The organism is Acinetobacter sp. TY2 (assembly GCF_046269225.1).
Classification (GTDB): domain Bacteria; phylum Pseudomonadota; class Gammaproteobacteria; order Pseudomonadales; family Moraxellaceae; genus Acinetobacter.
The window spans coordinates 1-115,343 of record NZ_JBJZOR010000003.1; the positions used below are offsets into that span (position 1 = coordinate 1).

Here is a 115,343-nt window from a genome sequence, read left to right on the forward strand (position 1 = left end):
CCCATGTGAGAGTAAGTCATCGCCAGCTTTTAAATCTAAAACACCCTCTGTCATAAGACAGAGGGTGTTTTTTATTGATGATTAATAAAAGAAAAAAATAATAGTGATTAATAAAAATTAATAGGAAAATAAAAAGAAGAGCAAAGGATCTGCTTTTGTTATTATTGAAAGAAATTAAATGGCATTTAATTGGCGTCTAGCATGTTTAAGGGCTGTCCGAAGACCTTCTTCAAGTGTCGGATGATAAAAAGGTTTTTGTAAAATTTCATCAATGGTAAGGTCTTCTGAAATGATCCATGATAATAAATGAGCTAAATGTTCAGCAGCATCTACAAATAATTCGGCACCAAGAAGTTTGCATGAAAATTTATCTACGTAAATTTCAACAGCACCTTGATTTGTAGCACTGACTATAGCTCTACCTTGTTTTTCATAAGAAACAAAACCTGTAATAAAATCAATATTGTCATTTAAGAGTTGCTTATTACTTTGTCCAACAGTTGCCATTTGTGGCTGACTGAATAATATGCCAAGCGGTGTTAAAGTTTTAAGTGATTGAATATTTGGATAATTAAGACAATTATAAACAGCTAAACGGCCTTCATTTGCTGCTTCATGTTGAATAGGTGTAGCCGTATAGGCATCACCGACCACAAATATAGGGTAGTTAGCAAGCTGTTTATTTTGAGCATTGATAGGGAGTTGCTTTAAGTCTATAAATTTTTCATCAATATTCTTAAGATTCAATGTATTTAAATTACTTTGTCGTCCTGTCGCAGCTAATACATACTCAACAGTAATATTTTCATTTATATCATTTTGGAGATATTGAATATTAATGGTATCACCTGATTTTTTAATTGAATCGGGTAGAATTTCAAATTTGATATTTAACTCTTTTGATAGTTCTTCTTGAGCTAGTTTTTGTAATTGAGGGCTTGTTAATGAGCCAACTTTTCGGCTACGTGCAAATATTGTTGTTTCAACATTGAGGCGTGTAAGTGCTTGAGCTAATTCTAGGGCAATCACGCCACTGCCAATAACTGCAATCGATTTAGGGAGTTGTGGTAACTCAAAGATTTGATCTGATGTAATGAGTTTATTTCCAATTTCATCTTTTACTTGTTGATCAAAAATAGGTGTTGTTCCTACAGCGAGTATAAAACTTTTTGTTTGATATTTTTTATTATTTACTTGAATAGTATTTGGATCAATAAATGTTGCTTTACCTGAAATGCGATGTTTAGGATTCCATGAGTTGACATCTTTTAATGTTGCTTTTGTAAAACGATCACGCAGTTTTTGGACATGTTGCATTACTGCTGATGTGTCGATTTGACTTTCTGTGATTAAAGATAAATTATCGGCATGCTGAATATCATGCATTCGATTTGCTACAGAAATAAGGATTTTACTTGGCATACATCCGACTCGTGCACAGGTCGTATCCCAATCCCCATCATTAATAATTAAAATATTATCTGTTTTTTTGATGGCCTCTTTATAGGCCGCTATTCCTGCTGTGCCTGCACCAACAATAATGATGTCATACATAATTTAATCCATAATTTAGAAACATTTTTTAAACAGTTTTATGTTGAATATTTACACAGCATACGAACTGTGGTTACATAGCAGATATTTTACAAACTTCATTAAAACAAATTTATTGGGAACGAGCATAGCTGTTTGGGAATTTTTATGAAAAAAAAATTAGCGTTAAAATTATCTGCTATAGCAGTATCCACCGTTTTAGCTAGTTGCGGTGGTGGGGGAAGTGATGGTTATTTTGGTCAAGATAATAATACAGGTGGAAATCAAAATCCAGGTTCAACAGATGCTGTGGTTGCTGAACTCTTATCAATTGGTCAAAGTAAAAGTAGTTTAAATGCGGGTACTGAGGATAGCTTAGTTCTTACAATTCGTACACTTGATAAAAGTGGCGGTATTATACCGAAGTCGAATATAAAAGTAGAAATTGTTGATGCTCAAAATGCAGGTGCGAGTTTGAGTACCCCTACAGCTTTAGTCAGTGATGAAAATGGTATCGTTACAACTAATCTTGGGTTGGTGAGTGCAAATCTTAATTATAAAATGAACCGAACCATAACTGTAATTGTTACATCTGGTACGGTTAAGCAAGAAATAGTTATTCCTGTGAATGGTACGGTAGTTGATATTTCTTCTGATGTAAATCTTCTTGAAGAAGGACAAAATGCAGCAGTAACTGTTAAGGCTGTAGATGCAGCAGGTAAAGCTCTTGTTGGAGCAAAAGCATCATTAGTTGATGCGACAGGCGCAGAAGTATATTCTGCTGTTACAACTGGTCAAGATGGTAGTGCAACTTTTAAAGTTCCTTATGATAAAGTACGAAACTCTCCGAATCAGAAACTTGAGTTACTAGGTAAGATTACTGTTGATGGTAAAAATTTGTCAGTTTCTAATTTGTTGAGTGCAGGAGGTGTTACTTTAGCTGCGAACATTGCGAATAATGTTATTCAAACTGTATCTGACTCTAGTCCAGTTGGTGTGGGGATTAGTAAAAATATTATAGTTAAAGTTACAGCAGCAACTCAGGCAGAGCTTATAGGTAAAACGGTAAGTTTTGAAACAACCAATGGTACTATTACTCCATCTTCTACGATTACTAATATTCGTCAAGAAAGTGGTAAATGGGTTGGTGATGCTACAACGACTTTAAAAGGTTCAATTGCTGCTGTAGCAACAGTTTCAGCTCAATTTGGTAATGATATTGTTTATATTTCACAACAAATTAGTGCTGGTGCACCAAAAACAGTATCTATTCAGTCTGAGGCAAGTGTTTTAGCACCAGGTGCAAGTACTAAGGTAATTGCGCTTGTAAAAGATGCAAATGGCACTCCTATTCCAAACACCAAAGTAAATTTTACTGTTTTAAAAGATACTTCTTCTAATGGTAGAATTTCTCAACCATCTGCAATGACAGATTCAGCGGGCCGTGCAACCGTAATTTATACTGCTGGTTCTGCACAAACTCTTGGTGATGGCGTTGAAATTCAAGCAATCGCAAGCAATTCTTCAGCACCAGCCCCTGTATATTCTGAAAACTTATTATTAACAGTTTCAACACAGTCGGCATTTATTACAGTCGCTCAAAACCATGAAATTATAAAAGTTACAGGTGATAATACTTATTATTATAAAGAGTTTTCAGCCTCTGTTGTAGATACAGCTGGTAATCCAATTGCAAATCAAAAAATTAGTATTTCACTTGGCCTAAATAGTTTCTTAAAAGGGCAGTTCAAGTGGGTACGTGATTATAATTACGGTCAGGATGGCAGTGGTTCTTGGGCTTGGTTAAGTTCGCTTCAATGGTCTCGCGATTATATGACTTATGTTAATGGTATTTCAAAGCCAGTAGTAACTTATGTTGAATGTCCGAGTAATGAATTCCCAAATCCTGTTTCTATTTTAGCGGCAGATAATTCAATATTGGGTACAACAGGAAGCTTTGTAACCGATTCTCAAGGGAAGTTTGATTTTAAAGTTAGGTATAATCGAAATTACTCGAGTTGGTTACGTGTTAATTTGACTGCTTCCACAATTGTTTCAACGAAAGATAACAAGACAGCATTATCCTTTATGCCACCAGTTGCAGCAGATGATGTAGATGATATAGATGGTAAATGGCGTCCTGATATGGAAAGTCCATATGGCACAGATATTACAACGTGTTTAAATTATAAATAAGTTGAGTTGTATTAAAAAACAGCGCTTCGGCGCTGTTTTTTTTGGTAATACTCAAGGCTTAAAGTGCCGTACCCATACTAACACCTACGGTTGGACGTACATTCATACTGCTACACGCACTCAAAAGAACAATACTAAACATCACTAAAATTAACTTATTCATGGAGTAGACCTGCATTTTTTGCTTGATTGAATAATGTTGTTGATCTTGAACCACTTTTACAAATCATTAAAATAGGTTTCGGTAAGCTATTGTAATATTTTGCAAATTCAACCACATCTTGTTGCTGAACTCGTCCTGAAATCACAGGTTGATAAATTAAACTAATATGTGATTGTTCAGCAATATTACGCAATTGATGGGCTGTAACCAAATTACCCGCCTCATCATCAGGGCGGTTGACAATCACAGACTTAAACCCTTGTGACAGTAAACGATTAAATTTTTCATCCGTCATTTGTCCCGATACACTCACTTTTGTTGTGAGTGCGGTACTTTCAACGACATTTGCAAATATAGGTACAGTGTTAAATAGACTAAGACAAAGTAAGCATTGAATCAGATGCTTAGTCATCTAATAGATCCATTTGTTTCGCTAGTTGGTATAAGTTATTTGAGCGATTTCCTGAACGGCAAAACATTAAAATAGGTTTTGGAAGCTCATTGAAATGATTGGCAAATGTGCGTACATCAACTTCACTGATCTGACCAGCAATAACAGGTTGATACACATAATCTAAACCTGCTGCACGAGCGGTTGTTTCAAGTTCTGCACTCGTTGGTTGTTCAGGTCCACCTTCCATGTCAGGACGGTTATTAATAACCGATTTAAAGCCTTTTTCAACCACTTGAGAAATATGTTCAGGACCAATTTGACCTGCAAAACCGACTTGTTCGCTCATTTCATCACTCCAAAGTATGCATAAAACAATTATGTCTATATCATAACACTATGCCTTGAATTACATAGAACAGGCTAGGCAATCACAACTGAAAATAGACAAAAAATAATGCATGGAGTGCGTATGTATGATTATACGGTAGAGCCACTTTATATCGACAGCGGAAATGATGTGATTGCTGCAGATGTTTACCAACCGAAACAGATGAAAAGTCATGCTGTTATTCTCATGGCGCATGGATTTGCCGCACTCAGGCAGTTTAAATTAATTCATTTTGCAAAGCGTTTTGCACAAGCTGGTTATGCTGTTGTCCTTTTTGATTATCGTTATTGGGGAGGCAGTACTGGACAACCAAGGGAGTTGATTTCTCTTGGCCGACAGCTTGATGACTGGCGTGCGGTGATCACAGCAGTAACAACTAAAAAACAACTTCATCATAAACAAGTGATTTTATGGGGAACGTCACTCAGTGGTGGCTACGTACTGAATCTTGCCGAGGAAACAAAAAGCGTCTGTGCTGTAATTGCTCAAGTCCCATATGTCGATGGTGCTGCAAGTGCCAAGGTTTATCCACTTCAACATCTTGCTAAAGCCTTAAAGCTTTCGAGTCAAGACTATATGGGGAGTAAAATCGGACTGAAGCCTGTGAGTTTACCTGTCGTACATCCCTATGATTTATGTTGTATTCCAACTAAGCAAAGTTTCAATGGCTTTATGTCGATTGTACATCCTGATTATTTTTGGAGTGGTGAAGTCCCTGCTCGAGTTTTGTTTAAATTACTACGCTATCGACCGATTCAGTCAGTTAGGCAGATCAATATTCCGATACTAATGATTGCTGCGCAGCAAGATAGTTTTATCCCCATCGAAGCAAGTCGTGAAGCTGCAACAAATATGGCACCTTTTGTGGAGTATCATGAATGGAAGATGAATCACTTTGATATTTATCATGGGCAATGGTTGGAAAAATCAATTTTGACCCAATTAGAATTTTTAGATCAGCAAACTGGAGTAAGCAGATGATTATTGTATGTCCTTCTTGTGGTGCCAAAAATCGTATCCCTGAAGATAAAATTGCATCAAGTCCAACCTGTGGACAATGTCATCAAGCCCTGATCCCATTAGCACCGATTGAGCTAAATGAGCAAAATTTTAGTCATTTCATTAGTAACAGTGATTTACCTGTCATTATTGATTTATGGGCAGAGTGGTGTGGTCCATGTAAAATGATGGGACCGCATTTTGCTGAAGTTGCTAAGCATAATCCGAATGTGGTTTTTGCTAAAATTGATACAGAGGCTAATCCACGTTTGAGTGGTGCTTTTAATATTCGTAGTATTCCAACATTGGTTTTAATGAATAAAACGACTGAAGTTGCTAGAATAAGTGGTGCGTTACGTGCTAACCAATTACAAGAATGGTTAGATCAACAATTGAATGCCTCTCATTAAGACCGGCTTGGAGTTATTGTGTCAGATTCTTATGAAAAACCCGAAGGTACATTGTCTTTACAGACAATTGCTATGCCAGCAGATACCAACTGGAGTGGTGATGTATTTGGGGGATGGATTGTTTCACAAATGGATTTGGCAAGTGCAATTCACGCAGAGCGTTTTAGTAAAGGACGTTGTGCAACAATTTCAATCAATGAAATGACTTTTCTTGTTCCTGTAAAAGTCGGTGATGTGATTAGTTGTTATACAAAAATTTTAAAAGTGGGCAATACTTCAATTCAAATGCAAATTGAAGTTTGGGATAGCCATGATGATTCTCGCCCTGCAAAACGTGTTACAGCAGGAGTATTTACCTTTGTTGCTGTAGATGTTGCAGGTAATAAGCGTCAAATTCCTGAAGCATCTAAACAAAGTTTTTTAGCATCACAAAATGTTTAAAAGCTGATGATTAAACATAATAAATCCCAACATTTCTTGGGATTTATTATGTTTAACTCGCTTAATTAAAACATTGTATTTTTATTTGCAGCTTCTACTGGAACCTCTTGTTGAACATCCCAATGTTCGACAATTTTGCCATTTTCAATTCTAAAAATATCAACAACAGCAACACCAGGATCTTGTGCATTTTGTGTCGAATGTACATGTAAAAAGACCAAATCACCTTCGGCTACTGCACGTTTAATGACACTTTTCGCGTTAGGATTTTCCTTAAAATAGCCTGTAAAATATTCTACAAAAGGTGCTTTACCATCGGGTACATGCGGATTGTGTTGAATATATTGCATACCAATATATCGATCAGCATAGTCTTTCACTTGATGTTTGAGAAAGACGCCTTCATAAAAATCTGTGACTATTTTCTTGTTCTGCTCAGCCAATTGTGTTGCGGAGATTGCATTTAATGTTGTCGTTGTGACCGCTGTTGCTGATTGATTAGGGGTTTGGCTACAAGCCGTCAGCATTAAAAAAGGACTTAAAATAAGACCAAGTGTAAGCCATTTTTTAGAATATTGGATTGACATGAATATGCTCAAAATGATGTAAATTTAGCATCATTTTGAGTGAATCAAGTATATTTCTATAGTGAAGAAACGTCACTGATTTTAAGTAATTTGGTAATTTTTAAACTTACTTAAAAGTAAGTTTTATTTACATTTATTCATTTTTAAGATGGTTGTTTATTTTTTAAACGGTCTTTTGACACCCAAGCCCAAACCATTTCACCTTTAACTGGTTCTTGACCTGATTCATCAGTAATGGTTACAGCAACAATCGTTTCACCTTTTTCTGAGGTTTGCATATCTTTGATCTGTTCTGCTGTAAGTGTCGCAACGGCTTGCATATCACCTTTAGATGGGCGTTTATAGTCCATGTGTAGGCTTTTGATCAGGACAATTGAGGTATCAGGGACATTCATTGCAGCAACAAAACCTGTAGCGGTTTCTGCAATTAAAGCCATTGCAACGGCATGCAATTGACCAATATGGTTTTGCATAGCACGATGATTCTTAATTTCTACAACAACTTTAGAAGAAGTGACTTCTATATATTTAATATTGGCTGAACCGACCATAGGTACGACTCGACCAAACGCTTTACTCCACAGTGTACTACGTACACCTTTTGGAAATTTTGAAGTTGCCTTAACAAGTTTGGCTAAACGATTGGTCTGAGTCATATTTGTACCTATGCGATCATTAAGATCTTAGTCCTTAAAGTTATTGAACTGTAATGGCACACCAAATTGTTGTTCTCTTAAGAAAGCCATTACTTGTTGTAAGGTATCGCGTTTTTTATCAGTTACACGAAGTTTATCCCCTTGAATAGAAGATTGCACTTTGATGCCGCTTTCTTTAATGGCTTTATTAATTTTTTTTGCGGTATCAGAGTCAAGACCATCTTTAAGTTTGATGACTTGAATCACATTTTTACCTGAAGCGGTCATTTTTTGTGGATCAAGCGCTTGAATATCAATTTTACGTTTAAAGAAATTATTTTCTAGCATGGTATACACCTGCTCACACTGAAATTCACTTTCAGTGGTAATTTTAATTTCTTTGTTTTTCTCATTGATATCAATAGAAACATCCTGACCACGGAAGTCAAAACGGGTTGCAATCTCCTTTTGAGTGTTTTGAACCGCGTGATTAACTTCAAAAATTTCCAATTCTGAAACAATATCCATAGAAGGCATGATTTTGACCTTTGCAAAGTGAAAGAATATCTGAGATGCTAGGGATGTTTTCTTCATTTGCCAAGTGTTGTTTACATCAAAGGAGTGCACAATGATCCGCAAGCAAGAAATTACAACATTTGAGTTCCCAGAAAATGCGATTATTTGGGATGTTCGTGACGCAAAAGCCTATGCTGAAGGTCATATCAAAGGTGCTGTTCATCAGCCTATTGATAGCTTGAGTTCAGATAGCTTGACTCAGGTGGAGGCGGATCAGTCCATTTACATTCTGTGTGGCGGCGGCAGTAAAGCGCCCCGTGCAGCTGAAAAATTAGAAACGATAGACGCTTCACGTGATTACGTGATTTTGATGGGTGGCACACGTGCAGCACGTGATGCAGGATTACCCCTCGAATCATAAGTATGAAAAAAAGCGCCGAAAGGCGCTTTTTTATGGTCAAAATAAAAAATATTTATCGTCTAATTGCCTGACGCATTTTTTTAAAACGAAACGGTGTTAAATATTTCCATAATTTTTCAGGTATAGGGCAAGCTTCATTTAAAATCATTGTTGCCAAAACCTCACTGCATAAGGGTGAGTAGAGAAAACCTTTTGATCCTAAGCCAGCCAAAGTATAGATTTCATTATCGCTGTTGAGTTTTCCTAATAAGGGGAAATAATCAGGTGTTTGTGCTCGTATGCTTGCACGCCCTTGCCATTCAGAGATTGGTGTCAGTGTTTGTGCATAGTCAGGAAAGACAGTATGCAGAAGCTCATAGTTGTGTAGGTGGTCATTTTCAAGTACATCCGTATCATCACGACCAGGTAAAAAGGATGCACCTAAAATCATTTGTTGATCATTCATTTGCATGCAATAACCACCATAGCTATATGTGGTATGCATCTTTAATGATTGCTTTGTATTATTGAACCAACTGACCTGACCACGAATTGGTTTTAACGCAGGATAATGTTCAAAGAAGATTCCACTTTGATGGGCTGTACAGACAATTACGTGATCGGCAAGCGGATAATCTACAGTGCTGATGTTATCAATATTTTTTGCTTTTAATTTGAGTTGAGTATTATCTTGTTTCTGTATGCCAATAATTTCAGCTTGAATTAGTGTGATATTTGGATGGCTCAGAATCTCATCTCGTAGCAGATACGGAGAAATTGCACCTGCTTGATGGAATGTGACATTTGCATAGTCAGTTTTTAAATCAGACGGTTCAACGTGTAATACATCATCGGGATAGTCATTTGCGATTGCCACAGCATCTTCATGATTTTTGAGTGAAATTTGATGAATAGACAATGGGCGAAATGCTTTGAAGGGTGAATAGTGGCATAAGGCATATTGCCAACTCACGGTCATGAGATGCTCATCAATATTTTTAATATTGCCAAGTTTTGGATTCAGTATCGCCATTGGATTACCAGATGCACCTGCTAATGCTGCAGTTTGCTCGTAAATGCGTACCTGATGTCCACGTTGTGCAAACACCCATGCACAACTTAAACCTGCAATGCCTGCGCCTATAATCGCAATATGGCGTTGTTTCGGTTGAACTGATATTTGGTGATCTTGAATGAAATCAGTATTTAAGTTTTCTGGTTTTTGCCAAATGGCTTTGAGCATTTCACGTTTGTGTTTAAAACCACGAGGACGACTAACGGTAATACCATGATCACGCAAACCACGTTTGACGACACCTGCAACGCTAAAGGATGAAAATGTCGTACCATAGCCCGACAAACGAACAATCTGCTTGAGTATATTTTCTTCCCAAAGATCAGGGTTGCAGGAGGGGGCAAAACCATCGAGAAACCAAGCATTGACCGTTGTCGTCTTAATCATTTGTGGAAAAACATCATGTGCATCGCCCAACCATAGATCAATTGAAAAGCGATGTTCAGGGAAATTTAGGCGATGGCAGCCTGCAAGTGGTAAGGGGTATTGTGCAATAAGTTGATCTGCGAATGGTTTGAGTTCAGACCATACATTTAATGCACGAATCAAATCATCTTTATTCAGTGGAAATTTTTCTACAGAAATTACATGTAGATGACTATTATTGTTAGGTTTGAGCTGTTGCCACATTTGCCATAAAGCCAAAATATTTAAGCCTGTGCCGAACCCTATTTCTCCAACACAGAAATAATCGAAAGACTGAAGTTGTGTTAAACGTTCAGCAAGATCATTGCCATTGAGAAATACATGGCGACTTTCAAGTAAACCATTGTCTTTAGAAAAATAAATATCGGCAAACTGACGAGAATAAGGAATATCAATTCCATCGATGGTTTGCCAATCGAGTTCGGCAGTTTGAATGGAATGTGACAACGCAGATTAACCTTTTAGAAGATGTGTCGCCGTGGATTTACCACTGACGACGACGTTTGGTATAAACATAACTTGCAATGAGGAAACCGAGTACAACACCAACAACAATGGTTGCTGCGCCGTACAAAAACATTTGCGCACTTTGTTCACTTTGCAGTACTTGAACTTGTACGCCTAAATTATCATTTTTCAGTTGTAATTCTTGATTCTGAGATAAAGCTTCGAGGTTGGCTTTTTCGAGTTGTTGTAAGCGTGTTGCTTGATCTTTAACTAAAGCTTTGGCTTTGGCCTCGATGGATGCTTTTTCCCGAATAATCTGTTCAGCAGTTAGGGGTTTATTTTCTTGTGTTTGAGCCTGTTGTTGCGTTGAACTTTTTGCTCCTGCAACCGCCGGTAAAATTTCAGGTTTATAAACTTGCTGTGTGACTGTGGCAGGTGGAGCAGTTGCAGTCGTCGCTTGTGGAGCGGGTGCTGTATTTTGCGCAACGGGTTCTGCCCAAGCAAATGAACTGATCAGCGCAAAGCCGATAATACTTTTGACTACGAACTGCATTACTTTTTATCCTTTAGGAAGCGCTTTGTTGAATGGCTTAACATCAACATGGCTATAAATGCCTTCTTTAACAAAAGGTTCATCCTGTAACCAAACATCGAGTGCTTCACGACTGTCAAAATCAAGAATCATCGTACTGCCATAAAAACCTGCTTGTGGGTTTTCACGGTCTTTTGGCATTGCACCTGCAACAATCACACGACCTTCAGCATCAAGTTTTTCTAGACGAGCAAGATGTTGTGGACGAACTGCAAGGCGTTTTTCAACAGTACCTTCTTGATCGGTACAGGTAATTACAAATAAAGGCATCTTTTTTCCCTGAATCTTATTGTCAACGGATTATTCTTCAGAAACTTTGAAGTGTTTTCTGAGTAAAACAAACTGGATAATGATAAAGGAAAACATCACCCCCATGTCACCAAATGTTGTGAAATTTACCCATATAGCATGGTCTTTTGATGGGTCAGGATAAATAAATCCGAAAAAGCAATGTAGGAATGCCATGAAGCTGAATAATCCAACCCATGCCCAATTGAGTTTCTTCCATCCTGTTGCGGAAAGATTAAGCACAGTTCCCATCATGCGTTGCACAAGTGGTTTCTTTTCCTTACCAATCATCGGGCTGATCATAAAGGCAAGTGAAAAGGCTAAATTGAGAAAAATTGCTTTATAAATCATGAAATCACCATCACGTAAAGCGAGGGTCAATCCACCAAAAATAAAGGTACTGACTAAAATCAGTAATTGAGGTTTTTCAAGTTTAAATTTTTGTGACACAAATAAATAAAGGTAAACAATTAATGTAGTGACCATTAATGCGAGGGTTGCTACCAAAATATTCTGATTGTCGACAACACCTGTAATGCCGACTTGCGCCAAGATGGCATGGCTTTGTTCGGGCTCTATTAACTTATAGACGGTAAAGAATATGATTATTGGTAAATAATCTAAAAATGCTTTCATGTTAAAATATCAAACTGTCCAGGTGAATAATGTAGTATAGAAGATGCAAGGCGTAGATTTACATACACATAGTAATATTTCTGATGGAACTTTGACTCCTGAGTTACTCGTTCAGACTGCAATCGAAAAAGGTATTCATACCCTTGCTTTGACTGATCACGATACCATGGATGGCTTAAAAATCGCTGAACAGGTTGCAAAAAATCAACCAATTCAGATCATTTCAGGGGTTGAGATTTCAAGCCAGTGGTCACGACCTGCGACCCAAAAAAGTTATGGTGTGCATATTGTTGCCTTAAACATTAAAAATCCTGAGCCATTACAAGCACTTTTAGAAGAACAGAAAAAAATTCGTGCTGAACGTGCAAAGCAGATTTGTGATTTATTGACTCCTTTAATTGGTTTCGATATTTATGCAGATGTGATTGCTAAAGTAGATGGTGAAGCAGATCGGATTACTCGAACACACATTGCAAAAACCTTGGTAGATAAGGGGGTTGTGGCACGCCCACAACAGGCTTTTGATAAATATATTAAAGAAGGCAAAAAAGCCTATGTAAAGTTTGATGGTTTAGGGTTAGAAGAAACCATCAAAATCATACATGAAAGTCAGGGTTTTGCTGTTTTGGCACATCCAACGCGTTATGATTTATCTGCAACCAATATTCGTTATTTGATTGAAATTTTTGCTCAATTTGGCGGAGATGCAGTTGAACTTCCACCTTATATAGAAGCTGCTTCAACTCGTCAAATGGTCGATCGAATGATTGAACAGTTTAATTTAAAAGTTTCAGTTGGTAGTGATTTTCATGGTGACAATATGCCATGGATTAAATTGGGAAATATTCCCAAAGTCAAAGAAGGTCAAGTGGGGATTTGGGAGAGTTTTAGTTAAGTAACCAATATTACGCATATCGCAAAATATATTTCTATAAATATTTATTCTTGTAAATTTACTTGGCAGAGTCTTACATCAACAATTTAAATTTAGGAATTAGCCTTTCGCAGAAGGTCATTTTACGAAACGGTCTTTCTGATTCGGCAAAATGAGCCGTGAAACTAAGCAAGGAAACCATCTGGCGAAGTTTCACGGCTCAACTCATGTCTTAAACAAATTCGGATGCCCTTATCTCTTATCTAAATTCATCAAGTAGCAAAACATAAGCTCTCTATTACTGCATAACATTATTTATAAAAGATTATGGTCTTGCGCTTGAATAGGTGGCGGTGTTGGTTTACCTAAAGTACCGAGCAACTCAATTTCAATAGTACGAACCATTGCATCAAGTGGTAAGTCATTACTTTGAGTACCAAAAGGCTCTTCAATTTCTGAACTGAGTGCATCTAGACCTAAAAATGTATATGCCAAAATTCCAACCAATAAGGGCGTTGCCAGCCCAAGTAATGATCCTAAGCTAAATGGCAACATAAAGCAGAAAAAATACACTGTTCTGTTGAGCAAAACAGAATAAGCAAAAGGTAAAGGTGTGGTTGCAATACGGTCACAACCTGTTTGTACTAAACTTAATTCAGAAACATGATTATTCATTTGAGTATAAATAATATCGGAAATTTCACCTTCTTTGAGTGCTTGCATTAACTCCCAATGAATCAGACTGAGTGTGTATTGTGGTGCATTATTTTGTTGATATAACTGCACTAAAGCTTGACGACTCATGCCACTGGTTTCAAGCAAGACATCTGAGCTCACCGTTTGATGGCGTAAGCGATCGCGTAAAACATTGGCAAAAACAATAACATGTTGGATTACCCGCTCACGACGACCTTGCGGTAAAATACGACAATCACGGTCAAAATGGCGTGCATTGGCAATGAGTAAACCCCAAAGTTTACGAGCCTCCCACCAACGGTCATAGCATGCTGTATTTTTAAAACCGAGAAAAATTGACAGTACAACACCAATCAGAGTAAATCCTGCTAGTGGGATCTCTGGAAAACGGTATAAATTAATGTACTCAATTCCGCCGACAATTGCAGAAATCAGCATGACGACACCAAGTGGCGGTAGAACTTTTGGAAGAATCGTTCCACGCCATGAGAATAATAGTTTTAAGGTGTCGTTTTGATCACGAACAATCATGGGTCTTGAATCTTTGAATTTTAGCTGATCTTCACCGCTTCATTACGACTTGTCAATATCATTTACTTAGAAATACTTATGTCGCGATTAAGTTATGTTCGGCAAAAGAAAAACTATGTTCACGGCTGATAATCAGATGATCAAGTAAATTAATTTCAGTCAGATGACAAGCCTTAAGAATATGTTGTGTCAGATCTAAATCTTCCTTTGAGGGGACAGCTAAACCTTGCGGATGATTATGTGCGATCACGATATGCGTAGCATGTTGCGAAATGGCATAACGCAAAATTTGATTGATAGAAATATTGCAATAATTTACTGAACCAAAAAATAGCTTCTTAAAGTGTAGTTTACGCAATTGGCTGTCTAAGCATAAAACAGCAAAAACCTCTTGTTGTTCACCTAAAAGCTCATACCGTAAATAATCGGTAATCAGGTCTGAACGGCTTAAATCAGTTGGTTGATTTAAATGATGTTGTAAATAACGTCGACCTAATTCTTTGACTGCCATCAATTGCGAATATTTTGTGGCAGCAATACCATGAAATTGGCTGATATCTTCAAGTGAAGCATCAAAGACGGCATTGAGCGAACCAAAGTGTTGAATCAAAATACGTGATAATTCCACTGCAGAATGTTGTTTTGAACCCGAACGTAGAAATATAGCAAGAAGTTCGGCATCTGAAAGGCTATTTGCACCTTGTGCCAATAAACGCTCACGTGGGCGTTCCTGTTCAGGCCACTGTTTAATAGATTGGTGTTCTATATTGCTCATTGAATTATTCATTATTATTCACTGTTTTAATTTATTTTACTTTTTAATTTTCCCAAGTGAATGTCTTGGGCTAAGCTATATTTAATGATATTGTGAGCGCCACTGCAACAGAAAGGTAGCCTGATCGTGAGTTTCGATCTCAGTGTATTTGCAAATAAAAATATTATTTTAGCTGTTACAGGCGGTATTGCAGCGTATAAAAGCGCAATTCTTGTACGACGATTAAAAGATTACGGCTTTAATGTACGTGTGGTCATGACACAAGGTGCACAAGCCTTCATCACGCCCTTAACTTTCCAAGCTTTGTCAGGTAATCCTGTACATACGACGCTACTCGATCCTGAGGCTGAAGCAGGCATGGGGCATATTGAGCTTGCTCGTTGGGCAGATTTGGTTTTGGTTGCACCTGCGAGTTGCGACACGATTGCAAAATTTGCAGCAGGCTTGGCGGATGATTTACTCAGTACGTTATATTTAGCCACCAAAGCACCGGTTTGGGTTGCTCCTGCAATGAATCAACAAATGTGGGCGGCAAAACCAACACAGCGCAATTTGAATACGCTGATTGAAGATGGTGTACATGTCATTATGCCAGAAGCAGGTTCACAAGCCTGCGGTGATGTTGGATTGGGGCGTATGCCTGAACCTGAACAATTGGCAGATCAAGTGAAAGATTATTTTCACCAAGCACAGCGTGCCATTGCTGAAAAATTTGGTTTACTTGCAGGTAAAAAAGTGACCATCACGGCAGGACCGACCCGAGAAGCGATTGATCCCGTACGTTATATTTCCAATCATAGTACAGGGAAAATGGGCTTTGCGATTGCTGCAGCATGTTATGCTGCAGGTGCAAAAGTTACGTTGCTAGCAGGGCCTGTCAGTTTAGATACACCGAATGGCGTACGCCGTGTCAATGTATCTTCAGCGATTAAAATGCTTGATGAAAGTCTGCATCAGCTAGAAGATGGTTGTGATATCTTTATTGCAACGGCAGCAGTTGCTGATTATCGTGTGGCTGAAGTTGCAGAGCATAAAATTAAGAAAGCGGGTGATGAGTTAGCGGTTTCTCTCATTAAAAATCCTGATATTGTCGCAACGATTGCACAACAAGAAAAACGTCCATTTATGGTCGGTTTTGCCGCAGAAACACGCAATGTTGAAGAATATGCTGCAGGGAAATTGGTGGCAAAAAAACTTGATATGATTGCGTGTAATGATGTTTCACGTAAAGACATTGGTTTTGCTTCAGATGAAAATGCAATGACGGTCTTTTTTGCTGAACAATATCAGATGGAAAAACGTGATCTAGAAAAAGCCTCTAAACAAGAGATTGCACAGCAATTGGTTGAAGCCATTCATGATGCCTTACATCATGAAATTGACCCTGTTTAAGGCAAAGTTTATGATCGGATAATGTTTGATTAAAAATGCAACGATTTCGTTGCGTTTTTAATGTGCTATACATTATGTTTATAGCCTAAAATTGAATGTGAAAAAGAATATAAACCCACTTAGGATATAGTCCGCCGAATTCTTTATAAGAGAAAATTGGTACTGATCAGGAAGAATCTAAAATGATTAAAAAGACATTCATCACAGCAATATTATCAAGTTCATTATTTTTAAGTAGCTTTAGCTTTGCAGCAAGTCTTGAACATAATATGGAAACCTTGGCGAAAAACTATAAAGCATTTAACAAGGCTGAAAATTCAGTAGATGCCTCAAAAGCATTAGATAATATGCGAGTAGCAGCAGTCGACTCAAAGAAAGTGAAACTAAAAACACAAGATAAAAAAGCAGTGACTTCAGATGCGCTATATGACCAAATTGTCACACAGATTGATAAAACGAAAGGCTTTGTGACAGCAGGGCAGTTGGAACAAGCTAAGGTTGAAGGAAAAAAGATTGCTGCAATTCGTGATCAAGGACATCATATTTATCACAATCATTAATATATAAATCACTATTGATCGGAAGTATATAATTCATAGTTTAGGCATTTAAACTGTGAATTTTTCTTTTCAGCATTATTTTTTATAATTAGTAAAAGCTATTAACTGTAAACAAGCAATCGCACAATCAATTATGAGCATAAAAATAGAGCTCCAAAATAATTGTGGGTATTCGATGGAGTGAGAAAGCGTATTGAGTGGGCTCAATTGGAAAAATGGATACATATCTATATGCACAAATGCATCGAATAAAATGTGACTGAAACTTCCAATGAGTGCACTAAAATATGCAATTCGCATGAAATTTTGCAGTTGGTATTTAAAAAGCCTTAGAAACCATTTGGAAATTGGCTTAATGATAAGGGGAGAAATACTTCCAATAAGCAAGGCGCCGACTAAATGATGTGTATATAGATGTAAATATTGCCAACCATAGACTATCCCCAATAAAGGCGCTATATCCATGAGCACTTGTGTACTAGCAAAAATCATTAAGCTGAAATGATGTTTTACAACAGTTTTATGCAAGTTCTAGTTCCCAAGTGCAGTGGTGTAAAAGGCATGATCATTCATATTTTGTGTAGTTAAATAGAATATAGGATGAATGTACGATGTGGGTTGTGAACTCTAAATGAAGTTTACATATTCATGTTTCATTAACAGATTTAGTTATTTTTTATTTGATGATTTACATTCAAAAAGACCGCAACAAGTGCGGTCTTTTCATTTTCGGCTAGGTCACTGTGAACTGAATCTAGAGCTTAAAATTAAGCTTGACCTTCAGCAGCAGCGCCTTGAGCACGTTCCATATTTGCTTCGAACTCAGCATCAAAATTGATTGGTGTCAAAAGCAATTGAGGGAAGCTACCTTTAGTCACAAGATCATTTACCGCTTCACGAAGGAATGGGAATAAAATGTTCGGGCAGTAAGCACCAAGGATGTAAGGAAGACGCTCTTCTTCTACACCATCAACCAAGAAAATGCCGGCTTGAGTTGCATCAACAATAAATGCAGTCTCACCGCCATTGTTTGCTTGAACCACAACTTTCAAAGAAACTTCAAAGTGTGTTGGATCAACTTTTTCAGCAGCTGAAGATAAGTTGATGCTTAACTCTGGTTGCCATTCTTTGGTAAAAACATTTGCGCCTGGAACTTCAAAAGATAAGTCTTTTGCATAAATACGTTCTAAAGCTAATTGTGGTTGTTGCTCTTCACTCATTATTTAATCCTTAATATTTTACAAAGTGATTTTTGTGGCTTAAGCCAATAGATCGTTGAGTTTGCCTTCTTTTTCTAAAGCATAAAGTTGGTCAAACCCACCAATGAACTGATCATTAATAAAAATTTGTGGCACAGTACGATGATTGGTTTTTTTCGTCAATTCAAGACGTACTTCAGGCTCTTCCTTATCCAAATTGATTTCGGTATAAGCAACACCTTTACGCTCAAGGAGCTGTTTTGCACGAACACAGTATGGGCAGAAAGTTGTAGAATACACTTTTACTTCAGCGGTCATGTTTTGACTCCTTAATTATGCTTTTTTGGCTTTTACTAAAGGTAAACCTTGAGCTTTCCAATTACTAATACCACCATCAAGACGGTAACTGTCAGCATGACCAACTTGTTGCAAAGCTGTGCCTGCAACTTGTCCCATATTGCAAATAAATACAAGTGGGCGTTCAGCTGACTTTAACTCTTCAATATGACTTGCAATTTGGCTGTAGGGAATATTACGGCTGCCACTAATATGACCTTCACGGAAATCTTTAGCATCACGTAAATCAATCAGCATGGCATTTTTAGCTTTAACTAAAATACCCAGAGATTGTGCGGAAATTTTACGACCATTACGTTGTCCTTCAAAAACGAAAAACAAAACAATCAATACAGCTAAAATACCAAACAGAAAGGGGTGATTCCCCATAAATTCGAACCAACGTTCCACAATTCACCTAAATTACAATTCAAAACTGCGTTGAGTATAGCGTATATATATGGTGATCAAAAACTTTGCTTCAAGGTCACCACATAAGAAAATTATTTTTTTTGTTGCGCTTCTGCAATTTCATCAATCAGTTTCAGATAACTGTCTAAACGTCTTGGTAAAATTTCATGATTTGCAACGGCTTGTTTGATCGCACATTGTTTTTCATGTGTATGCGTACAATTACGATATTGGCAATGCCCAAGCAAGTTGGTGATTTCACGAAAACCATTGTTAATTTTATCGGTATCTAAATGCCACAAACCAAACTCACGGATTCCTGGTGAGTCAATAAGCGCACCATTTTCACCAAAACGAATGAGTCGTGTCGATGTTGTGGTGTGTTGTCCAAGTGCTGAGTTTTCAGAAATAATATTGGTTTTCTGATCGGCATTAGGGATGATGGTATTAATCAGTGAGCTTTTACCTACACCTGACTGTCCAACAAAAGCAACAGTTTCACCATCAATACGCTGTTGAAGTTGACTTAAATCACCATCAGACTGTGTCAGCATGACTTCATAACCCAAATCTCGATATTCCTGTACCAATTGGAGGAGAGGATCTTGATCTTTGAGTAAGTCGGTTTTATTGAGGACTAACAATACAGGAATATCTGCATCGGCACATGCCACTAAATAGCGGTCAATCAGCGTGGGTGCAGGGTCAGGTAGTACAGCAAATACAACCACAATTAGACTGATATTTGCTGCCACTGGTTTGACTTTATGGTAACGGTCGGGACGAGTCAGCAAAGATGTCCGTGGGTGAATGGCCGTAATAATACCGAGTCCCGTGTTTGGGTCTGCTTGCCATGTGACACGGTCACCTGTTACTAATAACTCAAGATTGGTACGGGTGTGACAACGCCAAACGCTACCTAGCTCAATCGGTTTCCAAAATGGTTCAGGTTCACCCTCAGCAACAACAGGTTTAAGTGGGTGTTCATCGGGCACAGACAAGGCTTGAACCTCAAGTTGTCGTCCATAATGTTGTACCACCAGACCTTCCAAATCGTTGGATGTATCGACATCTTCTTGGCGGTTTTTCTGCTGTTTTTGAATGCGTCGTTGCTGCTGTTCTGTCAAACGACGCTTACGAATTAAAGCCATTCATACCCTGATTAAAGCGTGAAAATCAAAGGGCAAAATAGCATGATGGGCGAATGAATTACAGCGAAGATACAATAAATTTGCTACTATTACGCTTTATCGTTGAATAAGATTGCACAATATGAGCAGCACTCCAGATACCCGCTTGATTTGGATTGACCTTGAGATGACAGGTCTAGATACTGACAATGATCGAATTATTGAAATTGCGACTATTGTAACGGATGATAATCTAAACATCCTTGCGGAAGGTCCTGTGCTTGCAGTGCATCAATCTGACATTATTTTAAATGCCATGGATGAGTGGAACACACGTCAACATGGTCAGTCAGGTCTGATTGAACGTGTACGTCGTAGTAAATTGAAAGCTGAAGATGCTGAACAACAAACGATAGAATTTTTGAAAAAATGGGTCAGCCCAAAATCATCACCAATGTGTGGTAATTCAATTTGCCAAGACCGCCGTTTCATGCATCGTTTAATGCCTGAACTTGAACAATTTTTCCATTATCGTAACTTAGATGTTTCTTCTGTGAAAGAGCTTGCAAAACGCTGGCGCCCAGAAATTATGAGTGGTTTGAAGAAAAATGCATCACACTTAGCGATGGATGATATTCGTGATTCAATTGCTGAATTAAAATATTATCGTCAATATTTTTTTATTACCAATGATGACTAAAACTTGATTTGGTAAAGAAAAAGAGGCGCACAGCGCCTCTTTTTCTTTACATTTTTCAATTCAAATTTTTAAGTTATACTCATGTATATCTTTAAACAGCTATTTAAAAAGTGGCGGTGAAAATGACCGTTACAAAAAGAAGCAAGCTCTTCATGAGTTTGCCGAATATTCGATTTATAATCCTTCTATATTTTAATTATTACAAAGAGTTGAGATATGCAAAGTAATAACCCTATTTTAACCCGATCGGAAACTTATGCTGATTATAGTCAGCCAATGACCGTGCAGGGTGCTATACAAAAATCTATTTTACTCACTGTGATTGCAGCAATTGTGGGTATCGCATTTTATGTGTACTGTTTTGCAACAGCCAATGTCGGTATGGCAATGACAGGTGCAATTGTTGGTGCTGTCGGAAGTTTGATTTTAGGTTTAATCACAACTTTTAAGCCCAATACTGCACGTATGCTTGCGATTCCTTATGCATTATTTGAAGGTGCATTTTTAGGTGGTATTTCAATTTATTTTCAAATGAAATTCCCAGGTGTACCTTTACAAGCATTACTTGCAACATTTGTAACGAGCTTGGTGATGTTTGGTCTGTATAAATTTAAGATCATTCGCGCGACTGCTAAATTTAAAGCAGTCATTATGTCTGCATCAATCGCCATCTTTATTGTGTTCCTTGTACAAATGGTCATGCGTCTTGCATTTGGTTCAAGCATTCCTTATTTGTTTGAAAGTAATTTGCTAGGTATTGGTTTTGCTGCATTTGTTGCCGTGATTGCATCATTTAGTTTGATTTTAGATTTTGATTTGATTGAATCTGCGGCTGCACAAAGAGCGCCAAAATCATATGAATGGTTATGTGGTATTGCACTGCTCGCAACACTCGTTTGGATGTACTATTCATTCTTACGTTTAATTGGTTTATTGAGTAGTAATGACTAATCCATTGTACTAGTGTAGATATTTAAAAAAGCTTTCCTTGGAAGGCTTTTTTTATGGGTGTAATACAGGAACTTTGATGTTTTTAGTAAACTTTTGAAAAAAGATGCATTATGCAATTTTGTTCTGTGTCTAGACTTGGCATTATGCATGCAAACTTTTTCGAGTGAAAATTTCATGGCACAAGGACTTTTAGCTGGTAAGCGCTTTTTAATCGCAGGCGTTGCAAGTAAATTATCTATTGCATTCGGTATTGCACAAGCATTACACCGTGAAGGTGCAGAGTTGGCATTTACCTATCCAAATGAAAAATTAAAAAAACGTGTCGATGATTTTGCTGAACAATTTGGTTCAACATTGGTTTTCCCGTGTGATGTTGCCAATGATGCAGACATCGATAATGCATTTTTAGAACTTGCCAAGCATTGGGATGGCCTAGATGGTGTCGTGCATTCAATTGGTTTTGCACCTGCGCATACACTTGATGGTGATTTTACCGATGTTACAGATCGTGAAGGCTTCCGAATAGCACACGACATTAGTGCATATAGTTTTGTTGCTATGGCACGTGCGGCAAAACCATTATTATTGGTTCGTCAGGGCTGTTTATTGACATTGACTTATCAAGGTTCAGAAAGCGTGATGCCAAATTATAACGTGATGGGCATGGCGAAAGCATCGCTTGAAGCAGGCGTACGATACCTTGCATCAAGCTTGGGTGAAGAGGGTATTCGTGTCAATGCAATCTCTGCGGGGCCAATTCGTACTTTGGCAGCATCAGGCATTAAATCGTTCCGTAAAATGTTAGATGCTAATGAAAAAATTGCACCCCTTAAACGCAATGTCACCATTGAAGATGTGGGTAATGCTGCGCTTTTTCTTTGTTCACCATGGGCAAATGGCATTACAGGCGAAATTTTATATGTTGATGCAGGCTTCAATACCGTGGGCATGAGCGCATCAATGATGGATGCAGATTAAAGTTTATAAAGCTTTAGCTGTATAAAACCCGATTTAGACTTTATAGTTTAATTCGGGTTTTCTTTTACGTGAATGGAAGCCAAATTTTATAAAAAGATGTATACAGCACTTTAAAAATAAATCATTCACCCAATAAAAACTATATTCAAACCGCCGTGACACAGTTACTCTATTTCTCATCAGTTTTTACTTTGCTCAACCTACTTCACTTAACTTGCTTAGTTCAATTTACTCAGCTCAATGCGATTGAACGTTGTATTTTTTAGTTTTTGAATTTGCAAGTGTGAGCTGTTGAAATCTGTCTTAGCTGTACCGTTCTTTTTAAGTTGTATTGCGCTTTATTTAAGGAAAAATCATGACCCGTGTAGCACGCTATCATGCAGATCGTACCAATCAAAAATTGTATTTTGCACGACTCGCATGCCAACAAGCAGAGCAGAGTGAGCATGTACAACAGGTGCAGGCTTTTCGTGAATCGGCTGTATTTCACTTGCATGGTGCAGTTTTAGCATTTTTACAAGAATTGGTACGCTACTATCGTTTAAATGATACGTCACCGACTTTAAAATCGATTGAAGAACTCATGGCTGCTAAAGGTCAAATCTCACCTGAAGTCGCTGTTATGCAACAATTGGCAAAATCAGGTTTTATTGCAGAATTAAAACGTGCATATCGCATGTGCCAATATGCACCTGAACCGAGTGCACCTGAACCTGAAGATGACACATCATCAAACTTAATTATTAAAGTGACACAAACACCGCAAGCATGGTTGCCCGATACTAAAATTTTACGTGAGTGGCATCGTGACTTGACGCAACTAATTGACGGTTTTCGTAACGAAATGGTCGAATTCTAAACTTTCTGTATGCTAGACTTGAAAAAGACCAAGCAGCACCGATATAAAGTATTCACACAGTGCAAAGTGCATTTGGTACTTTGTCCCATGTTGAGCATGGAGGGACTATGTCTATAGAGCAGTTAAAAGAGTTATTTGGCAGTCAGGAAGCAATTCTTGAGCTTGTTCAGCTAGAAAGTGGCGAATTGGCTCTACGTAATTCTGGCTCTGAAAGCACACCTTTAGTGACCATACAATTTAATGATGACATCAAGGCATTATTGGGTGATCAGACGCCTGTGATTGCTCAGCAGATGATTCAAGCTGCATTGTATGCACTCATGGAAAAACAGACAGGGCAGTGGGAAGCAGAAGTTGTTGATGAGCAACCCATTCACTTTAGTTAATCGATAGAATAAAAAAACGCATCAGATGGTGCGTTTTTTATTGAACAATATATTTATTTGAGCTTAATGCGTTGGCTCATGATGGTGGGCAATTTGAATTTGATTCAAAATATAATTGCTCATATTTTTTGCCATTTCCTCTTTTGCATAATACACATCCCCAATATTTTCCCGACGAATGACTTCGGCCTCTTCCTTACTTTCAGCGCAGACTAAAACTTGAATTTTGGGATTGAGTAATTTAGACGTATCGACAATTTTATGAATATCTAAAATATCCATTGGCGAGATAACCAAAAGGCGAGCGTGTTGAATATGGGCTTGAATGAGTACACCTGGTTCAGTTGCACGGCCCGAAACCGCAGCAATTCCTTTTTCACGTAGAACTTCAACTTTTTCACGGTTTTCTTCGGCAATGACCACTTTAATACCATCATCCATGAGCGTCTTGGTTACACGACGACCGACTTCACCATAGCCAATCATGACCACCTGATCACGTAGATAATCTTGAGAAACTTCATCAGGTAACATGGCTAAAGGATCACCACTACGTTCAAGTAAACGTGCTAAGTGTGAACGCTCACGAATCCAGTTTTGTACAGGCTCAATTGCTGAAAATAAGAATGAATTGAGGGTGATAGAAAATAATGCACCTGCAAGAATCAAATTTTGTCCATCAAGACTGAGTAAGCCTAAAGAAACCCCCAATGTTGCCAAAATAAAGGAAAATTCACCAATTTGCGCTAAACTCGCACCAACGGTTAAGGCTGTATTGAGCGGATAGCGAAAAAATAAGACCAATGCCATTGCAGCAAGTGTTTTACCAATCATAATGATGGCAATTACAGCGATAATATGAAGCGGTTGCTCAATTAAAATTCTTGGGTCAAACAACATGCCGACTGAAACGAAGAATAAAATCGAAAAAATTTCACGAAGTGGTAGCGTTTCTTCTTCTGCACGATGGCTGAAATCTGACTCTTTGACGACCATACCTGCAAAGAATGCCCCCAAAGCCATCGACACGCCAAAAACGGCATAAGAGCCATAAGCAATCGATACAGCAGCGGCAACAACGGTGAGAGTGAAAAGTTCTCTTGAGCCTAAGCGTGCGACATATTGCATGATTAGAGGAACAAGTCGTTTACCGATAATCAACATAAAGGCAATAAAGCCTGCCACTTTAAGCAATGTTATACCAAGTGTCAGCCAAATATTTTCATTACTGCCATGACCTTCAAGCGCATGACCACCTAAAAGTACCGCAGTCGCAGGAAGGAGTACTAAGACTAAAACCATCACAAGGTCTTCGACAAGCAACCAACCGACAGCAATTTTACCATTGACCGAATTGAGTAACCCTTTGTCGCCTAGTGCTTTAAGAAGAACAACAGTACTCGCACACGATAAGCTAAGTCCAAAGACCAATGCTGAGCCGAAACTCCAACCCCAAAAATGCGAAACTGCCATACCTAATAGGGTTGCAACTGTAATTTGTAAAATAGCACCAGGTAAGGCAATACGCCGAACTTGCATTAGATCGTTCAGTGAAAAGTGCATACCAACACCGAACATTAAAAACATCACGCCCAATTCGGCAAGCTGATTGGCGAGGGCAATGTCTGCAACAATACCAGGAGTATTGGGGCTGATGATGATCCCTGCAACAAGGTAACCAATCAGTGGGGGGAGGCGTAAACGAGCAGCGATATAGCCAAAAATGAGGGCAATACCAAAACCAACTGCAAGCAAAATAATCAGATCTACATCATGTGGCACTAAACGCTCCTTAAAAATAGGTAGGAAAAGTGAAAGATAAGAACTTTAAGCATAGAAAATGCCAAAGGAATGCTAGAATTTTAACAAGCTGAGTAAAAAAAGTGCAAAAAAAACGACCCAAAAGGGTCGTATTTTTTAAGAAAACTAAAATTATTTAATTTTAGCTTCTTTGAAGATCACGTGTTGACGGATTTTGGGATCAAATTTTTTGATTTCCATTTTTTCCGGCATAGTACGTTTGTTCTTAGTGGTAGTGTAGAAATAACCAGTACCAGCAGAAGAAACTAAGCGAATTTTATCACGCATGGTTCAGACTCCTTAGATCTTTTGACCTTGAGCACGAAGGTCAGCAAGAACCTTTTCAATGCCCAATTTGTCGATAATACGCATACCTTTTGGAGTTAAACGAAGACGTACAAAACGTTTTTCGCTTTCTACCCAAAAACGGTGGTGGTGCAGGTTCGGCTCGAACCGGCGCTTAGTTTTGTTGTTGGCGTGTGAGACGTTGTTACCAACGACTGGACGCTTGCCGGTAACTTGGCAAACCTTAGACATGGTGTAACTCCATTGATTGAGCCAACAGCAATTCTGTGTGGCCAGTCAAAAATAAACGGATGATTTCATTCAGGGGCGTTTTATACCAAAATTCCGCTTAAAAGACAAGCGGAATCGGCTAAAAATTAGCATGACCTTATTCAATAGATCATACCTTGATCAAGTTAGCGCAGGAAGGTTTTCTCTAAAATACGATTTAGAGGTTTGTCATACGGCGGCAAAATGAACTTTAAGCTAAAAAGCTTAGGAATGGACATTACAGAACGTTCGTGCGATAAACTAAAGAAACCTTCAGGACCATGATATTTACCCATACCTGAAGCACCAACGCCACCAAATGGTAGATCGTCTTGTGCAACATGAGTGAGTACGGCATTTTGACCAAAGTGCCCCGAATGCGTGCGTTGCGATACATAATCGGCGCGCGCATTATCAAAGTCGAAGTAGTATAATGCAAGTGGACGCGGACGGCTATTAATAAAGTCAATTACATTGTCAATTTGATCATATTCCATGATTGGTAGAATTGGACCAAAAATTTCATTCTGCAAAATTTGCATATCAGGAGTCACACCTGTGAGCAACGTTGGCGCAATTTTCCGCACAGTTTCAAGATTTTCATTTTTAGGATTGATTGATGTAATTTCAGCACCTTGCGTTTGTGCATCTTCTAAATAACCTTGAATACGCTTGTACTGTTTATCATTAATAATAGACGTATAGTCATTGTTATCACGTAGGCTTGGATACATGCTACTTGCAATATTTTTAAACTGTCTCATAAATTCGGCAGTTTTACCTTTTGGTAAGAAGATATAGTCAGGTGCAACACAGGTTTGACCTGCATTCCAAAGCTTGCCAAAAGCAATACGCTGAGCAACTTCTTTCATATCGCTTGATGGGTGCACGATAACAGGTGACTTGCCACCGAGTTCCAAAATGACAGGTACAAGGTTTTCAGCCGCCGCAGCCATGACAGTTTTACCGACATTGGTTGATCCTGTAAAAATAATTTTGTCAAAAGCCAAATGACTAAAAGCATCGGAAATTACGCCACCACCTGTCACCACAGAAACGAGTTCTTGTGGGAATGCTTCAGATAAAATATTTTCAAGCACATAACCAAAGTTCATTGATGAGCTTGAAATTTTGATCATGGCATGATTACCTGCAGCCAAGGCACAAATGAGAGGGCCTACTGAAAGTAAAAGCGGATAGTTCCAAGGTGCAATAATACCAATAACACCCAGAGGTTGATATTGTACCCATGCTTTTGCAGGCTGATGTAAAATACCAACATGACGCTTAGATGGTTTCATCCAATCGGTTAAATGCTTGCTATAATATTTAACCTGTTCTAAACATGTTAGTAGTTCACCAATTTTGGTTTCATTGACTGAGCGGTTTCCATAGTCCTTATTGATTGCATCTGCAATCTGGTCTTGATATTTTACCAAAACTTTTTTTAGTCTTGCTAAACGTTCAATACGTTCTTTGGCTGTCGGAACAGGATATCGTTGATATGCTGATTTCTGTTGAGCCAATAAATCATGCATACGCTGGATTTCTGGCGCAAAGGGAGTCATTGAGTTTGTTTTTGTTTGACTGTTCATGACAAACACCATTTACTAATAGATAATTTAATATATTTTTTAGAGTAAATACTCTAATTAGTCAAGTCACTTTAATGTTAGCAAATGCTGACGATTGAAAATGGTATCAAGATGTCAAGCTCCAAAACATTGAAAACGAAAGATCGAATTTTGCAGATTAGTCTGCAACTTTTTAATGAGCGTGGCGAGCGCTCGGTCACCACAAACCATATTGCTGCTGAGTTAGGCATTAGTCCGGGCAATCTGTATTATCACTTTCGTAATAAACAGGAAATTATTAAAGAGTTGATGTCGCAGTACCAAATGGAAACGATGGAGATGCTTTCATTGCCTGATGACCGGGCAGTCAACGCAAATGATAAGATTCGTTATTTTCAGGTATTGAGTAGTCAGTTGTGGGCATATCGTTTTTTACATCGTGATGTTTATCACCTTGTTGAAAATAACGAAGACTTTCGCAAAATTTATCCAAAATTTGCAGGTCAGGTCATGCAACAAGGGCAAAAGATTTATTTAGCTTTTGTTGAGGCGGGATTAATGCAAATGACCCATTCTGAAATTGAAGCTTTAATTATCAATATTTGGATTGTGCTGACCAATTGGACCAATTTCCTTTATATGTCTGGGCATTTAAATGATTCAAATCATTTGGATGAAAAATGGGCATGGCAAGCATTGCGTCAAATGGTTTTCCTCGAAGGCCCGTATTTACGAGGTGAAAGCCGTGCAACTTATGAAAGATTGCTCGATAGTTTTGGTACTTCTGATCTTTTTGCTAGTCTATCAACCTCGAAAGAAGACTGAAATGTATTGTAATATTGAAAGCTGGTAAAAAAGCGTTAGAATAACCGGCTGTTTTTAAATTTATATATAAGTGATATTTAACCAAATGAACATGACCACTGCCAATACTGCACGTTTACTCATTACTTGTGAAGACAAGCCGGGCATCGTACAGGCTGTATCGAGCTTTTTGTATCATCAGGGAGCAAATATTACTGCGCTTGATCAATATGCAACAGAAGCTCAGGGCGGACGTTATTTCATGCGCGTTGAGTTTGAACTTGATGGTTTACAAACTCGTAGAGAAAGTTTGACGCAAACGTTTGCTGCTAATGTAGCAGAGCGTTATGCCATGCAATGGCGTTTAGCTTTGGTCAGTGATGTGAAAAAAGTCGGCATTTTGGTGTCGAAAGTTGATCATGCTTTACTTGAGTTATTGTGGCGTCATTCTCGTGGCGGTTTACCGTGTGAAATTACCAAAGTAGTTTCGAACCATGAAGCTTTACGTGAATCTGTAGAGAACTTCGGAATTCCATTTGAAGTTGTTGCAGTGACCAAAGAAAATAAACGTGAAGCTTATGCGCAAATTGACGAATTAATGCAAGGTAATGATTTACTTGTACTTGCGCGCTATATGCAGATTCTTGATGAAGAGTTTGTACAAAAATGGGAAATGAAAGTCATCAATATTCATCATTCATTTTTACCTGCATTCGTGGGTGCTAATCCATATAAGCAAGCGTATGAAAAAGGTGTAAAGCTTATTGGTGCAACAGCGCATTATGTTACGGCTGATTTAGATCAAGGTCCAATCATTGAACAAGACGTAGAACGTGTAAACCATGATTTTACTGTTGAACAATTACGTGAATTAGGTCAAGACGTAGAGCGTAATGTGTTGGCACGCGCTGTGAAATGGCATCTTGAAGATCGTATTATTGTAGATGGTAATAAAACAGTTGTTTTTCAGTAGTTTGTAGTTTTTTGATGTGAAAAAGGGATGCATAAAGCATCTCTTTTTTTGTTTTTAATTTGGAAAAACAATACAAAGTATTGTAAAAAGTAGTTGCAAATGAAAACACTTCTCATTTATCATTAGCGTAGTTTAATTGTTCAAACCGATGATTACGATTAGCAAAAACATTTGCTGATATTCTCAGATTTAGGTATTCAGATTCATATGAGTCAATCTTCCACAGCAAATCTTCATTCCTCACAATTGTTGAAGAAAAAAGTGTTGCCTGCGCTTATTGCCGTTGTAATCGGTCATATGGGCGTATTATGGGCAGTCGGTCAGTTAAAAACAGTTGACTTAAAACCTGTGGACAAGAAACCCATTAGTGTTAAATTATTAAAAATTCAAGAAGAAGCACCGCCGCCTCCGCCCCCACCACCGCCAGTACAGCAAAAGGTGAAGCCTGAGCCGAAACCAGAGCCTATTAAGCCGCAACCTGTGATCAAGCCAAAAGTGATTGCACAAAAACCACAAGAAAAAGTGGAAAAGGCGATTCATCAGGAAGATCCTCTAAAGAAACAGCGTGAGTTAGAGAATCAGCGGTTGCGCGATCAACAGATTCAAGATAAACAATTACGTGACCAGCAAATGCGTGATCAGGCTGAACGAGATCGTTTAAAGCGTGAGCAAGACGATAAAGCTCGTCAGCAACGTGAACAAGATGAAAAAGCCCGTCAACAACGTGAACAAGATGAGAGAAATCGCCAGAGCCAAAACCAAAGCCGTTCAGTCGGAAAAGGTGATATTTCTTGGCGTTTTAAACCAAAAATTGACCCTGCGGCATTAAGTAAATACTTAGCTAAAGGGCAAGTGGTAAGCGTAGAACTACATTTCTATGCCAATGCCGATGGTTCTGTGAAGAATGTGAAAATGGTGAAAGGTTCGGGAGATGCAGGTTTAGATGCATACATTCTTGGACAAGCACGTAAAGCACAATTTTCACCGTATAAAGTTGATGGTGTAAAAGTACCGTTTGATGTCGGCCAAGACTATACGTTGAAAGGTCAGTAACAGATTAAAGATTTTTAAAAATCAGGAAATGAATATGAATTTTTCAGTTTATTGGCAACATGCGGATGCAATCAGTAAGACACTGTATTTTGTACTGTTGGCGATGTCGATTGCGACTTGGACGATCTTTGTTCTACGTCTAATGGGAACACGCCAGTTAAAACAGGTTGCTCAAACACAATTGACCCAAGCGGTAAGTAAGTTAAAAGCAAAACTTGCACCATTAAGTTTTGATCAACGTAAAGCCGTTGCAGAACAAGCTTTGTTACGTCAAATTTCGACTGAAAAAGCATCGGCTGAAAAAGGTGTTTCTGTACTAGGTACAATCGCATCACTTGCACCCTTTGTAGGACTATTTGGTACAGTTTGGGGGATTTTCCACGCCCTTGTTGCTGTCGGTAAAAGTGGTCAAGCAGGCTTAGCACAAGTGGCAACGCCTGTCGGTGAAGCTCTAATTATGACTGGTCTAGGTCTTGCAGTTGCGATTCCGGCTGTATTGGCTTATAACATTTGTATGCGCTTCAATCGTTCATTGGCGATTGAATTACAAGATCATGCACATGGCTTGCTTATTGATACTATGTTGCAACAAGATTCTTCAGCACAGAAAGCTGAAACAGTAAGTACTGAAAAAGGTTTAGTTGGGGGTCAAGTTTAATGGCTTTTCAATTGGGTGATGACAACGATGCAGGTATGAATGAGATGAACCTTATTCCCCTGATCGATATTATGCTGGTTTTGATGATTATCTTTCTGGTGACTGCAACCGTTGCTAACCCATCAATTCCATTAACTTTGCCGAAAACAACAGCAGATATTGTTGATCAGCCTCAAGAGGCGGTGACCATTAGTATTAATGCTAAAGGTGATGTGGCTTGGGGTGAAGAAATCATTACGCTTGATGAATTACAAAAGCGTTTTGATGAAGCAGGAAAACAAGCAAGTAAACCACCTATTCAATTACGTGCAGATAAAGAATCTCGTTATGATATGGTTGCACAAGTAATGTCACGTGCAAGTGAAGCTGGTTTAACGGATATTGCATTTGTAAGTGAATAATTTGTTAATGAATAATTGAGTGCCATAAACCGTAACTTAATTCATATAAATAAAAAAGCAATCCATTTGGATTGCTTTTTTATGGCTTAAATAAAGCGAATTATTCTTTGAATACTTATTAAAAAGAAAACTTATTCATCATTCTTTAATAAGTCATTAAATTTACTTCGTAACTTCATCAGTTTAGGTGGAATTGCAAAATTACAGTAACCTTGTGAAGGATTACGTGCATAAAAATTTTGATGATAATCTTCCGCAGGATAGAAGGTCGGTACAGGGCTGAGTTCGGTCACAATGTTTAAGCCATCAGCTTTGAGTGAATCAATATAATCGCTTGCTTGTTGCTGTTGTTCGGCATTTTCAAAATAAATCACAGAACGATACTGTGTTCCGACATCATTACCTTGACGGTTAAGTGTAGTTGGGTCATGGGTGGCAAAGAACACATCGAGTAGTTGTTTAAAATCAATTTGCTGATCATCAAAATTGATTTGAATGACTTCAGCATGTTCTGTATCGCCATTACAGATTTGTTCGTAACTTGGGTTTTCGATACGACCACCGGCATAACCACTGATTACGCTCTCGACACCTTTCAGTGACAGAAAAACGGCTTCGGTACACCAAAAACATCCACCACCAAAAATTGCTTGTGCCATGCTTAAATCCTACTTTATATTTGGTTTTATCTTATAAAATACTGTGATAAAAAAACCTGAATTATCAGGTTTTTTTATCAATACGATTAGTTTGTGTTTGACTTGAATTGAAGTACAGGGTTGCCATGTCGATCAAGCAATTTTAATGTTTGACCATAGACTTGATAGCCTGCAACTTTATTTAAGGCTTCATTAAATTTGCTTGAAAGTTCTGCCGTGTTTTGACACATCATTTTTGTAGATGCGAGCTGTCCTAGATTAATCTCATGTTTTTTGACGACATAGCTACCCATAATACGGTTACAGCCATCTGCACCACTTAAGCGCTGTGTTGTCGCATCAAATTGTAAGCTCGGGCTGTTATGTGCTGTAGGGTCTACTTTGTATTCGGTTGCACCGATATGAGTCAGCGACCAATTTTTATTTTGCAATAATTCAAGGTTTTGTTGTTGAATGGTACTTTGTGATGTTACGCAACCTGTCATCAATAATGTCGTGGTGATTGCTGTTGCAAGGGCTATTTTTTTCAACATATTCATCTCGATTTAAAGTTGTATGTGTTTATATAACCATAAATATAGAACAAGTCACTTACTTTTTTATAGGCGGATATGTTGCATTTTATCTGTAACGATTAAAATATGAGCTTGATCAATACATTCAATGCAAATTTAATGTTCAAGCGGAATCAGGGGAAGCTGATTTACAGGTAACCCTAAGCGAATGACTTTCGAAAAATTTTGGCTACTTGGATATTTAAAATGGCTAAATTCTTGTGTCCTAGGATTAAGATATGCGTGTTGATACCATTGTTTCATATCCCATTTTTTATCTAGCGCACCTAAGTCATACAAATAATTTGGTAAATAGCCTGAAACAAGCAAGCGATAATCACGTGGTAATTCATGTGGCTCAATGGCTTGAATCATATCAAAAACAAGCGTAGTACAATTGCTGGTAAGCGTATTATACCATTTAGGTTTTTCTCGTAATTCATCCGATTTTTTGAGATATTCTAAAAATAATTCTTTACGTTCTTTTTCTGCCATTTTGATTGGGAAAAAGTAAACTTGCTCACCGCGTACATTGGTACGTGTGTAAACAATATCTTTTTCATCTGCTGCGATGAGGCTGAGTTCAAATTGTCGAAAGAACCCGCCAATTGCAGAAAAACTTTCAGATTTCTCTTTACGAATTTCAAGTGAAAAGACCAAAGGTTTCTGATTTTTAAAGTCAAAGCTGACTAATGTATGGGCAATTTGAGGTCCCATCCAATAGGATGTCAAAATGTTAATCCCTTCAATTTCATTTAAATTGAAAGTTCGGGTATCCCATTGTTCATCAAATTCAGTTTCAGATTTCCAATTAAAATTACGAATGTTATGTAGCGTGACTACATCGCCATGTCGTTCATAATTGAGAATACGAGAGCCATCAGGACTCCAGTCTAAATTCTGATGAGCAGGAATGTTGAAATACCAAACTAAGCTAAGTGCAAAAGTGATGAGATAAATCAGAATATCTTTACGGCGACTAATAAAATGGGTGAAATAAACACCTAAAATACTCAGAGAAAAAACGATCCAAATGCCGATAAATATACGGCTCAGTAACCAACCACAGGGCTGTTGAACCCAGATGGCAAGACATAACCAAATAGAGGAAAGGACGACAAAAATACTAAAGAGAAAGTGCATGAGGCTCATGCCTAATGCACGAAGAAATATAGCTTTTCCAATGTGATTCATGTCTGTTTATTTTAATTAAAATGTGAGGCTATTTTCGGTAAGTTGCAAACTCAAAAGCAATAGCTGTTTTGTCATCAATATGCGACTCAGATGCAACTTTTTTAAATTCGGCTGGAATACTTGGATAAAAAACATCGCCATCAACATTTAAGTCTACATGGGTTAATTCTAAGCGATCGGCAAAGTGAATTGTTTGTTTAAAGATTTCACCACCACCAATAATAAAAATACTTTCAGGTTTTTCAGAGGCTAAAACATCGGGAATGGCTTGCTCTAAAGCATCTTCAATACTAGGTGCTGTTTTGACACTATCGAAAGTCCAATTTTGATCACGCGTAATGACCCAATTCACACGTTTAGGTAAGGCACGCCCCATTGACTCTAGGGTTTTGCGTCCCATAACGACAACGCCACCTTGTGTGATTTCTTTAAAGTGTTTGAGATCGGCAGAAATATGCCAAGGGAGATCATTATCTTTGCCAATACAATGTTGCTGATCCATTGCAACAACATGAACGATTTCAAAATTTTTAAAGGTCATATTTAGCTCGATTTTAATTCTAAATACCAACGGTGATCATTTGGTAGAAAGTCCCCCTTTTATAAAAGGGGGATTTAGAGGGATTATTTGATTTCGTAAATGAACAATCAAACCGCAACAGGGGCTTTAATACCTGGATGTGATTCATATCCGACAATTTCAATATCTTCAAATTTGAAATCGAAAATATCTTTAATTTCAGGATTTAGCTTTAATTGACAGAGTGACATCGGCTCACGAGTCAATTGTAATTTGGCTTGTTCAAAATGATTAACATATAAATGTGTATCGCCACCTGTCCATACAAAGTCACCAACGCCCAAGCCACATACTTGTGCAATCATGTGTGTTAAAAGGGCATAGCTTGCAATGTTGAACGGCACACCTAGAAAAACATCGGCACTACGCTGATATAGCTGGCAAGATAATTTGCCATCTTGCACGAAAAATTGGAACAAGGTGTGGCATGGTGGCAATGCAACTTGACCTGCTTCTTGTGGATTCCAACCTGACACAATTAGACGGCGTGAGTTAGGATTGGTCTTGATTTCATTGATCAGCCATTGAATTTGATCGAAACCATTGTCTTCATATAAGCCATTATCTTTCTTTTCTGCACCAAAGTTACGCCATTGGTGACCATACACAGGACCAAGTTCACCTTCAGGACGACCAAAACGTGCTGTTTGTTCTGCGGTAGACCATTCATCCCAAATACTGACTTTATTGTCTTTTAAATATTGGACATTGGTGTCGCCTTGAAGAAACCATAACAGCTCAATTACGATTGAGCGGAAATGTACTTTCTTTGTGGTCAATAACGGAAAACCTTGGCTTAAGTCAAAACGCATTTGATGACCAAATACAGAACGTGTTCCTGTGCCTGTACGGTCGCCTTTGTCGCCACCATTGTCAAGAATGTGTTGTAGAAGGTCTAAATACGCTTTCATAAATTTTCCAAATTAAAGATCACATACGACAAATTACGCCGTTTGTATACGATATTGTCATACTTCAGAATGACCTGTAAGTTTATACTAATTTGGAAAATTTTTTAAGCCACAGAACAAGAGTGACCATAATGAATATCGATTGGAATAGTACCTCTGCTCAACTACAAAGTTATAAAGATAAAATATTACAAACAGTTAAACCATCTATTGAAATGACATTAGCACCATCGCTCGATTTAACGTTATGGCAAAGTAAATTCGGTGGCTCACCTTATTTGCCAATGGGGCAAACTTATCCAAAAAGTGAAAGTGGTGATAATTTACAACTCCTAGCACAAATTAATTTCGCTGAACTACCTGAAAATACACAATATCCATCTACAGGCATACTGCAATTTTTTATTAATCCTTTTGATGATTTGTATGGTTTAGATTTTGATGATCAACAGAAGCAAGATGGTTTTCGTATTATTTTTCATGAAAAAATGACGCAAGATATCTCTCAATTGCAACAAGATTTTCCTATTTCAGAAATAGAAGACCTAGCAAGTCCAGTGGTAGGGCAATATGCGATTACGTTTACTACTTCTGAAAGTGTGATAGGAATGAATGATTTTCAATTTTCAGAAAAAATTGTCGATGTATATGAAACACTAGGTGATGATGAAGGTGAGGAGTTTGAAGAAGAATATGATGGATTTTATTCGAGTAATGGTCATCGTTTAGGGGGATACCCATTTTTTACGCAGTCTGATCCACGTGAATATACCGATGTCATTAAACCCTATATCTTGTTGTTGCAGGTTGATACTGACGATAGCGATGGTGTTGAAATTATGTGGGGTGATTCAGGTGTCGGTAACTTTTTTATTCATCCAGATGACTTGAAAAAAGGTGATTTTTCTAAGGTGCTTTATAACTGGGATTGTTATTAAATTTTGTTGATTACTTATTGTTAGTAAAGTATTTGTTTAACGTTTGATATAGACCTTGAGCAATACATTTGAAAATTATCATGAGCAAGCTATTTTTCATAACATAGTGAGAAGCCGATGTTTAATACATCGGCTTTTTTGTGGGAAAAATTAGGAGCATGTACAACAAAGAGTTGCAATGGATCAATAGTTGATAAAACTAAATGTGACTAAGCTGACATTCTAGTTGCCTGATTCTTTGGAGATATTAATTTAGTGAATTGGCTATATTATTTAATGGTTAATTTTTAGGCAAACAATAATGATACAGACAATAAAGAAATTAAGCGCTTTCAAACAATTAAAAGTCAATAAATGAGATTTATTCACAATTACATATTTTTTTACAAGTTAAGTCGTCACTTTTTAAGGTTCAATGATTAGTATGCTTTGCTTATTAAATGTAAAAGTGAGTTTTTAATAGTATGGAACTCATATTTTTAAGAGATATTTAGAGGTTGATGCATGATTTATGATCACAATATGGATGTTAATGAATACGTAAACCCTACATTGCAAGTTCATATTAGGTCACAAGATTCAAAAAATGGTTTTGATCCAGATGCTTTTTTAAAGGCTCAAGCATTGGAAAATTTTAAAACCCGTAATCGCGATTTTAAAGTCACATCATTGATTGATATTGATAAATTTACTCAAAAGTTAGTCAGTATGTCTCGCAGTACGACAGCACATCAATGTGCAAAATATGTCCGTATTGCTTTACAGTCCGCAGGTGCAAGCTTTAGTAGTCATCCTATTGCTGCTTCAGATTGGGGTGCAACACTTATGCAGATTGGTTATAAGCGTATTGAACCGTCATTTGATCAGCCACAAGAAGGCGATATTTATATTATCAAGAGTACCAGTCGTCATCGTTACGGGCACATTGCAGGCTTTACAGGTTCGCAATGGGTGTCAGATTTTAGACAGCGTAGCCATGATGTCTATCGTGATAGTAGTGTGACGTATCAATATTATCGTTTGTAAAATAAAATATTGTGTATAGCGATTTAACCATTTGAATCATGGCGTGGACTTCGGTTTTCATAAATAGAAACAAGAAATAAACCGAGTGCGCAAAAGCCAATACATTGTAGAGCAGTATAGAGCTGATTGATTGCAGGAAGCATGAAAATCATGATTGCAAGTATGACGAGTGGAAAGATGGATATAAGCCATTGAAGTGCTTGAGCATAATTATTATTTTTCCCAAGCTTCTGCTTATATTGATATAAAATATGTGTCGCGATACCTAAGGCAAGACTGATGATTGCAAAAACAGTCGGTAGTTTTTGAATTTCAGTACAATAAAAAATGACGGCACATGTTGCAATACATACCATCAGTTTAATTTGTCGTGTACAACGATCTGAATACCATAAATTCAATAACATAATAGAGAATTATACCTTTTCTAAGTTAAGCTTATTTTTGCTGTTTAGCGTTTGTATCTGGCGTATTTTTATGCAACAAAGACAGTGGTGAAAATAGGCAAACAGCAAGTGCCATGATACTAATACCAAGTGCACCCGGAATCAGAATTTCACCATTATTCATATTCTTAAAAATGAGTGCTAACAGTAAGGCAATCGGTAGCCAAGTCAACAAACGATAAAAAATACTGCGAAGATTATTGGCAAAAAAATGCAGTTTACAGTAGCGACAAATCAGATAAATAATGCCCGTACCTGCAAACAATAATACGTCTTGTAATGCCATAGGTTGCATAATGTAGAGTCCTATCGCTGTTGCAGCAATTAAAATGAGTAAGACTAATTTTTTGGCAACTGAGTTTTTCGGATCGAACCAGAATTCAAGCATGAGATTTATAAATCTTGATATTTAAAGCGAAGTTGGTGGAAACTGTAGCATAAAAAAAGGTGAAGCTTTGCTTCACCTTGTAAATCGATTCTTAGAATACACATGAAATCGGTTTAGGTATTTTTGTGTGGACCCCAATCGAAAATCTTTTTCTGATAGGCATACCAAATCAGCCATAGACCAATCAAAATCATCGGTAACGATAACATCTGACCTTTGGTCATCCATCCTAATAGGATGTAGCCCTGATCTGCATCGGGTTCACGGAAGAATTCCATAAAGAAGCGTGCACAACCATAGCCCATTAAAAAGATTGCAGAAACCGCATAACGAGGACGAGGTTTAGCACTATAGAACCATAAAATAATAAATAGGAGTAAACCTTCACAGAGTGCTTGATAAATCTGTGAAGGATGACGAATAAGCTGTGAAGGATCTGTTGGGAAAATCATACCCAAAGCAAAGTTCGGATCAGACACTTGGCGACCATAGAGTTCACCACCAATAAAGTTACCAATACGACCAAACATTAAACCTGTTGGGACACAAGGCGCAATAAAATCGAGGGTTTCAAACCAAGTTTTCTTATATTTGTGACACCACAAAAGCATTGCAATCATTACACCGAGGAATCCACCGTGGAAGCTCATTCCCCCTGTCCATACTTTAAATAGCCAAATTGGGTCGGCTAAGAATTTGTGGAATTCATAAAAGAGCACATAACCAACCCGTCCACCGAGAACGACACCGAGTGCACCATAGAAAATGAGATCTGAAACCATTTCAGCATTCCAGTTGTCACGTTGTTTGGCACGATACGTTGCTAGTCCCCATGCACATAAAAAAGCGAGTAAATACATCAGCCCATACCAATGGACTTGTAAAGGACCCAGCGATATCGCAACGGGATCAATATTTGGGTAGGTCAGCATTCCTGCTCCTCAGGATTTCTGTTTTGCACAGATTTTAGCTGAAAGTTGCTGAAAATGTTGTACATTCAATGTGTAAAGTGAATGGAATAAATTTATGTGCATTGTGGCATTTGCGTGGCAAGTTTTAGATGGTCTACCACTGTGTCTAATCTCAAATCGGGATGAGTTCTATCACCGCCCGTCTTCGAAACTACATGTTTGGTCAGACAGTCCTGTGATTGCAGGGCAAGATTTACAGTCGGGTGGAACATGGATGGGCATCACCAAGCAAGGGCGCTGGGCGATTATTACCAATTTTCGTGATGGTGCAGACCAGCATAGCTATGTAACGTCACGCGGTGAAGTGATTCAGTCATTTTTAGAGTCTGATTTAACCCCGATTCGTTTTGCACAACAACTTGAATTGAAACAATGTGATTATGCAGGATTCAATCTATTTGTCGGTGATTTAGAACAAGCGGTGTATATGAGCAACCGTGGTGAAGCACCGCAAGTTTTAGCCAAAGGTGTTTATGTAGTGTCCAATGGTTTGATGTCTGAAGATTGGCAAAAAACGCAACATTTACGCAAACGCTTTACACAAGAGTTCTTACCAATGCTACAACTCAGTGAGACATACGTTTCAGAAAAGGATATTCAAACAATTGTGTGGGATATTTTAGAAGATGAGCGTAAGGTCATTACTGAGTTATTGCCTGAAACAGGTATTAGTTCGGAAATGGAGGCTCTACTTTCGTCAACCTTTATTCAAAGTCCGATTTACGGTACACGATGTTCTAATTTTGTCAGAATTGGGCATGAAAAAATTGATTGGATTGAGAAAACGCAGCAAGGTGAACATGCTGGAGAGTTAGTTTATTTTGAGCAAACATTACCTTCTCAATAAGAAGAAGTATTTGAATTATTCTTTCGAAACGTAAAAATGCCGATATGAAATCGGCATTTTTTATGAATCTAGATCATCATTTTATTGAACATAAAGCCAGTATTACGCTTTTTTCACAACCGATGGAGTTATAGGATCAGCGGTGATATAACCAACCGAAGCTGCAAAGCCATTGTTATAGTTCTGATTAATTAAAGGTGTTAGCTGATTTTTCACCACATTATGAATACTGCCCCAATCTCCCGCGTGTTGGAAGTTACTCATAATGTATGTCCAACCATTGATCGAATCGACAGCATGTAAACCTGTAGCTTCTGCACCTGCTGGCGTAGATAAAATACGGGTTAATGATTTGTCATCAACATTGTATGCCCATAAGAAGTTATTGACATGATTTCCGCTATCTTCACCAATAAACAGCGTGCGGAATGTTTCGGAGAATTTTAGATTATCAGGGCTTGCGATTTTGTCAGGATTGGCTGTATTGCCCAAAGCATCTGCAGAAATATCTTCACCCATGATCAACATGTGGCTTTGGTATGGCACCCATTCACTGTTCATCAGCGCATTAGTATGATCAACGATACTACCTTTAAGATCATGTGCAAGGACGCCACCTGCTTTAATTGCTTTTTTAAATTTCACATTGTGCGTTGCAACCCAACTCGAAGTATTCTCAATCATTGAGTCTTGAATGTTTGCCAAAGCAGAGTAGGCAACTTTATCTTTGATATTGACGGTTGTACCTTCCATTTTGGTAAATGCCATACTACCGCCTTTGAGCGCAGCATAACGATGTGTTTCAAGGAACGCAGCAGCGAGTTCAATCTCTTCTTTAGTGAAACCGTTGTTGGCTTCTTTGAGTTTGACCCATAATTTTTTCTTGCTAAGTACAATTTGTGTATAGCCTGTTAGATCTTGCGGGGCTTCAGCCAAACTTTCCATGATGTTTTCAGCTTTAATACCACGAACATTGACTAAATTTTCAATGGTTTGACTATCGGTATGACCCAATTTAATCCATTGAATGGCAGCCGTTGATGTCTCATTCAGTTCAGATGTGTATTTCGCCACATACAGTGTGCCAGCGGAAAGGTCTTTTTCTTTATCTGCAATGAACATGAAGAAGCCACCATTGGTGTAGTCATCGCCCATAATTGCAGTACGGTTATCTGGCATGACTTGAATCAATTCATGTGAAATTCGACCTAAACAGAAATGTTTTTTTGCTGTTGCAGAGCCTTTACCGTCAAGTATGATTTCAGGTAAATGACCATAGTTATAGACATTTGCGCTGTTTTCATTGCCGTATAAATTTTGACTATAAGCTTTAAGCATGCTGAGTGAAGTGCCAATTTGGTCAAATGCATCAGGCTCGTATTCTTCACTCGACAAATGCGTATTCCATGGCGATAAACTTGCGCCACAAGTAATCCATAAGCCATGAACTTTGGACATATCTACATTGGCATATTTTTTAAGCTCAAGATGACCTGTTTTTTGATCTTGATTGAGTGTAAGCACTGCAATAGGTGAAGGCAGTTTACCGTACATGTCTCCACCAGCAAGGTCTTTAGACGTGTATTCAAATTGAACAACGTGAAAAACAGGGTTAGTTACACCTGTCACTGTAGCCCCAGCGAGGTGAATGAGTGAAGAACCATCGGGACAGTCTGAGAAAAATTGGCGTTCCTTACCAGCAACAGATTTATCAATAATTGGTTGATTATGAATATCATAATAACTACCGGCAATAATTTTACCGCCAGCTAAATGATCAACTTCAACACCTGTATTGAAAAATGCCTTATAACCTAGTGTGTATTCAGTTTTTGTATTGTCATCCCAAGTGACAGCAAGGGTAGATGCAACAGTTGTAGTTGCCATTGCTGCTGCATTACTTAAAGACGGTGCGGGCATTGCGGTAAATTTGGCTGATTTTAGTTTTGCAGCATTGATAGGCGGTGTGACAACTGCACTGTCTTTACTATCGTTACAACCTGCAAGCGTTGTTGCTGTTGCCATTGCCCCGAGTGGTAAAAAAGGAATACCTGCAAACCATTTTAAAACATCGCGTCGGCTAGGTTGGTGAGAAGTATTTGTCATGATTCATCCATTTTATGGTTTATGTACTTTTTGCGTTTTCATGATTGTATGGAGTGTAAGTGACATATTTTTTACAGTTTTACGTCAGTTTAAAGACAAAAAAACCCACTAGATTTCAGTGGGCTTTTTTTCTAGCATTTTTCCGAGGAGTAACCCGACTTCGAACAGCAACCACATCGGGATTGCGAGCATAATCATTGAAATGGCATCGGGTGGTGTTGCAAACATCGCAACAAAAAAACATCCTACAATAATGAAGCGTCTTTTTTTGACTAAGCTTTCAGTACTAACTAAACCGATTAAAATCAGCACTAAGGTAATAATTGGAATTTCAAAAGTTAGTCCAAAAACAAGAAAGAGCTTTAAACAAAAATTGAGATAACTGTTGATGTCTGTCATTGGTGCAACAGATTCAGGTGAAACACTAATAAAAAAATGCAGGATTGCTGGCAGAGTGATGAAATAGGCAAATGCGACACCCAAATAAAACAATATAATACTGCCGAATAATAATGGAACGGCTAATGATTTCTCTTTTTCATAGAGCGCAGGTCGTATAAATGACCAAATCTGATAGATGATAAAAGGCATGGCAAGCACCAATGCAACGAACAAATTGAGCTTAAAGGGCGCCATAAATGTAGCAGTTACATCAGTTGCAATCATGGATGATGTAATAGGAAGTTGTCGAGTCAATGGTTCAGATAACCATTGGTATGTGGTATTACGAAAGGGTAATAAGCAAAAAAACAAAGCGAGTGTAATGCCGACAATTTTAAATAAATACTGACGCAATACGATTAAATGTTGCATGAATGGCATTTGATCGAGCGACTCATTTTTTAGACTTGTCGATGGGAGTTGATTCATACGGCAATCTTTAATGGAGAAATAGGGGATTGCAATGGTTCAATATTTGGAATCAATGCTGTACGTGTTGTGTGAGCGTTAGATTTAAAAGGAATATGCAGAGAATGTGCATTGACCCATCTATACGTCAATGTTGGTATTTGTTGGTAAGGTATCGTTTCTAATCGGCTTTCTGATGTACTTTCTGTTGATGGTGTGATCACTGTTGTGGAATCAGATGGCTGTTTCAAAGCATTCAATTGTTGTTCTAGACGACGCTCAAGCTCAGTAATACGATTGATTTCATTCTGCATTTCTTCACGGAATTCGGAAAGGCGTAATTCTTGATCAATTTCTGTTTGAAGATTGCCAATAAAGCGTTTGAATTTCCCATACCATTTTGCGACAAATCGTGCTGCATCAGGCAATTTTTCAGGCCCTAAAACAAGCAAGGCAATAATTGCAAATACGAGTAACTCTGAAAAACCGACATCCAGCATGGCTTCAATACTCCGTGTTGGCAGATTTTAAACTTAGTGTTTGATCTGTGTGTTGGCTTCAGGTGATGTTGTTGCTTGATGTTCAAGTGTGCGAGGTTCAGTCAGTGCAGTTGTATTCGCTTCATCTTCTTTAATCGATTTTTTAAAATCTTTTACTGCACCACCCACATCTTTGCCGAGATTTTTAAGCTTAGATGTACCAAACAATAAAATCACAACAATTGCAAAAATCACTACATGCCAAATTGAGAGTCCAGCCATTTTTCTATCTCCTATTTATTTGCTCCTATCTGAACAGTTCGATATGACATCGCTGTGACATTTATATTGCAATTTGGCGACAGTGAAATGGTTTAAATGAAAAGATCACGGTGAAATAGTCGGGGCGTGTTAGCATAAATAAGATGATATTGTGGAAGTGTAACGTGGCACTGTTATTTCCAATTTTGGCTTTTATTTGTGGTTTATTTCTTGCGTCTATCATGCAAGTCAACGAATTAAAGTCGAGCATGTCGATGCTCTTGGCTCGGTTATTTATTCCGATTGTGATTATTTACAATATAGTTTTTTATAAATCGGGAAGCATTGAGCTTATTCTTTTTTCTTTTTTATCATGCTTTATTCTGTTTTTTCTCTATCTACAATTATCCAAAGACCGCTTAGCTGCTTTGTGTTTTAGTTATACCAATATGGCGTGGCTCGGTTTTCCGATTGCAATCGCAATTTTTGGTGCAGAGCACAGTATGGTAATGATTCCACTGTATATCGGTGTGTCCATTTTTGGCAATTCATGGGCAGTAACATCTGTCAGTTCAGCAACACAATCCAAAGTATCGCTATTCAAAAAAATGTTGAGTTCGCCACCTGTCATTGCATTGATTTTTGCAGGTTTTATTCGTTGTTTTGATGTGCAACAGTTTCAAAATCAAATTGTTGTTGAATGGATTTATACACTTGCTAAATGGTGTATGAGTTTTACAGGGATGTGCGTACTAGGTATGTGGTTACGTAAAACGAAAGTCTATTTAGAGGATGTACTGATCAGTGCAAAATTGGCTGTATTGAAAATGTTATGTGGTTTAGTGCTTTGTACTTTGGCATATTTTTTCTTGCCTATTTCGCATATTGAAAGCTATATCGGAGTGATGTTTTTACTATTTTGTTTACCTCCAGCTGCCAATATTGTCGCTTTGGAAACACATTATCAAGGGACAGGTATATCTGCAAAATATATTGCTTCAGGAACAATCGTGAGTTGTGTGATATGTGTGATGTATGGGTTATTGGTACATCTATTATAAATTTTTATAGAGTTAAAAAGAAAAGCCTCTCTCCCTATAGGACTTTATCCTGACCCTCTCCTATAAGGAGAGGGAATTTACGAATAAGTTTATTTCAAACTTGCCTTAAACAACTGCATGGCTTGACCACGATGGCTAATTTTATTTTTTTCGTCTTTACTCATCTCTGCACTTGAAATGCCCAGTTCAGGTAACCAAAAGAGTGGGTCATAACCAAAACCATTTTCACCACGAGCCTCTTCTAATACTTCACCTTGCCAAATCCCTTGGAAAATTTGAGGAAGTGGATCATCTGCATGTTGTACAAGTGCGAGGACGCAGACAAACATACCCTCAATAACGTCACCATCTTTACGTAGTGGTTTTAAGTTCTCAAGTAGTTTTATATTATTTGCTGAATCATCGCCGTGTTCACCTGCATAACGTGCAGAGTAAATACCAGGTGCTCCACCTAAAATGGGTACGCAAATACCAGAGTCATCTGCAATAGCAGGTTTACCTGAAATTCGGCTTGCATGACGCGCTTTAATAATCGCATTTTCAATAAAGCTCAAACCATCTTCAATTGCATCTTCAATATTGAGTTTTCCTTGAGGAATCACTTCAACAGGTAAATCCAACTCAGTAAACATCTTTTCAAATTCAGCAATTTTACCTTTGTTATTGCTTGCAAGTACTAATGTTCCTTGGGATAACCAGTTTTGTGCTGCCATGATCAAACTCGAATTTTTAAAAAGTACTTTATCTTAGTGCATTTGTGCTCGAAGGGTCTATGACTCAGTTTTATTTTCTAGTTTAAGAAAATTCAAGTTATTGGAAAGTGTGGTTTTTTTCACAAATTATTTATATTTATTTAACTGGTTTTGTTAGTGCAACTTTTTTTGTTATTGATCTAAAAATAGATTACACAAGCAATTTCAGGTTGTTAAAATCAAATTTAAGCCTAAGAAATTTATGGATAAATTATGCTCAGCATGGCACAGTCTTATGTGGTAGGGATCGCAGAATGTCTGTTAATTGAACTCGCATGTGATGAATGTGCTTCGGAAGAAGAAATTTGTTTAAAAACGGGTGCAATTGTTGAAATGATTCTAAGCGATGAAGAACGTTATTGTTTGATCCAAAAGTTAGAAGAACGAAACCAGAATTATGCGGATAATCAAAATTTTCAGATTATTATCGAAAATATAACTAAGAGTTAAATAACTACATTATCCTTATCAATTAAATAAAGCACCTGAAGGTGCTTTATTTTTTTAAGCTCTATGATCTAAACGACAGAGATTTCATATCCAGTTTTTTTGGGATCAACTAAAATTTTGGCATGTAGCTCGGGATCACGAAGTGCAGAAAATGCATGTGTAACGCCCTCTAAGCCAACAATGCCTGTAATGAGTGGCGAACAATCAATTTTACCTTCTGCAATCATATGTAATGAATCTCGGAATTCTAATGGGGTATAATCCAAGACAAACTGCATTTCGATTTCTTTATTGATTGCAAGAGCAGGCTCAATACGATCGCTTTGCATGCAGACGCCAACGACAACAATTTTTGAAAATAATGGTGCACCATCAATAATATGTTGCAAGATACCTGGAACACCGACACATTCAAAAATAACAGGTCGTTTCGGTAAAGCGCCGAGTTTATCCGCGACACGCCATGCATGCCACCAAGGTACACCTGTCGCTTGAATTTTATTAAAAATACCTAAACCATAATTGAGTGCTTCAGCTGCATTTCCCAATAATCCAAGTTCTTTCCAATTTTCAAATAGTGAATTATTTGCAGGATTAATCAGAATATCTGCACCACATTGTTGAGCTAATCTTCTTCGATTTTCAGAGAAATCACTCGCAATAATTTTTTACCCCCGCAGCTTTGAGCATGAGGATAATACCTAAGCCAACTGGACCGCAGCCAATCACAATGGCAGGTTCATTGGTTTTTATACGACTGCGTCGAACAGCATGTAGTGCGACAGCCATAGGTTCAGTCATAGTGGCGTTGTCAGCATCTAAGCCATTGGGGACTTCAAACATTAGGCTAGATTGAACTAAAACTTGTTCTGCATACCCCCCTGATGCATTGGGTGAAAGCCCTGTAGACTGATACCCTAAATGATCAATATGTAAAAGTGGCATGGCGCAGACGAGCGAATCAATTTTAAATTTTCGGCGAGTTTTTGGACCATAATCAACAATTTTTCCGCAGAACTCATGACCCATAACAAATTTATCAGTATTTTTAGCGATGCCTTGGAATCCCACTTGAGTCGCTAAATTATGCATATGGTCGCAGTTGTGTTGCATATGTAAATCACTACCACAAACTCCACAGCGAATTACATCCAGTAAAACTTGCCCTTTTAAGGGAACAAGCTCTGTGATGTTTTCAATGCTCAATTCCGCGTTATGACATACAACAGCTTTCATATCCTTATCCTTTATTTTTATGTCAGTATTTTTAGAATGGCAGTTATTTTTAAATAAAAATATGACCCAAGTAGAGTAAATAGTCTTTTAAAAGATAAAAGTGTTGTTGTGTTCAATGTAGAAAAATAATTTTAATGGCATGACTTAAAATCCGTCTCGAATGATGATTTTAATCAAAAGTTTATTTTAATAAGGCAATAAAAAAGCACCTTTCGGTGCTTTTTTAGGACTGGATAGAAGTGTGAATGCCCTGTAAAGGTTCAGCTTATTGTGCCTGAATCCATTTATCTGCACGATCACGTGCAGTTCGCATTTGTTCAGGTGTCAAGTTTGCTGCCAAAGCAGTTTTCTTGGTTTCAGACATGTTAATGACTTTATTATCAAGCATGCCATCACGTGTTGAAAGCTCATACCATTGGTATGCACCCATGTAATTTTTCTTTTGCTCTTCCATCATCGCAAGGTTGAAGCTTGCACGGTTATCACCATGACTTGCTGCTTTTTCAAGATATTGACGACCTTGCGCTTCATTTTTAGAAACACCATCACCATCAATATACATACGACCCACATTTAGCTGTGCTGCCGTAATACCTTGATCAGCGGCAGACTTAAACAAGCTAAAAGCTTGCTTACTGTCTTTGGCAACGCCATTGCCTGTTTGATGACGAACAGCTAAAAAAAACTGCGCAGCAGGTTGCCCAGCTTTTGCGGCTTTTTGTAGGTCAACCACATTCATATGAGAATATTGTGCTGCCATTGCTGATGTTGATTTTTGTGGCGGAATATAGTCCGCATGGGCTTGAAAACTAAGCAGCCCAAAAAATAATGTACTGCCTACTAAAAGCTTCTTCATAGAGCGCTCACTCGATAGATTGCGACTTCGCCAAACAAATTCGGGAGATGTTTACTGAGTAAACTCCCTTGTTGGTTCCCATTTACAGCGAGTCGGTTAATAATATTTATATGATTTTCTGCACAGAGTGCTTCAAAGTCACGGAAGGTGCATAAGTGGATATTTGGTGTATTGTACCACATATACGGTAATGCTTCGGAAACAGGCATTTTCCCTTTCAAGGCAAGGAAAGAACGAGTCTTCCAATACGCAAAGTTCGGAAAGGTAATAATGGCTTGTTTCCCCACTCGCACCATGTCACGCAAAAGCACATCAGGTGCATCTACAGCTTGCAAAGCCTGTGCCATAACCACGTAATCAAACGATTGGTCAGCAAAACGACCTAAACCTAAATTTAGATCTTGTTGGATAATATTTAACCCTCGACTGACCGCAATTGCAATCTTTTCCTGATCAATTTCGAGTCCGTATGCCTGAATTTGATGTTTTTTGCTCATTTGTGACAGTAATTCGCCATCACCACAACCTAAATCGAGCACACTTGAGCCGGGTTTAATCCATTTTTCGGAGAGTTGTTGATCAATACGCATTACACTGTCTCCTGAGGTGTTGCTTCTAAGTGTTTCTGTCCACCCAAGAAGGCACGAAGTGTTTTGACATAGAGTGGGATGGGGAATAAGAAGGAATCATGTCCTTGTTCTGCATCTACATCTAAATAACTCACAGGTTTATGACTAGTAATCAGTGCATCAACAATTTCTTGTGAACGTTGTGGAGTAAAGCGCCAATCGGTTGTGAATGACACCACCAAAAAACGACATTTTGTATTCGACATGGCTTTTGTTAATGACAGTTCATATTCACGGGCTGGATCGAAATAATCCAAGGCTTTGGTCATAATTAAATAAGTATTGGCATCAAAGTTACGGCTGAACTGCTCACCTTGATAACGCAAATAGCTTTCGACTTGGAATTCCACATCAAAACCATACATAAATTTGCCTGATTTTAAATCACGACCAAATTTTTGTTTCATGGCTTCTTCAGATAAGTAGGTAATGTGACCAACCATACGTGCCAAAATTAATCCACGTTTCGGGTAACTATCTTGTTCTAAATAACGTCCGTTGTGAAAATCAGGATCAGACAAAATTGACTGACGAGCGACCTCGTTAAAGGCAATATTTTGTGCAGAAAGTTTTGGTGCAGAAGCAATAATCACACAGTTTTTTAAGCGGTCAGGATAATCCACAGACCATTGTAATGCTTGCATGCCCCCCAATGAACCGCCAATCACTGAATACCAAACATCAATACCTAAACGGTCTGATAGCATGGCTTGAGTTTTGACCCAATCACGCACGGTGACGAGTGGAAAATCGGGACCATAAGGTCGATTGTCATTTTCAGGATTTGGAGAAGTTGGCCCTGTAGAGCCGCTACATCCACCAATATTATTTAGTGCTACGACAAAAAACTCAGATGTATCAATGGCTTTTCCTGGTCCAATACAAGCATCCCACCAACCTGGTTTTTTATCATCTTCATGATGATAACCTGCGGCATGGTGATGCCCTGAAAGAGCATGACAGATCAAAATTGCATTGGATTTATCTGCATTGAGCTCGCCATAGGTTTCTACCATAATTTCAAAACGTGGCAGAACTCTGCCACATTCGAGTGCCAACGGCGCTTCAAATTGGAATTTTTGCGGGGTAACAATACCCACAGAATCTGCTGGAAAAGACACGGAGATAATTCGCCTTAAATGTATTGGAGGTCATGGACTTATTTGCCCTAAATGCAAAGAAAGGATACCACTTGGGGCATCCTTTCTAAAGTCATTTAACTGATATTACTTATATAGATCCTGCTTATACCGCAGCAGCCACTTGATCTTTTTTAAGTAATCCTTGATCAATTAAACGATTGGTTGCAGCAATAATCGCATCAATAGATGAGGTGACAATATTGTCATGTACACCCGCGCCAAATGCAGATTTACCTGCACCTTGAACTTGAAGCTCGATTAATGCCAACGCTTTTGCATTTGCACCTGAACTGATACTTCGTTCTTCATAGTTCACCACATCAATTGGCAATTGAAGAGCATTTAAAATAGCAGAGATTGGACCATTACCTTCACCACGTAAATGTTGAATTTCACCATTCACAACCACATCAAGTTCAATGACCTGACTGCCATTTTCATCTGACAATTTATAGTTTTTCGTTGAATAATGTGCATCTTTGGCTGCAACATAAGTATTTGTGAACAAGTCCCAAATTTGTTTTGCAGTGACTTCGACACCTTCATCATCTGCAACTTGCTGAACCACTTGAGAGAATTCAACTTGTAAGCGACGTGGTAATACTACGTTGTAGTTCGCTTCTAACAAATAAGCGATACCACCTTTACCTGATTGTGAGTTGACACGAATGACTGCATCATAATCACGGCCTAAATCACGTGGGTCGATTGGTAAGTAAGGCATATCCCAAATTTCTTCATTTTTTTGGAACTCAAAACCTTTCTTAATCGCATCTTGGTGCGAACCTGAGAATGCGGTAAAGACCAAGTCACCCGCATACGGATGACGAGGGTGTACAGGCAAACCTGTGCATTCTTCAACGGTGGCAATGATTTCGTTAATGTTTGAGAAGTCTAATTCAGGAGCAACGCCTTGGGTATACATGTTCAAGGCAATAGCAGCAACGTCTACATTACCAGTACGTTCGCCATTTCCAAACACACAACCTTCTACACGGTCAGCACCCGCCATGATTGCTAATTCAGACGCTGCGATACCGCAACCACGGTCATTATGGCAATGTACAGAAATGATCACACCATCACGGCGTTGTAAATTACGGTGCATCCACTCAATTTGGTCTGCATATACATGAGGACCTGAAACTTCAACGGTAGCAGGTAAGTTCAAAATCACTTTATTGTCCGCTGATGCTTCCCAAATTTCAGTCACAGCATCACAAACATCTTTAGCCACTTCTAGTTCTGTTGCAGAAAAACATTCAGGGCTATATTGGAAAATAAAATCTGTTTCGGGCTGCTTCGCTGCATACTCTTTGACTTTAGTTGCTGCATTGATTGCCAATTGTTTCGCGCCATTAGCATCAACATTCAATACTTTCTTACGGAAAGTTGGAGAGTTTGAGTTGTAGATATGCACAATGGCACGTTTTGCACCTTGTAAAGATTCAAAAGTACGTGCAATCAAGTGATCACGTGCTTGAACTAAAACTTCAATATATACGTCTTCAGGAATATGATTTTCTTCAATTAATTTACGCGTGAAATCGAAGTCCACTTGTGATGCAGAAGGAAAACCAATTTCAATATGTTTAAAACCAATTTTTACCAACATTTGGAACATTTTAAATTTTTGTTCGATGTTCATTGGCTCAAAAATCGCTTGGTTACCATCACGAAGGTCGGTACTCATCCAAATTGGCGCTTTATTAATTTCATTGTTTGGCCATTGACGGTTAGGCAAGTCCACACGTTGATACATGCGACGGTATTTTTTACTTGGATCAGCCAACATCATGAGGAACTCCTTGTGTAGTTATGGTTGCTCGCTTTTGGGATAATAAAGGCAACGCACTACAAATATAGATTGTGTCTATTCTATCGATTTACAAGTACTTTTTCTGAACATATCGCCTAAAGTGGCATAATATTTTCAGTCTGATGACCGCACAATCGTTCGTTCAACAGTCTTGTAAGTGGGTATCTGTTATTTTTTATTCTAGGATAGTTTTCTCGAAAATAATTTCCTTAATTGCATGGATGTTTTTAAATTTCGGGAAAATATTCTGAATAATTTATAATTTTAAGAAAAATAATTCATATTTATAAGTTTTGTGTATTTGATTTTCGAAAAAATCAGTTTATTACCGATTTATTTAGATATGATTTTTAGATTTGAACAGCAGTAAATAGATGAAAAGAGCTTCATCTATTTTACGCTAGTATATTGGTTTTAAATTTTCACAATCAATGATCAAAATGGGACGTTTTATCTTTCTCTATTTTGATGTTTTAGATTTAAAGCTCAGCCCACTTCCGCATTAAATTATGATACATGCTCGTTAACTTAATCACTTCTTGATGGGTATCACCTAACTGCATACGTAATTTTTGAATAGTTTGATCTAAATCAAAAAGCATATGGCGTTCGGCATCATCTCGAATCATACTTTGTACCCAAAAAAATGAAGCAACGCGACAACCAGAAGTAATTGCGGTGACTTCATGTAAGCTGGTAGAAGGGTAGAGAATCATATCGCCTGCAGGTAATTTGACTTCGTGATAGCCATAAGTATCTTCAATTACCAACTCTCCACCTTCGTATTCATCCGGTTCACTAAGAAAAACAGTACAAGATAAATCAGTTCTTAGGCGTTCTTTTGTTCCTCGAATTCGACGAATTGAGTTGTCGACATGAAAACCAAAACTTTCGTTATTTTCATAACGATTGAACAGGGGAGGAATGATATCAAGCGGAATTGCAGCAGACAGAAATAAAGGATGTTCACCCAAAGATTCTAAAATAATATTACTTAAATGATGCGTCAGTGGGTGATCTTCAGAAAGTTGTTGATTCTGTTTAACTGTCGCAGAGAGTGTTCCCGCTGTGACTTTGCCATTGACCCATTCGATTTTGTCCATTTCTGTTCGGAAGTATTGAACTTGTTCTTTGCTGAGTACCGTTGGAATATGGTGAATCATGACAACCTCGCTGAATAATGAGCGGAATAAAAATAGCCCCTGTAGACAGAGGCTATTTTACATTAAAACCCATAATGTATTTTAAAGACATAAAATAATTATGGGTTTATTTGAACTTAGTACTTAAAGTTTACAGAAAGTACTGCACTGCGACCTTCAGCCTCTGTTGCATAGTGTGATGCATAAGCTTTAGTGAAATAACGTTTGTCAGAAAGGTTGTTTACATTTAACTGTAAATCAACATTTTTGTTTACGTTATAACGAGCCATTGCATCGTAACGTGCATAACCAGGTGCATATTTGGTATTTGCCGCATCGCCATAGACTTTATCCATGCCCAATACGCCAGCACCAACAGTTAACTGTGGGAGTACTTGGTAGGTTGTCCAAAGTGTTGCAGAGTTTTTTGCCACGTTTTGTACTTGATTACCATTATTCGGGCTTGGTTGGTAATTTGGTGCTGTCGCTGAGCCAGTATTTACAAATCCAGCATCAACAATTTCACTGTCTAAATATGTATAGCCAGCTGATACTGCCCATTTTTCAGTAATATTCCCGTTAATGCCAAGTTCAAAGCCATCAACTTTTGTTTCACCAATATTTTGTGTGTTGCCAGAGCTATCAGTTGCACGAGTATTTTCTTTTTCTGTACGGAAAATTGCAGCTGTTAGGTTTAACTTTTTCTCAAGTAGATCCCATTTAGTCCCAATTTCATAAGTTTTAACTTCTTCAGGATCTAAATTGTTAAGTGTTGCACTGATTGCTTCAGAGCCATCACCTAAGTCAACCCCAACAGGGTTTGCAGATGTTGCATAGCTCGCATAAATAGAACCATTTTCTACTGGTTTAAATGTGATACCAGCTTGGTAGTTAAAAAAGTCTTGATCATTTGAAACTTTTACGCCAGTCGCATTGGTTTCCATTTCAGTTTCAAACTTGTCCCAACGAACGCCTAAGTCCAATAACCATTTAGGTGTAATTTCGATGTTATCTAAAATGTATACAGATGTGTTTTCAGACGTTGTCGTCGTCGTTGCTTTTAATGCCGAAATACTTCCTAACCAAGGATCTTTTGAATTTGGATTGAAAGCTGAAGTACACCAATATTCACTGCTTATAGCAGTTTGACCTTTACAACCACCAGATGCCCCTACACCACCTCCAGTTTGACCTTTTGAGTTGGTAACATTGTAGCTTCCTTTATCAGAGTCAGTTTTACTGTATTCTGCACCAGTGTTAAAACTATGTTTGAATGCACCTGTATTAAACTTACCAGTCAACGCCAATTGATCTGTAAATGTATCTGTATCACTAATACGAGAATTTACACGACGCCATACTTGGTCTGTTACAAGATTCTTTTTAGAATCGTCTGGTTGAGTCCAAACATAATCATTTTTAGAATTGTTATAAACAGCTGTGTTCGTAATTGTTAAAGAATCTGTAATATCATGTTCAAGTTTAATCGTACCACTTTGGTTTTCTTGTTTTTGGAAATCACGGTCTAACCAACCATAGTAAATACCTTGTTTAGCATCTAAAGGTTTACCTGTTGCTGTTTTAGCTGAAGCATCCCAATAAGGTACACCTGAATCTGGCGTATCGTCAGATTTTAAGTAGTAATACGCTAAAGTTGCACGTGTTGGTGTATCTAGACCAAATGTAATGCTTGGTGCAATACCAGCACGTTTGTATTCAGCACCGTCAGATTGACCCGCTTTTTCATTGTGATGACCCATTACAGCTACACGAGCAGCAATACCATTACCAAAATCTTTATTGCCGTCTAAAGTAATACGTTGATAATTGTCTGTACCTGAACCCACAGAACCTTCTAAAGAGTCACCTTTTTTAGCAACTTTAGAAATCATGTTGATACTACCGCCTGATGTTCCAGCACCGCCAAGGGCAGAGGCAGAACCTTTGGTAACTTCAACTTGTTCAATAGCAAACATTTCACGGTTTTGAGAAGTTGCATTGCGTACGCCATCGACATACATTGAACTTTCAGAGTTATAACCACGAATAAATGGACGGTCGCCATTTGGGTTGCCACCTTCACCAGCACCTAAAGTAATACCTGGTACAGTACGAAGTGCATCACTAAGTGTAGTGACTTGTGTATCTTCTAAAAGCTGTTTAGAAATCACTGACACAGATTTTGGTGTGTCGAGTAAAGGTGCTACAAATTTTGAATTTGCAGATTTTTCTACTTTAAAGCTGTCCTGTGCTGCTGCTTGAACTTCAATTGTTGGCAGTTTTTTTTGGCTGTCTTCCTGAGCCATTGCTGTTGACGCCATCACTGAAAGTGATGATGCGATTGCAGTGGTGATAATTTTTTTACGCGATTTGATAAATGACATTGATTAACTCACAAAGAGTAGTGCAAATTTGTATGCGAATAATAATGATTCTTATTTTATATTGCATCTTTTTAGAATTGGAATTGTCGATTCTCAAATAGTAAGAAAAAGGAAAAATTAATGAAATAATGTAACATAATGTTTTAAGTTAATGATTATTTGTAATTAAATAAAAACCCTAACAAAGTAGGGTTTTTATTTAATTGGCTTTAATTTATTTTAAAAATCATAAGATATTGATAACCAGTAGTTTCGACCTGGCAAATAAGTCCCAGACATACCTGAACCAATGACCATATAATCATAATAAGATGCAGGATCACCATTGGCATCTGTATAGCTACCATTTTTGGTAAAGTCTTTATCTAACAAGTTATTTACAGCACCTGTAATACGGACATTATCAGAAAGTGAGTAATTTGCACCTAAATTAAATAAGTTGTACCCGTTCAGTTTATTGCCTGTTGCTTTATAAATTAATGCAGCATCACCTGAGGTTTGCTCAGTACTGTAGCGTTTACGTTCTGACTTATATTCGTGTTGCAACCAAACATCCATAGCAGGGTTGATGTGCCATGTCGATGTCATGTTAAAGGCATTTTTAGGTACATTACTTAAATATGAACCTTTATTTTCACCCTTGGTAATTTCAGATTCCATATACGTGTATGCAGCTTTAATATCCCATTCAGGAATAATTTGATACTTTAAGCTTAGCTCAATACCTTTGGTTTCTGCTTCATCTGCATTGATGCTTTGTGAGAATGTATCTTGGGTGATGTGGGAACCATAGCTTACACAACCAGGTCTATTCGGGTTTGTAGTAAATGAACAGTTTAAAAGTTCTGGACCATCTGTAATCAGGTTGTCAATTTTATTGAAGAAGGCTGTAGTGGTGAGGTCTAAATTGCCGTTGTTGTAGTTAAAGCCCAATTCATAGTTCAATGACTCTTCAGGCTTTAAGTCTGGTGAGCCAATTTGGAAGTTTGCACCCTGACCACTGACACCAATTACACCGTCATGTAATGCTTTTGGTGAAGGCGCTTTATAACCTGTGCTGACACCACCTTTGAATGTCCAAGCATCAGACGCATTCCAAACCAAATAGCCTCGTGGACTGAATTGACCGCCGAAACCAGAGTGATCTTCATAACGTCCACCAAAAGTGAATGCTAAATTTTCACGTAAACGCCATTCATCTTCTGCATAAAAAGAGTAGGAATCTTTATCAAATTCTGCACCAATACCTGCTAAATCATCTGCAACTTTAGCTTTTTTATATTCAGCACCCACCGTTAATATATGGTTCGCAATTGGGGCAATAATATGTGTATCAGCAACTAGATCGGTATTTTTCAAATTACGATCAGAACCTGCATAAGCATTTTGTGCAAATGTACCAGTTGGAATGGTTCGGCCTTTGGTTTCGGTTTCAGTTTGACTCACATAAGTGGACCATTTACCAAAACTGTAATCACCATCATGTCCTAAAGAGTATTGTTCACGGTTAAACTCTAACTCATCTTTATAACCACGAGCACGGCTTGGCGTATCTTGAGTTCCTAGACGGTCACCATCGTTACTATAAGTTTGGCTTGATTGAAAAGCATCAACCCAAAAGCTATTTTGGTCATTGAGTTTAAAGCTTAACTTTCCACCTAGATCATAGATATCTGCTTCAGATGGACGAGGATCACGACCTGATGTACCTGGAATACGTTCTGATTTTTGGCGATCTAAGAAGCTACCACGAAGTTGTAGACCTAAAATATTATTGATAAGTGGGCCATTGAGCACAAAGCTGGTTTTCCATGAGTCAGCTTCTTCTTTGCTTTCCATGTCATTACCACTGAGTGTGACATTACCTGTCCACTCATCGGTCACTTTTTTAGTAATGATGTTGATAACACCACCCATCGCTTCTGATCCATAACGAGTCGCCATTGGACCACGAATCACTTCAATTCGTTCAATCGCCGCTAAAGGAGGTAAAAAGCCGTTTGATGATTCACCAAAACCATTAGGTGTAACATCATCAGAGGTCGTTTGACGACGACCATCAATCAAAATTAGGCTGTATTTATTATCTAAGCCACGCATTTTGATATTTAAACCAGAAGTTTTCCCAATACCGTCACGGATATCAATACCTGGAATATCTGAGAGTAGGTCTGAAATGCTGGTTGCATTTTTCTTTTCAATGTCATCCTTCGTCACAATACTAATACTGGCTGGCGCATTTTTAATATCTTGCTCAAACCCCGAAGCGGAAACAACAATCGTGTCTAATTTACGTAAAGAATCAGGTTGAGATGTGGTCTCTGCAAATGCAGATGTTGTGGTTATTCCAAGCAAGGCAATGGAAAGCGGACGAAGGTTGAACTTACTCATAAAAGAATTCCGTAATGGACGAGATAAATAAAATTTTGAAAAATAACAATATAAAATTGCAGACTAATACTAATGAGAATTTTTATCATTTTCAATTGAAATGTTATATTGTTATAAAAAAGATGACGAAGTCATTAGATATTGATAGATAAGTAAATGATGAAGTTTGAGTGCTTTAAATCTTTCGCTTTGTATATCGTTCATTGTTGTCATATAATATGACACTTTAAAAATTGCAATTACTATTTCTATATCGAGGAAGCCATGCAAGTAACTTCTGAAGCGGTTTCGGGCGTTGCCCGTCGTTTAACTGTATCTGTACCGACGAGCCGTGTGAACGAGCAATTTGAAGCTCGTTTGAAACGTAGTGCCAAAACTGTAAAGATCAACGGCTTCCGTCCAGGTAAAGTGCCTTTGAACGTTGTTCGTCGTGAATATGGCGCAAGCATCTATCAAGAAGTTGTGAACGATGTAATTCGTGACACAGTATTCGAAGCGATTCAACAAGAAAAAATCAATGCTGTAGGCATGCCAAACATTGATAAAGTTGAAAACAAAGAAGATGCTTTAGTTTTTGAAGCAACTGTTGAAGTTTATCCAGAAGTTGACGTAAAGTTTGACGGTTTAGAAGTTGAACGTAAATCAACTGAAATCAACGATAAAGATGTTGATACTATGCTTGAAAACCTACAGAAGCAACGCGCTTCTTGGGCTGAAACAAAAGGCATGGCGAAAAAAGACATGCAAGTGACTTTCGATTTCGAAGGTACACTTGATGGCGAGAAATTTGAAGGCGGTTCTGCTGAAGACTTCAAACTTGTATTAGGTTCAGGTCGTATGATCCCTGGCTTCGAAGATGGCATCATCGGTATGAAGAAAGGCGAAGAGAAAGTGATTGATGTAACTTTCCCTGAAGACTATCAAGCTGAAAACCTTGCAGGTAAAGCAGCTCAGTTCAAAATTACTGTGAAGCTTGTTGAAAAACAAAAACTTCCAGAAATTGATGCTGAATTCCTTAAAATCTTCGGTTTAACTGAAGAAGAAGGCGTAGAAAAATTAAAAGCTGACGTTCGTAAAAATATGGAACGTGAAGTGAAAAATGGTCTACGTAACCAAGTGAAGAGCGCAACTTTTGATGCACTTGTAGCTGCTAATGAAGTTGAAATTCCAGCATCTATGCTTGCTCAAGAAATTGACCGTCAACGTCAACAAATGATTCAGCAGTTCACTCAGCAGTTTGGTGCTCAAGGTGCGCAAGCATTTGACAGCAGCATGCTTCCTGATGACTTGTTCAAAGAACAAGCTGAAAAATCAGTTAAACTAGGCATTCTTGTAAGCAAATTATTGGCTGATGCTAAACTTGAAGTTGATCCAGCTCGTGTTGAAGCATATATCGATGATATGGCTTCTTCTTATGAAGATCCAACTGAAGTGATTGAATACTTTAAAAATGACAAGCAACAACGTGCGCAAATTGAAGGCGTTGTACTTGAAGATCAAGTTGTAGATCACATTCTTGCTTCTGCAAAAGTGACTGAAACACCTGTATCTTACGAAGAATTATTGAAAGAACAGCAAGCTCGCCAACAAGGCTAAGCTTCTGTAATTGAAAAAAAGGCGCTTCATGCGCCTTTTTTTATGCTGTATCAATTGTGTTAATCAACCTGAAATTAAAATGCTGATGTAAAAAATATCTAATATTTAATGGTGAATATTTTGCAATTTCAGTAATTATCCCTCATATTGTCATTATGAGTGAAGTAACAAAAATTCAGGAATAAATAAAGTATGTATGTTTCATCAATTGAAAACGCTTTAGTGCCAATGGTCGTAGAACAGTCTTCACGTGGTGAGCGTTCTTTCGACATTTTTTCACGTCTTTTACGTGAACGCGTGATTTTTTTAACAGGTGAAGTTGAAGACAATATGGCGAATTTAATTGTCGCACAAATGTTGTTTCTTGAAGCTGAAAACCCTGAAAAAGACATTCACCTTTATATTAACTCACCAGGTGGTTCCGTGACTGCAGGCATGGCAATTTACGACACTATGCAGTTTATTAAGCCCGATGTTGTGACGTATTGTATGGGTCAAGCCGCTTCTATGGGTGCTTTCCTATTGAATGCTGGTGCAAAAGGCAAACGTTATTGCTTAGAAAATGCACGTGTGATGATCCATCAACCGCTTGGTGGTTTCCGTGGTCAGGCATCTGATATAGAAATTCATGCCCGTGAAATTTTGTTCATCAAAGAGCGTTTAAACCGTTTAATGGCAGAACATAGTGGTCAAGATTTTGAAAAAGTGGCACGTGATACAGATCGTGATAATTTTATGACCGCTGAACAGGCAAAAGAATATGGTCTAGTCGACCAAGTTCTTTCAAAACGCCCGCAGCTATAAATTATTTGTAGGCGATTATTTATAAAGATTCAAAATTTGGAGTAAAAATGTCCGATCATCCTCAGGGACAAAAACATTGTTCATTTTGCGGAAAAACGCAGTCGGAAGTTGGAAAACTGATCGCAGGCGAAGACGCATACATTTGTAATGAGTGTGTCGATGTTTGCCTTGACCTCGTTCAGACTAGTCAACAAGTTGAAACAGGTGATTGGGCAAATCGTCCATTACCAAAGCCACATGAGATTCGTGCGGCGCTCGATCAATACGTGATTGGTCAAGATCTTGCGAAAAAGACATTATCTGTTGCGGTTTATAACCATTATAAACGTTTAAAAGTATCTCAAACGGGGCATAAGCCTGAAGATGGTGTTGAAATTGCAAAAAGTAATATTTTACTGATTGGGCCAACAGGTTCGGGTAAAACATTACTTGCACAAACACTTGCACGCTTGCTTGATGTGCCTTTTGCCATGGCAGATGCAACGACATTAACCGAAGCAGGTTACGTTGGTGAAGATGTTGAAAACATTGTACAAAAGCTTTTGCAAAAAGCTGATTATGATGTGGAAAAAGCTCAGAAAGGGATTATCTATATCGATGAAATCGACAAGATTACTCGTAAATCTGAGAATCCATCGATTACACGTGATGTGTCAGGTGAAGGTGTACAGCAAGCTTTGCTGAAAATGATCGAAGGTACGGTTGCTTCAATTCCACCACAAGGTGGGCGTAAGCATCCGCAACAAGAATTTATTCAAATTGATACTTCAAACATTCTGTTTATCTGTGGTGGTGCATTCTCAGGTCTTGAGCGTGTGGTACAACAGCGTCAGGAAAAAGGTGGCATTGGTTTTACAGCTGATGTGAAGAGCAAAGATGATACGAAAAAAGTCTCTGAATTGTTCAGTCAAGTTGAAGCAGCCGATTTGGTTAAATTTGGTCTAATTCCTGAATTTATTGGTCGTTTGCCTGTACTTGCAACACTTGAAGAGCTAGATGAAGAAGCGTTGATGCAAATTTTGACAGAGCCGAAAAATGCTTTAACGCGTCAATATCAGTATTTATTTGAAATGGAAAATGTTGATCTGTTGTTTGAAGATTCTGCATTACGTGCTGTTGCAAAACGTGCACTTGAGCGAAATACAGGCGCACGTGGTCTACGATCTATTTTAGAAAATATTTTGCTTGAAACGATGTATGACTTACCAACACGTACAGATGTAGGTACGGTGGTGATTAATGAAGCTGTGATTAATGATAAAGCAGCACCGATTTATTTGCCTGAACGTCAACCGAAAAAAGACAAACCGTCTGAAACCAAAGTTGATTTGAAAGTGATTGAAAGTAAGTCTGCTTAAAGGATTTCAATGCTTTAAGTTGCAATTCATCTGAAACGTGTAAAAAGCTTGGCTTTTTACACGTTTTTTTATGTTTAAAATGACATTGAAATGTTAAGCTCAATATGGAAAATAGTACTTTTAGATAACGAAAATAAAAAATACGCGGTGAGGGATAATCATGCGTTACTTAGGTTTAATGCTTTTAGTGGGTTGTGGGTTGAGTGCTTGTCAAAGCCATAAAACTGTAGAAAAGCAGCAATTACAAACAGGTCAGGTAGTTTCTACACTCGATCAAATTGATTATGAAAAAGAAGATTCTTTGGTTTCATCTAAACTCGATCAATACAAAGTTGGTAAATTTTCTGTAGGTTCTTGGGTTAATCAAGCACCAGGTCAATATTTCAAGTTGGTTAAACCACAAAATCCACAAGCTGCTGTGGTGTATTTTTATCGACCTGATAGTAAATGGAATCGGCAAGAGATTATTGCGACGAATTTCTTTTTGAATGGAAAACGTATTCCAAGCCTTATCAGTAATCATTATTATTGGGTTGAGTTAGCAGAGGGTGATTATAAGCTGAGTATGAGTCGTCCTTTGACCGTGGTTCATTTTCAAAAACCAAAATCTGCTTATTTTTCTGTCAAAGCAGGGCAACAATATTTTGTAAAATATGAAGAAGAACAGTTCCGTGGTGGACCAAATGGTGATGCGAGTCTGCTTAGAGTGGGACCGCTTATGCAGATGCCAACGCGTCAGGGTTTGAAAGAAATTGGTATGACTCAACTTAAAACGCCAGGACTCAATTTTGTCGGTGAGTTGGATAGCCAAGGGGAGTTGGTTAAGGGTTCTGAAAAGATTGATAGTGGTAAATATCATGCAAGTGATGATGTACATACGACGGTACCATTTAAGCTTTGGAATCCATTGACTTGGTAAGTTGACTTATCATGAATTAGATCAGTTTCGGTGATTTTTCACGTTGCAAAACAGAGTGTATATTACGCTCTGTTTTGCATTTAAGTTTTTTGACTATTGAGCTGCTTTTTGTAAGGCTTTAATTTTCTGCTGAATATCTTTAAAGTCTGCTTCTGTTGCCTGCATATTTTTCGTAAGGCGACGGTTAATGATTTTCATTGATTCCTGTGTCGCAAGCGGTGCTTTTGCTAAAATGGATTGTCCCATAGGATTTGAGTAAAAGTTAATTTGTGCCTGAACTTCTTCAGCACTGTATACGTCTTTATAAATTTTCTGATAAATCGGCTGCATTTGTTCCCAAGCAATACTTTTTAGACTTTGCTGATACAGTTTGTCTGATAGTTCATTGGCAATAATTTGTTCTTGAGGGGAAAGTTTTTCATGCCCCACAACGGCTTGAATCGTAAGATAGGCTTGCTGATCGAGTTGGGGACGAATTTGTTGAATTGTATTTTGCATCAATTGATTTAAATTCATAACTTTAAATAACTGCTGAATTTGTTGATCGCTTGCAGGTGCTGCAAAACTAAATGGACTCATCAAAAAAATTGACCCAATTAAAAGCGGTTTTAAAAATTTCATTACAAGATGATTTTCCATGAGTATATAAGTATTTGGGTGTATTTTTAAATGCGTCATTTTTCAGCAGAATTTAAATTATTCTGTTGCTGTTAATGGCTGAATAATTGCCATTAGCTTAGTTTTAAAGGCTTCTTGGTATTCGGGTGTTGTCATGGACTGTTCTGATAATTGTGCTGTTTGAGTGTGAATTTCAGACATGACTTTGTTGGTTTTTTTATTAATAATTTGTCCCATTGGTGTGCTTAAAAAGGAAATATAGGCTTGGAGTTCCTCTTCGGTATAAGTTTTCTTAAAGGTTTCTTTAAACATTTGTATAAATTTAGGATTGTGAATCATTTGTTGATGTAGATCAGACAGTAAGGCACTGACCTGTAAAGCAGCATTCTGCGTATCAATATTCAGTGTTTTTGTCGCAGTGACCTGTTTAATCAGATCTTCAGCCTGTTGATCAAAATAGGGTTGCATGTCATGGGCAGATTGATCAAGTAACGTATTAAGCTCCGACAGTTGAATTAATTTGGTGACACTCTCTTCAGTTGCGGGAGAGGCGTAACATGCCATATTAAAACCACTAAAAGTCATCAAAAGTAAAACAGGTAAATATTGGAAGGAATACATTTTTATTCTCATTATTGTAAAAATAAAAAAAGCACTCTAATCATAGAGTGCTTTTTCATCAGAATTCAAGTTGAATCTGAAAATAATTAGAGATTATTTTGCGGCAGCATCAACTACAGCAATTTTACCAATTTTCGCTTGCCAAATTTTTGGTGCAGTCGCATGAACAGAAGTACCATTGACATCAACAGCGACAGAAACAGGCATATCTTCAACTACAAATTTGTAGATGGCTTCCATCCCTAAGTCTGCAAAGGCAACAACTTCTGCTTGGCGAACAGCTTTAGATACAAGGTAAGCCGCACCACCTACAGCCATTAAGTAAGTCGATTTGTTGTCTTTAATCGCTTCAATTGCTGTTGGACCACGTTCAGCTTTACCAATCATGCCGAACATACCTGTTGCTTCAAGCACTTGGCGTGTGAATTTATCCATACGTGTTGCAGTTGTAGGGCCTGCAGGACCAACCACTTCATCATTAATTGGATCAACTGGACCCACGTAGTAAATAAATTTACCTTTAAGATCTACAGGAAGTTCTTCGCCATTGTCGAGCATTTCACACATGCGTTTATGCGCAGCATCACGACCTGTATAAATTGTACCGTTTAAAAGTAAAGTATCACCAGGCTGCCATGAATTCATTTCTTCTTGCGTGATGTTATCTAAATCAACACGTTTAGAAGATGAAGAATCCCAAGTTACTTCTGGGTAATCAGATAATTTAGGTGCTTGAATGTGCGCAATGCCAGAACCATCTAATGTGAAGTGTGCATGACGAGTTGCCGCACAGTTTGGAATCATACCAACAGGTTTACCCGCAGCATGGCATGGGTAATCTTTGATTTTAATATCAAGAACAGTCGTTAAACCACCAAGACCTTGAGCACCAATACCGAGAGCATTCACTTTTTCGAAGATTTCCATACGGAGTTCTTCAATTTTGTTTTCAGGTCCACGACGAAGAAGTTCGTCCATGTTAATTTCTTCCATGAGCGATTCTTTTGCAAGCATCATGGCTTTTTCAGCAGTACCACCAATCCCGATACCAAGCATACCTGGTGGACACCAACCTGCACCCATTGTTGGAACAGTTTTGAGTACCCAATCTACGATTGAATCAGAAGGGTTTAACATGGCAAGTTTAGATTTATTTTCTGAACCACCACCCTTAGCCGCAACAGTAATATCGACTTTATTACCTGGAACGAGTTTATAGTGAATTACAGCAGGGGTGTTATCTTTGGTATTTTTACGACCAAAAGCAGGATCAGCTAAAACAGATGCACGAAGTACGTTAGAGTTTTCTAAATAACCTTGGCGTACACCTTCATTAATTGCATCATCTAGGCTTAAGGTTAAATCAAATTTAACGTCTAAGCCCACATCAACAAATACGTTGACAATACCGGTATCTTGGCAGATTGGACGATGTCCTTCTGCACACATACGAGAGTTAATTAAGATTTGTGCAATCGCATCTTTGGCAGCTTTGTTTTCTTCACGGTCATACGCACGACTCATTGCTTGAATAAAGTCTTGTGGATGGTAGTAAGAAATAAATTGAAGCGCATCCTTAACTGAAGTGATCAAGTCATCTTGCTTGATAATAGTAGTCATACAAATATCTCTTGAGCGGGCTGATAGCTAGCGGGCTAAATTATAAGATAAAATGCAATTGTTTTGGGGCTTTTGAGTGAGCTTTGGGCGAAAGTTTAATGGTTTGTTGAATGAGTTTTGTCTGCGATGGGTTTTTATATTGACATCTGAATTGTGACAATATGACTGTAATATTTTATGGAAATGACATGGAATTATGGCATAAACCCTATATTTTTATTATAAATTATTGAAAAATAATGATATTGTATTTTTTTGGATATTTTACTATTGTCATAAATTTGTCATATAACTTTCACATAATAGTCTCATCAAAAATTGAGATGTGAAATATGACAATTTCAAGCATCCTAATGGTTGTAGGCTTTAGTGTTTATATTGCTGCAACTTGGATCTACGGTCAGAAAGAAGATCAAGCCTAACGCTTTATCTTCTTTTTTTATGTCTGATGGTTTTGCATATTTCTCTAATATTAAAAAACCACCTAATTTTTCAATTAGATGGTTTTTCTCAAAAACGAAAGCGTTTAAATCGTAGATTTACGCTTCTTGTTGCTCAGACTGAATCGCAGTTAAAGCGATGGTAAAGACAATATCATCGACTAAAGCACCACGAGATAGATCATTTACAGGTTTATTTAAACCTTGCAACATTGGCCCGACACTCACGACATTGGCAGAACGCTGAACGGCTTTATAAGTGGTATTGCCTGTATTTAAATCAGGGAAAATGAACACGTTCGCACGACCCGCAACTTGAGAATCAGGTGCTTTAGAGCGTCCAACACTTTCAACGGACGCTGCATCGTATTGAAGTGGGCCATCAATGAGTAAATCAGGGCGACGTTGTTTTGCAATTTCAGTAGCTTTGGCAACTTTCTCAACATCTGCACCTGTACCTGATGTACCCGTCGAGTAAGAAATCATTGCAATACGAGGGTCTATCCCAAAAGCTTTAGCAGAATCTGCAGATTGAATTGCAATTTCAGCCAATTGTTCAGCATCTGGATCTGGATTGATAGCACAATCTGCATAGACCAAGACTTCATCTGGCAACAACATAAAGAATAATGATGATACGAGTGAATAATTCGGTGCAGTCTTAATCAGTTGGAATGCTGGACGAACCGTATTTGCAGTGGTATGAACAGCACCTGAAACCAAGCCATCGACCTGATTGAGTGCCAACATCATTGTGCCAAGTACAACGGTATCTTGTAGTTGTTCACGTGCTTGAGCTTCGTCTAACTTACCTTTACGCATCTCGACCATTTGTGCAACGTAGTTTTCACGAATTAGATCAGGATCAATAATTTCTAAATCAAATGGAAGCTCGATATTACGGGCTTTAGCAATTTCAAGTACAGCTTCAGGTTTTGCAAGCAATACACATTGTGCAATACCACGAGATTGGCAAATCGCTGCCGCTTGAATGGTGCGTGGCTCATCACCTTCAGGTAAAACAACCCGTTTTTTAGCCGCAATCGATTTTTGTACCAATTCATGGCGGAATGCAGAAGGAGATAAGCGCGGTTTATAATCGCCATTCAAAACTTGAATCAACCATTCTTGGTTAATGTGGCTTGATACAAAACGGGTCACTTGATCAGCACGTTCAGTATCATCAACAGGAATTTCATTACTGAGATTTGCAAGTTGCTCTGCTGTGGCAAAAGTACTGAGTGGTGTATGTAAAATTGGCAGACCATTTTTAATTGCAGACTGGCAGAAATCTAAAACTTGAGTATTTGGTGCATGATGTTCAGTCAATACTAAACCAGCAAGTGGAACGCCATTATTGGTGGCTTGGCTACTTGCGAGTAATACATCAATGCGGTCAGATGCACTGATAATCAGCTCGCCTGCAATAAATTTGTGTAGCTCATGTTCAATGTTCGATGCAATTAAACTGCTGTGTAAAACACGGCGTTGTTTTGCTTTACCTTCATTGATCCAAGTGGCTTGTAATTGGGCTGCCAAATCAGAGAGACGTGGGACACTGAGCGTATCGCTAAAAGGAACTAAGCCAATGACGGGTAATTGCTCTGAACCGAGTTGTGGGCAAGTTTTTTGTAATTCAGCAGTAAATTTTACCGTGTCACTAATCAGTCTTAAATTCGGATCAATCGTTACAGGAATTTGTGCTGAATCTTCAGGCAGACCACGGGTACGCATGAAGAGTACGCCAACATTTCGTGCTGCAGATGAACCGCCAAAGTTACGTACTTGTGATTCAACTTTTTCAGCTGTGTGTGCAGGGCGATTAATATCAGCATTGCTGACAAAAATCACTTTTGCATCGAGGGCTTGCGCAAGTGATACATTTAAATCACTTGCAAATGTATCACGCGCTGTTGGCACTAAGCCTTCAACAATAATAATGTCATGTGCTTTAGCAATTTGACGATGTAGGCTGACGGCTTCTTCAAGTAACTCATCAACTTCATTGGTATTCAATGCTTGAGTGATTTTACTGTAAGCAATAGGCTCTACAGTTTTAGCATTTGAAATATGACGATAAAGTGCAGTAGTACGATCGGGTTGTGTATTTGCTTCTTGTGAAAAAGGTTTTAAAAAACCTGCTTTAACACCTTGGCACTCAAGGGCATAAACTAAACCTAAACATGCCGATGTAAGACCCACACCTTCGCCAGTAGGAACCAATAAAATTGTTTTCATAAGCTGCTCTTAAAACGGGAAAGCTAAAATTAAAATAATCAATAAATCAAAAGGTAATACAGCATAAGGCAAAGCGACTGTTAAACAGTCGCTGCTCCAGATTCAGACTTTTTTATTGCCTGTTGTACCTCATGGTTAACAACATGCTCAGTTTCTTTTGCAATACGACCTTCTTCATCCGTTGGCACAACCCAAATTTGTGGACCTGTTCCTGTATCAATACGACCTTCAGTACCACGTTTTAAACCATCATTGTTTTCTTTGCTGAGGTTAAAACCAAAGTGTGGTAGGTAAGACATTGTTTTTTCACGAATATATGCTGAATTTTCACCAATGCCACCAGTAAAGAATAAGCCATCAATACGTGGTAAGCCACAACTAAGTGCTGCTAATGATTTTGCGAGGCGGTAGCAAAACACTTCAATCGCAAGGCTCGCATCTTCATTGCCTTGTTCAGAAGCTTCAATCAATGTACGCATGTCATTCGATAAATCAGAAAGACCTAACAACCCCGATTGGCTGTTGAGCATTTTATCAATTTTATAAATATCCCAACCCAAATTGCTTGCAAGGAAGCTGTGAATACTTGGATCGACATCACCACTACGTGTACCCATCACTACGCCTTCAAGCGGTGTAAGACCCATAGAAGTATCAACACTTTGACCATTCCAAATGGCACAAGTCGAGCTACCATTACCTAAATGTGCTGTTAACCAACCACCTTGCTTGAAGCTACCTGCAAGCTCTGAACCGCGTTCAGATACATAAGCATGGCTTGTTCCATGAAAACCATAACGACGTACATTATGTTGTGTATATAAGAACTTTGGTAATGCATAACGGTAAGCATGCGATGGCATAGTTTGATGAAATGCGGTATCAAACACAGCCACTTGTGGTAACTCTGGGAATAGACGCATAGTTGCATCAATACCAACTAAGTGGGCAGGGTTGTGAAGCGGAGCCAGTGGCGTTGCTTCACGAATACGTTCTACAATTTCAGGTGTCAATAATTCTGCCTTGGTCAATGTACCTCCGTGTACAACACGATGACCAATCGCTTGTGGTTTATATTGAGCAAGACGAGAAAGGATGGTTTCCAAGGCTTTTTCGTGGTCAGCATGTGGAATAGACAATTCCAATGGCTGATTCCCAGCAGTCACTCCTTTAATACGCGCCTCAGCAGAACCTAAGTTTTCTGCAAGTCCAAAAATACGATCTTCACGACGCTCTGAAACAAGCGCATATTTGATTGAAGAAGAACCGCAGTTAATTACTAATACTGATGTAGACACGTTTTATTACCCGAAATTGTAATTTGAAGTAGTCATCTTGTTGATCCATTGCTCTTTTTATTGATGCAATCTAGATCGTGTTTATGTTGTACCATGCGTTGTTTTTATAGCCTAGATAGACTTTAGGTGATTAGACTTAAGCATTATCGACTGCTGAATTATTAATACTTAAAATTTATCAGTTAATTGTTTAAAATTATCAATACTTTAACATTTAAAAATGATAAGCATTTACTTTCTTGTAGGGTTTTAGTGAAAACCCAATACCTAAACGAATTAAATATTGGGTAACTTTTAATTATATTTCAATGCTTAGCGGTTTATTGACGAATTTGTCCATCACCTAAAACGATCCACTTTTGTGACGTCAAACCTTCGAGTCCAACAGGCCCACGGGCATGAATTTTGTCTGTTGAAATACCAATTTCAGCACCTAAACCATATTCAAAACCGTCAGCAAAGCGAGTAGATGCATTGACCATAACAGAGCTTGAATCGACACGAGTCAAAAACTGACGTGCAAGGCTAAAGTTCTCAGTGATAATCGAGTCAGTATGGTGTGACCCATATTTGTTGATGTGCTGAATTGCTTCTTCTATGCCTGAAACAACTTTTACCGCAAGAATTGGTCCAAGATATTCTTCGTACCAATCTTCTTCACTCGCAGGTTTCACTGCAGCTCCTAAGATTTTTTGTACATCACGGCAACCACGGAGTTCCACTTGCTTTTCTGCATACAGTTCAGCAATGCGTGGTAAAAATTCCTCGGCAATTTTTTCGTCGACAAGGAGTGTTTCCATTGCATTACATACACCGTAACGATGTGTTTTAGCATTCAAAGCAATCGGCAGTGCTTTTTGCAAATCGGCTTGAGCTTCAACATAAACGTGACAGTTGCCATCTAAATGCTTAATTACAGGAATGGTTGCTTCATTGGTAATACGTTCAATCAGTCCTTTACCACCACGAGGCACAATCACATCCACATATTCAGACAATGTGATGAGTTGACCTACGGCAGCACGGTCAGGTGTATTAATCACTTGTACGCAGTTTTCAGGTAAACCTGAAACTTTTAATCCGTGTTGAATTGCAGTAGCAATTGCTTGGTTTGAATTTAAAGCTTCAGAACCACCACGTAAAATAATCGCATTGGCAGATTTGAGCGCAAGTGATGCCGCCTCAAGCGTGACGTTTGGACGTGATTCATAAATCATGCCAACAACACCTAAAGGAACGCGCATTTTACCAATTTGAATACCGCTTGGGCGGTAAGCCAAATCTGTAATTTCACCAATTGGATCAATCAGGCTAATCACATCTTTTAAGCCTTGTAGCATATCTTTAAAACGTTTGGGGTTCAGTTCAAGGCGATCAAGTAAGGCACTATCCAAGTTGTTTGTAAGGGCTTTTTCCATGTCTATTTTGTTGGCAGCGAGAATTTGAGGTTCATTCGCTTCCAAAGCAGTATAAATGGCAGATAATGCGTTATTTTTTACAAGTGTAGTTGCAGCAGCCAGCACACTTGCTGCCTGACGGGCTTGTTGACCTACAGTTTGCATATACTGTTCAATTGAATCTTGCATAGCCTTATATTTGATCGCTGAAAATATCTCTTTGATAGTAGCAGTGCGACTATAAACAATCTATGCCTATTCGGGAAGAAATGCGGAGTGGGTCAAATTTTGTAACGCTTTTTTTGCCAATATGACCGTTTTAATTGGATGAGCGGTCAATATAGTGATTGCTAAGAAATCTGACATCTGTATAGAATGAAAGCATATAGGATATTGATGACATATAAATTTTCGATATTTTTTGATCATTGGAAGAACAACTTAACTTGCAAAATAAAAAAATAAAGCAGGGATGGAGGTAGGAAATGAATTCCATTATCCAGATGGATCCAGAATTACATCAAAACTTCACAGGTTTTGGGTTTTTTGACATCTATCATAAGGGGAGTTTTAAGCAACCGGCACGAACTACGTGGATTGATGGTTGGAAAATCGAGTACATGGCAATTGCCGATCCAAGCACAATTCATAATACACCCATTGTGATTATTGGTGGAGCATTCCAAAATTTTAGCTCTTATAAATATTGTGTAGAACAATTTTTTGAAAGTGGTCCTGTCATCTTAATTGATTTACCTTCGATGGGTTCAAATCAGCAAATTACCAATGTCGACAGTGGTTTATCGGCAGGGACTCTAGAGTTGCCTGACTTATCTCGCATGCTCGGGCAGTGGTTAGATATTGTTGGCGTAAATAAAGTTGATGTTGTAGGGATTTCACTCGGCTCAGTGATTGCATCATTTTTTGCACAACAGCATTCAGAGCTTGTGGAAAAAATGATTTTGATGGGGGTGATGCAAGAAACCCGCAAAAGTTGGCGCATGTTACTTGAAGAGTCTTTAATGCTGATGAAAGAGCAGCGTATGGATGAATTCGGTCAAGCGGTGATTCTATATTTGGTCAATCATGCCAAACTCGATAAAACGCGTATGTCACCGACTGCAAAACGACTTTTCTTTAAGCAAATGGCTGAGTTCTCGGCAACTGAACAAGAACGTTATGAAATTAACTGCACACGTTTACTTCGGTTGAGTCAAGTGCCTGTACCACAGGTCAATACTTTGGTGGCGTGTGGTCAGTACGACAGCTTTACATTGCCATATGAAAATGCAAAATTTGCACTACAATGTCCCGATGTTCAATTTGCCATGATTGCTAATGCCGATCATGTACCACAACTACAGCGTCGCAAAGAAACCATGACCTTATTTACCACCTATTTGAAAGGTGAGTCGATTCAAGGCTTAGATGGCATTATTAATTTGACTCGTGATCAAATGGAAAATATGGATCGCCGTGGTGAAGAGCGTATTCAAGTTCTACAACCAGAAAGCAAACTGACCCATCGTCATTTGTCGGATGTGATAGATGTAAATATTGTGGATATGAACTACTTTGGTGTGCTTTTACAGCTTGATCAAAAAGAATATGTTGAACAACATCCACGCGATTTAGCCTTGCATTTGAGTGATAAAGATGGTGAGTTTAGTATTGAATGTTTGATTTTTGATTGCTCTGCACAAGGTGTACGTGCTTTGTTTAAACATGGTAGTTTTGAAGTGGCAGATCGTTTACTTCGTTATATCCAAGCGCAGAAACAAGATGTAATGCTAGAACTAGATGTTGTTTTCTAATCTTTAAATTTTATATTTATTGAAAAGTTAATATAAAGCCCTCATTTGAGGGCTTTATATTTTTAAAATATTAACTTAAAGATCGTTAACTCATCGGGTTGGGGTGCTGGGCGTGAATCATCCATACCAAATCACCTGCATGTTGATCTTTCATCATTTCAGGATGTTCATCTATGGTCGTAGTAGTTTGTGTTCGGTCATCAAAATAAAATGTAGGTTGAATGACATCAACTGTATTAAAACCTGCCGTATAGAAAAATGAGCGAGCTTCATCAGGGGAAATGAAGTGGAATGTGAATGCGCTGCGAGAAATCACTTTGAGTAGTTTACTACTACTCCAAATGACTTTTGCTAAACGATTTTTGACTGGTTCAGGATAAATATCGGTCAGGTAATGTAAGGCTTTAAAGCCTTTGCCATAATGAGCAATCGATTGAATGAGTTGTTGCAATAATGGCTTGGTGAAGTAATTGATTAATCCCTCACTAATGACAACTAAAGGGCGGTTCTGATCAAAAACTTTAAATGCATTTTCGAAATCAGGGGTAAATAAATCGATGGATAAAAGATCGGGGCTTGTTGGATCGATTTGTTTTAAAGCCTGTTGTTTTTCCTGTGCCATATCGGGCAAATCAAGTTCACGATAATCAATATCAGGGTAGTGTTGTCTAAACCACCATCCACGAGGTGAAAGTCCTGCAGCAATTTCAAGTACTTGTAAATCAGGATGTTGTTGAATGAGCATAATTAGATGATCATCTAACATTTTGTGGCGTGCTTTTAATGTCGTCCGCATACTGCCACCGACATATTTTTCTGCCCAATTTTCGATAGGATTGGCAATCATTGCTAAAGTTTTACCTTTAGACGTAGCAAGTAAAGGATGCGATATACCCATTTGATACCAAATATAGCCGGTGTAATGTGCAGTAAATGAAATATGTCGGTGTTTAGACAGTTGTGGTTCGCTCATGGTTATCCTTCACTGATGCTTTTTGTCGATCAGACTGATCGAGCTATATCATTATTATTTCAATATCTTAATCTTAAGTGTTTTAACAGTTTATGTGTAAAAAAGGAACACCGAAGTATTCCTATTCTTTTTCAATTAAAGTTAAAGTGAATTTTTGAATGCTTCAATCACGTGTTTAACAGATTGCCATTCTGTACCTAAATCTAATGTTTCACCAATTTGAATTTTAGGAATTTTGCCACGCATACGCTCTAAGCGTTCTTGATTCGGTAGTGGTAAATTTTCAATGCCTGCAAGTGCCACACAAGCCGATTCACGGTTATTACACACTAGGCCCATGTCACAGCCTGCATCTAAGGCAGCTCGAATACGTGCATCGGCATTGCCTGCTACACATGCAGCTTGCATACTTAAATCATCGGAGAATAGTACGCCATCAAATTTTAAGGTTTGACGGAGAATTTTCTGAATCCAAAAAGGTGAGAAACCAGCAGGGTTCGGGTCAACATTTTCATAAATTACATGTGCTGGCATAAGTGCATCAAGTTGTGGTTTGAGCTGAATAAAGCTTTGCATGTCTTGTGCATAAATTTCGTCATAACTGCGTGAGTCAATGGCTGCAGCAACGTGAGAGTCTGCTTTAACTGAACCATGACCAGGGAAATGTTTACCTGTTGTTGCCATACCTGCACGATGCATACCTGTCATAAAGGCTTGAGCAAGTGGAACAATATCCTGCACATTTTTGGCAAATGCACGATCGCCGATTACATCACTAATATCGTTGATGTCGAGTACTGGGGCAAAACTAAAGTCAATCCCGACAGCTAAGACTTCAATTGCCATAAGCCAACCGCATTGCTCCGCGAGTTGAATGGCTTTTTCAGGTTCAGTTAAGTAAAGTTCACCAAAATGCCCCATTGCAGGCAATAGAGTGAACCCTGTTTTTAGGCGTTGCACACGTCCGCCTTCTTGGTCAACGGCAATGAGAATCTCAGGGCGAACTTGACGCATGTGATCAGTCAAAGCCCGAACTTGTGCCAGAGATTTGATATTTCGTGTAAATAAAATCACGCCACCGACTTGCGGAGCTTGCAATAGTTCAATATCTTCTTGAGTAAGTTCTGTGCCTGCGATATCAAGCATCAATGCGCCGATCATAGGAAATCCGTAGTTGTATTTTTAAAAGGAAAACAATACCTGTATTTTGCAATGATTTGCTACATTTTGTCAGTACAGATTATGATAAAACTACACGACATAGACAGATAAAGTTGTTTAAGATTTTGAAACTGTTGAATTCAGATTAAAAAGCGACACCAAATTGGAAACTCCGAGAAGGATGCATTAACGAATTATGAAACTTCAGACAATTGCTTGCGCCGTTGCATTGGCAACCGGTGGATTATTTTTTTCACACACAATTACTCAGGCAATGGCTGAAACCACTACAGCTGTTGTTTCAGGGGTAATTCAGCCTACACAAGAACAAGCCTTAGTGACTCGTCAGCTTGCAACATTGGTCGATCGACAGCATTATTTAAATATGCGCCTTGATGCAACGACATCAGGGAAAATCCTTGATATGTATCTGGATAGCTTAGATCCTGAACATACTTTGTTCCTTGCATCGGAAGTACAAGACTATAAAAAACAGTATGGTACGACTTTGGGAGCATCGCTTAAAGCAGGGGATTTAAAAGGGCCTTATGCGATTCATGAACAATACCGTAATCGTCTAAAAGAATTTTATTCATTTATGTTGGCTGAGTTGAAAAAGCCACAAAATTTAAATCAATCCAATACATTTATTGAAACCGATCGTGAAAAATCGCCTTTCTTCAATACCAAAGCTGAGCAAGAAACGTATTGGCAGAAAATGTTGGTTTCACAGCTCATTAACTTGACGATTACCAAAGAAGAAGAGCAAGCCAAGCAAAAAGCATTAAAAGATGATCCATCTCTAGCCAATGGTCAAGATTTAACAGCATCAGAAGACTTAACACCAGTTCAAACATTGACTAAACGTTATACCCGTCAACTTGAGCGCATGGGGCGTGTGAAGAGTGATGATGTGCTTGAACGCATCTTAAACTCAATGACATTGACCTATGATCCGCACAGCAACTACTTCCCACCGCTTGATGCGATTGAGTTGAATCGTCAAACGACATTGCAACTTGAAGGGATTGGTGTATCGATTCGTCCTGAACGTGGTAATGAAGATTTCACTAAAATTGAAACCATTGTTGAAGGCGGTCCTGCAAGTAAGTCAGGGCAGGTGAAATCGGGTGATCGCATAATTGGTGTGGCGCAAGATGGCGATAAAATGGTTGATGTGATTGGCTGGCCAAGTTCTGAAATTGTCGGTTTGATTCGTGGTAAGCGTGGAACGAAAGTGGCTGTGAAGCTCCTTGGTGCAGGTGCTTCTATGAATCAGGCACGTATTGTGATGTTGACCCGTGATGTCATTCAAGAAGAAGATGCAGGTGTACGCTCTCGCACTGTTGAAGTGATCCGAGATGGTCAAAAACATAAATTTGGTGTGGTAGAAATTCCATCGTTCTATTTGAACTATCGTGCACGCCGTGCTGGGGGAGAATATCGCTCTGTTGCCGAAGATACCAATAAAGCATTGCAATCTCTAGCTAGTCAAAAAGTGGAAGGAGTGATTATTGATTTACGTAATAATCCAGGTGGTTCACTAGAAGAAGTTGCCAAAATGATTGGTCAGGTCATCAAGGAAGGACCTGTGGTGCAAATTCGCGATGGCAATGGCAATGTTAGTGTCTTTGAAGATACCGATGGCGGTGCACAAACCTATGCAGGTCCATTGGCTGTATTGATTAACTTGGCATCTGCATCGGCTAGTGAAATTTACTCGGCTGCTATCCAAGATTATGATCGTGGCGTAGTGATTGGCAGTACAACAACAGGTAAAGGAACGGCACAGGTTCAGTTAGACAGTTTGGCTTATGGTCAGGCAACGTTGACGCAGCGTAAATTTTATCGTGTGACGGGTGGTAGTACGCAAAATAAAGGGGTGATTCCTGATGTTAAACTCGTCGATATTTATGACGAAGAGTTTGGTGAGCGTAAAGCGAAAAATGCGTTGAAATGGGACACTATTCCAACAGCACCATTTAAGCGTGAAGGTCAGATTCAACCTTATGTGCCAGAGTTATCGGTATTGTCTAAACAGCGTGTAGATGCTGATGTGCAATTCCAATATCTTAATGCGCGTAAAGCGATTGCCCAAATTTCTAAAGATCAAAAGCAAGTCGTGTTAGATATTACTCAGCGTAAAAAAGACTTAATTGAACTTGAGGATAAGACTTTGCAAGCTGAAAATGCACGCCGTAAGGTGATGGGGCAGAAGCCATATCCAAACTGGGAAAGCTATCAAGCCTCTATGGATGCTTTAGCAGAATCTCGTGCAAAAATGAAAGTAGCGCAACGTCCATCATTGCCTGAAGAAGAGACTTTTGTGACTGAAGCTGCCAATGTGTTAATGGATTTAGGGCAATTACAGAAAAAACACTAAAGTATTGATTAAGTAATATTAAATAAAGGGCATATTGTGATATGCCCTTTTTTTGCCTAATGTGAAAAAAACTTGACCTTCAATGAGATAGTGCTATTTTAAGGATATTCTAAATTCTATTAAATCAGGTGAACCACACGTAGCAATGTGTTGTTTTAGGATTTTTTAAATAACTTAAATAACAATAATGGGTTCATTTTGGGAAGTACATTTGTATGATTCATATGAGTTATGATAATGATTTGGTGATAGGTTCTGCCGTTGTTGCGGTCATCGTCTGCTATATCGCTATTTCATTGGAGCAACTTATTTACAATGTAAATAGTCCAAAACAACAAAAAATTCTGATGATTGCTAGCGGTATGATCTTTGGTCTAGCTATTTGGGCGATGCATTTTGTAGGTATGTTAGCCTGCCATTTACCAGAGGGTTATTCTTTTGACCCAGGTCTAACCATATTTTCTTACGTTATTGCTGCAATCACCTCGACTTTTGCCATTTGGTTAACCACACGAAATACCTTACCTTTAGGGCGCCTTATTTTAGGTGCTGTATTTATGGGTGGTGGTATTTCAGGGATGCATTATGTCGGCATGATGGGCTTAAACGTGCCGAATGAAGATATTCATTATGATGGCTTAATTGTTTTGTTTTCAATTCTTATTGGTATTAGTGGTGCTGGTCTTTCATTCTGGTTAGCATTTAAATATAAACAAGCAATTAACCATCGTGGACTTTTAAAGTTTGCTGTTGCTTGCATGATTGCTTTTAGTATTGTAGGCATGCATTACACAGGTATGGCTGGTGTTATTTTCCATACAGTTGAGAATCCAACAGCACTTGGGTTTAATTATGACGAAGGTCAAACCATGCTACTGGTTGCAGTGATTTTTGCAACGTGTTTGACATTGATCGCTGCCTTTGCCGTTGCTGTGCTTGAGTTAAGATTAGAAGAGCGTAATCATCAGCTTTTACTTGCAAATAAAGAATTAGAAAACTTAGCATTACAAGACAATTTAACCAAGTTGCCGAACCGTTTATTTCTGATTGATTACACCAATGCGTTGTTTATGGCGCATCGTCAACTCGAAGGGGACGTAGCTTTTGTCTATATCGATATTGATCGTTTCAAGTCGGTGAATGATGCTTTTGGACATCATATAGGTGATGAGTTATTGGTGAAATTGGCACAACGATTACATCATCAACTCTTAGCAAGTCAGAAGCTGATTCGTATAGGTGGTGATGAGTTTTTACTGATTATTGAAAATACAACGCAAGCGCAGACAGAAGAAATCGCTGCTGCACTCTTACATACGGTTCAAGAAGGTTTTAAAATTTCGGGCAAAGAAATTAATATTTCTGCAAGTATTGGAATCGTACTCTATCCAAAGCACGGCAATGGTTTACAAGATTTGCTAATCAATGCTGAAGCAGCCATGATGCAATCGAAAGAACAAGGTCGGAATACCTATAGTATTTATAATGATTCTATTGATAAGCAACAGTCTAATCGTAGTCAATCGAAACTGATTAATGATTTATATCGTGCAGTAGAAGAACATCAATTTGTTTTATTTTATCAGCCCAAATTTACTGCTGATTATAAAATTTGTGGTGTTGAGGCGCTTATTCGTTGGAAGCATCCAAATTTAGGTTTACTCGCACCTAGTATGTTTATTGAAGGGGCTGAGCAAACAGGATTAATCATTCGTATGGGTTATTGGGCACTTGAACAAGCATGCTCGCAATTACATGAATGGAAAGAAAAAGGTGTTGTTTTTTCTTCAGTCGCTGTAAATTTATCGGCTATTCAGTTTGAACATAAGCAATTAATTTGCCGTCTTGAAGCGTTAATTCAAAAATATCAAATTGCACCAGGTAGCCTGATTATTGAGATTACCGAATCGACCGCAATGCATCATATTGAAACGAGTATTCAAACCTTTGAAAAATTACGTGCTTTAGGTATTCGTTTGGCTATTGATGATTTTGGAACAGGGCATTCAAGTTTCTTGTATTTGAAAGATTTACCTGTCGATGAATTGAAAATTGATCGTGAATTTATTCGTAATTTGACACCAAATTCAAAAGAAGAAATTATTTTAGAAAGTATTATTCAGCTTGCTAAACGTTTAGGATTAGTGGTCACGGCTGAAGGCGTGGAAACGGAATTGCAAGCAGAAATATTGAAGCGTTTAGGCTGTCAGCAATTGCAGGGGTATCTTTTGGGTATGCCATTGCCTGTACAGCGTTTAGAAGAAAGTTATGCTGTAGTCACTTAACTAAAAATCTTGAATTGTAATTTTTATCATTTATTCAGCATGCACAACCATAATATACAAATCATTTTGCTGATCCGAATAGATCTATGCAGTAACTAAAAGAAACTAAAAATTTTATTTGAATCTGCTTAAATTTAGAACTTAGCACTTCACATCTACAATCAGGCGAAACCAATGTAAACATGCAAATCTACTGTCTAAAAACGACCGACAAGATTTTTCGTAGCAGAGTGGAATTCTGCTACAATATCGCCAATTTTATATTTGGATCATTTTTGATCCTTAAAGCTGCGTATTCGCAGTAGGTATTATGCATGAGCTTTAAAAATGAATTAGCAACGCAAGTTGCTCAACGCCGCACCTTTGCGATTATTTCCCACCCCGATGCGGGTAAAACCACCATGACAGAAAAATTGCTGTTATGGGGTAAAGCCATTCAAGTGGCAGGAATGGTAAAAAGCCGTAAATCTGATCGTGCGGCGACTTCGGATTGGATGGAAATGGAAAAAGAGCGTGGGATCTCAATTACCACATCTGTTATGCAATTCCCATTTAAAAATCATGTAATTAACTTGCTGGACACACCGGGACACGAAGATTTTTCGGAAGATACCTACCGTACATTAACAGCGGTTGACTCTGCTTTAATGGTGATCGATGGTGCAAAAGGTGTCGAAGAACGTACCATCAAATTGATGGAAGTGTGCCGTATGCGTGACACCCCCATTATCTCTTTCGTCAACAAAATGGACCGTGAAATTCGTGAACCATTAGAGTTATTAGATGAAATTGAAAATGTTCTAAATATTCGCTGTGTACCATTAACGTGGCCACTCGGTATGGGTAAAGACTTTGCTGGTGTATATAACCTGATTGAAAACAAGCTTTATGTATATAAGGCAGGCTTTGGCTCAACTATTACCGATATTGAAATTCGTGATGGCTATGACTACCCAGACATTCGTGAGAAAGTCGGTGATTTAGCATTTGCATCATTTGAAGAATCACTTGAACTTGTACAAATGGCAAATGATCCACTTGATCATGCTGAGTTTTTAGCAGGACGTCAAACGCCTGTTTTGTTTGGTACTGCACTTGGTAATTTTGCCGTTGATCATGTGTTAAATGCATTTATTCAATGGGCACCTGAACCGAAAGCTCATCCAACACATGAACGTATTGTTGATGCCAAAGAAGAAGGTTTTTCAGGTTTTGTCTTTAAAATTCAGGCAAATATGGATCCGAAACATCGTGACCGTATTGCATTTATGCGTATCTGTTCAGGTAAGTATGAAAAAGGCTTGAAAATGAATCATGTACGCTTAGGTAAAGATGTGCGTATTAGCGATGCATTGACATTCCTTGCGGGTGAGCGTGAGCAGCTTGAAGAAGCGTGGCCGGGTGATATCATTGGTTTACATAACCACGGTACCATTCAAATTGGTGATACGTTTACATCAGGTGAAAAGTTACATTTCACAGGTATTCCACACTTTGCCCCTGAAATGTTCCGCCGTGTACGTCTCAAAGATCCTTTGAAATCTAAACAATTACAAAAAGGTTTGAAAGAATTATCTGAAGAAGGTGCAACGCAGGTGTTCATGCCACAAATCAACAATGATTTGATTGTAGGTGCAGTGGGTGTGCTACAGTTTGATGTTGTTGCGTATCGTCTAAAAGAAGAATACAAAGTTGATTGTATTTATGAGCCTGTAAGCATTAATACAGTACGTTGGGTTTCTTGTGATGATGAAAAGAAATTTAACGAATTCAAGAAAAAAGCCCATGACCAATTATCTTTAGATGGTGGTGGTCATTTGACGTATCTTGCACCAAGTCGTGTAAATTTACAGTTAATGCAAGAGCGTTATCCTGATATTCAATTCCGTTCAACTCGTGAACACTAATTTGTTCTAAAACGGTATTGAATATGGGTAATAAAAACAGCTTCTTTGAGAAGCTGTTTTTATTTGAAAATAAATGTTTTATTTATGGATAAAGGTACTGCTATGCATATATCAGGAAAAGGACTCATACTTATTAGCACATTATTGTTAGTGGCGTGTGATTCGAAACAAGATCAATCAAAAAAAAATTCGCAAGAACAAGCCGTGTCAGAGCCTATACAAGTTGAAAATCCTGATGTGTTGCCGTATTTGGATATGCAAGAAACGAAAGCGGATTATGCATTGCCATTTTGTGAAAAGAAAAACTGTATTGAAATTGAAATTCAAACGATTAAAACTCAAGATACTTGGTTAAATAAATGGATTGAAACACATCAGGCATGGGTTATTCAAAATCAAGTGGGTTTAAATCAAGAAATGACGCTACAACAAGCGGTAAATGCTTATATTAAAAAATCAGATGCTTGGGAAGCTGAATTTCCAAAAAATAAAGCCTATGAGTTGCACATGCAGACGCGTATTGCATCACAGCGTAATCAGTATGTGTTATTACAGGTTTCAGTTGATACGAAACAAGCAGAAGTATCAGTTAAAGCACGCCAATATTTATATGTGGCAGATCGTAAACTTAAGAAAAATTTAACGATTTTAGATGTGATTCAACCCCAAAAACAAAATGCATTAAATAACTTAATTCAGCAAAAGTATCAAGAGTGGCTTGATCAACAAGATATGTTAGTGAAGAAGTCTGCACCCAAAAAACTCTTTTGGGGGCAGTCGGATTGGTTCTTTGATGGAGAGGGTATCGGGCTACATTATCGTGCGGGCGAAATTAGTGAAGATGCGCCACAATTTGATATTTACCTCGATAAAGCACAGACACAGCAAATGTTGAAACCTGATGTTTTCCAAAAAATGTTTTAAGCAATCAATGTGCTATTGATAGCATGAAGCATACAAAACTCAATTGAAAGCAAGGTCATATACAGGATAGGCTTATAGAAGTAAAACGCTCTGTAAGATTCTGAAGGTTGGTAATGTTGATGAAAAAAAATGCTTTAGCTGTGGCAATAATGATGTCTGCATTTGCTATAACTGCTTGTCAGCCGAAAGCTGAAAAAAAGTCAGAGCCTGTTGAGCAGACAGCATCGGCAGTGCAGGATACAACTTTAAAATTACAAGGCGAAACTCAAAAAGTGCCTGTCATATTGCCTGAATGTAATGGAAATCGTTGCCCCGAATTTAGTATTGATCGTTTACGGACCAATCAGGTTTTTGTTGATCAACAGATTGATCAGGCAATTTTACAGAATCTTGAGCGTATGCTCGATATTGGAAAATTAAAACAAGACATTCGAGCAGAAAAAGATAAACAAAGTGCAATAACAGAAGTTGCAACATCGGCGAGTGACGTTGTTACGAATGTGACACCGGTGCAACAAATGGCAATAGAGATTAAACCCTATATCACTGCATTTTCAGGACTTGATAAAGAGTTAAAAACATTGGGTGCAAGTAGTCAAATTACCTTATCTATTAGCCCCAAAATTCTTAATGCAGAGGGTGCATTGGTAACGGTCGTTTTAAATACAAGTAATTATATGGGTGGAGCACATGGTTCATCATCACAAACGTATTATAACTTTGATTTAAAAACCCAAAAATTAGTCGCACTCAACGATATAGTACAATCAGGTCAAAAAGTACAGTTGGAAAAATTAGCTTATGAGGCATTTAAAAAATGGGTAAGAGATTCGCAACTTTCGACTAATCTTGAAGAATACGAGCAAGTGTGGAAATTTAAACTCAGCGATAATTATTATTTAGGAAAAAATGGTCTTATTCTTCAATATGGTGAATATGAAATTGGTCCTTATGTTGCAGGATTGCCACGTTTAGAAATTCCATATACTCAACTGAATAAAGTTTTGAAAAAAGAGTATTTACCTGAAAATGTAAATACTGATCAGCAAAAAGCTGCTTCTACAGTGATGCCGAATAAAGATAAAAGTGAATAGTGCAATTAAACTCTTTGATACACATACTCATTTTGATGTGCCTGATTTTGATCATGATCGGGTACAACTCGCACATCAAGCAAAAGCTGCAGGTGTTGAAGGCTTGGTTTTAATTGGATTTTTACATTCACGTTTTACTGATCTGATTGAAACTCAGCATTTTTTAAATCAATTGGAAAATGCACCGAAAAGTTATCTTGCTCCAGGTCTGCATCCTTTTTTCATCGATCAGCATGAAACTCCTTTTTTACATGATTTAGAACAAATTTTAAGAACTGAAAATTGCGTTGCTGTAGGTGAAATTGGTTTGGATACCTTTAAAAAAGAACATAAGCAACCTGAAGTATTTCAAAAGCAACAAGACTTTTTCTCCGCACAATTAGAATTGGCACAGCAGTTTGAAAAGCCTGTGTTATTACATATTTTACGTTCTCATGCAGATGCGATAAAAATATTAAAAAAGCATAAATTTCAACATGGAGGCATCGCTCATGCATTTAGTGGTGGTGTACAAGAAGCAAAAGCTCTGATTGCAATGGGTTTTAAAATAGGTGTAACAGGGCAAATTACCAATCCGAATGCGAAGAAACTACATAGCGTGGTTAAAGAAATAGGTCTAGAACATCTGGTTTTAGAAACAGATTGCCCCGATATGACACCCTTGTGCTGTCAAGCTTCACATGAGCGTAGAACTCGTAATACGCCTGTTAACTTGCCTTATGTTTTGGATGGTTTGGCTCAGGTACTAGATATGCCGTGTGAAAAGTTGGCAGAGCATCTTTGGCTAAATACAATGCAAGCATTACGGTTAGAAAATGATTAGATTTAAAATAAAATAGAATATTAAAGAGAGGTTAAAATGTTTAAATCTCGTCATTTTTCTTATTTGACTGGTCTACTTTTTTTTGTATTTTCGATAGCTACTCACGCACAGCCACAAGAAAAAATTTTAAAAAAAAATACACTCAATGCTCAGCAAAAAGTGCAGTTTTGCCGACAGTTTGAATCATTCTGTGTCAATGGAAAAGTCAGTAATTTGTTTCAGGTCGAAGGTCAAAAAAATCAATTTTATGTGATTGATGAATTAAGACTTGCGCATATTGATCTGCAAAATAATAATTTTAATTTATTAGAAATATGGGATTTTTCGACTTATCAACCACGCACTCAAAGCGCGCGTTGGGCGGTGTTTGAAAAGAGTGATGATAATAAACAACTATCGATTTTCCCTAAATTGTTTCCTATTAATGAAAATGACTATGCTGTTGGGATTGTTCAAAAATGGCAAGAAGGCTATTCAGGTGGTGGCATGAATGAAGAGGTGGTCGATTTTTTACAATTAAAGGTAAAAAGTCAGTATCAACAAGTATTTCAGAACATTCCTTTGTCGATGTATCGGATGATTCGAGCTTGCTTTTCTGAGGAAGATTATCAACAGAGTCGAGGAAAATGCCATGATGAATACACCCTAAATAGTCAGATTTTTTATGTAAAGCCTTATACTTGGCGAGTGAAATATCATTATCAAGCAGATTACTCACCTACGTCTGATTCAGGAACTCGACCTATTAATCAATATAAAACCTATCTTTTGAATGACAATCGTGAGGATGCTATTCAATTACCTAAAGGTTGGGATTAGCTTTATTAAAGGTGAATTTGCTAAAATAGATAAAATTTCTGTTTTGATAAGCCACAATGACTGATTTGCACCAAGATGATGAATATGACCGCCGTTTTGCAGGTGTTGCTAAAATTTATGGGGGTGAAGCATTTAATCATTATGAAAAAAGTCATGTGATGGTGATTGGAATTGGTGGCGTTGGTTCTTGGGCTGTTGAAGCGCTTGCGCGTACGGGTGTCGGTGAATTAACATTAGTGGATATGGATTCAATTGCTGCATCGAATATCAATCGTCAATTACCTGCAATGACATCGACTTTTGGTCATGAAAAAATTGAAGTGATGGCAGAACGCTGTCGTCAGATTAACCCGCGTATTAAAATTAATTTAATCGAAGATTATTTGAGTGCGGAAAATATCAAAGAAATTCTTGCTGAAACACCTGATTTAATTCTCGATTGTATTGATGATGTCAAAGCGAAATTAGCGTTGATGTTACATTGCCGTTTTAATAAAATTCCGTTGATTGTGTCGGGTGGGGCCGGTGGAAAATTAGATCCGCTGAAAATTCGTGTCGCTGATTTATCAAAAACCGAACAAGACCCAATGTTGGCAAAATTACGGACGCAACTTCGTGGCATGGGTATTTGTAAAAAGCCAAAAGAAAAGTTTGGTATTACTTGTGTCTATTCAATTGATAATCCATTCTCAAGCGCAGATGTCTGTGCTAGTGCAGGATTACGTTGTGGTGGTTATGGTTCGGCAGTGGTGGTCACTTCTAGTTTTGCCATGGTGGCTGTGGCTGAAGTTCTGAAAAAGTTGGATCAGATAAAATTGAGAGAATAAGTGAAAAAATTAAATATTAAAAAAAATACAAACCCTAAAATCAGCCAAGAAGCACATGAATTGAATCAATATGCATGGATCAATGATGTGAGTGATTGGCAAGATTTAATGGGTGTTTATCAACAATTAAAACAACAAGTTGCACCCAAGAAAGTGCTGTTAATTTTAGAAGATATTGGACAATGCAACTATACGTCTATGCATGCATCTATGAATGATGCGTTGTATTTTGATCCATCTGAATATATAGGCGATGTGAATGGTGAGGAGGAAGATATTCTTTATGAAAATTCTCAGCCTCTGGCAATCAAATATTATCTTGAGCAATTGTCTAAAGCTGAAAATCAGGTCGAATTTAAAAACTTGAAAGCGAAATCTAAATATTCACAAGAAGATTTCGACTTGCTCATTCAAATACACGAATACCCTGAAAAGATTTTAGACTCAGCAATTGAAACTAAGTTGGTGAATGTAGAGCTAGAATCTGAAAAATTTGTCGCTCAATTGAATGGTTATTTTTCTTGTGATTTCAATCCAATGGAAAGTTTTTCATTAATCCAATACTTGGAAAAAAACTTTGCCTTGGAATATATTGGACTAGGGGCTAGTTTATTTTTCTTTATTAAAACAGCGCAATTTAATTCAATAAATAATCAGAAACTTATAGATGAATTAACTACAATTTATGGGTTTGATTCGATGATAGTGGAATTTTTTAAAAAACATTTAATGACGCATGACTATTTGATTTTGCCGTATGTGGAGTCACTTGAAGTGTTTGAAGGATGTTTGGACTAAAAACTAAAATGGCTAATTACGAAGTGAATTAGCCATTTTAGTTTTAAATCACTGTGAAATCGCTTGCTCTTTAATATAATCCTCAGTACGTTTCATTGCTTCTTTTATATTCATAATAGCATTTTCAACATCGGCAAAAGTTTTGGCGTTACCACCACTTAAAGCCTGACGCCATTTACGTGCACCTGGAAGATTTTGGAATAAACCTAAAATATGACGAGTGATAATTGAAAGAGGTGCACCTTCTTGCATACGTTTAGCAATGTATGGCAACATTTGATCCATCATTTCAAAACGATCAGGTAAATCTAAATTCCACAATTGTCCAATTTCAGCTAATAGATATGGGTTGTGGTATGCCTCACGACCAATCATTACACCATCAACATATTTTAAATGTTCTTGAGTTTCAGCAAAGGTTTTAATACCACCATTGATTTCGATGAGTAAGTTTGGACGATCTTTTTTTAAACGATAAACATCTTCATAACGTAGTGGTGGAACATCACGGTTTTCTTTAGGCGATAAACCTTGTAGCAGGGCAATACGAGCATGCACAATAAAATTGTCACAGCCTGTTTTCGCAACAGTATCGACAAAGTGCAACATTTCTTCATAAGATTGCATGTCATCAATTCCGATACGGTGCTTCACTGTTACAGGAATATCAACTGCATTACGCATTTCGGAAATACATTCAGCCACTAATTCAGGCTCTGCCATGAGGCAAGCACCAATCTTATTATTTTGCACACGATCACTCGGGCAACCGACATTCAAATTAACTTCGTCATAACCCCAGTCTTGTGCCATTTTGGTACAAATTGCTAAGTCTTTCGGATTTGAGCCACCAAGCTGTAACACAATTGGATGTTCTTCATTGTTATAGTCTAAATGGCGATTTGCTCCACCGTAGATGATTGCACCTGTTGTGACCATTTCCGTGTAAAGAATGACGTTAGGATTAAATAAACGTGCAAAAAATCGGTAATCTTTGGTTGTCCAATCCATCATCGGCGCAACACTGATTCGTGGGGATAGTTTACTGTCAATGTTTGGAGTACTCAGCATTTTAAAATCTAACCTTTAATCAGTGTCTTGAATCTATTGAAGCTCGGGAGTGTAAATTCACAATAGTTTAAATACGATTTAATCATCGTTAATTTGGGGCGTATTTTAGCATAAATTGAACAATCGTTCATGGCGTTAAAACTTACAGATAAAAAGAAGCCGATGCATATGCATCGGCTTCTTTCATACATCGACTAAATTGCCGAAAGTATATTTTTAAACACTAGCAAGTGCTGCATTAAACGTCGCACTCGGACGCATTATTGCATTTACTTTCGCTGTATCTACAGCGTAGTAACCACCGATATCAACAGCTTTACCTTGTACTTCTGCAAGTTCTGCAATGATCTTATCTTCATTTTCAGCCAATGCTTTTGCAAGTGGTGCAAATTTAGATTTCAATTCAGCATCTTCGTCTTGAGCAGCGAGTGCTTCGGCCCAGAATTTCGCAAGGAAGAAGTGGCTGCCACGGTTGTCTAATTCACCTGTACGGCGTGATGGTGATTTGTCGTTATCCAATAATTTACCTGTCGCTTGATCAAGGGTTTTAGCAAGCAATTTAGCATGAAGATTGTTTTCTTTAATGCCAAGCTCTTCTAAAGAAACTGCAAGCGCTAAGAATTCACCAAGTGAATCCCAACGTAAGTGGTTTTCTTCAACAAGCTGTTGTACGTGCTTAGGAGCAGAACCACCCGCACCTGTTTCATACATACCACCGCCCGCCATTAACGGAACGATTGATAACATTTTAGCAGAAGTACCCAATTCCATAATTGGGAATAAGTCTGTTAGGTAGTCACGTAAGATGTTACCTGTTACAGAAATCGTATCGAGACCACGAGCAACACGTTCAAGCGTATAACGCATTGCACGTACTTGAGACATGATTTGGATATCAAGACCAGTGGTGTCATGATCTTTCAAGTATTTTTCAACTTTCTTGATCAATTCATTTTCGTGTGGACGGTATGGGTCAAGCCAGAAGATTGCAGGCATGCCTGAGTTACGTGCACGAGTAACAGCAAGTTTAACCCAGTCACGAATCGGTGCATCTTTTACCTGACACATACGCCAGATGTCGCCTTCCTCAACGTTTTGCGACATCAATACTTCACCTGTTTCAAGGTCAGTAATGTTTGCAATACCTGCTGAAGAAACTTCAAAAGTCTTGTCGTGTGAACCGTATTCTTCAGCTTTTTGAGCCATTAAGCCTACGTTTGGTACTGTACCCATCGTACGTGGGTCAAAGTTACCATTCCATTTACAGAAATTGATCATTTCTTGGTAAATACGAGCAAATGTCGATTCAGGCATTACAGCTTTACAGTCGTAAGGTTTACCATCAGCACCCCACATTTTACCGCCACCACGAATCATTGCAGGCATAGAAGCATCTACAATCACATCGTTAGGTGAATGGAAGTTAGTGATGCCTTTCGCAGAATCAACCATTGCAAGTGCAGGACGATGTTCTTGGCAAGCATGTAAATCTTCGATGATTTCTTCACGTAAAGATGTCGGTAAAGTTGCGATCTTTTCATAAAGACCAGCCATACCGTTGTTTACATTAATACCCAGTTCATCAAACAATTTACCGTGTTTTTCAAATGCATCTTTATAATAAATTTTCACACAGTGACCGAATACGATCGGGTGTGAAACTTTCATCATGGTCGCTTTAACGTGTAAAGAGAACAAAATTCCTGCTTCTTTACAATCATCAAGTTCTTTTTCATAGAAATCGCAAAGCGCTTTCTTGCTCATGAACATTGAGTCAATGATTTCGCCATCAAGTAACGCAACTTTTTCTTTAAGAACAATGGTTTCACCAGTTTGGGTGATCAATTCCATTTTTACGTTACGAGCACGGTCAAGCGTCATTGATTTTTCACCATGATAGAAGTCGCCTTCTTCCATGTGAGAAACGTGAGTTTGTGACCATTGCTTCCACTCGCTCATAGAGTGCGGGTGTTTCTTAGCATAGTTTTTAACAGCAGCAGGTGCACGACGATCTGAGTTACCTTCACGAAGTACAGGGTTTACAGCAGAGCCTAAGCATTTGCCATAACGAGCTTTAATTGCTTTTTCTTCGTCAGTCGTTGGATTCTCAGGATAGTCCGGAATCGCAAAGCCTTTAGATTGAAGCTCTTTAATACATGCAGTCAACTGAGAAACAGAAGCACTGATGTTTGGCAATTTGATGATATTTGTGTCAGGATCTTGAGTAAGACGACCAAGCTCAGCAAGGTTATTCGGTACTTTTTGCTCTTCGCTTAGGTATTCATTGAATTCTGCGAGTACACGTATAGCTACAGAAATGTCAGTTTTGACAATTTCTACGCCAGCCGGCTTAGTAAAGGTCTCAATGATCGGCAGTAGTGAGTAAGTTGCCAATAATGGCGCCTCATCGGTCAGTGTGTAAATGATAGTTGACTTTCCACCAGCCATATATAGCCCCTTGCTTTAGATTGAGTTTGAAAGAACTGAACTTTTGGTTCAGTCCTGCGAACCACTTTGCTTAATTAAAACATTTAAAATCTTGGTGCGCTTAGCACTTCAGCCAAAGCAATATCTTGTTATATTGCCATCTAGCTGAAAAAATATACACATTAGTGTTGTTCGCCAATAGCTTTATTCTACTTGAAATTTAGTCTTTTTTCGAATCGAAAGATATTTGTCAATCTCTATAGTGACAAAATGTGAAGCAAATTACGTCAGTTAAGAATTTATACTAAACGTGATGATAAAATATATTTATCAAAAAATTCATGGTTTTATCACTATAATAGTAGTAGTGGGAGTACTATTGTTATTTCGTAGATTGATAAACCAATTTTTTAGGACATGTTGGGTATCATAAAAATAAATCATCTATAGCCAAATTCTTTGCCTATTTATCTGCGATAAGTACTCAATAGCCTCTCAAAGAGCTCTTGAGTTATAAGTTGTATTCACTTATTAAATAAGCGTTTTTATGTCTTAATATAAACATCACATCTGTATAAAATTACTATGTATTGAATTAAGTTTTCTATATTTAAAAAATTATAATGCTTATTTTCATAAATATTTTTATAAATTTTACGAATAACAAAATAATTTGTGGTGTTCATCAGCTTTTTTATGATATTTGTTAAATAATTAGTCGTTATATGTTAAAACATGCTGTAAAGTTATGTAAGTAAAGTAAAGAAACTGTAAAAGATTCAAACGTTCAATAATAATTCAAAGGTCAGTCTAAGTGAGGGCGTATGCAACTACATTTACTGGAAATAGGTGAGGCAGATCTTTTGAGTGCATGCCCAGTTGCATTGTTGTTAGGCGTTTTTACTGAAGATAATAACCTTGAGCGTTTTTTGCGTATTTCTCGAAAGATGTTAAATACGAAATATGCCATTTTAGCATTTGAAGATGAACCCTATGTTTGGTATTCAGATTCAAATGGTTTTAAAGCCTTTCATGCCAACCCCAATGCACAATTACATTCTTATTTCGATAGTGCTACGTTGATTGATTGTCATCATCATAATTATGCTTCATTTTCGCAACATATCCATGACTTGGGTGCAGAGCATCAGCGGATTGTTGGTTTTGATTTAAGCCCTAAGTTGAAAGGATCCTTAGGGAAGGTCGTTTATTTTGATGATGAAAATATTGAGTTCGATACGGAAAGTGTTGCCTTAGTTGAAGATTTATCTGATGGCTTGATGAAGTGTTTAGAAATGAGCGTGGAAGCTTCAGAATTTAAAGAACTCTATGAACAACAAGCGGCGTTAAATCTAAGTAAAACTAAATTTTTTCAGATTATAGCACATGATTTGAGAGCACCTTTTCATGGTTTGCTTGGTTTCTCTGAAGTATTGGCGCAAGAGCGTGATACCTTGGATGAAGCAGGTGTACAAGATATTGCAGAATTTTTGCATGATACGGTACAGTCTACCTATAGTTTACTTGAAAGCTTATTAAATTGGGCAATGGCAGAGGGTGGGAACTTTGTTTATCATCCAATCAACTTTAAACTCAATCAGTTGGTTGATATCGTTTATGATGTTTTAAAAAGTTTCGCATATAAGAAAAATATTGAACTTAGTCACCATGTTCCTGCTGATTTGGCGGTATATGCTGATATGAATATGATGACGTCTGTCGTGCAAAATCTTGTTGCGAATGCATTAAAATTTACTCATATGGACGGTTCGGGTAAGGTAAGTATTCATGCACAACGTGTTGAAAATGGCATTGAGTTAAAAGTAACAGATTCGGGTTTGGGAATGTCAGCAACTCAGTTGGAGCATATTTTTGAACCACAAATCAAATTTAGCTTGAAGGGTACTAATGGTGAAGCAGGTACGGGTTTAGGACTTGTGCTGTGTAAGCGATTTATTGCTTTAAATCATGGTGAAATTTACGTGACTTCTAAAGAAGGCATAGGTACTGTTTTTAGCATAATTTTACCAGCAGCGGTCAATGAACATCAAACATTAGTCAAGGCTGAGGTGCATGAGCATCATTCCGTAGGTTAGTTATTTCTGCATTTTTTATGATTTAACATTCAGGAATTTTAGGGATGTATTTCATTAGCATATTTGTGCAATAAAAATAAAAAGAATATAGCGAAAATTGCCCCAATATTCACAGCAACTGATATAAATAACACTTCAATTGAAAGTACAGGTTTTTCAGATGAATACTGCACAATTGCAAAAAACATTACGTGCCAGTCAATATGCCGAACAAATATTAAATTTACATCAAAATACACTTGAGCAGGATGCTGCAGTACATCCTTTTGATCAGTCGCTTTCAACTGAAAAAATTCAATTATTGATACAACAAAGCCTTGTAGGACTTCAAGATGAAGCACAGTGGATGCAAGCACTTCGAGTATTACGTGCACGTTTAATGTTTCGTTGGATTTGGCAAGATGCCAATCAACAGACGGATGTGGTGACCTTAACTCGTGAGCTTTCAGATTTTGCCGATGCGTGTATTGTCGCAGCGAAAGAATTTGCACTTATTCCATTATTGGCAAAACATGGAGAGCCCATTGGTTATAGTGGAAAAGTACAAGATTTAATAGTTATTGCGATGGGGAAACTCGGTGCACAAGAACTTAATTTATCGAGTGATATTGACCTGATTTTTGCCTTTGATGAGCAGGGAGAAACCAATGGTCGAAAATGTATAGATGTACAGCAGTTTTGTATTTTGTGGGGGCAGAAGCTAATTTACTTGCTTGACCACATTACGGCGGATGGTTTTGTTTTTCGAGTAGATATGCGTCTGCGTCCATGGGGCGATGGTTCAGCATTGGCGATCAGTCATGTCGCTTTGGAAAAATACCTCAGCCAGCATGGACGTGAATGGGAACGCTACGCGTGGATTAAAGCTCGTATTATTACGGGGGGCGCTGAGGGCGATGATTTATTGGAAATGACTCGTCCATTTGTATTTCGTAAATATGTCGATTACACCGCTTTTGAAGCCATGCGTGAAATGAAAGCGATGATTGAGCGAGAGGTTTCTCGTCGAAATATTGCTGATGATATTAAGCTCGGCGCAGGTGGAATTCGTGAAGTTGAGTTTATTGTCCAAGTTTTTCAATTGATTTATGGTGGATCAAAATTAGAACTACAAGATCGTCAATGCTTGGTTAGCTTGAAACATTTGGGTGAAGTCGGCTTACTTGATGCTCAGGCAGTCATTGACTTAGAAGATGCTTATCTATTCTTACGTCGCGTAGAACATGCTATTCAAGCCCTTAATGATCAACAAACACAGTCTTTACCGACAGAAGATGATTTGCGCCAACGTCTGACAGATACTTTGGGTTTTGAAGATTGGGATACATTTATTGCTTTTTTAAATGAAAAACGTGGCAAAGTCATTTATCAGTTTGAGCATTTAATTAAAGAAAAAGGCTGTGAAACAACGGTTGAAAATTCAACTCAGCTTGAAAATCGTTTAGAGGCTATATTGGATGCGAATGCTAAAAATCTCATTCATGAATTCTGGTATGGGCATGCGATTAAAAAACTGCCTGCCAAAGCGGTACAGCGTTTAAAAGAGTTTTGGCCTTATCTAATTGAAGCAATTTTACAGTCTGACAAACCACAAATTGCATTGATGCGTTTAATGCCTTTAGTGGAATCGGTTATGCGCCGCACTGTTTATTTGGTCATGTTAATTGAGAGTAAAGGGGCATTACAGCGACTTGTCAAAATGGCAACGGTAAGTCCTTGGATTTGTGAGGAACTTACGCATTATCCAGTATTACTTGATGAATTTTTGTCGATGGATTTTGAGTTGCCACAACGACGTTATTTAGAAGACTCTCTACGCCAACAACTCCTTCGCATTGAAATTGATCAAGTTGAAGATCAGATGCGTGTTTTAAGACTATTTAAAAAATCTAATGTCTTAACAGTCGCTGCAAGTGATGTTTTGGCTGAAAGCCCACTGATGAAAGTATCTGATGCATTGACTGATATTGCTGAAGTTTCAGTGATTGCAGCACTTAATTTAGCTTATCAAACTGTGGCGAAACGTCATGGTTATCCACTAGACGAAAATGGAAGACGTTGTTCCCTTGATCACTTAGCTTTTGTAGTAGCAGGCTATGGCAAGTTGGGTGGTATTGAATTGGGTTATGGTTCAGATTTGGATTTGGTCTTTATCCATGCCATGGATGAGCAAGCCGATACAGATGGCACTAAAGTCATTAGCGGTTTTGAGTTTGCTATGCGTGTGGCACAAAAATTTATGTCACTGATGACCACGCAAACGCTAGATGGTCGTGTTTATGAAATTGATACACGATTACGTCCGTCAGGTGAAGCAGGCTTACTTGTCACAAGTTTGAAAGCCTTTGAACAATATCAACTTAAAAGTGCATGGGTATGGGAGCATCAAGCTTTGGTACGTGCTCGTTCAATTGCAGGTGAATTATCGTTAAGAGAAAAGTTCGAACAATTACGTTGCCGTATTTTGACTTTACCTCGTGATGAAGAAAATGTTCGAGTCGAAGTACTGAACATGCGCCAGAAAATGAAAGACCATCTTGGTTCATCAAAAGAGCAGAAAAAAGATGGTATTTTTCATTTAAAACAGGATGCAGGTGGTATCGTTGACATTGAATTTATGGCACAGTACATGGTGTTAGCCTGGAGTGGGACGAATCAAGATCTCGCCCATTATTCCGACAATGTAAGAATCCTAGAAGATGCTGGCAAGGCCGGTTGCTTACCAAGCAGCGACGTTACAGCACTGATTCAAGCCTATTTGAGTGAACGCGCCGAGAGCCATCGTCTAGCACTTGCAAATCATAATATGCAAGTGAGTGCAGCCGACTGGCACGATACCCGAGAGGTCGTTTGTAAATTGTGGCAAAGACTAATTGATCCAACTGCGACATTCGCATTGGAAAGTGAATAATTGTGTAAAAAAATTTGGAGTGTGTGGCATGAACTTGGCTGATCGTGATGGTTTTATTTGGCAAAATGGACAAATGGTTGATTGGCGTGAAGCAAAAACTCACGTCTTAACACATACTTTACACTATAGTATGGGTGTGTTTGAGGGTGTCCGAGCTTATGAAACTCCGAATGGAACAGCGATTTTCCGTTTAAAAGAACACACTAAGCGTCTATTAAATTCTGCAAAAATTTATCAAATGAAAGTTCCGTATGATCAAGCGACATTGGAACAAGCTCAAATTGATGTTGTTCGTGAAAATAAATTAGCATCTTGCTATTTGCGTCCAATCATTTTCATTGGTTCTGAAAAATTGGGTATCGCTGCAACAGATAATACAATTCATGCAGTTGTTGCTGCTTGGAGCTGGGGTGCTTATCTTGGTGAAGAAGCAATGGCGAAGGGGATTCGTGTAAAAACGTCTTCATTTACCCATCATCATCCAAATGTGACCATGTGTAAGGCTAAAGCGTCAGGTAACTATACTTTGTCTATTCTTGCACACCAAGAAGTAGCACATTCTGGTTATGACGAAGCAATGTTACTCGATCCACAAGGTTATGTATGTCAAGGTTCGGGCGAAAACGTATTCTTAGTCCGTGATGGCGTGATTCATACGCCTGATGTTGCTGGTGGTGCGCTTGATGGTATTACTCGTCAAACAATTATTACCATTGCTAAAGACTTGGGTTATGAAGTTATTGAGCGTCGTATTACCCGTGACGAATTTTATATTGGTGATGAAGCATTCTTTACGGGTACTGCAGCTGAAGTAACGCCAATTCGTGAATATGATGATCGTCAGATTGGTGAAGGTGTTCGTGGTCCAATTACAACACAAATCCAAAAAGCATATTTTGATGCGGTTCAGGGTAAAGACCCTAAATATGCACACTGGTTAACTTACGTAAAATAAGTTCCTCGGTTAAGATAAAAAGGCGAAACGTGTTTTCGCCTTTTTTTATGAGTCAAACATCAGGAAAGGATCATGCATGCATATTGTCTATGTCAGTGATGGGAAAGCCGGGCACCGTTCACAGGCAGTCGGTTTGTTTAAAGCAATGCAACGCCAATATACTGATGAGGTGACTTTTGAAGAAGTTAATATTCAAGATTTACCGATTTTTTCATTATTAATGGGAATGTTGATTAAATCTTTTCGTGGTTTTTCTAAACAACCCGATTATATTTTTGGTGTGGGCAGTCATACTCAATTACGTGTTGTATTGCTAGGTAAAATTTATCGGCAAGCTAAAACTGTGATTTTGATGAAACCAAATTATCCATTTACTTGGTTTGATCATGTGATTATTCCTGAGCATGATGGTATTGCTGAAAATGGCAACGTGATTTTGACACAAGGGGCTTTAAATCCCATTATCAATGAGCAACGACATGTACCTAATCGAATTTTAATTGCTTTGGGCGGTTCATCTAAACGCCATCAATGGAATGAAGAAAAGGTTCTACATAGCCTGAAAAATCTTGTGGACAATAATCTTCAGGCAGAATTTATTTTAACAACTTCTCGCCGCACACCATCTGAATTTTTGACACACTTAAAACTAGAGAGCTTTGCTGAAAACTTAAATATATTTCCTGTAGAGGAAACACCGCAAGGTTGGATTTTTGAAGAAATGCAAAAAGCTGAAGCCGTTTGGGTGACAGAGGACAGCGTGTCGATGATTTTTGAAGCATTGACAGCGGGTTGTCGGGTCGGTGTGATTGAAATTGATCGTTTAAAGCAAGATCGGATTACCAAGTCGATTGATCAGATGATTGAAAAAAAAGTGATTTCTAAAACAGAAAGTAATGCAGATTTACCACAAGCACAGACTTTTAAAGAAGCAGAGCGTGTGGCAACATATCTTTTAGCAAAATAATGGATTTTCACTGTGATTTATCTACTCATTCTACTATTGGTTTTAATGATTGCATTTAGTGTTAAATATGCATGGTGGAAACCTGCTGTAGATTGGAAGCGACCACGTGTGTTGATGTATCACATGGTGCGTGAGCATATTGATGGTGCAAAATTTAATAAATTACGTGTTCAACCTGCTGCGTTTGAAAAGCAAGTGGCATGGATGAAAGCAGAAGGCTTTCATTTTGTCACCATGCAAGAGTTACAAGACAATTGGGGCAAGCATCCTGAGAAAACAGTTGCGATTACTTTTGATGATGGTTATCTCGATAATTTAGAAAATGCCTATCCAATTTTAGAAAAATATCAGGCAAAAGCAACGATTTATGTTGTCGTTGATCGTCATGATCGTGATTGGTCAACCTATAAAAAAGCCCATCATAACAGCGGTGAATTAGCACGAGAGCCGAAACTTAATGATGAGCAGGTTCATTTTTTAGCTCAAAGTGGCTTTGTTGAAATAGGTTCGCATACATTAACGCACGCTAATTTAGATAAATTATCTGATGCTGAGTGTTTGGTTGAACTGCGTGATTCTAAAGCTCAATTAGAGCAACTTACCCAAAAAACGGTGATGAGTTTTGCTTATCCTTTTGGTATTTATTCGCAACGTGATGTTGAGACCGCAAGGCAAGTTGGCTATAGCAATGCTGTAACGACCAAGGAAGGCATTGATGCTGATTTACCTGATTTTATGCAGTTACAACGTATTAAAATTAGTGGTAAAGATTCAATGTTTGCCGTGAAATTACGTTTAAAGTTGGGTAAACGTAATTAATTGCGGCGAAAATAAATCATAATGATTTTGTATTGAACTGTGTATATTGGCATCCGTTATTGAAACAAAATGGTTATTTATATGAGCAATCAAAAAAGTAAAGTTGCAATTTTATACATTGCAACAGGGCGTTATACTGTTTTCTGGGATTATTTTTATCAATCTGCGGAGCGGAATTTACTCCCTGATTGTGATAAACATTATTTTGTATTTACAGATGATCAGGAATTATTAAATACTTCAGATACGCATAACGTCTCTTATATTTTACAAAATAAATTAGGATGGCCACACGATACATTAATGCGTTTTGATATTTTTTTAGGTATTAAAGATCAATTAGAAACTTTTGATTTTATTTATTTTTTTAATGCAAATACAGAAATATTGTCGCCAATTTATGCTCAAGATCTTTTGCCTCAAGCAGATACGGAGCAATTGGCCTTTGCAATACAGCCCCATGCTTTTCATAAAAATCGAAATAAATATACCTATGACCGAAATGTTTTGTCTAAGGCAAATATCCCTTTAAATCAAGGGAAGTATTATTTTACTGGTGCATTAAATGGTGGTCGGTCACATGCATATTTAGCAATGTGCAAAGAGCTAAGTTTAAATACACATGAAGATTTGAAAAATGATCAAATTGCATTGTGGCATGATGAAAGCCATCTCAATAAATATGCACTCAATCGAAAGGATATTAAAGTTTTACATCCATATTTTACCCGTGGTGAAAAAGAGCCTTGGAAAAAAAATGCTAAAGTGATGTTCTCCGATAAAGGGCATTATCGTTTTGGTGGACATGCATATTTACGTAGTGAAACATCGCAAAAAATGAGTCAGTCAGATTGGGAACAATCAACACATGCCAAACAGAAAGGCTTAAGCTTTAGAATGAAACAATATTTTGCATCCTTATGGATGTGAGGTGGATAGATTAGAATGGGCTAAAGTGTATTGGGTAATATTTTTTAGCTCATTAATAAATCATATTATTTTTTAGCGAATACTTTTTTGGGATGTAGAATATACAACCATAAAAGATATAAAAAATAATCGAAATGATTTAATTGAATCACAGGTGTGATTTGTAGGCTGTAGTGATTTTTATTAACGACTGACGTATCTGTATTGATATAAATCAAACCGAATTGTGAAGCAAAGCGTTCATAACGGTAGGGATATTTATTTTGTTGAATAACCGATTCAATCGCTAATGAATAGGGAACTGGACCAGTTGTATTAAGTACACCTTTGCGACCAACATGATATTTCATTGGCGTATAGTGCTTTATTCGATAGATAACTTGATCAATTACAGCTTTTAAAAAGGGTGAGTTTGGCTTACAAATAATATTCCATTGTTGATATTCACCATGTTTTAAATGCTTTAAATGTTTATTAATACCGTAGCCTTGGTATTTTTGACCTTGTTCATTTTCCCAACCACAGATAACTAATTCATCTTGATCAGTTAATATTTCATTAAATGGCTTGGAACAAGAGCTTTTTAAATCGAGATATACACCACCTTCTTTATACATGAGTAAATATCTAAAAAAGTCAGAACGTGCAGCAGGATATTCCTTTTGAATAGACTGATAGATCGTCAGCATTTCTACATCATAATGTCGAGAAATATAGTCGACCATTATGGTTTCATCATAAAGATGATATTCCCAATCTAAATTTCTCTGACGCAGTTCAGCAATCGATTGCTTAATATTGTCAGGAATATTTGCTTCACCTTGTAAATAAATTTGATGAATGATTTTGGGAATAGCCATAAAAAGCCTTTCTTTACAGATGAAAGAGATTAAAAAATTAAATAATAGGTCGTCTAACTTGATCTAATTTTGAAAAATAAGTTTTCAGTTCATTGCTACGACTCGCCCACCATTTTTCAGGATTTCTTTTTGCAAGAATATAAAATAAAAACTCTTTGATACTTTTTTGATTACGAGATTTTAGACTTTTCCAATAGGTTGAAAGAGCTTTTTTCTTTAGTAAATTTTGCTGAGTTTGATCTAATTCATGATCGTTTAAAAAATCATAAATGGTAAAAAACATATCATGATGTTGTTGGTTTAGATTTTGAGAAAGACGATTATTCCCACGTTTTGTTTTGGTTTCTGCAACATCTAAAATGACAAAAACAGTTGGTGTTTTTGTGAAAAGTAGCTTTTTTGCAACAGCACCTAGCTGTAAAGCGAGTGATTCATCTTGGATGAATAACGATGCATTACATCCATTGGATTGTAACCATACTTCACGACTGCACATTACACACATTTCCATAATGTTATGTTGGATCATGTAGGTAAGTGGATTTTCTATAATTTGAGTATCCATTTTAGGATGTTGTTGCATTCCGGCTAAATCATAAATTTTTACTTTATTGCCATAAAACAAATCACAACTAGATTGTGTCATTAAATCTAAAATTTGCATTAAGCGATTGGGTGCAAGGACATCATCGGCATCCATAAAAAATAAATAATCGCCTTGAGCTGTATTTGCCCCTTGATTTAAACGGTTTGCAGGGCCTTTATTGTCTAAATTACGAATGATTTTAACTTTAGAATAGTGTTGCTCTAAATAGTTTGAATACTCAATCCACTGTGGATCGGTAGATGCATCATCAACTACGATAATTTCAAGTAATTCAACTAAATCAGGTTGTAAAGAATCAATGGTTCTCTTGAGCAAAGGACCTTTATTGAAATGAGTCAGAATGACGGAGATACATGGTGTATTCATGATGTCAGTTCACCTGTTTATATTTTAAGGTTTTGTTGAGCCATAAGAAGAACGTGTTTAAATGGCCTGTAAAACTATTTGTCGCGAGAAATTGAACTTGTACAAACTCAATATTATATTTTCTGCAAAAAAACATACGGTGATGTCCTTGATGCAATTTATCTTTTACACCCAGTCCACGACATAACATAATTGCCATAGGATGATTTTTATCATAGCCATGATCACGAAAGGATTGATCAATTTTATTGAAACGGTCTTGGCGTTGATCTTTTGGAACACCCCATTTGTTACGTTCGCTATAATTGTATGCAGTTTCTTCAGTCTTTAAATTGCGTTCTAAGTGGTTGTCAATGATATCGCTGAGGCGAATTTCATAACTTTGGAAAGAGGCATCTTGGTATTTTTTACGAATAGGTTTCAGCAGTCCTAAAACAGACAATTGAGGTGCACGTTGTTCAAAGACAATCCGAGTTGGATAATGGCTGAGCCCTTGTTTTTGAGCTTCGAGTAAAATATCTCGACCACAACCCAGTAGATCTGGGATATTTTTACTTTCTTTCCCGATCAATAGAATGACAGGATCATGATAAATGTATGCAGATGGAGCTAAAGTTGCATCATTTAAGGCGAGCAATTCTTCAATTTTAATGTGATAAATATCCGAAGAAAAACCGAGTTGACTCATACCTAATCATTAAATCTATTAAAACAAGAATCATAGACGTGTTGACCTAAAAAATCTATGTATCCTTAACAATATGAATGGTATTTAGATGATCGAAATAGTATAAAATTTTACTTTATTTAAAGATGTTCCTGAGTTCGCCGGTGAAAAAGTATTTAATCAGTATTGAAAAAGAAGGTAGCCCTCGTTTGGCGGGATTTTTTGCTCAATCAACATTTGCTCAATATCAAACTGAATTTAAAAAAATTGGTGTGCGTGGTGCAGACTTACCAACAGCAGAATATTTTAAATTGGCAGTGGCTGGGCGTAAAAAAGCATTAAGCCCTGCTGAGTTAGGATGTACTTTATCTCATGTGACAGCATTTAACGATTTTTTAGCTTCAGATGAACAATATGCATGTATTTTTGAAGACGATGCGGTTTGCCTTGATGATTTTGATCTAAATACTTTAGAAACTCAGGTGCAGGCATTGAATTTACCTGCTGAATTTTTATTAAGTATGGGTGGAATTCAGCTTAGAAGTAGTCATCGTGTGCGAGGTCATTTTTTAGATCAAAAAATCAATAATCGCTCAGTCTTAAAGTTACACCCCATTTATTTTGGGCGTTTATTTTATACCTATGCTTATATGATTGATCGGAAAATGGCGGAACTTTTACTGAGATATCATGAAATGCCAAAAGGCTGTGATCATTGGTCGCAATTACGAGATTACGATCCTAATTGCCAACTTTATGCGACATTTTTATTCAATCATCCTGAGTTGGGTGAAGAAATGGTTGGGCAAAGTTATATAGAGCAAGAACGGAAATTATTGAAAAATCATGGTGAGGCTAAAAAATCATTTTTTACTCGATTCAAAATTTCATTGTTAAAACGCATTTATAAATATGCATTAAATCGTTATAAAGTTTAAGTAATTGATATGAAAAATGATTTAATTAACCTGTTTTCAACAGATGAAGAGCAAACACGGAAACTTAAAAAGTGGCATAAACAGCCATGGCGTACTTATTATTCTTTGTTTGTTTCAAAAGAAAAACGCAAGCAACAAAAGTTACAAGCCAATTTATTACAAAAAAAACATGTCGCAAAACTGTGGAATATTTTCTTAGAACAGTATTTTCAAAACAAACTTGAATACTTTCAATTAAAGCCTAAAAAAGAATTGTTGAATCAAAAAATTATTTGGCAATATTGGGGGCAGGGATTAGAACAGGAAAAATTACCTGATTTAGTTAAGCTTTGTTTCGCATCTGTTGATGAGTATAAAGCAGATTATCAGGTGATTCGTTTAGATGAACACACTATACGAGAGTATCTAGATTTACCTGATTTTGTTTGGGAAAAAAAGAAAAATCCACAGTTTAAGCCAGCATTTTTTGCAGATTTACTTCGTTTGGCTTTGCTTGATGTTTATGGTGGAGTTTGGATTGATGCTACAATTTTACTCACTGCACCGATAGAGCAAAAACTTTTAAGCCAAGATTTTTTTATGTTTCATAGAGATGAAACAGTACAAAATAAAGAATTTTGGCAAGAGTTCAATCAGGATTATTTTGGTTGGAATGATGAACATTATGTAAATGTTTTAAATAGTTTTATTGTTTCAAAATGCAGGAATAATATTGTTCATATTTGTTTGGATGTGATGCTAAATTATTGGAAAACTCAAAATAATATTCCACATTATTTCTTCTTTCAAATCATGTTTAATGAATTGATGAATCACTATTTGACTACGGAAAGTATGCAAATTTTGGATGATACGAAGGTTCATCTTTTGCAAATAATACAAAATGATCGCTTTAATCAGGAGCAATATGATTTAATTTTAAAACAAATGGGTATTCATAAATTGAATTATGTCAAATTATTGCAACAGAAATCTTATTATGAGCACTTGTTATCTATTTATAAGATATAGATATAATGTATCGTGATATAATAGGGAAATCTTAATCTTTTGCGTATATCTTTGCGATTTAGTCTTGAATGGAGATTTTGAGTCTATATTTTATGATGATGAAAAAACCACTTGTATCCATTATAACTCCTTGTTTTAACAGTCATTCAACAATTATTGAAACAATAAGGAGTGTAAAAAATCAGTCATATCAAAATATTGAGCATATCGTTATTGATGATGGCTCGACAGAGCCAATTAAAAATGTAATTCAAACTTATTTATCGAATATTATTTTTTTACAACAAGATAATATGGGGGTTTCCGCAGCTCGGAATAATGCTGTAAAGCATGCTCAAGGTGAAATTTTAGTTTTTTTAGATGCAGATGACTTAATTGATTCTACATATATAGAGAAAGTTGTACAGTCCTTTGAACTTCAGCCAAATATAGCAATGGTCGCTTGCTATGTATCCGAGATAGGACGTTCAAAAAATAAAATTAAAATTAAACCTTTTTGCCAAGAATCATTTTATTATCACAACAACTTATTTCCGTCTATTATTGCAGTTTCAAAAGTATTGTTTGAAAAAGTTCAAGGCTATAATGAAAATTTAAAAGTGTGTGAGGATTGGGATTTATATTTACGTATTTCTCAAATGAATGCAAAAGTTCATGTGATTCCTGAGTACTTATTTTTTTATCGAAAACATAAAGATCTTTCAAGCTTAACGGATTTGATGGGTCGAGATAAAGATACGGTTCATAAAGCATATTATTCTTTATATCAAACACATCAAGATTTTTATGATCAAAAACTACTTTCGCCCCTAAATGTGGCTTATTTGAAAATTAAATCAGATAAAAGAGTTAATAAAGTATTTAAAGTTTTGAAATTTGTGTTGCTATTGTTGTTATTTTTGAGCTGTACTCTACTTGGAATAAATGATTTAAATATGGTTAATTTAACGTTTAATATTTTAATTATTCTGACTTTGTTATTGCTATTTATTTTTATTGTGCGCGCTGAAAATAAGTTGAAAAAATTTGATCTTAAAAATATCCCTCATATTGATTAAATTGGAATATTGGGGATTTTTTTATTTATTGAGAAATTGGATCTCATTTAATTATTTAGCATTTAGGTAAAGTCTTGAAAAAGTATTTAATTAGTATAGAGCAAGCTGGTAGCCCTCGTTTAGAGGCTTTTTTTAACAATGTAACCTTTCAAAAGTATCAACAAGAGTTCCAAAAATTTGGTGTCATTGGTGCAAACTTATCAACAAAACAATATTTTCATTATGCTGTTGCAGGTAAGCAAAGACCTTTAAGTCCAGCAGAGCTGGGGTGTACGCTCTCACATGTACAGGCTCTACAAGACTTTTTATCCTCAGATGAAAAGTATGCATGTATTTTTGAAGATGATGCGATAAGTATTCTCGACTTTGATTTAAATGATCTAGAGCAAGAGGTTGGAGCTCTAAATTTAAAAGATACTTTTTATTTGAGTTTAGGTGGTATTCAGCTTAAGGTGAATCAAAAAGTAAGAGGTCATTTTTTAACAGGGACACTCAAGAATAAAAAAGTTTTGCATGTTAATTTATTATATATCCGTCGTTTTTCCTATGCATATGCTTATGTTATTGATCGTAAAATGGCTGAAGTATTTTTGAAGTATCATGAGTCACCAAAAGTGTATGATCATTGGGGGGAATTATATGATGAAAATAGCCATATTCATTTTTATGCAACACATTTATTTGATCATCCTGAATTAGATGAATGTGCAGCGGGGCAAAGTTATCTTGAGTTAGAAAGACAAACTTTACAATATAAGAATAAGAAAGGGAAAAAGAAAAATATTTGGGAGCGCTTAAAAATTTCTTTAATTAAGCGAATCTATAAAATGACGCTAAAAAAGTATAATTAAATTTCAAATAATCAATTGAGCTCAATAAATAGTGATCAATTTGATATTTATTGAGCTCATCATTATTGAGATTGTAAATGTGAATTTCTAATATGAAGTTTTTCGATAATGATAAAACTCATCAATGTTGCAACTACTAAAAAATAAATGAAAGTTGTAGAGAGAAAAAATAAATAATATTCAGTTAGTCCACAAACAGCATAGAAAAAAGTAAAAACACTTCCAGAGATAGCAAGCATTTTAATTTTTTCATTGGCGCAGAATATATCTTTTAAAAAGAAAAAGAAGGGAATTAACAAGGTTACAAGTAATCCAAGTAGCCCTAATATGCCATGTGCTGCTAACTCATTAAAATAAATGCTATGAAGGTGTTGATAACATTCAGGAATCTTGCCTTGTTTCGCTAATTTACAATTATTAGCTTCAATTCCATATAAACTTATACCCAGTATAGGTTTTGTCTTAAATAATTCTATGCCACTTTTCCATAAGACTAAACGTGTGCCTGTACTATTTTGATAACTTTGGTTTTTGATTAAAGCAGTATCATTATTTAAGTCCGAAATTCGATTTTTTAGGGGAGAGTTAGCGAGTGAAATATTGATAACAATAAACATTAGTACAGCAGCTAAAAAAATGAAACATTTTTTGGATTGTTGTTTAAAATAGAGTAAAAATATAAAGCTATAAATAAAAGGTAAAGCTAACCATGTACCTCGTGTACCATGTAAAATGAGTGTGAACATAGAGAGTAAACTCAATGCTAAAAATAAATATGAAGACTTACTTTTTAAATAAAATGAATAGCATAGAGTTAAGATGCTTAATGATATTAAAGTAATATCATAGCTAATAATCGGATTGAAAAATTGAGATAAATCTCCTCGATTAAAATCAAGTAAAATATTAAAATAGGAAACATAGAAAAATGTAATACAACAAACAATCAATAAAATATTATAGAATATTTTTGGCGTAAATTTATTGTAATAAAATACTGTAGGAAGTGTAATAAATGCTATAAACCAAAAATATTGATCTATTAGTCGTTTATAAGTTTTTAGGTAACCTTGGTTCGGAATATTTTCAAAACGATCTAATACATAATAACTCAGTGTGCAGGTCAAAAGACTGATGCTACAAAATATAATAAGAGAGATATTAGGTTTTATGAATTGCTTGTTCTTTAAATGATAGAAATAAAAAAGTACAAAAATAATTGAAATATACCAAAGACGGAATTTTTCATTCAAAATATAATAAATAAATAAAGCTAAAAATAGAACTGAAATAAATAGACTAGACTTTGCTTTAGTCAAAGTTTCTAATTCAATTTTTAGCATAAAAAACACCTAGAGTTAATCTTTAGGGATTGCTCTGATTACGTATCAATTTAAATGTATTGGAATAAAATTTAGATGATTAGATTAGTGATTATCCGCATTACCTTTCAACACAAGGTAAATTAAAGCGGTAATAATCAGGAATCCTGCTAAAAAACTGCTTGTACTGAAATATACAATACGTTGATAGGTATCTAAGTTAAACAGTTGATGATTTAAAATGTAGCGCATAAAACCCCATTGTGCGACTGAGAACACAATAAGAATAATGGTATGACGAAGAACAGCAGGGCGCATAGCCATCAGGTTTTACCTCAAAGATTGATCACGTTATTATGCCATTTTTGCGAATTAATCTCAATTGAATACGAAATCAAGCAAATATATAAAAATAGCGAAGTCATTGATCAATTCGCAGTTAAAAAATTATTTTCTGTATATATTGATGTCGTCTGAGGTTTTACGAAAACGTTTATATGACCAAATATATTGCTCAGGGGCAATATCAATCATTTTTTGTATTTCAGCATTAAGTGTATCGACAGAAAGTTGTAAATCTTTAGATAAAATATCTTCTGATAAAGGGTGGCAGATAACCGAAAAATGTTGAGAGTTGCGAGTATCGCGAATACAACTTAAACCAATGACATGACATTGCGTTTTACTTGCGAGTTTAGAAACAAGTGTACTTGAAAGGGCATGTTGTCCATAAAAATTAGAGAAAATCCCACCTGATGGTTTTGGGACATGATCAGGTAAAATGACGGTAAGCCCACCTTGTTTCAAGTGTTTAAAAATAGCCCGAATACCTGTTTCATCCGTCGGGACAAGCGTAGCGTTAAATTTTTCTCGAGCTTCTAAAACGTAACGATTTGCACCTTTGACTTTATTGGGTTTATACATGATAACAGGAGCTGCATATACATTGATCCATGCATTAAGTAATTCCCAACTGCCCAAATGGGGTACAACAACAATCACACCTTTTTGATTGGCAAGGGCATCAGTAAAAAAATGCTCGCCTTGAACATTTTTGAGTAAACTTAAACTATATTCGGGTGACATTCCCCAACATTTAATAAACTCCACATAAGTCAGGCATTGGCTTCGAATACTTTTTTTAACTAAATCGGCATGATCTTCAGCAGATAATTCAGGATAAGCAATTTTAAGATTAATAGATGTAACACGCTTCATGGATGAATTGAAGCTGCTGAGAATGAGAGATACAAAACTTGCGATAAGCTGTAAAAATGATAAAGGAAGTAATGCGATCATTTTTAAAAGAATGTACATAAGAATTGAGTTCAGCCGAATGATAGGTATAGGTGTGCTAAGATTTTGAAAATTAGAGTAGGTAGAATATCTTATTTTCGAGTATGGTGATCATATATGAAGTGCTTTGTGAAAGCTTTATTAAAAAGCATCAAGTGATCAATAATATAAAAATAGTCAAAGACTTATCTGTGTCTAAGCGTGAAAAATATCATCAATTGAAATAATTATTGTATATAAATCATATAGGAAAGTACTAACAATATAAAAAACCCTGCATTTAAGCAGGGTTTTTATATCAGAGGCTAAAATTATTTAACTTCTTCAGCTTTTGGTTTTTCACGTAAGCGAATACCTAAGTCACGCAATTGATTTGGTTCAACTGGTGCAGGTGCTTGAGTCAATGGACATTCAGCAGTTTTGGTTTTTGGGAATGCAATCACGTCACGGATTGAAGATGCACCCGTCATTAACATGACCAAACGATCAAGACCGAATGCCAAACCACCATGCGGAGGCGCACCGAATTTCAATGCATTCAACAAGAAGCTGAATTTTTCTTCCGCTTCTTCTTCATTAATACCTAAAGCTTCAAAAATAGCTTTTTGCATTTCTAGGTTGAAAATACGGAGTGAGCCACCGCCAACTTCAGTACCGTTCAAGACCATGTCATAAGCGACTGAAAGCGCAGCACCAGGATTATTCTTTACTTCTTCAACGCTTGATTTTGGTAGCGTGAATGGATGATGAACAGATGTCCATTTGCCATCGTCAGTTTCTTCGAACATTGGGAAGTCAACCACCCAAAGCGGTGCCCATTCACACGTTGAAAGTTTCATGTCGTGACCGACTTTGATACGTAAAGCACCCATTGCATCATTTACAACTTTTGCTTTGTCCGCACCAAAGAATACGATATCGCCATTTTCAGCACCAACACGTTTTAATAAATCAAGTACGATTGGTTCGATAAATTTAACGATTGGAGATTGAAGACCTTCAATACCTTTTTCAAGTTCATTGACTTTAATATAAGCCAGACCTTTCGCACCGTAGATACCGACAAATTTAGTATATTCATCAATTTGGCTACGTGGAAGCGCGCCAGCACCTGGTACGCGAAGCGCAACAATACGACCTTTAGGATCTTTAGCAGGGCCTGCGAATACTTTGAACTCAACGTCTTGCATCATGTCTGCAACGTCAACTAACTTCAAAGGAATACGCATATCTGGTTTGTCAGATGCATAGTCACGCATTGCATCGTTATACGTCATGCGAGGGAATTTATCGAACTCAACGTTAAGAAGTTCTTTGAACATCTTCACGGTTAAAGTTTCCATCAAATCCATAATGTCATCGTCACTCATGAACGATGTTTCAACGTCGATTTGGGTAAATTCTGGCTGACGATCCGCACGTAAATCTTCGTCACGGAAACATTTAGCGATTTGGTAATAACGATCAATACCGCCAACCATCAACAACTGTTTGAATAATTGTGGTGATTGTGGAAGTGCATAGAAGCTACCGTTAGATACACGACTTGGTACTAAATAGTCGCGTGCACCTTCAGGAGTAGCACGCGTCAAAATTGGTGTTTCAACGTCTAAGAAACCATTGTCTTCGAAATAGTTACGAATAAGATTAGTTAATTTAGAACGGAAACGTAAGCGATCTAACATTTCAGGACGGCGAATATCAAGGAAACGATATTTCAAACGTACTTCTTCTGAAATGTTGGTGTTTTCATCATTCAAAGGGAATGGCGGAGTTTCAGAAGCAGCAAGTACTTCAATGTCTTTGCCTAATACTTCAATTTGACCGCTAGTAATATTTGCATTTTCTGTGCCTTCGTAACGACGACGTACACGGCCTGTAATTTTTAATACGAATTCTGAACGTGATTTATCTGCAGTTGCAAATGCTTCTGGGGTATCTGGATCGATAACCACTTGAACAAGACCGTCACGGTCACGCATGTCAAGGAAGATTACACCACCGTGGTCACGGCGACGATGTACCCAACCGCATAATGTTACAGTTTGGTCAATTTGGGCTTCGGTTAAAGAACCGCAGTAATGAGTTCGCATCATAGCGTTAAAAATCCAACTATATGGGTTAAGGAAGCGAATACGTAAACAGCGTATCGCCTTTAAAATGTAATGTCAGATTATGCATCTTTGAGCGTTCAGGCTCAAGGATAAGATCGAAAAACAACGGAATTTAACATTTATATGCTTTGAATCAGATCAGTATTTTGCTTCGTTTTAAAATAAATTATTCTTTAAAAAATTGTTTTCGATCAAGCCATAGAAATACAATACAACCTAAAGTGAAACAGAATAGTGAACCACGAGCAAAACCATTGAGAAAAAAGCCGATCAAAGTGTATAAATCTGCACTGTGTGGATTAAATCCTGTATATTTTGCACGTAAAATATAGGTTGCAGAACCTGCGAAAAAAGAGAATAAAAAGAGAATAAAAGCAAAGTTAAACACTTTTTTCGATGTGATGTTGGGTTGTCTAAAATTAGAATAATAATGTAGTGACATCCATAATAAAAAAGGCAAAGCGATAATTGATGTACCGATTTGTAGAACACGATGCATTGGGTAAATGTGTCCCATGATCGGAACTTCACGAGCTAAAAATGCATGAAAAGCAAAGGTTCTGAAGTCTAAATGGGTTAAACCATCCCAAATAATATGTGTGGCTGTGCCGAGTAAAATCGCCAAAATCATGCCGCATAAAAACTTAAATAAAGTCATGGCTGAATGAATATTCAGTGGAGCATGTATCCCAACTAACTTAAAAAGCATTGGGCGATAGAGGCAATACCATAAAAAACAAAACAGTAATCCAACCCATAAATCAGGATGAACCAAACCTTGCCATTGGTGATTTAAATGGATTTCTTTTTGTACTAAAATTCTATAAAAATCAGGCGTCATTGTACCGATTGCTAATGCACCGATGGGTAGACGATTACCTGTCAGTTTAGAAAGAGGCGGAGCAAGTACAGCATGTGAAAAAGTAAAAGGCATTGATGTCTATCGTTACAGCATGATTTTGAATTGATTTTATACAAAATTAAAATTAACACTGTTTTTTATTGCAAATAAAGTGAAATGTTATAATATAACATTTTAAAAATACTGAGCTATGAGAGCCTTGTATGTCATTTTCTAAAAGTGCCTTGACACTTTCGATCACCACAATTTTAGCTTCAACTACGTCTACACTTCTTTGGGCAGATGAAGAAATACCATCTTCTCAGTCAATAAATAAGCTTGAGAGTATCACCATAACTGCGCATCCCCTTGATCAGACCGATGTCGATTTTGGCGTAGCGGATCAAAATATTTCACGTGAAAAACTACAAGAAAGCGGTACAACGTTAGGTGAAGCACTGAAAAATGAACTGGGGATTCATTCAAATAGTTTTGGCTCAGGTTCAAGCCGTCCTGTCATACGTGGGCAAGAAGGTGCACGTGTTAAAGTTACGCAAAATGCCACAGAAACGATGGATGTTTCAAGTTTATCGCCTGATCATGCAGTGACTATAGATCCGCAACTGGCGCAAAAAATTGAAGTGATTCGTGGACCATCGACTTTGCTTTATGGCGCAGGTTCAGTCGGTGGTTTGGTTAATGTAACTGATACGAAAATTCCAACACAGATGCCTGAAAATGGTTATGAAGGCAATGTTGGATTACGTTACAACAGTGGCAATGATGAAAAAATGACTCATGCAGGCACTACCGTTGGCTTAGGTTCAAACGTGGCTTTACGTTTAGAAGGCTTAAAACGTGATGCCAATGATTATATAACACCGAATTATTTCCATGATCATGACGGTGAGTTAGAAAAAGAAAAACGTGTAGGCAATACTTTCTCAGAGTCTGAAAACGTCAATGTTGGATTGTCATGGATTGGTGAACGTGGCTTTGCAGGTGTGTCTTATAGTAACCGTCAAGACAAATATGGCTTACCAGGGCATAGCCATGAATACGAGTCTTGTCATCCTCATGGTGATCACTTGCACTGTGGTGGTGATGATCATTCAGGACATGATCACTCTGGGCATGACCATAATGAAGATCATGCACATGAAAATGGCCCATGGATTGATATGAAAACAGAACGTTATGATTTCCGCTCAGAGTTGAATGAACCTTTTGCAGGTTTTAAAAAGTTACGTGCTCAAGCAAGTTATACCGACTATCAACATGATGAAATTGAAGGTAGCGAAGCAATGACAACCTTTAAAAGTAAAGGTTATGAAGGGCGTATCGAGTTAGTCCACAATCCTCTTGCGAAATGGGAAGGCGTTTGGGGTATTCAAGCGAGTCAGCAAAAACTTGATGTCACAGGTGAAGAGGCAACACTTGCACCGAATGAAACACAAAAATACAGTCTGTTTGGTGTAGAGCATCGTCAATTTGGTGATTTCCATGTGGAATTAGGTACACGTTTGGATCATCAAATAGTAGATGTAGACTCTGAACAAAAAGACTTTGATGGCAATGCTTTTTCGTATTCAGGTGCGGTAAATTGGGACTTTAAACCGAACTATAAATTATCATTGCTTGGTTCTCATCAAGAGCGTTTACCGTTGGCGCAAGAGTTGTATGCCCATGGTGGACATTTTGCTACCAACACTTATGAGCTTGGCAATGATGGCCTAGACAATGAAAAATCCAATAATGTTGAATTAGGCTTACATTATGACGATGATAAACTCAGTTATCATGTTCATCTTTATCACAATTGGTTTGATAACTATATTTATGCAAAAACATTAGATCAGTATGAAAACTTCCGCTTGATCGAATATAGCCAAGACAAAGCAAAATTCTACGGTACAGAAGCTGAAGTAGCTTATCAATTCAACGATATTTATAAAACAAGTCTTTTTGGCGATTATGTTCGTGGAAAAATTGATAGTGATAATGCACCGCGTGTACCTGCAGGACGCTTAGGTACACGGATCAATGCAGATTTTGATGATCACTGGTCAGGTTCAGCAGAGTATTCGCATGTGTTTAATCAAGATAAATTTGCCGCTTATGAACATGAAACCCAAGGCTATAATATGGTCAATATTGGATTGGCCTATAAGTATCCATTGGCAGATCGACAAGAAGCCAAAGTCTTTTTTAATGCCAATAATTTACTTGATGAACAAGTCTATGAGCACAGTTCATTTTTGTCCAATATTCCGCAAATGGGACGTAATTTTGTCATTGGTGTAGATTATAAGTTCTAATTATTAGGATTTTTTCACCAAATCATCATTGAAAAATAAAGCAATTGGACCTAGTCTGCTATTAACAGATTAGGTTTTTTTCTATGCGTATCTTTAATAAAATTCAGCATAAACTGAATTGGTCAAAACGACGTTATGTCGGTGTGTTATTAGGCTTTTTTGCATTTGGTTATTTGGCGTCAGCTGTTTATCACACAGTTAAACCAATGCCTGAGGGGCTTAATTTCACAGGACCATTACGTCATGCCAATGTACAGTTTCTGGTAGATCAGACGTATATCGATATGCAAGGAAAACAACAGATTGATCAACAGATTTTTGATCAGGTATTACAACTGATTAAAGAAGCTAAAAGCACGATTGTGATTGATATGTTTTTATTTAATAAAGAAGTGGGTAATTCTAAAATTCCACAACGAGAACTGACAGAGCAACTTACACAAGCTCTAATTAATCAGAAAGTAGTCAATCCAACGCTTGAAATAAAATTTATAACAGATCCAATCAATTCCGTATATGGCGGGATTCTGCCTGAGCAATATCGTCAATTACGTCAGGGTGGCATTGATGTGATTGAAACCAATTTGACGCCATTACGTGCATCTAATCCTACGTGGTCAGGGCTGTGGTATTTGTGCTGTCAAGACTTAGGCAATAATCCTGAAAAAGGTTGGTTAAATAATCCTTTTGGTAAAGAGCCAATCACGCTTCGAAGTTATTTCAATTTATTCAATTTTAAAGCTAATCATCGTAAAACCATTGTTGTTGATGCCGATGCAGGATGGAAAACCATAGTAACCTCAGCCAATCCACATGATGGTAGTTCACGCCATTCTAATGTTGCTTTAATGGTGACAGGTGCTATTGCAACAGATGTACTTAAATCTGAACAACCCGTTGCGATGCTATCAGGTGGTACGACACCATTTGTTGCTATAGGGAACATGGAGGGTGTTAAGACTGATCCACAGGTTCAAGTATTGACTGAAAAAGCCATCTATGAAGCCATTTTAAAAATGCTGAGTACGGTAAAATCGGGCGATAAGATTGATTTAGCGATGTTTTATTTATCGGAACGTCAGATTATTAAAGGGTTAATTTCTGCCAAAGAAAAAGGTGCTCAGGTTCGAGTGCTACTTGATCCAAATAAAGATGCATTTGGTCGGCAAAAAAATGGCATTCCTAACCGTCAAGTGGCTTCGGAGTTACATGAAGCTGGTGTCGATGTGCGTTGGTGCAATACGCAAGGCGAGCAATGTCACAGTAAGATGATTGTGAAACGTAATGCACAATCGGCTGAGTTAATTTTAGGTTCAGCCAACTTTACCGCACGGAATTTGAAAAATTATAATTTAGAAACTGATTTACGTGTCCTGGGGCAACCACAACAGCAAGTTTTTGTTGATGCCGAACAATATTTTAATACCGCATGGTCGAACTTAAATGGTCGTCAGATGAGCATAGAGTATTCAAAATTTGCAGATGAATCTACGTTTAAGTATGGCGTGTATAGATTTATGGAATGGAGTGGTTTGTCGACGTTTTAATGACTTTACCCTAATCCTCTCCTATAAGGAGAGGGAAAATACCTTCTCTAGCAGAGAAGATTGGGATTAGGGCTTTTAAAATTAATGATGAGGATTTGGTGGAACTACTGCATCCAAATCCTTATCGGTCATTTTATCGAGTTCATGTAAGTCTGTTTTTATTTTCCATTGATCAATATTTTCAACAGGTTTTGGCAGACGAGCTTCAAGCCAATCACAGACCACATCAGGTGGAAAGTCGACATGATTACACTGAATGACCCACGCTAAAAATTGCTTTGCTTCACCGTTCATATATGGAGGAGGGGAAACAGGTAAAAATTGAGTCGGTAGGCGTTCATTCTTTGAAATGTAATTTAAGACATGACCGAGTTCTTGAACGGTTTGCCATGCAAGCGGATGATCGATATTGATCTGAAATTTAAACCACCACGCCTGTTTGCCATCTGAACCATAGCTATCAATAAATGCTTCCTGCACACTTGGAACTTTGCAAAAAAATTGATGAAGACGGTCAAAATTCAGTTCAGCCACAGTACAGCATCCATCCAATTAAAAAATATATATTAGCAGAAAGACAGCTTATTTAATCTGACCTAAGTATGACAAATTTGAGTAGTGCTATAATTTGTATATTATTTATTCATTATTTATCTTAAATTAGATTTTAAACTGTCTAGATTGAATCAGGAGTGGAAAAGACAATGAACAAAAGCATCATACAGTCAGCACTTATGTTGATGATTGCTACAGTGTCTGTTTCAGTGATGGCAGATAATAAATGGGGGGGATATAAGTCGGTAGAGCGTCATCAGCATTCTGCACCGTATACATCGTCTTATCAGGGTAATGCAACACCAT

109 protein-coding genes and 1 pseudogene (1 of these 110 running past the window's edge) are annotated in these 115,343 nt (G+C 37.5%); 50 read left to right on the forward strand and 60 right to left on the reverse strand.

The features are described from left to right. Positions 1 to 174 precede the first annotated feature (174 nt). Positions 175 to 1,554, reverse strand: a complete 1,380-nt coding sequence (locus tag ACK1JC_RS02165; RefSeq protein ID WP_409510210.1) for a dihydrolipoyl dehydrogenase — start codon at positions 1,552 to 1,554, stop codon at positions 175 to 177. Between the two features lie 147 nt (positions 1,555 to 1,701). On the opposite strand from ACK1JC_RS02165, the gene ACK1JC_RS02170 reads away from it, so the two are divergent. Next, positions 1,702 to 3,729, forward strand: a complete 2,028-nt coding sequence (locus tag ACK1JC_RS02170) for an Ig-like domain-containing protein (protein ID WP_409510211.1) — start codon at positions 1,702 to 1,704, stop codon at positions 3,727 to 3,729. Between the two features lie 155 nt (positions 3,730 to 3,884). Here the strand turns inward: ACK1JC_RS02170 and ACK1JC_RS02175 are convergent, their stop codons facing one another. Both ACK1JC_RS02175 and ACK1JC_RS02180 read right to left on the reverse strand, forming a co-directional pair. Beyond that, positions 3,885 to 4,304 (reverse strand): beta-lactamase hydrolase domain-containing protein, encoded by a 420-nt coding sequence (locus ACK1JC_RS02175; RefSeq protein WP_409510212.1) that lies wholly within the window; start codon positions 4,302 to 4,304, stop codon positions 3,885 to 3,887. Then, a complete protein-coding gene (locus tag ACK1JC_RS02180) occupies positions 4,297 to 4,632 on the reverse strand; it encodes a TIGR01244 family sulfur transferase (RefSeq protein ID WP_409510213.1) in 336 nt (111 codons plus the stop codon). The genes ACK1JC_RS02175 and ACK1JC_RS02180 overlap by 8 nt, the downstream gene beginning before the upstream one ends. A 123-nt stretch (positions 4,633 to 4,755) precedes the next feature. On the opposite strand from ACK1JC_RS02180, the gene ACK1JC_RS02185 reads away from it, so the two are divergent. From ACK1JC_RS02185 to ACK1JC_RS02195, 3 genes are read left to right on the forward strand one after another with little or no spacing between them, the layout of a single operon-like run. Next, the gene (locus ACK1JC_RS02185; RefSeq protein WP_409510214.1) at positions 4,756 to 5,655 is read left to right on the forward strand and encodes an alpha/beta hydrolase; all 900 of its coding nucleotides are present in this window, start codon (positions 4,756 to 4,758) and stop codon (positions 5,653 to 5,655) included. Next, complete coding sequence (trxC, locus tag ACK1JC_RS02190; RefSeq protein WP_409510215.1) at positions 5,652 to 6,083, forward strand: thioredoxin TrxC; 432 nt, start codon at positions 5,652 to 5,654, stop codon at positions 6,081 to 6,083. Before ACK1JC_RS02185 ends, trxC begins: the two co-directional genes overlap by 4 nt. Positions 6,084 to 6,101: 18 nt before the next feature. Continuing rightward, complete coding sequence (locus tag ACK1JC_RS02195; RefSeq protein WP_409510216.1) at positions 6,102 to 6,524, forward strand: acyl-CoA thioesterase; 423 nt, start codon at positions 6,102 to 6,104, stop codon at positions 6,522 to 6,524. Positions 6,525 to 6,589: 65 nt separating this feature from the next. Here ACK1JC_RS02195 and ACK1JC_RS02200 read toward each other — a convergent pair whose 3' ends face one another. The 3 genes from ACK1JC_RS02200 to ACK1JC_RS02210 form a co-directional block, all read right to left on the reverse strand. Continuing rightward, positions 6,590 to 7,111 carry an ester cyclase gene (locus ACK1JC_RS02200; protein WP_409510217.1) on the reverse strand — a complete coding sequence of 174 codons (522 nt, stop codon included), beginning with the start codon at positions 7,109 to 7,111 and terminating at the stop codon, positions 6,590 to 6,592. 143 nt (positions 7,112 to 7,254) lie between these two features. Continuing rightward, on the reverse strand, positions 7,255 to 7,767 hold the full coding sequence (locus tag ACK1JC_RS02205; protein ID WP_409510218.1) for a DUF4442 domain-containing protein: 513 nt from the start codon (positions 7,765 to 7,767) through the stop codon (positions 7,255 to 7,257). A 27-nt stretch (positions 7,768 to 7,794) separates the two neighbouring features. Next, complete coding sequence (locus ACK1JC_RS02210) at positions 7,795 to 8,283, reverse strand: YajQ family cyclic di-GMP-binding protein (protein ID WP_409510219.1); 489 nt, start codon at positions 8,281 to 8,283, stop codon at positions 7,795 to 7,797. A 91-nt stretch (positions 8,284 to 8,374) separates the two neighbouring features. Between ACK1JC_RS02210 and ACK1JC_RS02215 the strand changes: the two genes are divergently transcribed. Then, positions 8,375 to 8,683 (forward strand): rhodanese-like domain-containing protein, encoded by a 309-nt coding sequence (locus tag ACK1JC_RS02215; protein WP_409510220.1) that lies wholly within the window; start codon positions 8,375 to 8,377, stop codon positions 8,681 to 8,683. 52 nt (positions 8,684 to 8,735) lie between these two features. Here ACK1JC_RS02215 and mnmC read toward each other — a convergent pair whose 3' ends face one another. The 4 genes from mnmC to ACK1JC_RS02235 are packed head-to-tail and all read right to left on the reverse strand — an operon-like array spanning position 8,736 to position 12,126. Then, positions 8,736 to 10,610 carry an FAD-dependent 5-carboxymethylaminomethyl-2-thiouridine(34) oxidoreductase MnmC gene (gene mnmC / locus ACK1JC_RS02220; RefSeq protein WP_409510221.1) on the reverse strand — a complete coding sequence of 625 codons (1,875 nt, stop codon included), beginning with the start codon at positions 10,608 to 10,610 and terminating at the stop codon, positions 8,736 to 8,738. A 37-nt stretch (positions 10,611 to 10,647) separates the two neighbouring features. Beyond that, positions 10,648 to 11,163, reverse strand: coding sequence for a hypothetical protein (locus ACK1JC_RS02225; RefSeq protein WP_409510222.1), 516 nt, complete (start codon positions 11,161 to 11,163; stop codon positions 10,648 to 10,650). Between the two features lie 6 nt (positions 11,164 to 11,169). Then, positions 11,170 to 11,472 carry a YciI family protein gene (locus ACK1JC_RS02230; protein ID WP_409510223.1) on the reverse strand — a complete coding sequence of 101 codons (303 nt, stop codon included), beginning with the start codon at positions 11,470 to 11,472 and terminating at the stop codon, positions 11,170 to 11,172. 30 nt (positions 11,473 to 11,502) lie between these two features. Then, entirely contained in the window at positions 11,503 to 12,126 is a 624-nt protein-coding gene (locus ACK1JC_RS02235; RefSeq protein WP_409510224.1) for an inner membrane-spanning protein YciB, read from the reverse strand. 43 nt (positions 12,127 to 12,169) lie between these two features. Here ACK1JC_RS02235 and ACK1JC_RS02240 point away from each other — a divergent pair, with 43 nt between their 5' ends. After that, positions 12,170 to 13,021, forward strand: a complete 852-nt coding sequence (locus ACK1JC_RS02240) for a PHP domain-containing protein (protein WP_409510225.1) — start codon at positions 12,170 to 12,172, stop codon at positions 13,019 to 13,021. Positions 13,022 to 13,315: 294 nt separating this feature from the next. Here ACK1JC_RS02240 and ACK1JC_RS02245 read toward each other — a convergent pair whose 3' ends face one another. Then, positions 13,316 to 14,227, reverse strand: a complete 912-nt coding sequence (locus ACK1JC_RS02245; protein WP_409510226.1) for a bestrophin family protein — start codon at positions 14,225 to 14,227, stop codon at positions 13,316 to 13,318. Between the two features lie 76 nt (positions 14,228 to 14,303). After that, positions 14,304 to 15,002 (reverse strand): RadC family protein, encoded by a 699-nt coding sequence (gene radC / locus ACK1JC_RS02250; protein WP_409510227.1) that lies wholly within the window; start codon positions 15,000 to 15,002, stop codon positions 14,304 to 14,306. Positions 15,003 to 15,128: 126 nt separating this feature from the next. Between radC and coaBC the strand changes: the two genes are divergently transcribed. Both coaBC and ACK1JC_RS02260 read left to right on the forward strand, forming a co-directional pair. Continuing rightward, positions 15,129 to 16,394, forward strand: coding sequence for a bifunctional phosphopantothenoylcysteine decarboxylase/phosphopantothenate--cysteine ligase CoaBC (gene coaBC / locus ACK1JC_RS02255; protein WP_409510228.1), 1,266 nt, complete (start codon positions 15,129 to 15,131; stop codon positions 16,392 to 16,394). Positions 16,395 to 16,576: 182 nt separating this feature from the next. Beyond that, a complete protein-coding gene (locus ACK1JC_RS02260) occupies positions 16,577 to 16,954 on the forward strand; it encodes a cytochrome b562 (protein WP_409510229.1) in 378 nt (125 codons plus the stop codon). A gap of 767 nt (positions 16,955 to 17,721) precedes the next feature. Here the strand turns inward: ACK1JC_RS02260 and secB are convergent. The 4 genes from secB to rsgA all read right to left on the reverse strand — a co-directional run bounded on the left by secB (position 17,722) and on the right by rsgA (position 20,051). Beyond that, positions 17,722 to 18,174 carry a protein-export chaperone SecB gene (gene secB / locus ACK1JC_RS02265; protein WP_409510230.1) on the reverse strand — a complete coding sequence of 151 codons (453 nt, stop codon included), beginning with the start codon at positions 18,172 to 18,174 and terminating at the stop codon, positions 17,722 to 17,724. 39 nt (positions 18,175 to 18,213) lie between these two features. Further along, the gene (grxC, locus tag ACK1JC_RS02270) at positions 18,214 to 18,471 is read right to left on the reverse strand and encodes a glutaredoxin 3 (RefSeq protein ID WP_409510231.1); all 258 of its coding nucleotides are present in this window, start codon (positions 18,469 to 18,471) and stop codon (positions 18,214 to 18,216) included. Between the two features lie 15 nt (positions 18,472 to 18,486). Continuing rightward, positions 18,487 to 18,900 (reverse strand): rhodanese-like domain-containing protein, encoded by a 414-nt coding sequence (locus tag ACK1JC_RS02275; RefSeq protein WP_409510232.1) that lies wholly within the window; start codon positions 18,898 to 18,900, stop codon positions 18,487 to 18,489. Between the two features lie 92 nt (positions 18,901 to 18,992). Then, the gene (gene rsgA / locus ACK1JC_RS02280) at positions 18,993 to 20,051 is read right to left on the reverse strand and encodes a small ribosomal subunit biogenesis GTPase RsgA (RefSeq protein ID WP_409510233.1); all 1,059 of its coding nucleotides are present in this window, start codon (positions 20,049 to 20,051) and stop codon (positions 18,993 to 18,995) included. 121 nt (positions 20,052 to 20,172) lie between these two features. On the opposite strand from rsgA, the gene orn reads away from it, so the two are divergent. From orn to ACK1JC_RS02305, 5 genes are all read left to right on the forward strand, one after another. Then, a complete protein-coding gene (orn, locus tag ACK1JC_RS02285) occupies positions 20,173 to 20,730 on the forward strand; it encodes an oligoribonuclease (RefSeq protein ID WP_409510234.1) in 558 nt (185 codons plus the stop codon). Between the two features lie 216 nt (positions 20,731 to 20,946). Continuing rightward, positions 20,947 to 21,681 (forward strand): Bax inhibitor-1/YccA family protein, encoded by a 735-nt coding sequence (locus ACK1JC_RS02290; RefSeq protein ID WP_409510235.1) that lies wholly within the window; start codon positions 20,947 to 20,949, stop codon positions 21,679 to 21,681. Positions 21,682 to 21,855: 174 nt separating this feature from the next. After that, a complete protein-coding gene (locus ACK1JC_RS02295) occupies positions 21,856 to 22,659 on the forward strand; it encodes an enoyl-ACP reductase (protein ID WP_409510391.1) in 804 nt (267 codons plus the stop codon). Positions 22,660 to 23,014: 355 nt separating this feature from the next. Continuing rightward, positions 23,015 to 23,518, forward strand: coding sequence for a DUF6586 family protein (locus tag ACK1JC_RS02300; RefSeq protein WP_409510236.1), 504 nt, complete (start codon positions 23,015 to 23,017; stop codon positions 23,516 to 23,518). 107 nt (positions 23,519 to 23,625) lie between these two features. Beyond that, positions 23,626 to 23,904 (forward strand): hypothetical protein, encoded by a 279-nt coding sequence (locus ACK1JC_RS02305; protein ID WP_409510237.1) that lies wholly within the window; start codon positions 23,626 to 23,628, stop codon positions 23,902 to 23,904. 63 nt (positions 23,905 to 23,967) lie between these two features. Here ACK1JC_RS02305 and ACK1JC_RS02310 read toward each other — a convergent pair whose 3' ends face one another. From ACK1JC_RS02310 to ACK1JC_RS02325, 4 genes are all read right to left on the reverse strand, one after another. Further along, complete coding sequence (locus ACK1JC_RS02310) at positions 23,968 to 25,686, reverse strand: cation:proton antiporter (protein WP_409510238.1); 1,719 nt, start codon at positions 25,684 to 25,686, stop codon at positions 23,968 to 23,970. A gap of 150 nt (positions 25,687 to 25,836) precedes the next feature. Then, positions 25,837 to 25,992, reverse strand: coding sequence for a 50S ribosomal protein L33 (gene rpmG / locus ACK1JC_RS02315; protein WP_001205031.1), 156 nt, complete (start codon positions 25,990 to 25,992; stop codon positions 25,837 to 25,839). A 12-nt stretch (positions 25,993 to 26,004) separates the two neighbouring features. Then, complete coding sequence (rpmB, locus tag ACK1JC_RS02320) at positions 26,005 to 26,241, reverse strand: 50S ribosomal protein L28 (RefSeq protein ID WP_409510239.1); 237 nt, start codon at positions 26,239 to 26,241, stop codon at positions 26,005 to 26,007. A 164-nt stretch (positions 26,242 to 26,405) separates the two neighbouring features. Beyond that, on the reverse strand, positions 26,406 to 27,854 hold the full coding sequence (locus ACK1JC_RS02325; protein ID WP_409510240.1) for a coniferyl aldehyde dehydrogenase: 1,449 nt from the start codon (positions 27,852 to 27,854) through the stop codon (positions 26,406 to 26,408). A 111-nt stretch (positions 27,855 to 27,965) separates the two neighbouring features. On the opposite strand from ACK1JC_RS02325, the gene ACK1JC_RS02330 reads away from it, so the two are divergent. The 5 genes from ACK1JC_RS02330 to ACK1JC_RS02350 all read left to right on the forward strand — a co-directional run bounded on the left by ACK1JC_RS02330 (position 27,966) and on the right by ACK1JC_RS02350 (position 31,722). Then, on the forward strand, positions 27,966 to 28,658 hold the full coding sequence (locus tag ACK1JC_RS02330) for a TetR/AcrR family transcriptional regulator (protein WP_409510241.1): 693 nt from the start codon (positions 27,966 to 27,968) through the stop codon (positions 28,656 to 28,658). Positions 28,659 to 28,743: 85 nt separating this feature from the next. Next, positions 28,744 to 29,610, forward strand: coding sequence for a formyltetrahydrofolate deformylase (purU, locus tag ACK1JC_RS02335; protein WP_409510242.1), 867 nt, complete (start codon positions 28,744 to 28,746; stop codon positions 29,608 to 29,610). A 207-nt stretch (positions 29,611 to 29,817) separates the two neighbouring features. Continuing rightward, positions 29,818 to 30,663: a TonB family protein gene (locus ACK1JC_RS02340; RefSeq protein ID WP_409510243.1), complete on the forward strand. Its 846-nt coding sequence runs from the start codon at positions 29,818 to 29,820 to the stop codon at positions 30,661 to 30,663. Positions 30,664 to 30,697: 34 nt separating this feature from the next. Then, complete coding sequence (locus ACK1JC_RS02345) at positions 30,698 to 31,321, forward strand: MotA/TolQ/ExbB proton channel family protein (protein ID WP_409510244.1); 624 nt, start codon at positions 30,698 to 30,700, stop codon at positions 31,319 to 31,321. Beyond that, entirely contained in the window at positions 31,321 to 31,722 is a 402-nt protein-coding gene (locus tag ACK1JC_RS02350) for an ExbD/TolR family protein (RefSeq protein ID WP_409510245.1), read from the forward strand. Before ACK1JC_RS02345 ends, ACK1JC_RS02350 begins: the two co-directional genes overlap by 1 nt. A gap of 131 nt (positions 31,723 to 31,853) precedes the next feature. On the opposite strand, the gene msrA is transcribed toward ACK1JC_RS02350, so the two are convergent. From msrA to thyA, 5 genes are all read right to left on the reverse strand, one after another. Next, the gene (msrA, locus tag ACK1JC_RS02355; RefSeq protein ID WP_409510246.1) at positions 31,854 to 32,381 is read right to left on the reverse strand and encodes a peptide-methionine (S)-S-oxide reductase MsrA; all 528 of its coding nucleotides are present in this window, start codon (positions 32,379 to 32,381) and stop codon (positions 31,854 to 31,856) included. An 86-nt stretch (positions 32,382 to 32,467) separates the two neighbouring features. Further along, positions 32,468 to 32,914 (reverse strand): META domain-containing protein, encoded by a 447-nt coding sequence (locus ACK1JC_RS02360; protein ID WP_409510247.1) that lies wholly within the window; start codon positions 32,912 to 32,914, stop codon positions 32,468 to 32,470. Between the two features lie 138 nt (positions 32,915 to 33,052). Beyond that, the gene (locus ACK1JC_RS02365) at positions 33,053 to 34,129 is read right to left on the reverse strand and encodes a DUF4105 domain-containing protein (RefSeq protein WP_409510248.1); all 1,077 of its coding nucleotides are present in this window, start codon (positions 34,127 to 34,129) and stop codon (positions 33,053 to 33,055) included. A 28-nt stretch (positions 34,130 to 34,157) separates the two neighbouring features. Then, positions 34,158 to 34,670, reverse strand: coding sequence for a dihydrofolate reductase (locus tag ACK1JC_RS02370; RefSeq protein ID WP_409510249.1), 513 nt, complete (start codon positions 34,668 to 34,670; stop codon positions 34,158 to 34,160). A gap of 107 nt (positions 34,671 to 34,777) precedes the next feature. Beyond that, positions 34,778 to 35,620: a thymidylate synthase gene (gene thyA, locus ACK1JC_RS02375; RefSeq protein ID WP_409510250.1), complete on the reverse strand. Its 843-nt coding sequence runs from the start codon at positions 35,618 to 35,620 to the stop codon at positions 34,778 to 34,780. Positions 35,621 to 35,751: 131 nt separating this feature from the next. On the opposite strand from thyA, the gene ACK1JC_RS02380 reads away from it, so the two are divergent. Beyond that, the gene (locus ACK1JC_RS02380; RefSeq protein ID WP_409510251.1) at positions 35,752 to 36,558 is read left to right on the forward strand and encodes a YwqG family protein; all 807 of its coding nucleotides are present in this window, start codon (positions 35,752 to 35,754) and stop codon (positions 36,556 to 36,558) included. Between the two features lie 504 nt (positions 36,559 to 37,062). After that, positions 37,063 to 37,584, forward strand: coding sequence for a CHAP domain-containing protein (locus ACK1JC_RS02385; protein ID WP_409510252.1), 522 nt, complete (start codon positions 37,063 to 37,065; stop codon positions 37,582 to 37,584). 23 nt (positions 37,585 to 37,607) lie between these two features. Here ACK1JC_RS02385 and ACK1JC_RS02390 read toward each other — a convergent pair whose 3' ends face one another. The 3 genes from ACK1JC_RS02390 to lgt form a co-directional block, all read right to left on the reverse strand. Next, a complete protein-coding gene (locus ACK1JC_RS02390; protein WP_409510253.1) occupies positions 37,608 to 37,991 on the reverse strand; it encodes a hypothetical protein in 384 nt (127 codons plus the stop codon). Between the two features lie 31 nt (positions 37,992 to 38,022). Further along, entirely contained in the window at positions 38,023 to 38,418 is a 396-nt protein-coding gene (locus tag ACK1JC_RS02395) for a hypothetical protein (protein WP_409510254.1), read from the reverse strand. Between the two features lie 113 nt (positions 38,419 to 38,531). Then, on the reverse strand, positions 38,532 to 39,350 hold the full coding sequence (lgt, locus tag ACK1JC_RS02400) for a prolipoprotein diacylglyceryl transferase (protein WP_409510255.1): 819 nt from the start codon (positions 39,348 to 39,350) through the stop codon (positions 38,532 to 38,534). A 94-nt stretch (positions 39,351 to 39,444) separates the two neighbouring features. Here lgt and ACK1JC_RS02405 point away from each other — a divergent pair, with 94 nt between their 5' ends. Next, entirely contained in the window at positions 39,445 to 40,236 is a 792-nt protein-coding gene (locus tag ACK1JC_RS02405) for an NRDE family protein (RefSeq protein ID WP_409510256.1), read from the forward strand. A gap of 102 nt (positions 40,237 to 40,338) precedes the next feature. Here ACK1JC_RS02405 and ACK1JC_RS02410 read toward each other — a convergent pair whose 3' ends face one another. The 4 genes from ACK1JC_RS02410 to ACK1JC_RS02425 all read right to left on the reverse strand — a co-directional run bounded on the left by ACK1JC_RS02410 (position 40,339) and on the right by ACK1JC_RS02425 (position 43,952). Beyond that, the gene (locus tag ACK1JC_RS02410; protein WP_409510257.1) at positions 40,339 to 42,342 is read right to left on the reverse strand and encodes a PhoX family protein; all 2,004 of its coding nucleotides are present in this window, start codon (positions 42,340 to 42,342) and stop codon (positions 40,339 to 40,341) included. A gap of 108 nt (positions 42,343 to 42,450) precedes the next feature. Next, positions 42,451 to 43,212: a twin-arginine translocase subunit TatC gene (gene tatC, locus ACK1JC_RS02415; RefSeq protein ID WP_409510258.1), complete on the reverse strand. Its 762-nt coding sequence runs from the start codon at positions 43,210 to 43,212 to the stop codon at positions 42,451 to 42,453. Next, a complete protein-coding gene (gene tatB / locus ACK1JC_RS02420; RefSeq protein ID WP_409510259.1) occupies positions 43,209 to 43,691 on the reverse strand; it encodes a Sec-independent protein translocase protein TatB in 483 nt (160 codons plus the stop codon). The genes tatC and tatB overlap by 4 nt, the downstream gene beginning before the upstream one ends. Before the next feature lie 33 nt (positions 43,692 to 43,724). After that, entirely contained in the window at positions 43,725 to 43,952 is a 228-nt protein-coding gene (locus ACK1JC_RS02425) for a Sec-independent protein translocase subunit TatA (RefSeq protein WP_409510260.1), read from the reverse strand. Between the two features lie 164 nt (positions 43,953 to 44,116). On the opposite strand from ACK1JC_RS02425, the gene ACK1JC_RS02430 reads away from it, so the two are divergent. After that, the gene (locus ACK1JC_RS02430; protein WP_409510261.1) at positions 44,117 to 44,992 is read left to right on the forward strand and encodes a permease; all 876 of its coding nucleotides are present in this window, start codon (positions 44,117 to 44,119) and stop codon (positions 44,990 to 44,992) included. An 89-nt stretch (positions 44,993 to 45,081) separates the two neighbouring features. Here ACK1JC_RS02430 and rdgB read toward each other — a convergent pair whose 3' ends face one another. Continuing rightward, entirely contained in the window at positions 45,082 to 45,705 is a 624-nt protein-coding gene (gene rdgB / locus ACK1JC_RS02435) for an RdgB/HAM1 family non-canonical purine NTP pyrophosphatase (protein ID WP_409510262.1), read from the reverse strand. Between the two features lie 252 nt (positions 45,706 to 45,957). Between rdgB and ACK1JC_RS02440 the strand changes: the two genes are divergently transcribed. Further along, positions 45,958 to 46,194 (forward strand): hypothetical protein, encoded by a 237-nt coding sequence (locus ACK1JC_RS02440; RefSeq protein ID WP_409510263.1) that lies wholly within the window; start codon positions 45,958 to 45,960, stop codon positions 46,192 to 46,194. Between the two features lie 68 nt (positions 46,195 to 46,262). On the opposite strand, the pseudogene ACK1JC_RS02445 reads toward ACK1JC_RS02440, so the two are convergent. From ACK1JC_RS02445 to ACK1JC_RS02480, 8 genes and pseudogenes are all read right to left on the reverse strand, one after another. Beyond that, a pseudogene (locus tag ACK1JC_RS02445) lies at positions 46,263 to 47,430 on the reverse strand (zinc-binding dehydrogenase). Between the two features lie 265 nt (positions 47,431 to 47,695). After that, positions 47,696 to 48,286 carry a tetratricopeptide repeat protein gene (locus tag ACK1JC_RS02450; RefSeq protein WP_409510264.1) on the reverse strand — a complete coding sequence of 197 codons (591 nt, stop codon included), beginning with the start codon at positions 48,284 to 48,286 and terminating at the stop codon, positions 47,696 to 47,698. Beyond that, positions 48,283 to 48,876, reverse strand: a complete 594-nt coding sequence (gene metW, locus ACK1JC_RS02455; protein WP_409510265.1) for a methionine biosynthesis protein MetW — start codon at positions 48,874 to 48,876, stop codon at positions 48,283 to 48,285. The genes ACK1JC_RS02450 and metW overlap by 4 nt, the downstream gene beginning before the upstream one ends. Further along, complete coding sequence (locus tag ACK1JC_RS02460) at positions 48,876 to 50,036, reverse strand: homoserine O-acetyltransferase (RefSeq protein ID WP_409510266.1); 1,161 nt, start codon at positions 50,034 to 50,036, stop codon at positions 48,876 to 48,878. The genes metW and ACK1JC_RS02460 overlap by 1 nt, the downstream gene beginning before the upstream one ends. Before the next feature lie 124 nt (positions 50,037 to 50,160). Then, entirely contained in the window at positions 50,161 to 51,855 is a 1,695-nt protein-coding gene (leuA, locus tag ACK1JC_RS02465) for a 2-isopropylmalate synthase (protein ID WP_409510267.1), read from the reverse strand. Between the two features lie 500 nt (positions 51,856 to 52,355). After that, positions 52,356 to 53,039 (reverse strand): Fe2+-dependent dioxygenase, encoded by a 684-nt coding sequence (locus ACK1JC_RS02470; RefSeq protein ID WP_409510268.1) that lies wholly within the window; start codon positions 53,037 to 53,039, stop codon positions 52,356 to 52,358. 116 nt (positions 53,040 to 53,155) lie between these two features. Beyond that, positions 53,156 to 55,402, reverse strand: coding sequence for a TonB-dependent receptor (locus ACK1JC_RS02475; protein WP_409510269.1), 2,247 nt, complete (start codon positions 55,400 to 55,402; stop codon positions 53,156 to 53,158). A 219-nt stretch (positions 55,403 to 55,621) separates the two neighbouring features. After that, positions 55,622 to 57,793 carry a TonB-dependent receptor domain-containing protein gene (locus ACK1JC_RS02480; RefSeq protein ID WP_409510270.1) on the reverse strand — a complete coding sequence of 724 codons (2,172 nt, stop codon included), beginning with the start codon at positions 57,791 to 57,793 and terminating at the stop codon, positions 55,622 to 55,624. Between the two features lie 264 nt (positions 57,794 to 58,057). Between ACK1JC_RS02480 and tig the strand changes: the two genes are divergently transcribed. The 4 genes from tig to ACK1JC_RS02500 all read left to right on the forward strand — a co-directional run bounded on the left by tig (position 58,058) and on the right by ACK1JC_RS02500 (position 62,470). Further along, a complete protein-coding gene (gene tig, locus ACK1JC_RS02485; RefSeq protein ID WP_409510271.1) occupies positions 58,058 to 59,389 on the forward strand; it encodes a trigger factor in 1,332 nt (443 codons plus the stop codon). 192 nt (positions 59,390 to 59,581) lie between these two features. Then, entirely contained in the window at positions 59,582 to 60,193 is a 612-nt protein-coding gene (clpP, locus tag ACK1JC_RS02490) for an ATP-dependent Clp endopeptidase proteolytic subunit ClpP (protein ID WP_409510272.1), read from the forward strand. Between the two features lie 47 nt (positions 60,194 to 60,240). After that, positions 60,241 to 61,551, forward strand: a complete 1,311-nt coding sequence (gene clpX / locus ACK1JC_RS02495; RefSeq protein ID WP_409510273.1) for an ATP-dependent Clp protease ATP-binding subunit ClpX — start codon at positions 60,241 to 60,243, stop codon at positions 61,549 to 61,551. Between the two features lie 160 nt (positions 61,552 to 61,711). Continuing rightward, positions 61,712 to 62,470: a DUF2846 domain-containing protein gene (locus tag ACK1JC_RS02500; RefSeq protein WP_409510274.1), complete on the forward strand. Its 759-nt coding sequence runs from the start codon at positions 61,712 to 61,714 to the stop codon at positions 62,468 to 62,470. 93 nt (positions 62,471 to 62,563) lie between these two features. Here the strand turns inward: ACK1JC_RS02500 and ACK1JC_RS02505 are convergent, their stop codons facing one another. From ACK1JC_RS02505 to ACK1JC_RS02530, 6 genes are all read right to left on the reverse strand, one after another. Then, positions 62,564 to 63,049: a DUF2059 domain-containing protein gene (locus ACK1JC_RS02505; RefSeq protein ID WP_409510275.1), complete on the reverse strand. Its 486-nt coding sequence runs from the start codon at positions 63,047 to 63,049 to the stop codon at positions 62,564 to 62,566. A gap of 117 nt (positions 63,050 to 63,166) precedes the next feature. After that, positions 63,167 to 63,709, reverse strand: coding sequence for a DUF2059 domain-containing protein (locus ACK1JC_RS02510; RefSeq protein WP_409510276.1), 543 nt, complete (start codon positions 63,707 to 63,709; stop codon positions 63,167 to 63,169). Between the two features lie 93 nt (positions 63,710 to 63,802). Continuing rightward, entirely contained in the window at positions 63,803 to 65,329 is a 1,527-nt protein-coding gene (locus ACK1JC_RS02515) for a fumarate hydratase (RefSeq protein WP_409510277.1), read from the reverse strand. Positions 65,330 to 65,868: 539 nt separating this feature from the next. Further along, positions 65,869 to 68,007, reverse strand: coding sequence for a phosphate acetyltransferase (gene pta / locus ACK1JC_RS02520; RefSeq protein ID WP_409510278.1), 2,139 nt, complete (start codon positions 68,005 to 68,007; stop codon positions 65,869 to 65,871). Positions 68,008 to 68,087: 80 nt separating this feature from the next. Beyond that, a complete protein-coding gene (locus tag ACK1JC_RS02525) occupies positions 68,088 to 69,305 on the reverse strand; it encodes an acetate/propionate family kinase (protein ID WP_409510279.1) in 1,218 nt (405 codons plus the stop codon). A 320-nt stretch (positions 69,306 to 69,625) separates the two neighbouring features. After that, entirely contained in the window at positions 69,626 to 70,891 is a 1,266-nt protein-coding gene (locus ACK1JC_RS02530) for a glutamate-5-semialdehyde dehydrogenase (RefSeq protein ID WP_409510280.1), read from the reverse strand. 296 nt (positions 70,892 to 71,187) lie between these two features. Between ACK1JC_RS02530 and ACK1JC_RS02535 the strand changes: the two genes are divergently transcribed. Then, entirely contained in the window at positions 71,188 to 72,516 is a 1,329-nt protein-coding gene (locus tag ACK1JC_RS02535; RefSeq protein WP_409510281.1) for an alpha/beta fold hydrolase, read from the forward strand. Between the two features lie 85 nt (positions 72,517 to 72,601). Here ACK1JC_RS02535 and ACK1JC_RS02540 read toward each other — a convergent pair whose 3' ends face one another. Continuing rightward, entirely contained in the window at positions 72,602 to 73,489 is an 888-nt protein-coding gene (locus ACK1JC_RS02540; protein WP_409510282.1) for a class I SAM-dependent methyltransferase, read from the reverse strand. A 141-nt stretch (positions 73,490 to 73,630) separates the two neighbouring features. Continuing rightward, a complete protein-coding gene (nagZ, locus tag ACK1JC_RS02545; protein WP_409510283.1) occupies positions 73,631 to 74,650 on the reverse strand; it encodes a beta-N-acetylhexosaminidase in 1,020 nt (339 codons plus the stop codon). A gap of 196 nt (positions 74,651 to 74,846) precedes the next feature. Between nagZ and ACK1JC_RS02550 the strand changes: the two genes are divergently transcribed. The 9 genes from ACK1JC_RS02550 (at position 74,847) to ACK1JC_RS02590 (ending at position 86,510) form a co-directional block, all read left to right on the forward strand. Further along, a complete protein-coding gene (locus ACK1JC_RS02550; protein ID WP_409510284.1) occupies positions 74,847 to 77,033 on the forward strand; it encodes a carboxy terminal-processing peptidase in 2,187 nt (728 codons plus the stop codon). A gap of 215 nt (positions 77,034 to 77,248) precedes the next feature. Next, on the forward strand, positions 77,249 to 79,318 hold the full coding sequence (locus ACK1JC_RS02555) for an EAL domain-containing protein (protein WP_409510285.1): 2,070 nt from the start codon (positions 77,249 to 77,251) through the stop codon (positions 79,316 to 79,318). 314 nt (positions 79,319 to 79,632) lie between these two features. Next, positions 79,633 to 81,225 (forward strand): peptide chain release factor 3, encoded by a 1,593-nt coding sequence (locus tag ACK1JC_RS02560; protein ID WP_409510286.1) that lies wholly within the window; start codon positions 79,633 to 79,635, stop codon positions 81,223 to 81,225. Positions 81,226 to 81,309: 84 nt separating this feature from the next. Next, entirely contained in the window at positions 81,310 to 82,149 is an 840-nt protein-coding gene (locus tag ACK1JC_RS02565; RefSeq protein ID WP_409510287.1) for a hypothetical protein, read from the forward strand. 113 nt (positions 82,150 to 82,262) lie between these two features. Then, on the forward strand, positions 82,263 to 83,243 hold the full coding sequence (locus ACK1JC_RS02570) for an RsiV family protein (protein ID WP_409510288.1): 981 nt from the start codon (positions 82,263 to 82,265) through the stop codon (positions 83,241 to 83,243). Further along, positions 83,236 to 84,066 carry a TatD family hydrolase gene (locus ACK1JC_RS02575; RefSeq protein ID WP_409510289.1) on the forward strand — a complete coding sequence of 277 codons (831 nt, stop codon included), beginning with the start codon at positions 83,236 to 83,238 and terminating at the stop codon, positions 84,064 to 84,066. The genes ACK1JC_RS02570 and ACK1JC_RS02575 overlap by 8 nt, the downstream gene beginning before the upstream one ends. Before the next feature lie 36 nt (positions 84,067 to 84,102). Further along, positions 84,103 to 84,885, forward strand: a complete 783-nt coding sequence (locus ACK1JC_RS02580) for a hypothetical protein (RefSeq protein WP_409510290.1) — start codon at positions 84,103 to 84,105, stop codon at positions 84,883 to 84,885. A 56-nt stretch (positions 84,886 to 84,941) separates the two neighbouring features. Continuing rightward, a complete protein-coding gene (locus ACK1JC_RS02585; protein ID WP_409510291.1) occupies positions 84,942 to 85,712 on the forward strand; it encodes a ThiF family adenylyltransferase in 771 nt (256 codons plus the stop codon). Further along, on the forward strand, positions 85,713 to 86,510 hold the full coding sequence (locus tag ACK1JC_RS02590) for a hypothetical protein (RefSeq protein WP_409510292.1): 798 nt from the start codon (positions 85,713 to 85,715) through the stop codon (positions 86,508 to 86,510). Positions 86,511 to 86,558: 48 nt separating this feature from the next. Here the strand turns inward: ACK1JC_RS02590 and dusA are convergent, their stop codons facing one another. Together dusA and ACK1JC_RS02600 are read right to left on the reverse strand one after the other, a co-directional pair. Then, entirely contained in the window at positions 86,559 to 87,581 is a 1,023-nt protein-coding gene (gene dusA, locus ACK1JC_RS02595; protein ID WP_409510293.1) for a tRNA dihydrouridine(20/20a) synthase DusA, read from the reverse strand. 216 nt (positions 87,582 to 87,797) lie between these two features. Next, complete coding sequence (locus ACK1JC_RS02600) at positions 87,798 to 90,029, reverse strand: NADP-dependent isocitrate dehydrogenase (protein WP_409510294.1); 2,232 nt, start codon at positions 90,027 to 90,029, stop codon at positions 87,798 to 87,800. 803 nt (positions 90,030 to 90,832) lie between these two features. Here ACK1JC_RS02600 and ACK1JC_RS02605 point away from each other — a divergent pair. The 6 genes from ACK1JC_RS02605 (at position 90,833) to ACK1JC_RS02630 (ending at position 98,686) form a co-directional block, all read left to right on the forward strand. Then, positions 90,833 to 92,104 carry a sensor histidine kinase gene (locus ACK1JC_RS02605; RefSeq protein WP_409510295.1) on the forward strand — a complete coding sequence of 424 codons (1,272 nt, stop codon included), beginning with the start codon at positions 90,833 to 90,835 and terminating at the stop codon, positions 92,102 to 92,104. 139 nt (positions 92,105 to 92,243) lie between these two features. Next, a complete protein-coding gene (glnE, locus tag ACK1JC_RS02610) occupies positions 92,244 to 95,015 on the forward strand; it encodes a bifunctional [glutamate--ammonia ligase]-adenylyl-L-tyrosine phosphorylase/[glutamate--ammonia-ligase] adenylyltransferase (RefSeq protein WP_409510296.1) in 2,772 nt (923 codons plus the stop codon). Positions 95,016 to 95,043: 28 nt separating this feature from the next. Beyond that, the gene (locus ACK1JC_RS02615) at positions 95,044 to 95,970 is read left to right on the forward strand and encodes a branched-chain amino acid transaminase (protein WP_409510297.1); all 927 of its coding nucleotides are present in this window, start codon (positions 95,044 to 95,046) and stop codon (positions 95,968 to 95,970) included. Between the two features lie 76 nt (positions 95,971 to 96,046). Next, positions 96,047 to 96,937 carry an ELM1/GtrOC1 family putative glycosyltransferase gene (locus tag ACK1JC_RS02620; RefSeq protein ID WP_409510298.1) on the forward strand — a complete coding sequence of 297 codons (891 nt, stop codon included), beginning with the start codon at positions 96,047 to 96,049 and terminating at the stop codon, positions 96,935 to 96,937. 12 nt (positions 96,938 to 96,949) lie between these two features. After that, positions 96,950 to 97,756, forward strand: a complete 807-nt coding sequence (locus tag ACK1JC_RS02625; RefSeq protein WP_409510299.1) for a polysaccharide deacetylase family protein — start codon at positions 96,950 to 96,952, stop codon at positions 97,754 to 97,756. An 81-nt stretch (positions 97,757 to 97,837) separates the two neighbouring features. After that, positions 97,838 to 98,686 (forward strand): family 6 glucosyltransferase, encoded by an 849-nt coding sequence (locus tag ACK1JC_RS02630; RefSeq protein ID WP_409510300.1) that lies wholly within the window; start codon positions 97,838 to 97,840, stop codon positions 98,684 to 98,686. A 65-nt stretch (positions 98,687 to 98,751) separates the two neighbouring features. On the opposite strand, the gene ACK1JC_RS02635 is transcribed toward ACK1JC_RS02630, so the two are convergent. The 3 genes from ACK1JC_RS02635 to ACK1JC_RS02645 are packed head-to-tail and all read right to left on the reverse strand — an operon-like array spanning position 98,752 to position 101,207. Continuing rightward, positions 98,752 to 99,609 (reverse strand): glycosyltransferase family 32 protein, encoded by an 858-nt coding sequence (locus tag ACK1JC_RS02635; protein ID WP_409510392.1) that lies wholly within the window; start codon positions 99,607 to 99,609, stop codon positions 98,752 to 98,754. After that, complete coding sequence (locus ACK1JC_RS02640) at positions 99,584 to 100,519, reverse strand: glycosyltransferase family 2 protein (RefSeq protein ID WP_409510301.1); 936 nt, start codon at positions 100,517 to 100,519, stop codon at positions 99,584 to 99,586. The genes ACK1JC_RS02635 and ACK1JC_RS02640 overlap by 26 nt, the downstream gene beginning before the upstream one ends. Positions 100,520 to 100,523: 4 nt before the next feature. Beyond that, the gene (locus ACK1JC_RS02645; protein ID WP_409510302.1) at positions 100,524 to 101,207 is read right to left on the reverse strand and encodes a hypothetical protein; all 684 of its coding nucleotides are present in this window, start codon (positions 101,205 to 101,207) and stop codon (positions 100,524 to 100,526) included. 143 nt (positions 101,208 to 101,350) lie between these two features. Between ACK1JC_RS02645 and ACK1JC_RS02650 the strand changes: the two genes are divergently transcribed. The 4 genes from ACK1JC_RS02650 to ACK1JC_RS02665 all read left to right on the forward strand — a co-directional run bounded on the left by ACK1JC_RS02650 (position 101,351) and on the right by ACK1JC_RS02665 (position 105,044). After that, entirely contained in the window at positions 101,351 to 102,124 is a 774-nt protein-coding gene (locus ACK1JC_RS02650; protein ID WP_409510303.1) for a glycosyltransferase family 25 protein, read from the forward strand. Positions 102,125 to 102,133: 9 nt separating this feature from the next. Continuing rightward, positions 102,134 to 103,135, forward strand: coding sequence for a capsular polysaccharide synthesis protein (locus tag ACK1JC_RS02655; protein ID WP_409510304.1), 1,002 nt, complete (start codon positions 102,134 to 102,136; stop codon positions 103,133 to 103,135). A gap of 92 nt (positions 103,136 to 103,227) precedes the next feature. After that, positions 103,228 to 104,193 (forward strand): glycosyltransferase, encoded by a 966-nt coding sequence (locus ACK1JC_RS02660; RefSeq protein ID WP_409510305.1) that lies wholly within the window; start codon positions 103,228 to 103,230, stop codon positions 104,191 to 104,193. A gap of 74 nt (positions 104,194 to 104,267) precedes the next feature. Continuing rightward, positions 104,268 to 105,044, forward strand: a complete 777-nt coding sequence (locus ACK1JC_RS02665) for a glycosyltransferase family 25 protein (RefSeq protein ID WP_409510306.1) — start codon at positions 104,268 to 104,270, stop codon at positions 105,042 to 105,044. A gap of 62 nt (positions 105,045 to 105,106) precedes the next feature. Here ACK1JC_RS02665 and ACK1JC_RS02670 read toward each other — a convergent pair whose 3' ends face one another. The 5 genes from ACK1JC_RS02670 to ACK1JC_RS02690 form a co-directional block, all read right to left on the reverse strand. Then, a complete protein-coding gene (locus ACK1JC_RS02670) occupies positions 105,107 to 106,387 on the reverse strand; it encodes an O-antigen ligase family protein (protein WP_409510307.1) in 1,281 nt (426 codons plus the stop codon). An 84-nt stretch (positions 106,388 to 106,471) separates the two neighbouring features. Further along, positions 106,472 to 106,690, reverse strand: a complete 219-nt coding sequence (locus ACK1JC_RS02675; protein ID WP_409510308.1) for a hypothetical protein — start codon at positions 106,688 to 106,690, stop codon at positions 106,472 to 106,474. A 123-nt stretch (positions 106,691 to 106,813) separates the two neighbouring features. After that, the gene (locus tag ACK1JC_RS02680; protein WP_409510309.1) at positions 106,814 to 107,683 is read right to left on the reverse strand and encodes a lysophospholipid acyltransferase family protein; all 870 of its coding nucleotides are present in this window, start codon (positions 107,681 to 107,683) and stop codon (positions 106,814 to 106,816) included. A gap of 290 nt (positions 107,684 to 107,973) precedes the next feature. After that, positions 107,974 to 109,758: an aspartate--tRNA ligase gene (aspS, locus tag ACK1JC_RS02685; protein ID WP_409510310.1), complete on the reverse strand. Its 1,785-nt coding sequence runs from the start codon at positions 109,756 to 109,758 to the stop codon at positions 107,974 to 107,976. Positions 109,759 to 109,942: 184 nt separating this feature from the next. Next, positions 109,943 to 110,710 carry a DUF4184 family protein gene (locus ACK1JC_RS02690; protein ID WP_409510311.1) on the reverse strand — a complete coding sequence of 256 codons (768 nt, stop codon included), beginning with the start codon at positions 110,708 to 110,710 and terminating at the stop codon, positions 109,943 to 109,945. Between the two features lie 131 nt (positions 110,711 to 110,841). Between ACK1JC_RS02690 and znuD the strand changes: the two genes are divergently transcribed. Both znuD and ACK1JC_RS02700 read left to right on the forward strand, forming a co-directional pair. Continuing rightward, positions 110,842 to 112,935: a zinc piracy TonB-dependent receptor ZnuD gene (gene znuD / locus ACK1JC_RS02695; RefSeq protein WP_409510312.1), complete on the forward strand. Its 2,094-nt coding sequence runs from the start codon at positions 110,842 to 110,844 to the stop codon at positions 112,933 to 112,935. Between the two features lie 83 nt (positions 112,936 to 113,018). Continuing rightward, complete coding sequence (locus ACK1JC_RS02700) at positions 113,019 to 114,482, forward strand: phospholipase D family protein (protein ID WP_409510313.1); 1,464 nt, start codon at positions 113,019 to 113,021, stop codon at positions 114,480 to 114,482. An 81-nt stretch (positions 114,483 to 114,563) separates the two neighbouring features. Here the strand turns inward: ACK1JC_RS02700 and ACK1JC_RS02705 are convergent, their stop codons facing one another. Then, complete coding sequence (locus ACK1JC_RS02705) at positions 114,564 to 115,016, reverse strand: hypothetical protein (protein WP_409510314.1); 453 nt, start codon at positions 115,014 to 115,016, stop codon at positions 114,564 to 114,566. Positions 115,017 to 115,186: 170 nt separating this feature from the next. Between ACK1JC_RS02705 and ACK1JC_RS02710 the strand changes: the two genes are divergently transcribed. Further along, on the forward strand, positions 115,187 to 115,343 hold the 5' end (the start) of the coding sequence (locus tag ACK1JC_RS02710) for an RcnB family protein (protein ID WP_409510315.1). The gene runs 368 nt beyond the window's last position; the window shows 157 of its 525 coding nt (coding positions 1-157); its start codon is at positions 115,187 to 115,189; its stop codon lies off the right edge, out of view.

Coding starts and splice junctions, on each gene's coding strand:
- aspS (WP_409510310.1), bottom strand. CDS start 109,758: ATGATGCGAACTCATTACTGCGGTTCTTTAACCGAAGCCCAAATTGAC.
- ACK1JC_RS02470 (WP_409510268.1), bottom strand. CDS start 53,039: ATGATTCACCATATTCCAACGGTACTCAGCAAAGAACAAGTTCAATAC.
- nagZ (WP_409510283.1), bottom strand. CDS start 74,650: ATGATCGGCGCATTGATGCTTGATATCGCAGGCACAGAACTTACTCAA.
- ACK1JC_RS02480 (WP_409510270.1), bottom strand. CDS start 57,793: ATGAGTAAGTTCAACCTTCGTCCGCTTTCCATTGCCTTGCTTGGAATA.
- msrA (WP_409510246.1), bottom strand. CDS start 32,381: ATGGCACAAGCAATTTTTGGTGGTGGATGTTTTTGGTGTACCGAAGCC.
- ACK1JC_RS02295 (WP_409510391.1), top strand. CDS start 21,856: ATGGCACAAGGACTTTTAGCTGGTAAGCGCTTTTTAATCGCAGGCGTT.
- ACK1JC_RS02680 (WP_409510309.1), bottom strand. CDS start 107,683: ATGTACATTCTTTTAAAAATGATCGCATTACTTCCTTTATCATTTTTA.
- ACK1JC_RS02535 (WP_409510281.1), top strand. CDS start 71,188: ATGAATTCCATTATCCAGATGGATCCAGAATTACATCAAAACTTCACA.
- ACK1JC_RS02655 (WP_409510304.1), top strand. CDS start 102,134: ATGAAAAATGATTTAATTAACCTGTTTTCAACAGATGAAGAGCAAACA.
- ACK1JC_RS02395 (WP_409510254.1), bottom strand. CDS start 38,418: ATGCTTGAATTCTGGTTCGATCCGAAAAACTCAGTTGCCAAAAAATTA.
- tatB (WP_409510259.1), bottom strand. CDS start 43,691: ATGCTGGATGTCGGTTTTTCAGAGTTACTCGTATTTGCAATTATTGCC.
- ACK1JC_RS02345 (WP_409510244.1), top strand. CDS start 30,698: ATGAATTTTTCAGTTTATTGGCAACATGCGGATGCAATCAGTAAGACA.
- dusA (WP_409510293.1), bottom strand. CDS start 87,581: ATGCTGAGTACTCCAAACATTGACAGTAAACTATCCCCACGAATCAGT.
- ACK1JC_RS02450 (WP_409510264.1), bottom strand. CDS start 48,286: ATGAAGAAGCTTTTAGTAGGCAGTACATTATTTTTTGGGCTGCTTAGT.
- ACK1JC_RS02230 (WP_409510223.1), bottom strand. CDS start 11,472: ATGCCTTTATTTGTAATTACCTGTACCGATCAAGAAGGTACTGTTGAA.
- ACK1JC_RS02615 (WP_409510297.1), top strand. CDS start 95,044: ATGAACTTGGCTGATCGTGATGGTTTTATTTGGCAAAATGGACAAATG.
- ACK1JC_RS02260 (WP_409510229.1), top strand. CDS start 16,577: ATGATTAAAAAGACATTCATCACAGCAATATTATCAAGTTCATTATTT.
- ACK1JC_RS02370 (WP_409510249.1), bottom strand. CDS start 34,670: ATGACCTTTAAAAATTTTGAAATCGTTCATGTTGTTGCAATGGATCAG.
- ACK1JC_RS02245 (WP_409510226.1), bottom strand. CDS start 14,227: ATGATTGTTCGTGATCAAAACGACACCTTAAAACTATTATTCTCATGG.
- ACK1JC_RS02240 (WP_409510225.1), top strand. CDS start 12,170: ATGCAAGGCGTAGATTTACATACACATAGTAATATTTCTGATGGAACT.
- ACK1JC_RS02550 (WP_409510284.1), top strand. CDS start 74,847: ATGAAACTTCAGACAATTGCTTGCGCCGTTGCATTGGCAACCGGTGGA.
- ACK1JC_RS02475 (WP_409510269.1), bottom strand. CDS start 55,402: ATGTCATTTATCAAATCGCGTAAAAAAATTATCACCACTGCAATCGCA.
- ACK1JC_RS02560 (WP_409510286.1), top strand. CDS start 79,633: ATGAGCTTTAAAAATGAATTAGCAACGCAAGTTGCTCAACGCCGCACC.
- ACK1JC_RS02645 (WP_409510302.1), bottom strand. CDS start 101,207: ATGAGTCAACTCGGTTTTTCTTCGGATATTTATCACATTAAAATTGAA.
- ACK1JC_RS02350 (WP_409510245.1), top strand. CDS start 31,321: ATGGCTTTTCAATTGGGTGATGACAACGATGCAGGTATGAATGAGATG.
- grxC (WP_409510231.1), bottom strand. CDS start 18,471: ATGACCGCTGAAGTAAAAGTGTATTCTACAACTTTCTGCCCATACTGT.
- ACK1JC_RS02670 (WP_409510307.1), bottom strand. CDS start 106,387: ATGCTAAAAATTGAATTAGAAACTTTGACTAAAGCAAAGTCTAGTCTA.
- ACK1JC_RS02660 (WP_409510305.1), top strand. CDS start 103,228: ATGATGATGAAAAAACCACTTGTATCCATTATAACTCCTTGTTTTAAC.
- ACK1JC_RS02180 (WP_409510213.1), bottom strand. CDS start 4,632: ATGAGCGAACAAGTCGGTTTTGCAGGTCAAATTGGTCCTGAACATATT.
- ACK1JC_RS02360 (WP_409510247.1), bottom strand. CDS start 32,914: ATGTTGAAAAAAATAGCCCTTGCAACAGCAATCACCACGACATTATTG.
- trxC (WP_409510215.1), top strand. CDS start 5,652: ATGATTATTGTATGTCCTTCTTGTGGTGCCAAAAATCGTATCCCTGAA.
- ACK1JC_RS02600 (WP_409510294.1), bottom strand. CDS start 90,029: ATGGCTGGTGGAAAGTCAACTATCATTTACACACTGACCGATGAGGCG.
- ACK1JC_RS02170 (WP_409510211.1), top strand. CDS start 1,702: ATGAAAAAAAAATTAGCGTTAAAATTATCTGCTATAGCAGTATCCACC.
- ACK1JC_RS02405 (WP_409510256.1), top strand. CDS start 39,445: ATGTGCATTGTGGCATTTGCGTGGCAAGTTTTAGATGGTCTACCACTG.
- ACK1JC_RS02205 (WP_409510218.1), bottom strand. CDS start 7,767: ATGACTCAGACCAATCGTTTAGCCAAACTTGTTAAGGCAACTTCAAAA.
- ACK1JC_RS02515 (WP_409510277.1), bottom strand. CDS start 65,329: ATGACTACTATTATCAAGCAAGATGACTTGATCACTTCAGTTAAGGAT.
- tatC (WP_409510258.1), bottom strand. CDS start 43,212: ATGAATCAACTCCCATCGACAAGTCTAAAAAATGAGTCGCTCGATCAA.
- ACK1JC_RS02440 (WP_409510263.1), top strand. CDS start 45,958: ATGCTCAGCATGGCACAGTCTTATGTGGTAGGGATCGCAGAATGTCTG.
- tig (WP_409510271.1), top strand. CDS start 58,058: ATGCAAGTAACTTCTGAAGCGGTTTCGGGCGTTGCCCGTCGTTTAACT.
- ACK1JC_RS02225 (WP_409510222.1), bottom strand. CDS start 11,163: ATGCAGTTCGTAGTCAAAAGTATTATCGGCTTTGCGCTGATCAGTTCA.
- purU (WP_409510242.1), top strand. CDS start 28,744: ATGAACATGACCACTGCCAATACTGCACGTTTACTCATTACTTGTGAA.
- ACK1JC_RS02500 (WP_409510274.1), top strand. CDS start 61,712: ATGCGTTACTTAGGTTTAATGCTTTTAGTGGGTTGTGGGTTGAGTGCT.
- ACK1JC_RS02380 (WP_409510251.1), top strand. CDS start 35,752: ATGAATATCGATTGGAATAGTACCTCTGCTCAACTACAAAGTTATAAA.
- ACK1JC_RS02305 (WP_409510237.1), top strand. CDS start 23,626: ATGTCTATAGAGCAGTTAAAAGAGTTATTTGGCAGTCAGGAAGCAATT.
- ACK1JC_RS02620 (WP_409510298.1), top strand. CDS start 96,047: ATGCATATTGTCTATGTCAGTGATGGGAAAGCCGGGCACCGTTCACAG.
- ACK1JC_RS02200 (WP_409510217.1), bottom strand. CDS start 7,111: ATGTCAATCCAATATTCTAAAAAATGGCTTACACTTGGTCTTATTTTA.
- ACK1JC_RS02165 (WP_409510210.1), bottom strand. CDS start 1,554: ATGTATGACATCATTATTGTTGGTGCAGGCACAGCAGGAATAGCGGCC.
- ACK1JC_RS02690 (WP_409510311.1), bottom strand. CDS start 110,710: ATGCCTTTTACTTTTTCACATGCTGTACTTGCTCCGCCTCTTTCTAAA.
- ACK1JC_RS02385 (WP_409510252.1), top strand. CDS start 37,063: ATGATTTATGATCACAATATGGATGTTAATGAATACGTAAACCCTACA.
- ACK1JC_RS02365 (WP_409510248.1), bottom strand. CDS start 34,129: ATGAATCACATTGGAAAAGCTATATTTCTTCGTGCATTAGGCATGAGC.
- rdgB (WP_409510262.1), bottom strand. CDS start 45,705: ATGGCAGCACAAAACTGGTTATCCCAAGGAACATTAGTACTTGCAAGC.
- ACK1JC_RS02605 (WP_409510295.1), top strand. CDS start 90,833: ATGCAACTACATTTACTGGAAATAGGTGAGGCAGATCTTTTGAGTGCA.
- metW (WP_409510265.1), bottom strand. CDS start 48,876: ATGCGTATTGATCAACAACTCTCCGAAAAATGGATTAAACCCGGCTCA.
- ACK1JC_RS02175 (WP_409510212.1), bottom strand. CDS start 4,304: ATGACTAAGCATCTGATTCAATGCTTACTTTGTCTTAGTCTATTTAAC.
- znuD (WP_409510312.1), top strand. CDS start 110,842: ATGTCATTTTCTAAAAGTGCCTTGACACTTTCGATCACCACAATTTTA.
- ACK1JC_RS02410 (WP_409510257.1), bottom strand. CDS start 42,342: ATGACAAATACTTCTCACCAACCTAGCCGACGCGATGTTTTAAAATGG.
- ACK1JC_RS02300 (WP_409510236.1), top strand. CDS start 23,015: ATGACCCGTGTAGCACGCTATCATGCAGATCGTACCAATCAAAAATTG.
- ACK1JC_RS02390 (WP_409510253.1), bottom strand. CDS start 37,991: ATGTTATTGAATTTATGGTATTCAGATCGTTGTACACGACAAATTAAA.
- rpmB (WP_409510239.1), bottom strand. CDS start 26,241: ATGTCTAAGGTTTGCCAAGTTACCGGCAAGCGTCCAGTCGTTGGTAAC.
- clpX (WP_409510273.1), top strand. CDS start 60,241: ATGTCCGATCATCCTCAGGGACAAAAACATTGTTCATTTTGCGGAAAA.
- ACK1JC_RS02565 (WP_409510287.1), top strand. CDS start 81,310: ATGGATAAAGGTACTGCTATGCATATATCAGGAAAAGGACTCATACTT.
- ACK1JC_RS02185 (WP_409510214.1), top strand. CDS start 4,756: ATGTATGATTATACGGTAGAGCCACTTTATATCGACAGCGGAAATGAT.
- lgt (WP_409510255.1), bottom strand. CDS start 39,350: ATGCTGACCTACCCAAATATTGATCCCGTTGCGATATCGCTGGGTCCT.
- ACK1JC_RS02425 (WP_409510260.1), bottom strand. CDS start 43,952: ATGGCTGGACTCTCAATTTGGCATGTAGTGATTTTTGCAATTGTTGTG.
- rpmG (WP_001205031.1), bottom strand. CDS start 25,992: ATGCGTGATAAAATTCGCTTAGTTTCTTCTGCTGGTACTGGTTATTTC.
- ACK1JC_RS02505 (WP_409510275.1), bottom strand. CDS start 63,049: ATGAGTCCATTTAGTTTTGCAGCACCTGCAAGCGATCAACAAATTCAG.
- ACK1JC_RS02570 (WP_409510288.1), top strand. CDS start 82,263: ATGTTGATGAAAAAAAATGCTTTAGCTGTGGCAATAATGATGTCTGCA.
- ACK1JC_RS02640 (WP_409510301.1), bottom strand. CDS start 100,519: ATGAATACACCATGTATCTCCGTCATTCTGACTCATTTCAATAAAGGT.
- ACK1JC_RS02580 (WP_409510290.1), top strand. CDS start 84,103: ATGTTTAAATCTCGTCATTTTTCTTATTTGACTGGTCTACTTTTTTTT.
- ACK1JC_RS02585 (WP_409510291.1), top strand. CDS start 84,942: ATGACTGATTTGCACCAAGATGATGAATATGACCGCCGTTTTGCAGGT.
- ACK1JC_RS02540 (WP_409510282.1), bottom strand. CDS start 73,489: ATGAGCGAACCACAACTGTCTAAACACCGACATATTTCATTTACTGCA.
- ACK1JC_RS02325 (WP_409510240.1), bottom strand. CDS start 27,854: ATGAACAGTCAAACAAAAACAAACTCAATGACTCCCTTTGCGCCAGAA.
- pta (WP_409510278.1), bottom strand. CDS start 68,007: ATGAAAACAATTTTATTGGTTCCTACTGGCGAAGGTGTGGGTCTTACA.
- ACK1JC_RS02510 (WP_409510276.1), bottom strand. CDS start 63,709: ATGTATTCCTTCCAATATTTACCTGTTTTACTTTTGATGACTTTTAGT.
- ACK1JC_RS02235 (WP_409510224.1), bottom strand. CDS start 12,126: ATGAAAGCATTTTTAGATTATTTACCAATAATCATATTCTTTACCGTC.
- ACK1JC_RS02530 (WP_409510280.1), bottom strand. CDS start 70,891: ATGCAAGATTCAATTGAACAGTATATGCAAACTGTAGGTCAACAAGCC.
- thyA (WP_409510250.1), bottom strand. CDS start 35,620: ATGAAAGCGTATTTAGACCTTCTACAACACATTCTTGACAATGGTGGC.
- ACK1JC_RS02675 (WP_409510308.1), bottom strand. CDS start 106,690: ATGGCTATGCGCCCTGCTGTTCTTCGTCATACCATTATTCTTATTGTG.
- ACK1JC_RS02330 (WP_409510241.1), top strand. CDS start 27,966: ATGTCAAGCTCCAAAACATTGAAAACGAAAGATCGAATTTTGCAGATT.
- ACK1JC_RS02555 (WP_409510285.1), top strand. CDS start 77,249: ATGATTCATATGAGTTATGATAATGATTTGGTGATAGGTTCTGCCGTT.
- secB (WP_409510230.1), bottom strand. CDS start 18,174: ATGAGTGAAGAGCAACAACCACAATTAGCTTTAGAACGTATTTATGCA.
- radC (WP_409510227.1), bottom strand. CDS start 15,002: ATGAGCAATATAGAACACCAATCTATTAAACAGTGGCCTGAACAGGAA.
- ACK1JC_RS02340 (WP_409510243.1), top strand. CDS start 29,818: ATGAGTCAATCTTCCACAGCAAATCTTCATTCCTCACAATTGTTGAAG.
- orn (WP_409510234.1), top strand. CDS start 20,173: ATGAGCAGCACTCCAGATACCCGCTTGATTTGGATTGACCTTGAGATG.
- rsgA (WP_409510233.1), bottom strand. CDS start 20,051: ATGGCTTTAATTCGTAAGCGTCGTTTGACAGAACAGCAGCAACGACGC.
- ACK1JC_RS02700 (WP_409510313.1), top strand. CDS start 113,019: ATGCGTATCTTTAATAAAATTCAGCATAAACTGAATTGGTCAAAACGA.
- leuA (WP_409510267.1), bottom strand. CDS start 51,855: ATGATGTTGGCTGATCCAAGTAAAAAATACCGTCGCATGTATCAACGT.
- ACK1JC_RS02210 (WP_409510219.1), bottom strand. CDS start 8,283: ATGCCTTCTATGGATATTGTTTCAGAATTGGAAATTTTTGAAGTTAAT.
- ACK1JC_RS02215 (WP_409510220.1), top strand. CDS start 8,375: ATGATCCGCAAGCAAGAAATTACAACATTTGAGTTCCCAGAAAATGCG.
- ACK1JC_RS02290 (WP_409510235.1), top strand. CDS start 20,947: ATGCAAAGTAATAACCCTATTTTAACCCGATCGGAAACTTATGCTGAT.
- clpP (WP_409510272.1), top strand. CDS start 59,582: ATGTATGTTTCATCAATTGAAAACGCTTTAGTGCCAATGGTCGTAGAA.
- ACK1JC_RS02630 (WP_409510300.1), top strand. CDS start 97,838: ATGAGCAATCAAAAAAGTAAAGTTGCAATTTTATACATTGCAACAGGG.